The sequence below is a fragment of the Pseudarthrobacter sp. KH_020_B genome, assembly GCF_057840185.1.
Window position 1 is genome coordinate 2,917,059 of sequence record NZ_CM174506.1, and the last position, 113,617, is coordinate 3,030,675.

The 113,617-nt window shown below is 65.8% G+C and carries 101 protein-coding genes, 4 tRNA genes and 2 pseudogenes (2 of these 107 only partly in view); 32 read left to right on the plus strand and 75 right to left on the minus strand.

The features are described 5' to 3' along the window. The 4 genes in view from rsmD to thiL are tightly spaced (at most 22 nt apart) and all read right to left on the minus strand, a layout consistent with a single transcriptional unit that may run on beyond the window. Window positions 1–243 carry the beginning of a 16S rRNA (guanine(966)-N(2))-methyltransferase RsmD gene (gene rsmD / locus AC3IT0_RS13440; protein WP_489320271.1) on the minus strand. It extends 387 nt beyond the left edge of the window, so the window shows 243 of its 630 coding nt (coding positions 1–243); the start codon lies at window positions 241–243; the stop codon falls past the left edge of the window. Between the two features lie 9 nt (window positions 244–252). Further along, on the minus strand, window positions 253–2,535 hold the full coding sequence (locus AC3IT0_RS13445) for an ATP-dependent DNA helicase RecG (RefSeq protein ID WP_489320272.1): 2,283 nt from the start codon (window positions 2,533–2,535) through the stop codon (window positions 253–255). Next, the gene (locus AC3IT0_RS13450; RefSeq protein WP_489320273.1) at window positions 2,525–3,535 is read right to left on the minus strand and encodes a DAK2 domain-containing protein; all 1,011 of its coding nucleotides are present in this window, start codon (window positions 3,533–3,535) and stop codon (window positions 2,525–2,527) included. The genes AC3IT0_RS13445 and AC3IT0_RS13450 overlap by 11 nt, the downstream gene beginning before the upstream one ends. 22 nt (window positions 3,536–3,557) lie before the next feature. After that, on the minus strand, window positions 3,558–4,508 hold the full coding sequence (gene thiL, locus AC3IT0_RS13455; RefSeq protein WP_489323797.1) for a thiamine-phosphate kinase: 951 nt from the start codon (window positions 4,506–4,508) through the stop codon (window positions 3,558–3,560). A gap of 212 nt (window positions 4,509–4,720) precedes the next feature. On the opposite strand from thiL, the gene AC3IT0_RS13460 reads away from it, so the two are divergent. Next, complete coding sequence (locus tag AC3IT0_RS13460; protein WP_489320274.1) at window positions 4,721–5,224, plus strand: DUF3515 domain-containing protein; 504 nt, start codon at window positions 4,721–4,723, stop codon at window positions 5,222–5,224. 76 nt (window positions 5,225–5,300) lie between these two features. Here AC3IT0_RS13460 and AC3IT0_RS13465 read toward each other — a convergent pair whose 3' ends face one another. Genes AC3IT0_RS13465 through murA form a run of 4 tightly spaced genes read right to left on the minus strand, consistent with a single transcriptional unit; the run spans window position 5,301 to window position 9,604 of the window. After that, a complete protein-coding gene (locus tag AC3IT0_RS13465) occupies window positions 5,301–6,449 on the minus strand; it encodes a D-alanine--D-alanine ligase family protein (RefSeq protein WP_489320275.1) in 1,149 nt (382 codons plus the stop codon). A 2-nt stretch (window positions 6,450–6,451) separates the two neighbouring features. Continuing rightward, complete coding sequence (locus AC3IT0_RS13470) at window positions 6,452–7,501, minus strand: NAD(P)H-dependent glycerol-3-phosphate dehydrogenase (protein ID WP_489320276.1); 1,050 nt, start codon at window positions 7,499–7,501, stop codon at window positions 6,452–6,454. Continuing rightward, a complete protein-coding gene (locus AC3IT0_RS13475; RefSeq protein ID WP_489320277.1) occupies window positions 7,501–8,268 on the minus strand; it encodes a lysophospholipid acyltransferase family protein in 768 nt (255 codons plus the stop codon). The genes AC3IT0_RS13470 and AC3IT0_RS13475 overlap by 1 nt, the downstream gene beginning before the upstream one ends. A gap of 10 nt (window positions 8,269–8,278) precedes the next feature. After that, window positions 8,279–9,604, minus strand: a complete 1,326-nt coding sequence (gene murA, locus AC3IT0_RS13480; RefSeq protein ID WP_489320278.1) for a UDP-N-acetylglucosamine 1-carboxyvinyltransferase — start codon at window positions 9,602–9,604, stop codon at window positions 8,279–8,281. Between the two features lie 257 nt (window positions 9,605–9,861). On the opposite strand from murA, the gene AC3IT0_RS13485 reads away from it, so the two are divergent. Continuing rightward, complete coding sequence (locus AC3IT0_RS13485; protein WP_489320279.1) at window positions 9,862–10,851, plus strand: hypothetical protein; 990 nt, start codon at window positions 9,862–9,864, stop codon at window positions 10,849–10,851. Window positions 10,852–10,924: 73 nt separating this feature from the next. Here AC3IT0_RS13485 and leuD read toward each other — a convergent pair whose 3' ends face one another. Beyond that, window positions 10,925–11,527, minus strand: coding sequence for a 3-isopropylmalate dehydratase small subunit (leuD, locus tag AC3IT0_RS13490; protein WP_489320280.1), 603 nt, complete (start codon window positions 11,525–11,527; stop codon window positions 10,925–10,927). Between the two features lie 9 nt (window positions 11,528–11,536). After that, window positions 11,537–12,991: a 3-isopropylmalate dehydratase large subunit gene (leuC, locus tag AC3IT0_RS13495; RefSeq protein WP_489320281.1), complete on the minus strand. Its 1,455-nt coding sequence runs from the start codon at window positions 12,989–12,991 to the stop codon at window positions 11,537–11,539. Between the two features lie 111 nt (window positions 12,992–13,102). Between leuC and AC3IT0_RS13500 the strand changes: the two genes are divergently transcribed. Both AC3IT0_RS13500 and AC3IT0_RS13505 read left to right on the plus strand, forming a co-directional pair. Beyond that, entirely contained in the window at window positions 13,103–13,822 is a 720-nt protein-coding gene (locus tag AC3IT0_RS13500) for an IclR family transcriptional regulator (RefSeq protein WP_104061235.1), read from the plus strand. Between the two features lie 47 nt (window positions 13,823–13,869). After that, on the plus strand, window positions 13,870–14,409 hold the full coding sequence (locus AC3IT0_RS13505) for a DUF1697 domain-containing protein (RefSeq protein ID WP_489320282.1): 540 nt from the start codon (window positions 13,870–13,872) through the stop codon (window positions 14,407–14,409). A 1-nt stretch (window position 14,410) separates the two neighbouring features. On the opposite strand, the gene AC3IT0_RS13510 is transcribed toward AC3IT0_RS13505, so the two are convergent. From AC3IT0_RS13510 to AC3IT0_RS13525, 4 genes are all read right to left on the minus strand, one after another. After that, complete coding sequence (locus AC3IT0_RS13510; RefSeq protein ID WP_489320283.1) at window positions 14,411–16,027, minus strand: GTPase; 1,617 nt, start codon at window positions 16,025–16,027, stop codon at window positions 14,411–14,413. Beyond that, window positions 16,024–17,793, minus strand: coding sequence for a dynamin family protein (locus AC3IT0_RS13515; RefSeq protein ID WP_489320284.1), 1,770 nt, complete (start codon window positions 17,791–17,793; stop codon window positions 16,024–16,026). The genes AC3IT0_RS13510 and AC3IT0_RS13515 overlap by 4 nt, the downstream gene beginning before the upstream one ends. 153 nt (window positions 17,794–17,946) lie before the next feature. Continuing rightward, window positions 17,947–18,019: transfer RNA gene (locus tag AC3IT0_RS13520), tRNA-Glu, on the minus strand. Window positions 18,020–18,165: 146 nt separating this feature from the next. Beyond that, window positions 18,166–18,237: transfer RNA gene (locus tag AC3IT0_RS13525), tRNA-Gln, on the minus strand. Window positions 18,238–18,551: 314 nt separating this feature from the next. Here AC3IT0_RS13525 and AC3IT0_RS13530 point away from each other — a divergent pair. Further along, window positions 18,552–20,111, plus strand: a complete 1,560-nt coding sequence (locus AC3IT0_RS13530) for a hypothetical protein (RefSeq protein WP_489320285.1) — start codon at window positions 18,552–18,554, stop codon at window positions 20,109–20,111. Here the strand turns inward: AC3IT0_RS13530 and AC3IT0_RS13535 are convergent. Genes AC3IT0_RS13535 through AC3IT0_RS13550 form a run of 4 tightly spaced genes read right to left on the minus strand, consistent with a single transcriptional unit; the run spans window position 20,108 to window position 24,019 of the window. Next, window positions 20,108–20,854: an HAD family hydrolase gene (locus tag AC3IT0_RS13535; RefSeq protein ID WP_489320286.1), complete on the minus strand. Its 747-nt coding sequence runs from the start codon at window positions 20,852–20,854 to the stop codon at window positions 20,108–20,110. The two genes, AC3IT0_RS13530 and AC3IT0_RS13535, sit on opposite strands and share 4 nt — an antisense overlap. Continuing rightward, window positions 20,854–22,368, minus strand: coding sequence for a glutamate--tRNA ligase (gene gltX, locus AC3IT0_RS13540; protein ID WP_489320287.1), 1,515 nt, complete (start codon window positions 22,366–22,368; stop codon window positions 20,854–20,856). Before gltX ends, AC3IT0_RS13535 begins: the two co-directional genes overlap by 1 nt. A 20-nt stretch (window positions 22,369–22,388) precedes the next feature. Next, the gene (locus tag AC3IT0_RS13545; protein WP_489320288.1) at window positions 22,389–23,165 is read right to left on the minus strand and encodes a fumarylacetoacetate hydrolase family protein; all 777 of its coding nucleotides are present in this window, start codon (window positions 23,163–23,165) and stop codon (window positions 22,389–22,391) included. 56 nt (window positions 23,166–23,221) lie between these two features. After that, a complete protein-coding gene (locus tag AC3IT0_RS13550) occupies window positions 23,222–24,019 on the minus strand; it encodes an MBL fold metallo-hydrolase (RefSeq protein WP_489320289.1) in 798 nt (265 codons plus the stop codon). 100 nt (window positions 24,020–24,119) lie between these two features. On the opposite strand from AC3IT0_RS13550, the gene AC3IT0_RS13555 reads away from it, so the two are divergent. Beyond that, a complete protein-coding gene (locus tag AC3IT0_RS13555; protein WP_489320290.1) occupies window positions 24,120–24,722 on the plus strand; it encodes a hypothetical protein in 603 nt (200 codons plus the stop codon). 120 nt (window positions 24,723–24,842) lie between these two features. Here the strand turns inward: AC3IT0_RS13555 and AC3IT0_RS13560 are convergent, their stop codons facing one another. From AC3IT0_RS13560 to ilvD, 12 genes are all read right to left on the minus strand, one after another. Beyond that, window positions 24,843–25,955: a branched-chain amino acid aminotransferase gene (locus tag AC3IT0_RS13560; RefSeq protein WP_489320291.1), complete on the minus strand. Its 1,113-nt coding sequence runs from the start codon at window positions 25,953–25,955 to the stop codon at window positions 24,843–24,845. Window positions 25,956–26,066: 111 nt separating this feature from the next. Beyond that, on the minus strand, window positions 26,067–27,119 hold the full coding sequence (locus AC3IT0_RS13565) for a 3-isopropylmalate dehydrogenase (RefSeq protein WP_489320292.1): 1,053 nt from the start codon (window positions 27,117–27,119) through the stop codon (window positions 26,067–26,069). Window positions 27,120–27,162: 43 nt separating this feature from the next. Next, entirely contained in the window at window positions 27,163–27,843 is a 681-nt protein-coding gene (locus AC3IT0_RS13570) for a class F sortase (protein WP_489320293.1), read from the minus strand. 118 nt (window positions 27,844–27,961) lie between these two features. Further along, a complete protein-coding gene (locus AC3IT0_RS13575) occupies window positions 27,962–28,765 on the minus strand; it encodes a hypothetical protein (protein WP_489320294.1) in 804 nt (267 codons plus the stop codon). A 270-nt stretch (window positions 28,766–29,035) separates the two neighbouring features. Then, entirely contained in the window at window positions 29,036–30,595 is a 1,560-nt protein-coding gene (gene metG, locus AC3IT0_RS13580) for a methionine--tRNA ligase (protein ID WP_489320295.1), read from the minus strand. Between the two features lie 34 nt (window positions 30,596–30,629). Further along, entirely contained in the window at window positions 30,630–31,385 is a 756-nt protein-coding gene (locus AC3IT0_RS13585; RefSeq protein WP_489320296.1) for an ABC transporter ATP-binding protein, read from the minus strand. Continuing rightward, a complete protein-coding gene (locus AC3IT0_RS13590; protein WP_489320297.1) occupies window positions 31,382–34,177 on the minus strand; it encodes an ABC transporter permease in 2,796 nt (931 codons plus the stop codon). Before AC3IT0_RS13590 ends, AC3IT0_RS13585 begins: the two co-directional genes overlap by 4 nt. A 204-nt stretch (window positions 34,178–34,381) precedes the next feature. Then, complete coding sequence (gene serA, locus AC3IT0_RS13595) at window positions 34,382–35,971, minus strand: phosphoglycerate dehydrogenase (RefSeq protein ID WP_489320298.1); 1,590 nt, start codon at window positions 35,969–35,971, stop codon at window positions 34,382–34,384. A 127-nt stretch (window positions 35,972–36,098) separates the two neighbouring features. Next, complete coding sequence (gene ilvC, locus AC3IT0_RS13600; protein WP_489320299.1) at window positions 36,099–37,124, minus strand: ketol-acid reductoisomerase; 1,026 nt, start codon at window positions 37,122–37,124, stop codon at window positions 36,099–36,101. Window positions 37,125–37,223: 99 nt separating this feature from the next. Then, the gene (gene ilvN / locus AC3IT0_RS13605; RefSeq protein WP_028271611.1) at window positions 37,224–37,736 is read right to left on the minus strand and encodes an acetolactate synthase small subunit; all 513 of its coding nucleotides are present in this window, start codon (window positions 37,734–37,736) and stop codon (window positions 37,224–37,226) included. A 2-nt stretch (window positions 37,737–37,738) separates the two neighbouring features. Continuing rightward, on the minus strand, window positions 37,739–39,646 hold the full coding sequence (locus AC3IT0_RS13610; RefSeq protein WP_489320300.1) for an acetolactate synthase large subunit: 1,908 nt from the start codon (window positions 39,644–39,646) through the stop codon (window positions 37,739–37,741). Window positions 39,647–39,995: 349 nt separating this feature from the next. Continuing rightward, window positions 39,996–41,717: a dihydroxy-acid dehydratase gene (gene ilvD, locus AC3IT0_RS13615; RefSeq protein ID WP_489320301.1), complete on the minus strand. Its 1,722-nt coding sequence runs from the start codon at window positions 41,715–41,717 to the stop codon at window positions 39,996–39,998. Between the two features lie 207 nt (window positions 41,718–41,924). On the opposite strand from ilvD, the gene AC3IT0_RS13620 reads away from it, so the two are divergent. The 3 genes from AC3IT0_RS13620 (at window position 41,925) to AC3IT0_RS13630 (ending at window position 44,307) form a co-directional block, all read left to right on the plus strand. Continuing rightward, a complete protein-coding gene (locus AC3IT0_RS13620) occupies window positions 41,925–42,998 on the plus strand; it encodes a sunset domain-containing protein (protein ID WP_489320302.1) in 1,074 nt (357 codons plus the stop codon). A 67-nt stretch (window positions 42,999–43,065) separates the two neighbouring features. Beyond that, window positions 43,066–44,115: a PQQ-dependent sugar dehydrogenase gene (locus AC3IT0_RS13625; RefSeq protein ID WP_489320303.1), complete on the plus strand. Its 1,050-nt coding sequence runs from the start codon at window positions 43,066–43,068 to the stop codon at window positions 44,113–44,115. Between the two features lie 116 nt (window positions 44,116–44,231). Then, window positions 44,232–44,307, plus strand: a tRNA-Lys gene (locus tag AC3IT0_RS13630). A gap of 126 nt (window positions 44,308–44,433) precedes the next feature. Here AC3IT0_RS13630 and AC3IT0_RS13635 read toward each other — a convergent pair. Then, a complete protein-coding gene (locus AC3IT0_RS13635) occupies window positions 44,434–44,889 on the minus strand; it encodes a MarR family winged helix-turn-helix transcriptional regulator (protein ID WP_489323798.1) in 456 nt (151 codons plus the stop codon). A 95-nt stretch (window positions 44,890–44,984) separates the two neighbouring features. Between AC3IT0_RS13635 and bcp the strand changes: the two genes are divergently transcribed. The 8 genes from bcp (at window position 44,985) to AC3IT0_RS13675 (ending at window position 55,053) form a co-directional block, all read left to right on the plus strand. Continuing rightward, window positions 44,985–45,458, plus strand: a complete 474-nt coding sequence (gene bcp / locus AC3IT0_RS13640) for a thioredoxin-dependent thiol peroxidase (protein ID WP_489320304.1) — start codon at window positions 44,985–44,987, stop codon at window positions 45,456–45,458. A gap of 156 nt (window positions 45,459–45,614) precedes the next feature. Further along, window positions 45,615–45,696, plus strand: a tRNA-Leu gene (locus AC3IT0_RS13645). Window positions 45,697–45,956: 260 nt separating this feature from the next. Then, window positions 45,957–46,622, plus strand: coding sequence for a fasciclin domain-containing protein (locus AC3IT0_RS13650; RefSeq protein WP_489320305.1), 666 nt, complete (start codon window positions 45,957–45,959; stop codon window positions 46,620–46,622). Between the two features lie 141 nt (window positions 46,623–46,763). After that, window positions 46,764–48,437: an ABC transporter substrate-binding protein gene (locus AC3IT0_RS13655; RefSeq protein WP_489320306.1), complete on the plus strand. Its 1,674-nt coding sequence runs from the start codon at window positions 46,764–46,766 to the stop codon at window positions 48,435–48,437. Between the two features lie 79 nt (window positions 48,438–48,516). After that, the gene (locus AC3IT0_RS13660; RefSeq protein ID WP_489320307.1) at window positions 48,517–50,019 is read left to right on the plus strand and encodes a malate:quinone oxidoreductase; all 1,503 of its coding nucleotides are present in this window, start codon (window positions 48,517–48,519) and stop codon (window positions 50,017–50,019) included. Window positions 50,020–50,138: 119 nt separating this feature from the next. After that, window positions 50,139–53,360, plus strand: a complete 3,222-nt coding sequence (locus AC3IT0_RS13665) for an efflux RND transporter permease subunit (RefSeq protein WP_489320308.1) — start codon at window positions 50,139–50,141, stop codon at window positions 53,358–53,360. 113 nt (window positions 53,361–53,473) lie between these two features. Then, window positions 53,474–54,583, plus strand: a complete 1,110-nt coding sequence (locus tag AC3IT0_RS13670) for an LLM class flavin-dependent oxidoreductase (RefSeq protein ID WP_489320309.1) — start codon at window positions 53,474–53,476, stop codon at window positions 54,581–54,583. Then, entirely contained in the window at window positions 54,583–55,053 is a 471-nt protein-coding gene (locus tag AC3IT0_RS13675; protein ID WP_489320310.1) for a MarR family winged helix-turn-helix transcriptional regulator, read from the plus strand. Before AC3IT0_RS13670 ends, AC3IT0_RS13675 begins: the two co-directional genes overlap by 1 nt. Window positions 55,054–55,098: 45 nt before the next feature. Here the strand turns inward: AC3IT0_RS13675 and AC3IT0_RS13680 are convergent, their stop codons facing one another. After that, window positions 55,099–55,905 carry a transglutaminase-like domain-containing protein gene (locus AC3IT0_RS13680; protein WP_489320311.1) on the minus strand — a complete coding sequence of 269 codons (807 nt, stop codon included), beginning with the start codon at window positions 55,903–55,905 and terminating at the stop codon, window positions 55,099–55,101. Window positions 55,906–55,975: 70 nt separating this feature from the next. Further along, window positions 55,976–56,791 carry a hypothetical protein gene (locus AC3IT0_RS13685; RefSeq protein WP_489320312.1) on the minus strand — a complete coding sequence of 272 codons (816 nt, stop codon included), beginning with the start codon at window positions 56,789–56,791 and terminating at the stop codon, window positions 55,976–55,978. Between the two features lie 94 nt (window positions 56,792–56,885). Between AC3IT0_RS13685 and AC3IT0_RS13690 the strand changes: the two genes are divergently transcribed. From AC3IT0_RS13690 to AC3IT0_RS13700, 3 genes are read left to right on the plus strand one after another with little or no spacing between them, the layout of a single operon-like run. Beyond that, complete coding sequence (locus AC3IT0_RS13690) at window positions 56,886–57,548, plus strand: DUF1684 domain-containing protein (protein ID WP_489320313.1); 663 nt, start codon at window positions 56,886–56,888, stop codon at window positions 57,546–57,548. Between the two features lie 37 nt (window positions 57,549–57,585). Further along, window positions 57,586–58,434, plus strand: coding sequence for a fumarylacetoacetate hydrolase family protein (locus AC3IT0_RS13695; protein ID WP_489320314.1), 849 nt, complete (start codon window positions 57,586–57,588; stop codon window positions 58,432–58,434). 17 nt (window positions 58,435–58,451) lie between these two features. Next, on the plus strand, window positions 58,452–58,943 hold the full coding sequence (locus tag AC3IT0_RS13700; protein WP_489320315.1) for a GtrA family protein: 492 nt from the start codon (window positions 58,452–58,454) through the stop codon (window positions 58,941–58,943). Window positions 58,944–59,029: 86 nt separating this feature from the next. Here AC3IT0_RS13700 and AC3IT0_RS13705 read toward each other — a convergent pair whose 3' ends face one another. The 5 genes from AC3IT0_RS13705 to AC3IT0_RS13725 are packed head-to-tail and all read right to left on the minus strand — an operon-like array spanning window position 59,030 to window position 64,951. Beyond that, entirely contained in the window at window positions 59,030–60,187 is a 1,158-nt protein-coding gene (locus tag AC3IT0_RS13705; protein WP_489320316.1) for a cysteine desulfurase family protein, read from the minus strand. Window positions 60,188–60,194: 7 nt separating this feature from the next. Then, window positions 60,195–61,067, minus strand: coding sequence for a carboxylating nicotinate-nucleotide diphosphorylase (gene nadC, locus AC3IT0_RS13710; protein WP_489320317.1), 873 nt, complete (start codon window positions 61,065–61,067; stop codon window positions 60,195–60,197). Continuing rightward, the gene (locus tag AC3IT0_RS13715; RefSeq protein ID WP_489320318.1) at window positions 61,060–62,868 is read right to left on the minus strand and encodes an L-aspartate oxidase; all 1,809 of its coding nucleotides are present in this window, start codon (window positions 62,866–62,868) and stop codon (window positions 61,060–61,062) included. Before AC3IT0_RS13715 ends, nadC begins: the two co-directional genes overlap by 8 nt. A gap of 53 nt (window positions 62,869–62,921) precedes the next feature. Beyond that, on the minus strand, window positions 62,922–64,244 hold the full coding sequence (gene nadA / locus AC3IT0_RS13720; RefSeq protein WP_489320319.1) for a quinolinate synthase NadA: 1,323 nt from the start codon (window positions 64,242–64,244) through the stop codon (window positions 62,922–62,924). Then, window positions 64,241–64,951 carry an NUDIX hydrolase gene (locus AC3IT0_RS13725; RefSeq protein ID WP_489323799.1) on the minus strand — a complete coding sequence of 237 codons (711 nt, stop codon included), beginning with the start codon at window positions 64,949–64,951 and terminating at the stop codon, window positions 64,241–64,243. The genes nadA and AC3IT0_RS13725 overlap by 4 nt, the downstream gene beginning before the upstream one ends. Before the next feature lie 211 nt (window positions 64,952–65,162). On the opposite strand from AC3IT0_RS13725, the gene AC3IT0_RS13730 reads away from it, so the two are divergent. The 5 genes and pseudogenes from AC3IT0_RS13730 to AC3IT0_RS13750 all read left to right on the plus strand — a co-directional run. After that, window positions 65,163–66,542, plus strand: a complete 1,380-nt coding sequence (locus tag AC3IT0_RS13730; protein WP_489320320.1) for an amino acid permease — start codon at window positions 65,163–65,165, stop codon at window positions 66,540–66,542. Window positions 66,543–66,600: 58 nt separating this feature from the next. Beyond that, window positions 66,601–66,801: pseudogene (locus AC3IT0_RS13735) on the plus strand (biotin/lipoyl-containing protein); the annotation flags it as partial. A 4-nt stretch (window positions 66,802–66,805) separates the two neighbouring features. Next, a complete protein-coding gene (locus tag AC3IT0_RS13740; RefSeq protein WP_489320321.1) occupies window positions 66,806–67,633 on the plus strand; it encodes an alpha/beta fold hydrolase in 828 nt (275 codons plus the stop codon). A 211-nt stretch (window positions 67,634–67,844) separates the two neighbouring features. Next, a complete protein-coding gene (locus tag AC3IT0_RS13745; protein WP_489320322.1) occupies window positions 67,845–68,492 on the plus strand; it encodes a phosphoribosyltransferase in 648 nt (215 codons plus the stop codon). Between the two features lie 167 nt (window positions 68,493–68,659). Beyond that, window positions 68,660–68,890, plus strand: a pseudogene (locus tag AC3IT0_RS13750) (ArsR family transcriptional regulator); the annotation flags it as partial. Window positions 68,891–68,936: 46 nt separating this feature from the next. On the opposite strand, the gene AC3IT0_RS13755 reads toward AC3IT0_RS13750, so the two are convergent. The 4 genes from AC3IT0_RS13755 to AC3IT0_RS13770 form a co-directional block, all read right to left on the minus strand. Continuing rightward, window positions 68,937–70,226 carry an MFS transporter gene (locus AC3IT0_RS13755; RefSeq protein WP_489323800.1) on the minus strand — a complete coding sequence of 430 codons (1,290 nt, stop codon included), beginning with the start codon at window positions 70,224–70,226 and terminating at the stop codon, window positions 68,937–68,939. A gap of 127 nt (window positions 70,227–70,353) precedes the next feature. After that, window positions 70,354–73,431, minus strand: a complete 3,078-nt coding sequence (locus AC3IT0_RS13760; protein WP_489320323.1) for an AAA family ATPase — start codon at window positions 73,429–73,431, stop codon at window positions 70,354–70,356. Continuing rightward, on the minus strand, window positions 73,428–74,609 hold the full coding sequence (locus tag AC3IT0_RS13765) for an exonuclease SbcCD subunit D (RefSeq protein WP_489320324.1): 1,182 nt from the start codon (window positions 74,607–74,609) through the stop codon (window positions 73,428–73,430). The genes AC3IT0_RS13760 and AC3IT0_RS13765 overlap by 4 nt, the downstream gene beginning before the upstream one ends. A 70-nt stretch (window positions 74,610–74,679) precedes the next feature. Beyond that, entirely contained in the window at window positions 74,680–75,648 is a 969-nt protein-coding gene (locus AC3IT0_RS13770; protein ID WP_489320325.1) for an MIP/aquaporin family protein, read from the minus strand. A 141-nt stretch (window positions 75,649–75,789) separates the two neighbouring features. On the opposite strand from AC3IT0_RS13770, the gene AC3IT0_RS13775 reads away from it, so the two are divergent. Beyond that, a complete protein-coding gene (locus tag AC3IT0_RS13775; protein ID WP_489320326.1) occupies window positions 75,790–76,869 on the plus strand; it encodes an ADP-ribosylglycohydrolase family protein in 1,080 nt (359 codons plus the stop codon). On the opposite strand, the gene AC3IT0_RS13780 is transcribed toward AC3IT0_RS13775, so the two are convergent. From AC3IT0_RS13780 to AC3IT0_RS13800, 5 genes are all read right to left on the minus strand, one after another. Further along, window positions 76,856–77,374 (minus strand): DUF4395 domain-containing protein, encoded by a 519-nt coding sequence (locus AC3IT0_RS13780; RefSeq protein ID WP_489320327.1) that lies wholly within the window; start codon window positions 77,372–77,374, stop codon window positions 76,856–76,858. The two genes, AC3IT0_RS13775 and AC3IT0_RS13780, sit on opposite strands and share 14 nt — an antisense overlap. Window positions 77,375–77,440: 66 nt before the next feature. After that, window positions 77,441–78,433, minus strand: a complete 993-nt coding sequence (locus AC3IT0_RS13785) for a 3'-5' exonuclease (protein ID WP_489320328.1) — start codon at window positions 78,431–78,433, stop codon at window positions 77,441–77,443. 101 nt (window positions 78,434–78,534) lie between these two features. Then, window positions 78,535–79,221 (minus strand): hypothetical protein, encoded by a 687-nt coding sequence (locus tag AC3IT0_RS13790; RefSeq protein WP_489320329.1) that lies wholly within the window; start codon window positions 79,219–79,221, stop codon window positions 78,535–78,537. Further along, window positions 79,218–80,150 (minus strand): ABC transporter ATP-binding protein, encoded by a 933-nt coding sequence (locus AC3IT0_RS13795; protein ID WP_489320330.1) that lies wholly within the window; start codon window positions 80,148–80,150, stop codon window positions 79,218–79,220. The genes AC3IT0_RS13790 and AC3IT0_RS13795 overlap by 4 nt, the downstream gene beginning before the upstream one ends. Continuing rightward, window positions 80,147–80,548, minus strand: coding sequence for a GntR family transcriptional regulator (locus tag AC3IT0_RS13800; protein WP_489320331.1), 402 nt, complete (start codon window positions 80,546–80,548; stop codon window positions 80,147–80,149). The genes AC3IT0_RS13795 and AC3IT0_RS13800 overlap by 4 nt, the downstream gene beginning before the upstream one ends. Window positions 80,549–80,673: 125 nt before the next feature. On the opposite strand from AC3IT0_RS13800, the gene AC3IT0_RS13805 reads away from it, so the two are divergent. After that, window positions 80,674–81,450: a VTT domain-containing protein gene (locus tag AC3IT0_RS13805; RefSeq protein ID WP_489323801.1), complete on the plus strand. Its 777-nt coding sequence runs from the start codon at window positions 80,674–80,676 to the stop codon at window positions 81,448–81,450. Window positions 81,451–81,616: 166 nt separating this feature from the next. On the opposite strand, the gene AC3IT0_RS13810 is transcribed toward AC3IT0_RS13805, so the two are convergent. The 7 genes from AC3IT0_RS13810 to clpS form a co-directional block, all read right to left on the minus strand. Beyond that, window positions 81,617–82,297, minus strand: a complete 681-nt coding sequence (locus AC3IT0_RS13810) for a VOC family protein (protein ID WP_489320332.1) — start codon at window positions 82,295–82,297, stop codon at window positions 81,617–81,619. An 86-nt stretch (window positions 82,298–82,383) separates the two neighbouring features. Next, window positions 82,384–83,061 carry an RdgB/HAM1 family non-canonical purine NTP pyrophosphatase gene (gene rdgB / locus AC3IT0_RS13815; protein WP_489320333.1) on the minus strand — a complete coding sequence of 226 codons (678 nt, stop codon included), beginning with the start codon at window positions 83,059–83,061 and terminating at the stop codon, window positions 82,384–82,386. Between the two features lie 11 nt (window positions 83,062–83,072). Continuing rightward, window positions 83,073–83,831, minus strand: coding sequence for a ribonuclease PH (rph, locus tag AC3IT0_RS13820; RefSeq protein WP_058932038.1), 759 nt, complete (start codon window positions 83,829–83,831; stop codon window positions 83,073–83,075). A gap of 70 nt (window positions 83,832–83,901) precedes the next feature. After that, window positions 83,902–84,699: an MBL fold metallo-hydrolase gene (locus tag AC3IT0_RS13825; protein WP_252565177.1), complete on the minus strand. Its 798-nt coding sequence runs from the start codon at window positions 84,697–84,699 to the stop codon at window positions 83,902–83,904. Then, window positions 84,696–85,763 (minus strand): glutamate racemase, encoded by a 1,068-nt coding sequence (murI, locus tag AC3IT0_RS13830; protein ID WP_489320334.1) that lies wholly within the window; start codon window positions 85,761–85,763, stop codon window positions 84,696–84,698. The genes AC3IT0_RS13825 and murI overlap by 4 nt, the downstream gene beginning before the upstream one ends. Window positions 85,764–85,832: 69 nt before the next feature. Then, complete coding sequence (locus tag AC3IT0_RS13835; protein ID WP_489320335.1) at window positions 85,833–86,399, minus strand: DUF2017 domain-containing protein; 567 nt, start codon at window positions 86,397–86,399, stop codon at window positions 85,833–85,835. Then, the gene (gene clpS / locus AC3IT0_RS13840; protein WP_489320336.1) at window positions 86,392–86,784 is read right to left on the minus strand and encodes an ATP-dependent Clp protease adapter ClpS; all 393 of its coding nucleotides are present in this window, start codon (window positions 86,782–86,784) and stop codon (window positions 86,392–86,394) included. The genes AC3IT0_RS13835 and clpS overlap by 8 nt, the downstream gene beginning before the upstream one ends. A 96-nt stretch (window positions 86,785–86,880) precedes the next feature. Between clpS and AC3IT0_RS13845 the strand changes: the two genes are divergently transcribed. Continuing rightward, entirely contained in the window at window positions 86,881–88,209 is a 1,329-nt protein-coding gene (locus tag AC3IT0_RS13845; protein ID WP_489320337.1) for a nicotinate phosphoribosyltransferase, read from the plus strand. Then, window positions 88,209–88,841 (plus strand): isochorismatase family protein, encoded by a 633-nt coding sequence (locus AC3IT0_RS13850; protein WP_489320338.1) that lies wholly within the window; start codon window positions 88,209–88,211, stop codon window positions 88,839–88,841. Before AC3IT0_RS13845 ends, AC3IT0_RS13850 begins: the two co-directional genes overlap by 1 nt. A 3-nt stretch (window positions 88,842–88,844) precedes the next feature. Here the strand turns inward: AC3IT0_RS13850 and AC3IT0_RS13855 are convergent, their stop codons facing one another. From AC3IT0_RS13855 to AC3IT0_RS13890, 8 genes are all read right to left on the minus strand, one after another. Then, window positions 88,845–90,629, minus strand: a complete 1,785-nt coding sequence (locus tag AC3IT0_RS13855) for a DEAD/DEAH box helicase (protein ID WP_489320339.1) — start codon at window positions 90,627–90,629, stop codon at window positions 88,845–88,847. Beyond that, window positions 90,629–90,970 carry a DUF3039 domain-containing protein gene (locus AC3IT0_RS13860; protein ID WP_056349372.1) on the minus strand — a complete coding sequence of 114 codons (342 nt, stop codon included), beginning with the start codon at window positions 90,968–90,970 and terminating at the stop codon, window positions 90,629–90,631. The genes AC3IT0_RS13855 and AC3IT0_RS13860 overlap by 1 nt, the downstream gene beginning before the upstream one ends. A 120-nt stretch (window positions 90,971–91,090) precedes the next feature. Further along, a complete protein-coding gene (nagB, locus tag AC3IT0_RS13865; protein WP_489320340.1) occupies window positions 91,091–91,873 on the minus strand; it encodes a glucosamine-6-phosphate deaminase in 783 nt (260 codons plus the stop codon). A 30-nt stretch (window positions 91,874–91,903) separates the two neighbouring features. Further along, entirely contained in the window at window positions 91,904–93,475 is a 1,572-nt protein-coding gene (locus tag AC3IT0_RS13870) for a transporter (protein ID WP_489320341.1), read from the minus strand. After that, on the minus strand, window positions 93,457–94,263 hold the full coding sequence (locus tag AC3IT0_RS13875; protein ID WP_489320342.1) for an ABC transporter ATP-binding protein: 807 nt from the start codon (window positions 94,261–94,263) through the stop codon (window positions 93,457–93,459). The genes AC3IT0_RS13870 and AC3IT0_RS13875 overlap by 19 nt, the downstream gene beginning before the upstream one ends. Before the next feature lie 72 nt (window positions 94,264–94,335). Further along, window positions 94,336–95,433, minus strand: a complete 1,098-nt coding sequence (locus tag AC3IT0_RS13880; protein ID WP_489320343.1) for an NADH:flavin oxidoreductase/NADH oxidase — start codon at window positions 95,431–95,433, stop codon at window positions 94,336–94,338. Beyond that, on the minus strand, window positions 95,433–96,440 hold the full coding sequence (locus AC3IT0_RS13885) for a co-chaperone YbbN (protein ID WP_489320344.1): 1,008 nt from the start codon (window positions 96,438–96,440) through the stop codon (window positions 95,433–95,435). Before AC3IT0_RS13885 ends, AC3IT0_RS13880 begins: the two co-directional genes overlap by 1 nt. Before the next feature lie 60 nt (window positions 96,441–96,500). Beyond that, window positions 96,501–98,198 (minus strand): DUF8094 domain-containing protein, encoded by a 1,698-nt coding sequence (locus AC3IT0_RS13890; protein WP_489320345.1) that lies wholly within the window; start codon window positions 98,196–98,198, stop codon window positions 96,501–96,503. A 180-nt stretch (window positions 98,199–98,378) separates the two neighbouring features. Here AC3IT0_RS13890 and AC3IT0_RS13895 point away from each other — a divergent pair, with 180 nt between their 5' ends. Further along, entirely contained in the window at window positions 98,379–99,734 is a 1,356-nt protein-coding gene (locus AC3IT0_RS13895; RefSeq protein WP_489320346.1) for an AI-2E family transporter, read from the plus strand. A gap of 27 nt (window positions 99,735–99,761) precedes the next feature. Here AC3IT0_RS13895 and AC3IT0_RS13900 read toward each other — a convergent pair whose 3' ends face one another. After that, entirely contained in the window at window positions 99,762–100,562 is an 801-nt protein-coding gene (locus AC3IT0_RS13900; RefSeq protein WP_489320347.1) for an alpha/beta hydrolase, read from the minus strand. 80 nt (window positions 100,563–100,642) lie between these two features. Beyond that, window positions 100,643–100,999 (minus strand): ATP/GTP-binding protein, encoded by a 357-nt coding sequence (locus AC3IT0_RS13905; RefSeq protein WP_489320348.1) that lies wholly within the window; start codon window positions 100,997–100,999, stop codon window positions 100,643–100,645. 37 nt (window positions 101,000–101,036) lie between these two features. Between AC3IT0_RS13905 and nucS the strand changes: the two genes are divergently transcribed. Continuing rightward, window positions 101,037–101,732 (plus strand): endonuclease NucS, encoded by a 696-nt coding sequence (gene nucS, locus AC3IT0_RS13910; protein ID WP_489320349.1) that lies wholly within the window; start codon window positions 101,037–101,039, stop codon window positions 101,730–101,732. Between the two features lie 294 nt (window positions 101,733–102,026). Next, entirely contained in the window at window positions 102,027–102,230 is a 204-nt protein-coding gene (locus tag AC3IT0_RS13915; protein ID WP_011692441.1) for a cold-shock protein, read from the plus strand. Between the two features lie 92 nt (window positions 102,231–102,322). Here AC3IT0_RS13915 and AC3IT0_RS13920 read toward each other — a convergent pair whose 3' ends face one another. From AC3IT0_RS13920 to atpB, 11 genes are all read right to left on the minus strand, one after another. Further along, on the minus strand, window positions 102,323–104,872 hold the full coding sequence (locus tag AC3IT0_RS13920; protein WP_489320350.1) for a bifunctional lysylphosphatidylglycerol flippase/synthetase MprF: 2,550 nt from the start codon (window positions 104,870–104,872) through the stop codon (window positions 102,323–102,325). Next, a complete protein-coding gene (locus AC3IT0_RS13925) occupies window positions 104,869–106,176 on the minus strand; it encodes an alpha/beta hydrolase (protein WP_489320351.1) in 1,308 nt (435 codons plus the stop codon). The genes AC3IT0_RS13920 and AC3IT0_RS13925 overlap by 4 nt, the downstream gene beginning before the upstream one ends. A 4-nt stretch (window positions 106,177–106,180) precedes the next feature. Then, on the minus strand, window positions 106,181–106,612 hold the full coding sequence (locus AC3IT0_RS13930; RefSeq protein ID WP_489320352.1) for a DUF2550 domain-containing protein: 432 nt from the start codon (window positions 106,610–106,612) through the stop codon (window positions 106,181–106,183). A gap of 10 nt (window positions 106,613–106,622) precedes the next feature. Next, window positions 106,623–106,907, minus strand: coding sequence for a F0F1 ATP synthase subunit epsilon (locus tag AC3IT0_RS13935; RefSeq protein WP_056349400.1), 285 nt, complete (start codon window positions 106,905–106,907; stop codon window positions 106,623–106,625). A 1-nt stretch (window position 106,908) separates the two neighbouring features. After that, on the minus strand, window positions 106,909–108,363 hold the full coding sequence (atpD, locus tag AC3IT0_RS13940; RefSeq protein ID WP_489320353.1) for a F0F1 ATP synthase subunit beta: 1,455 nt from the start codon (window positions 108,361–108,363) through the stop codon (window positions 106,909–106,911). Between the two features lie 80 nt (window positions 108,364–108,443). Continuing rightward, the gene (locus AC3IT0_RS13945; RefSeq protein WP_489320354.1) at window positions 108,444–109,337 is read right to left on the minus strand and encodes a F0F1 ATP synthase subunit gamma; all 894 of its coding nucleotides are present in this window, start codon (window positions 109,335–109,337) and stop codon (window positions 108,444–108,446) included. Between the two features lie 77 nt (window positions 109,338–109,414). Beyond that, a complete protein-coding gene (gene atpA, locus AC3IT0_RS13950; protein WP_489323802.1) occupies window positions 109,415–111,052 on the minus strand; it encodes a F0F1 ATP synthase subunit alpha in 1,638 nt (545 codons plus the stop codon). A gap of 83 nt (window positions 111,053–111,135) precedes the next feature. Then, window positions 111,136–111,963, minus strand: a complete 828-nt coding sequence (locus AC3IT0_RS13955) for a F0F1 ATP synthase subunit delta (RefSeq protein WP_489320355.1) — start codon at window positions 111,961–111,963, stop codon at window positions 111,136–111,138. Beyond that, window positions 111,963–112,514: a F0F1 ATP synthase subunit B gene (locus AC3IT0_RS13960; RefSeq protein ID WP_489320356.1), complete on the minus strand. Its 552-nt coding sequence runs from the start codon at window positions 112,512–112,514 to the stop codon at window positions 111,963–111,965. Before AC3IT0_RS13960 ends, AC3IT0_RS13955 begins: the two co-directional genes overlap by 1 nt. Window positions 112,515–112,567: 53 nt before the next feature. Beyond that, on the minus strand, window positions 112,568–112,783 hold the full coding sequence (gene atpE, locus AC3IT0_RS13965) for an ATP synthase F0 subunit C (RefSeq protein ID WP_056349415.1): 216 nt from the start codon (window positions 112,781–112,783) through the stop codon (window positions 112,568–112,570). A 79-nt stretch (window positions 112,784–112,862) separates the two neighbouring features. Continuing rightward, window positions 112,863–113,617, minus strand: the 3' portion of a protein-coding gene (gene atpB, locus AC3IT0_RS13970) for a F0F1 ATP synthase subunit A (protein ID WP_056349417.1). The gene runs 46 nt beyond the window's last position; the window shows 755 of its 801 coding nt (coding positions 47–801); its start codon lies off the right edge, out of view; it ends in the stop codon at window positions 112,863–112,865.

Here is a 113,617-nt window from a genome sequence, read left to right on the forward strand (position 1 = left end):
GGAACTGGCTTTGGCGTCGAATTCCACGAGGTCAACGGCCTCAGCGCCCCTGCTGCCGCTCTCCACCCCCAACGATCCGGACCCTGCGTACAGGTCCAGGACCCGGGCACCGGCAATGATTCCGAAGGCGTCGAGCCGGGAGAACAGTGCTTCCTTGACGCGGTCGGTAGTGGGCCTGGTCAGGGAGCCGGGCACGCTGACCAAGGGGGTCCCGCCTGCGGCGCCCGCGATGATGCGGCTCATGGCCGCCTCCTATCCGCGCTCAAGGAACGCCTCCTTCTCGGGGTTCAAATACTCGTCAATGGCCTCCGCCAACCGCGGATGCCGCGCCAGGGCCGGATCCGAGCCCACAATTTCCTGGGCGTCCTGGCGCGCCTGGGCAATGATGTCCTCGTGCTCCAGCACGCGCAGCAGTTTCAGGGTGGAGCGGCCGCCTGACTGCGACGCGCCCAGGATGTCGCCCTCGCGGCGCAGCTTCAAGTCCTCCTGCGAAAGTTCGAAGCCGTCAGTGGTTGCCGCCACGGCGTCCAGCCGGCGCCGGCTCGGGTGCCCGCGTTCCAAATTGGTGACCAGCAGGCACGTACCGGGAAGCCCGCCACGGCCCACCCGGCCGCGCAGCTGGTGCAGCTGGGAAATGCCGAAACGGTCGGCGTCGAGGATCACCATCATCGTTGCGTTGTGGACGTCAACGCCGACTTCGATGACGGTGGTGGACACCAGGAGCTTGGTCCTGTTGGCCGTGAAGTCGGCCATAGCGGCGGACTTCACGGCGGTGTCGAGGCGGCCGTGCATTGGCCCCAGCGGTACACCGGCCAGGGCCGGCTCCTGCTGGAGATGTTCGACGACGGCGGTCACCGACGCGAGCTCCCGCGCAGCGCCGTCGCCGGCCAGGTCAGCCGCGGAGGGTTCCGCTTCCCCCGGACTGAAGTCGCCGTCGTCGTCCGTTCCGATCCTGGGGCACACCACGTACACCTGGTGCCCGGCGTCGATCTCCTCACGGGAGCGCGTCCAGATGCGGTCTGCCCAGCCGGGGTTCTCGGCGAGGCCCACCACATGGGTGGTAATTGGTGCCCGGCCGGCGGGGAGCTCGTCCAGGATTGAGGTTTCGAGGTCGCCGAAGACCGTCATGGCCACGGTACGTGGAATGGGCGTGGCGGTCATGACCAGCAGGTGCGGCGGTTTGTTGGCCTTTGACCTGAGGACGTCCCGCTGCTCCACGCCGAACCGGTGCTGTTCGTCCACCACGATCAGGCCAAGGTCGTAGAACACGACGTTGTCGCTGAGCAGCGCGTGTGTGCCGATCACAATCCCGGCGGCGCCGGAAGCGGTGTCAAGCATGGCCCGTTTGCGGGCGGCGGTGGGCATGGAGCCGGTGAGGAGAGTGACCTGGACGGCCCCTTCGGCGAGGCTGCCCAGCAGCCCGTCAGTGGAAAGCATAGGGTCGCGGGACAGGGAACCCAGGGTCCGCCGGATGGATTCGAAGTGCTGGGCGGCGAGGACCTCCGTTGGCGCCAGGAGCGCAGCCTGCCCGCCGGCATCCACCACCTGCAGCATGGCCCGCAGCGCGACGATGGTCTTGCCCGAGCCGACCTCGCCCTGCAGCAGCCGGTTCATGGGGCTGCCCTGGGCCAGTTCCGTGGCGAGCGTTTTTCCGACGGCGGCCTGGCCGGCGGTGAGCGTGAAGGGCAGTTGCCTGTCGAACGCCGCCAGCAGCCCGTTGGTGGCCGGGCGGCGCGCCGTGGCTTCCTCGGCCGCAAGCTGGGCACGGCGCCGTGCCAACGCCGCCTGCAGGACCAGGGCCTCCTGGTAGCGCAAGCGCTCCTGGGCCTTTTTCCAGTCAGCCGGCGATTCCGGCATGTGGATGAGCCGGTAGGCCTCAGCCACCGGCAGGAAGTTCTCCCGCGCGGTGACACTCTCCGGCAGCGGATCCGGCAAGGCGTCCAGATCGACGGTTTCCAGGAGCGTGGAGATGACTTTCTGAATCGACCAGCTGGTGAGCTTTGCGGTGGCCGGATACACCGGGATGGGCATGGCGGCGAGCTTTTCGGGGTCCACGGCCGGCATGTCCGGGTCCTCGTCCAGGAGGTGGAAGTCCGGGTTGGTCAGCCCGAGCGACGAGCCGTACCGGGTCACCTTGCCGGAGAACATCACGCGCCGGCCCGGCAGGAGTTGGGCTTGGGCCCGGTAGCCACTGAAGAAGGTGATCTTGAGGGTGCCGTGCCCGCTGCCAGGGCCCACGGCGGCGAGGCGGGGACGGCCATGGGAGGCGGCGTCGTCAGTGATCACGACGTCGGTGATGGAACCTCGGCGGGTATGCATCTTGCGGGTGGTGTTGGAGAGCACCCGCGCGATGAGGGTGACCTCCTCGTCGAAAGGGAGCTCGCTGATGGGTGTCAGTTCGCCGCGGTTCAGGTAGCGGCGGGGGAAGTAGTTCAGCAGGCCGCCGACTGTGGCGATGCCCAGGTGCTTCTCAATGGCCGAGGCTGACCGTTTTCCGATCAGGCGTTCCAGGCCCAGGTCCAGTTCAGCGCTCATGCCCACTGGAGTTCACCGGAGCTGGTTCGGGTTCGCGGGCCAACGCAAGTTCGCTGACCGAAACGTCGCTGGGTTCGCCAAGGGAACGGATCAGGGCAACCGCGGGCGCGGCGTCGGGGACATGGACGTGGACGCGCCACCGGTAACCGCCCTCGGCGTCCGCCATGCTGTCCACCTGGCTCATGATGACGGACTCGCCGATCTCGTCGAGCCGCTGGCGCAGTGTGGCCGCGCTGAGCGGCGAAAGGCTGATGGTGCACATAACCTCAACGCCGTCGTCATCCGGCATATCAGTGTGGATGTGTGGGTCCTGGACGTCATAGCCGTGCAGCCCGTCGAGGAGTTCGCGCTGCAGTTCCTCGCCCATAACGGCGGAGCGGAGGCAGTCGAGGATGAGCAGCATGCCAACGCCCCCGGCATCGACCACATGCGCGGCCTCGAGGGCGGCCAGCTGGCTCTCGGTCCTGACCACTGCCTTCAGCGCGCCGTTAACCGCAGCGTCGAGGGCTTTGCCCAGGGCCTGGTTGCTGTCGTCGCCGTTATGGCCGGCGTCCACTGCCGCGGCGGCCCGAGCGGCAGCTTCCATAACCGATAGCATGGTGCCAGGAACGGGATCGCTCAACGCGGACCACGCCCGGATCTGGGCGCGGTTAAGCGCGGCGGCCAAGAGAGTTGATGTCAGGCGCGTATGACCGGCCAGGGGTTCAGCCGCGGCGCAGAGGAAGACTGCGAAGAGGGTTCCGGAGTTACCGCGGGCCTGCTCCATCGCGGCCCTGCCGGCACGAGCCAAGACAGCTCCGACGTCCGCCTGGCCGGAGTCACCAGGGACTGCCGCCCAATGGCCCGCCGGGTAGCTGCGCAGGGCACGGGCAGCCGCCCGAACGGTGAGGTAGAGGTTCGTGCCGGTGTCACCGTCCGCCACGGGGAAGATGTTGATGGCATTGAGGCGGTCGCTGTGGTTGGCTATGGCGGTTTCAGCCTTGTCCAACCACCGCTTCATCGCTTGCGCGTTGGCGGCAACCTTAGTCTGCAAAGTGATCCCATCCCCCGGTGCCAACGGCGTGGCCCGCAATTGTGACGCCCGGAGGTGTGGAGCTTCCCGGGGCTTGTACTGAGCCTATCGCAGTGAATCCGGCTGGCAGCTGAACGCCGGCAGGGAATGTGGCCAGCAGCCCGTGGTCCTCTCCCCCGCCCAGCACCCAGGCCATGGGGTCAGCTCTGAGAAGGTCCGACGCCGGACGCAGGGCTTCCGCGAGAGGCTTCAATGCTGCGGGGTCAAGGTCAATGACGACGCCGCTGGCGGCGGCGAGGCGACCGCCGTCGCGCACTACGCCGTCCGAAATATCCAGCATGGCCGTGGCACCGGCTGACCTGGCCAGCGGCCCCGCGGAAAGGGGCGGCCGTGGCCTGCATTGGAGTTCCACAAGCGCCCGCTGCGAGGGCGCCAGGGACTGCACGGGGGCCGCCGATTCCAGGAGCGCAAGCCCGGCTGCGGCCCGGCCCACCGTCCCGGCCAGGGCCACGACGTCGCCGGCGCGGGCCCCTGACCGCAGGACCGCCTTGCCGCCAGCCAGTGAGCCCACCACGGCGACCGTCACGGAGATTTCCCTGCCGCGGCCCAAATCGCCCCCCGCCACCGAGCATTCGGTGGCACCGAGTTCCCTGATTCCCGCAGTCAGGCCATCGGCCAGGTCCGCCACCCAGCTGACAGGAGTTTCGGGCGGCAACGTCAGGCTCACCACCAGCGACGTTGCCACGCCGCCCATGGCGTTGATATCGCTGAGGTTCTGGGCCGCCGCCTTCCAGCCGACGTCGAAGCCCGTAGTGCGGTACCCGTTGGGCCACTGCAGCCGGAAGTCCTGGTCCTGCACCTGGGTATCGATGCTGATCACTGTCCTGCCATCCGGAGCGGCGATAATGGCGGCATCGTCTCCCGGGCCCAGCAGCGTTGCCGAACCGTGCGTTCCGGCCATTTCCAGCCGCGGAAAGATCCGGGCCAGCAGTTCGGCTTCGGACAGCGCGGCGACAGTCAGCGTTTCTTTAGTCAACGGAATTTCAGGCACGCCCCTACGCTACAGCGCGGCACCGACATCGCAGATCCGCCCGTTGCTGGTCAGGTGCTCGCAACGGGCGTACGGGCGTTCCCGCGTCCCGCTCCACACCGCGGCGACGCTAGGCTGGATAGATGCGCAATCCCCGTTTTCCCTTGCCTGTCCGCGTGTCCGGAATCCTGCTGACTGCGGCCCTCACCGGAGCCGTTCTGTCCGCCTGCGCCCCGACCGTGGATGTCACCGCCGCCGGCGATGCGGCGAACCCGGCCTGCGCTCCGATGATGGTTGCCCTTCCGGACGCCATCGGCGATGCTACGCTGCGGAAAACCAACAGCCAGGCAACCGCGGCCTGGGGAGATCCGTCGCAGGTGATCCTGCGCTGCGGCGTCAACGTTCCAGGCCCGACGACGGACCGGTGCGTGAGTGTCAACGGCATCGACTGGGTCATCAAGGAAGGCGATCCGGTGTGGACCCTGACCACCTTCGGCCGCGAACCCGCCACGGAAATCCTGATGGATCCGGAGAAGATCAGCTCCGCGACGGTCCTGGCTGACCTTTCCGCCTCCGCCGGAAAAATCCCGGCTACCCGGAACTGCGTGGGTCAGGAAGAACTGCAGAACCTGCCGTCCAGCCAGTAGGGTCCCGGAGGTGGGCCCACGCCGGCAGGGTTCCCTGGCCGAAGCGGAGCGAGGTTAGGGTGCCGGTGGGGACCCGTCAGCGCAGGCCGGTCTTCCGGTTCAACGCCAGATGGATCAGCTCATCAATCAGGTCCGCATAGTCCAAGCCTGATGCTGCCCACATCTGCGGGTACATGCTCTTGGGCGTAAACCCGGGCATGGTGTTGATCTCGTTGATGATCAGTTCGCCGTCGGGCGTATAGAAGAAGTCCACGCGGCTCAGGCCTTCGGCACCCACAGCGTCAAAGGCAGCCGCCGCGAGTTCCCGGACCCGCACGATTGCTTCCTCGGGAATGTCGGCGGGGCAGCTCAGCGCGGCGGCGTCGTCCTCAACGTACTTCGCGTTGAAATCGTAGAATTCGTGCGTTCCGGCGGCGACGGAAATTTCGCCCGGCATGGACGTCCGGGGGGAATCGGTCCCGCGTCCTTCCAGGACGGCGCACTCAATCTCACGCCCCACGATGCCGGCCTCGATGACCAGCTTAAGGTCGTGGCGCCGGGCTTCCTCGACGGCGGCATCGAGTTCCTCGAGCGAGTCCACCTTGGAGATCCCCATGGACGAACCCGCCCGCGCCGGCTTAACGAACACGGGAAAGCCGAGCTGGTCCACCCGTTTGCGGACAGCCTCCGCGTCCTTGACCCACTGGCGGTCCGTGACGGCGATGTAGGGCCCCACGTGCAGCCCGGCGGCTTCGAAAACAACCTTCATGTAGTGCTTGTCCATGCCCACAGCCGATGCGAGCACGCCGGCGCCGACGTAGCGGGTGTCGGACAGTTCCAGGAGCCCTTGGATGGTGCCGTCCTCGCCAAAGGGGCCATGGAGAAGGGGGAACACAACGTCCACCGTGCCGAGTTCCTGCGGGACCTGGTTCGGCGAGGCGACGATCAGCTGGTGCTCGCCGCCGATCTCAGCCAGTGTCACCGTTTCCGACGACGGCGGGACCTCCGGCAGCGACGACGCGGACAGCGACCATTGGGCCGTATCCCCCGCGGCCAGCACCCACTGCCCCGACTTGGCGATGCCGATGGGGATGACATCGTACTTGTCTTTGTTGATCGCGCCCAGGACACCGGCAGCTGTCACACAGCTCACGGCATGTTCGCTGGACCGGCCACCAAAAAGGACCGCGACGCGGGGTTTGGCCCGGGGGGCGGAGTCCGCTGCGGTCAGGTTATGGTCGGACATCGTCAGTAATCGCCTTCGGGTTTCAGGTCCCGGGCCAGCAGCAGCGGCCCCAGTTGGTCAACGGACAGTTTGCCGGCCAGGACGGCTACGACGGCGGCAGTAATGGGCATGTCGACGCCCAGTTTCCCCGCAAGTTCATGCACAGCCTGGCCGGATTTGATGCCTTCGGCTGTTTGGGTCATTTGCTGGGCCAGCTGTTCGAGGGTGAGTCCCTGGCCGAGCATCCGGCCGGCCGTATGGTTTCGCGACAGCGGCGAGGAACACGTTGCCACCAGGTCCCCCAGGCCGGCCAGCCCTGCCATGGTCCGGGCCTCGCCACCGAGGGCAAGCGCGAGCCTGGACGTTTCGGCCAGGCCCCGGGTGATCACGGAGGCCTTGGTGTTGTCGCCCATCTGTTTGCCTTCACAGATGCCCACGGCCAGCGCGATGACGTTCTTGACGATGCCGCCGATTTCCACGCCGACGACGTCCGCCGTGGTGTAGGGACGGAAGTACGGTGCGGTGCAGCTCCTGGCGATCCAGCCTGCGGCCGCCGCGTCGGTACAGGCCACCACGGAGGCTGTGGGTTCCTCGCGGGCGATCTCCATGGCCAGATTGGGGCCCGATACCACCGCGATGCGGTCCGCGGGAATCCCCAGTTCGTCGCTGATGACCTCACTCATGCGGGCGTCCGTACCCAGCTCCAGGCCCTTCATCAGGGACACCACCACTGCGTCAGCAGCGATCAGCGGCTTCCATTCACGGAGTTGGAGGCGCAGTGACTGGGCAGGAACAGCGAGGACCACCAGGTCCGCGCCCGCCAGCACGTCACGGACATCCGTGGACGCTGTGATGCTGGGCGGCAGTTCGGTGTCCTTCAGGTACTGGACGTTGCGGTGGGAGCCGTTGATCTGCTCCACGACTTCGCTGCGGCGGCCCCAGATCCGGATGCTCCGTTGTTCCCCCGCTGCTCCAGCCGCATCGGCGAGGATCTTGGCGAACGTGGTTCCCCAGGAACCTGCGCCCAGGACGGCGACAGACCGGGCGGAACGCTGACGGCTTTCGTCGGCCATCAGGTGGCATCCGCAGCGTCGTCAGGATTGCCCCGCTCAACGAAGCGGCCGTGCGCGGCTTGATTGTGCTTGGAAGGGTCCCACCGTTCTGCGGGAGGCTCCTCCCCGCGGATGCCGGCGAGCAAACCGGTCACGGCGTCCATGATCGTCGCCGTAGCGGCGGTCAGCGTTGCTTTATCCAGTGGCCGGTCCGCGTACTGGCTGAGGTCCACGGGCTTGCCCACCATCACCCTGGAGGTCTTGCGCGGGAAAAGGTGGAACCGCTTCGCATAGCGCGGGAACACCTCATGTGCGCCCCAGTGCGCGATCGGAACCACGGGAATGCCGCCTTCCAAGGCAAGACGGGCAGCGCCGGTGTGGCCCTTCATCGGCCACAGCGCGGGATCGCGGGTGAGCGTACCTTCGGGGTAGATGATAATGGCCCCGCCGTCCGCCACTATCTCCTGGGCAAGCTGCAGCGAGCGGTTCGCTCCCGCCGTCGAGCGTTCCACCGGGATCTGCCGGGTGGCCCGCAGGACCCCGCCCAGGACCGGGACCTTGAACAGTCCGGCCTTGGCGAGGAAGTGCGGGGCGCGCTTCTGGTTGTAGAGCAGGTGGCCCACGATCAGGGGATCGATTTCCGTGCAATGGTTGGGCGCGGCAATAAATCCGCCGGCGGGGAGGTTCTCGAGGCCTTCCCACTTCTTGTTCATCATTGCGTTCAGCACCGTGCGCACGATGGCTGCGACCACAACGAATGTGGCCTGGCTCTTGGCCGTTTCCTTCACGTACCCACCGCTACTTTGTCGAGGTGATGTCGAAATCGGCGCCGAGGCCGGCCAGCTTTTCGGTGAAACGTTCGTAGCCGCGGTTGATGATGTCGATCCCCGTCACGCGGGACGTTCCGGAAGCGGCCAGGGCAGCGATCAGGTGGCTGAAGCCGCCACGCAGGTCCGGTACGTCGATGTCGGCGCCCTTGAGCTGGGTGGGGCCGGAGATGACGGCGGAATGGAGGAAGTTGCGCTGGCCGAAGCGGCACGGCACACTCCCCAGGCACTCGCGGTGCACCTGGATGCTGGCGCCCATCCGGATCAGCGCATCGGTGAAGCCGAACCTGTTTTCATACACGGTCTCGTGGACGATCGAGACGCCTTCGGCCTGCGTCAGTGCCACCACGAGCGGCTGCTGCCAGTCGGTCATGAAGCCGGGGTGCACATCCGTTTCCAGGACCAGCGGGTTGAGCTTGCCGCCCCGGTGGTAGAAGCGGATGCCGTCCTCGCCGATGTCCATGCCTCCGCCTACCTTCCGGTAGGTGTTCAGGAACGTCATCATGTCCCGCTGCGAGGCGCCTTCGACGAAGATGTCACCGCGGGTCACCAGGGCTGCCGAAGCCCACGACGCCGATTCGTTGCGGTCCGAGAGGGCCCGGTGGTTGTAACCGCCCAGGTCCCGGACGCCTTCAATGCGGATGGTCCGGTCGGTCTGGACGCTGATGATGGCGCCCATCTTCTGCAGCACGGCAATGAGGTCGATGATCTCAGGCTCGGTGGCGGCGCCGGAAAGTTCGGTGATCCCTTCGGCCCGGGTTGCACTGAGCAGCACCTGCTCCGTAGCGCCGACCGAGGGGAAGGGCAGGGAGATTTTGGCCCCATGCAGCCCCCGCGGAGCCGAGATGTGGATGCCGCCCGGGCGTTTTTCCACCACGGCGCCGAACTTGCGGAGCACGTTCAGGTGGTAGTCGATGGGCCGGTCACCGATCTTGCAGCCGCCAAGGTCCGGAATGAAGGCCTCACCGATCGCATGGATCAGGGGTCCGCAGAGCAGGATGGGGATCCGCGAATCACCGGCGTGGGCATCGATCGCCGTGCTCGGGGCGGTTTTGGCCGCCTTCGGATCCAGGGTGAGGTCACCGCTGACGGGATCCTTGACCACCGTCACTCCGTGCAGCTGCAGGAGCGAGGTGACAACCTCGACGTCCTTGATCTCCGGAACGTTCCGCAACACCGACGGCTCGTTGCCCAGTAATGCTGCCACCATGGCCTTGGGAACAAGGTTTTTGGCCCCCCGGACGCTGACGCGGCCTGTAAGCGGGACTCCGCCGCGGATTGTCAGAACACTACTCATATACCGGTTTCCTTACGATTACTCGCCCCAAAATCCTTGCAAAGGCTCCAGCTAAGCATAGGAGGTCGCGTTACCGAACCGAAATGACGAGTCCCACCAGTTTTGCACCCGCTGCGGACTGACGCATCCGTTCCACTGGGCGCAGGGTTCCTTTGCGGGTGCATATTCGGTGTGGCGCATCGGTCACCTCGGTCCGGTTATCAACATACGACGACGGCGGGCTGGCGCAGCCGGGCGCTGCGGGCCACCGTGGACCCATGACTGCAGCCACGACGTCCCCGGCCTGGATCACGCCGCACAGCGACCCCGATGATGACCACGGCGGCCGGACCGTGGCCAGGCAGGCCAAACGCAAGGAACTGGTCCGGATCCGGCGCGGCCTCTACTTGCCTTCGGACGGCTGGAACTCGTTGAAGGAGTGGGAACAATTCGCAGTCCGGATCCACGCGGTACAGGCAACGGCCAAAATCGCACCAGTGTTCTGCGGGCAGTCCGGCGCCACGATCCTCGGTCTTCCGCTGATCGACACTCCTCATGAAGTGGAAACCCTGGTACGTCGGACCAGCGGCGGCGGACGGTCCAAGAACGGAGTACGGCGGCGGTTCGGCGACCCCGGCTCCGCAAGTATCGTGACCATCGACGGCCTGCAGGTCACGCCGGTTCAGGAAACCCTGCGCGAATTGGCCGCGAGGTTGCCCCTCACGCACGCTCTGCCCGCGTTCGATGCCGCCCTGGAACGGGCCGGACATGCCGCCTATCTCAGCCATGGCATCGCGTCCCCGGATGAACTCCGGGGACGGGTACTCGCGTGTCTGGATGAACTCAGCGCCACCAAGCAGGCCAGGGTCCGGTGCGTCCTGGCCGCAGCTAACGCCCTTTCGGGTTCCCCAGGCGAGTCCCTGAGCCGCGCCGTAATGATCCAGGCCGGCTTTCCGATGCCGGAAATGCAGGCCAGGTTCACGGACCGGCGGGGACTGATCGGCTACACCGACTACTACTGGCCAGAGCACGGACTGGTCGGGGAATTCGATGGCTGGGCCAAGTACAGCCGTGGCACGTACCTGCAGGGGAGGCTGCCGGAGGACGTGCTCAGGGCAGAGAAGATCAGGGAAGACAGGCTCCGGGCCACCGGGCTGCGGGTGGTCCGTTGGATGTGGCCGGAAGCCCGGAATCCCGCTGCCTTGTCCACGAAGCTCCGCGAAGCCGGGCTCCGCGCGCAGCCTAGAAACAAAAAGTGCACCCAGTGAGGAACGATGCACCCCGTCAAACGGGTGCGATGTTCCCTACCGGGTGCAATTCTGTTCGACGCAGGGCTTCGGCTCAGGAAAGGCGGGCCGGAAGCGTTGTGGGTTTGAAGGCGGGACGGGTGGCCTCGTACGCGGTGATGTCCTCTTCGTGCTGGAGTGTCAGGCCAATATCGTCCAGGCCCTCCAGGAGGCGCCAGCGTGTGTAGTCGTCGATCTCAAACGGCGCCACGATTGTGCCGCAGATAACAGTCTTGGAGACGAGGTCCACGGTGACTTCGGTGCCCGGGGCGTTTTCGAGCTCTTTCCAGATCAGCTCGATGTCGTCCTGGGCGAGCTCGGCGGCCAGCAACCCCTGCTTGCCGGAGTTGCCGCGGAAAATATCGGCGAACCGGGACGATAGGACGGTCTTGAAGCCGTAGTCCTTCAGGGCCCAGACGGCGTGCTCACGGGACGAACCGGTGCCGAAATCCGGGCCCGCCACCAGGACGGAGCCGGCGTTGAACGGCGCCTGGTTCAGGATGAAGGCCGGGTCCTTGCGCCAGGCAGAGAACAGCGCGTCCTCGAACCCGGTACGGGTGATCCGCTTGAGGTAGACCGCGGGGATGATCTGGTCCGTGTCGACGTTACTCTGGCGCAGCGGGACGCCGACGCCGGTGTGGGTGGTGAACTTTTCCATGGCGGGCTCCTAGGCTGCGTCGGTGCGGATGGCGGCGGATTCGGGTGCCGGATCGAGGTCCGACGGCGAACTCAGGGTGCCACGGATGGCCGTGGCCGCGGCCACCACAGGCGAGACCAGGTGCGTGCGGCCGCCCTTGCCCTGCCGGCCTTCGAAGTTGCGGTTGGAGGTCGAGGCGCAACGCTCCCCCACCTCCAGCTGGTCCGGGTTCATGCCCAGGCACATCGAGCAGCCGGCAAACCGCCACTCGGCACCGAAGTCCTTGAAGACCTTGTCCAGGCCTTCGGCCTCTGCCTCCAGCCGCACGCGGGCAGAACCCGGGACCACCAACATGCGGACGTTGGGGTCCTTACGGCGCCCGCGGATGATGTCCGCGGCGGCCCGGAGGTCCTCCATGCGCGAGTTGGTGCAGGAGCCCAGGAAGACCGTGTCCACCCGGATGTCCTTCATCGGTGTACCGGCCGTCAGCCCCATGTACTGCAGGGCGCGTTCGGCGGCCGCTTTGGCGTTTTCGTCGCCGAAGTCCTCCGGGAACGGCACCTTGGCGGAGAGCGAAACGCCCTGGCCCGGGTTGGTGCCCCAGGTGACGAACGGCTCCAGCGTGTCGGCATCCAAATCCACTTCGACGTCGAAGGTCGCGTCGTCGTCGGTCTTCAGGGTGTTCCAGTACTCGAGCGCGGCATCCCAGTCCGCGCCCTGCGGCGCGTGCGGGCGGCCAAACATGTAGTCGTAGGTGATCTGGTCCGGGGCCACCAGGCCGGCGCGGGCACCGGCTTCGATGGACATGTTGCAGATTGTCATCCGGGCGTCCATGGACAGCGCGCGGATGGCCGAACCACGGTATTCCAGGACATAGCCCTGGCCCCCGCCGGTGCCGATCTTGGCAATGACGGCCAGGATGATGTCCTTGGCGGTGACGCCCGGGCGCAGGGTACCTTCGACGTTGATGGCCATGGTCTTGAACGGCTTCAGGGACAGCGTCTGGGTGGCCATGACGTGCTCCACCTCGGACGTGCCGATGCCCATTGCCAGGGCACCGAACGCGCCATGGGTGGACGTGTGGGAGTCGCCGCACACAACGGTCATGCCAGGCTGCGTGAGGCCAAGCTGCGGGCCTACAACGTGCACGATGCCCTGCTCTGCATCACCGAGTGAGTGCAGGCGGACGCCGAACTCCGCGCAGTTGTTGCGCAGCGTCTGGATCTGCGTGCGGCTGGTGAGATCGGCAATGGGCTTGTCGATGTCCAGCGTGGGAGTGTTGTGGTCCTCCGTGGCGATGGTGAGGTCCGGGCGGCGCAGTTTGCGGCCGGCCAGGCGGAGCCCCTCAAATGCCTGTGGAGAGGTCACCTCATGGACAAGGTGAAGGTCAATGAAGAGGAGGTCGGGCTGGGCGTTGGCTCCTTCGCCGTCGCCTTTGCGCACCACGTGCGCGTCCCAGACTTTCTCGGCCAGTGTCTTTGCCACGGCCATCTCCCTTCACTGCTGTTGGCTGTTTGGTTCCACTGAACCAGCAGGGCTGCATCTGTGCCAGCCCAAAGATTTGCATCTCAGATAATGAGACGGCAATATCATTACATGGACAATTCTAGTGGAGTCGGCGTCATTGATAAAGCGGCCCATGTACTTGATGCATTGGAGGCCGGACCCACCACGCTGGCACAGCTGGTGGCCGCAACGGGCCTGGCCCGGCCCACCGTGCACAGGCTCGCCCTGGCCCTGATCCACCACCGGCTCGTAAGCCGCGACATCCAGGGCCGTTTTGTCCTCGGCAGCCGCCTGGTGGAGCTTGCCTCCGCCGCGGGTGAGGACCGCCTCATCGCTTCCGCCGGGCCGGTCCTGATGCAGCTGCGCGACGCCACCGGCGAAAGCTCCCAGATCTTCCGCCGCCAGGGAGAATGGCGCATTTGCGTCGCCTCCGCGGAACGCCCCATCGGCCTGCGCGACACCATCCCCGTCGGCACCAAACTCTCCATGAAGGCCGGCTCCGCCGCCCAGGTGCTGCTCGCCTGGGAAGACCACGACCGGCTCCTTGAGGGCCTGCAGGCCGCCCGTTTCACGCCCACGGTGCTGGCAGGTGTACGACGGCGGGGCTGGGGCCAGAGCCTCGGCGAACGCGAGCCCGGGGTCGCCTCAGTCTCGGCCCCCGTCCGGGGACCGTCGGGACGCGTCATCGCCGCCGTCTCTATCTCCGGCCCCATCGAGCGGCTCACCCGCCAGCCGGGCCGCCTCCACGCCGAAGTGGTCTGCAACGCCGCGCGGCTCCTCACCGAGGCCCTGCGCAAGAGCAACGACTGAGCCCTCTCCTCCGTCCAGTGCCGGCAGCCCACGGCTAGGCTGTCGGCATGAACAGCTACGCAGTCTTCCTCCGCGGGATCAACGTCGGCGGCATCAACATCAAGATGGCGGACCTTAAGAATGCCCTTGCAGCGCAGGGGTTCGCGGACGTCAAGACGCTGCTGGCCAGCGGCAATGTGGTGCTTGCCAGCAAAGACGATCCTGCTGCGGTCAAGGGGACGTTTGAAAAATGCCTGCGCGACGCGTTCGGCTACGATGCCTGGGTAGTTGTCCTGACGGCACAGCGGGTCGCCGACCTCGTGGCGGCCTGCCCGTATCCGGCGGACGACAAGGCAACGCACACGTACATCACCCTGGCCTCGGACACCGCCGTGCTCGATGAACTGGACGCCGCCGGCGCGTCCCTTGAGGGGACTGAACAGAAGCGCCTCGGCCCGGAAGCGCTGGCCTGGCTGGCTCCGGCCGGCGGGACGCTGGACAGCCCCTTCAGCAAGATCTCGTCCAAGGCCAAGTTCAAAGCAACCACCACAACCCGGAACCTGCGGACGCTGATCAAGGTCAGGGACGCCGCAGCCGCCCTGGCGTAACTTAATTTCCGCCCGCAGCCTTCAGCGCCTTATTGAACCCAGCCAGCCTGTTGACTTCAACTTCCACCGGCTCCACCACCAACTCTTGGGCAACCTCGCCTACTGCTACCTTCAGCCGTTTCCTGGCCCTGACTGCACGCGCACTCGCGGCTCCTGACCCGATGAACTTTCCGGTCAGCGCCAGGAAGATCCCCAGCACCACACCGCCGGCAATCATCAGCGTCGGCAGCGGCCAGCCTTCCACCTTCGGAACCTCGGGGACGGGCAGTTGAAGATAGCCGAGCCCTGCCAGCACGCCAAGCCAGCCCAGGCCGCCCAGGACCGTCAGCAGCGCGAGCCACTGGACCACGTTGAACACCCCCCACCACCAGGACTTCCGGGACGCCATCAGGTCGGTGCCGGCGATGGCCTGGTCCAAGGCATCCGGCAACGCGTCCCGCCCTTCCCGGGCAGCGCCCCGGATCGCGGCGCGCCACGGTCCGGGTGCGCCGGCACTCGCCGCGTCCGCAAAGTCGCGGACGGCAGCGTCCGTCCGCGCGCGTTCCGGAGCCCCCGCGGCCGGGAGCGAGGTCCGGTTGAGTTGGGACGGAGAAGCACTTCTCAGATTGAGCCGGCGGAGCGGATCAGGCCGGAACCGAACCAGCCACCGCGTCGCCGGCCACCCCGTGCGGCGCGTCGACTCGATGCGGTAGGACCGGGCAACTGCGTCCACCACCACGGGCACGTTGGCGGCCGTTGCCAGCTCATCGGTGAGCCGGGATCTCGACGCCGGCCTCACACCGGCGGCTTCCCCGGCGCCGGCGGCTTCGCGGAGCTGCCCGGAGGCCCGCGAAACATCCGCGGCCAGCCGCTGCGAAACCGCCTGGCGCTGTACCGCCACACTGCGGATGGCGCTCCGGACCTTGTCCACGCCCGTGCCCTTGAGCGCGGATGCTCCCAAGACCTGCACTTTGCCCAGCCCGTCACGGGCAAGGATCCCCTTTAAGGACTCCAGCACAGGCTGCACGTCCCGTTCGGGCAACCGGTCCACCTGGTTGAGGACCACCAAGGTCACGGCTCCATGGGCGGCCAGGGGCGCCAGGAAATCGTTGTGGACTGCCGCGTCGGCGTACTTTTGCGGATCCAGGACCCAGACCAGGACATCGACCAGGCCAACCATGCGTACCACGATCTCGCGGTTCGCGGCCCTGGTGGAATCGAAGTCAGGCAGGTCCAGCAGGATCAGCCCCGTGCCCTCGTCCGCGAAGCCTGCCACTGGCTCGGCATGGTGGCGGTTGCGCACCTCCAGCCAGTCCAGCAACGGCTCGCTGCCGTCCGCTCCCCAGACCCCTGCCAATGGTTCCGACGTTGTGGGCCGGCGGGCGGCCGCCGTCGCGATTTCAGCGCCGCTGACCGCATTGAAGAGTGACGACTTGCCGCTGCCGGTGGCACCGAAGAACCCCACAACGGTGTGATCGGCCGAGAGTGAGCGCCGGGAGCTCGCGCGTTCGAGAAGCTCGAACACTTCCTCGAGCGCAGCATCCGGCAAGACGCCTTCGGCGAGTTCGCGGGCATCGTTCAGGGCTTCGAGCCTGCGGTCCAGCTGCGACGCTTCACGGGCAACGCTGTGGCGGCTCATGCCTTGTCCGCCAGCCGGGCCAGGGCAGCGGCGTGGTCAGTCAGGATCCGGCCGGTGTCCGTGCCGCCCTCCGGCAGGCGTTGGAGGAACTTCTGCTGCTCTGCCTGCAGCAGCCGCTGGCAACGGGCGTGGAGGTCATCCCGCGCCGTCTGCGCAAGCCGGCGGACCGCGTCTTCGCCGAAGACCGCCTCCAGCAGTCTCTGGCCGACGACGGCGGTGCCGCCCGCCACTCCGATCTCCAGCCCGGTGAGGCCGGCGGTCATGGAAAACACCACGATCATCAGGGCGGCACCCAGTCCGTTAATGCCGAAGGAAAGCCATCTCGCCTGTGTGCGCTTGCCCTGCCCTTCTGTGCGGATCAGTTCCATCAGGCCGGCCTGCCAGGCCCTGATCTCCGCTGCGGCCACCTCGGCAAAGCCCGGGCTGGTGCCGGACAGATCGTCCGTCCCCAGGAGCCCGCGGCCGGCCGGGTCTGAGCGCCACCGCTGGTCTGTTTCTTCGCCGGCGTTGGCCGCCTCGTCCAGGATGACGGCCTGCAACCCGGTTTCGATGGCGGCCTCAACCCGGACGGCCGGCGTCGGCTCGCCCCGGAAGAAGGCTCCCACGCGGTCCCGCAGCCGTCCGATGTTCTGTTCGAGCGCCCGGAAGAATTCCCCTGTTCCGACGAAGTCCTGCCAGCGCGCCAGCACTTCCCCGCGGAGCAGGGCGCCGTCCTTTGTTGCGTCCAGGATCCGGGTTCCGGCATCGCGATAGGCGGCATCAGCGTACGCCCGGAGTGAGGCCGCGGCCCGCTCCTGCCCCTGGACCGCGTGCGCCACTGCACCGACCCGCCCGGCCAGCGCCTTCACCGTCCCGTTAAGGGTCCGGCGGGCAATTTCGGACCGCCCGGCGGCGTCGGCTGCAAGTTCCCGCAGCCAGCGCCGCAACGGCTCCGCGGCGTTCGTTGGCAGCATGCCGAGATGGTCCAGGTCAGTCTCCGGCACAATGAACAGTCCGGCATCGCCGAGGCCTTCCTGTTGCAGCAACGCGCGGAGATCGGTGCTGACTTCGGCTTCGGCCTCCGCCGGCACACGGTCCAGGACCACGGCCACCATGATGTCCCGGGAGGCCGCGTCCAGGAGCAGCCTCCACGGGACCGCGTCCGCGTAGCGGTTGGCAGTGGTTACAAAAACCCACAGGTCCGCGGCGGCGAGCAATTGACCGGCGAGCCTGCGGTTGTCGTCGGAGATGGAGTCGACGTCGGGAGCGTCAAGCAGCGCGATCCCCTGCGGAACAGCCTGGTCCGCCACCAGCACCAGGGAGGAAATGGCCTCCGCATCGGGTGTTGCGCCGGCCCGGCTGGCCGGGACGGGTTCCACGGAGACGGTGCCCCGGATCCGGTTGAGGGTGGGCAGCACACGGTGGCCTTCGAACCAGCCGGCATCGGCCGGGTGGTGCAGCAGAATGGGCTGGCGGGTGGTGGGCCTGATGGCGCCGGAGCGTGTGACCGGGTGCCCCGCCAGAGCATTCACCAGCGTTGACTTGCCGGCGCCCGTGGAACCCCCGACGACGGCGAGCAGCGGTGCGTCCAGGCTGCGGTACCGCGGCAGGATGTAGTCGTCCAGCTGGGCCACGGCGTTCCGCGTGTCCTGGCGTGCCTGTTCGACGCCCGCAAGGGCGAGCGGCAACGACACCGCGGAAAGATCCCCACGGACTGCTTCCAGCAAGGCCACCGCCGGCTCCGACGCCGGATGGAACGGGCCAGGCTGCGTTTTCGGTGCGCGCATCGGCGGCGGAGGCTGCGTGGGACGAAGCCCGTCTGAGGAGGTCACAGCTTCATCATGCCAGTTGCTGCTGCTTTTCCACCGGGGCCCTGTTACCGGCAGGGCGGACGCAACAACCAAAAACGGCCCCGGGCTGATGCCCGGGACCGTTCGTTGTGACCCCAGCGGGATTCGAACCCGCGTTACCGCCGTGAGAGGGCAGCGTACTAGGCCGCTATACGATGGGGCCGCGTACTTCCAAAAAGGCTTGCGCCTTCTATTTGGCTATTAGCCAGTTTTGCTAAATGAGTATTTCATACACTCAGCTTGTGTTTCAAATCGGCAAACCTCCTTGAAACCCCTGATTTGCCGCGGAATTACTGCGACTAAACAGAGCTGGGATACCAGGACTCGAACCTAGAATGACGGTACCAGAAACCGTAGTGTTGCCAATTACACCATATCCCAATGATACTTTCGGGCCGGAGTTTCAGGCCTAAACCCGCGCTCCGTGCGCCTCAGCACGAGAAATTACTTTACCTGAGACTTGGGGCTGGCACAAATCGACGCCCTCCCCCCGCACATTCCCCTGCCGCATCTCATGACACAGGCGCCTCCGTAGCGACTCTTGCGCGTCTCCGCGGGCTAGTTTACTCTCGGTAAGTTACCAACCAGTAACAACTCCCGCCCTGACCTAGGGACCCACGAGGACAAGGGACTCCAGACCACGCACGGTTTTCACCAGCAGGCAATGTCGCCCGGCAGGAAAGTTAGGAACGTCAGTGTTGACCACCCGAATAGCAGCCACTGCTACAGCCAAGACCACCCGAGTCCGCTCCCAGCAAGTGGCAATCATCGTCTTATCCATTCTCCTCATTCTTTTCCTGGCCTTTTACACCTACCTGACGGGCCAGATTTCCCGCGGAGCCAACCAGCTGATGGAAGGTGCCAGCCAGGCAGCCAGCGGTGCAGAGCAGCTGAGGGACGGATCGGGGCAGTTGGCGGACGGTGCGGGCGCCGCCCACGCGGGCGCGAACCAGGTCAAGGACGGCACCGGCCAGCTCCATTCCGGTGCTGCCAAGCTCCAGGCCGGCGCAGGGCAACTGTTCGCGGGCGTCCGTGACCAGCTGACGCCCGGGGCCGACAAGTTGCACGCCGGGACCACCAAGCTGCAAAACGATGTGATCAATAAGCTCGTCCCTGGCGTCTACCAAGTAGACGCCGGTGCCCGAAAGCTTCAGGCTGGCGCCGTCCAGCTCTCTGCCGCCCTGACGCCCACAGCGGCCGGAAACGCTCCGAACAACCTTGCCGACGGCGCCGGCCAGCTGGCAGCTGGGACCGAACGGCTTGCCGCCGGGGCCGGTCAATTGGATGCGGGCGCCTCGCAACTCAGCGCCGGCACTGCTGCGCTGCGGGATGGCGCGGGCCAGCTCTGGGCCGGAACGGGGCAGCTAAAAGGCTACCCCGGGGCGGGCAACGATCCCACCAAAGGCGACGGACTCGCAGCTTTGAGCCAGGGACTGGACCAGCTTGAGGCAGCAGCCAACGGGCCCCAAGGGATAGTGCCGTTGGCGCTGCTCAAGGAACAGATCGCCAAACTGGCCGACGGCGGACGCAGGGCCTATGCCGGAGCCGGCCAATTGGAGGCTGGGGCGGCAAAACTCAACGCCGGAGCCACACAGTTGAACGACGGTGCCGCTCAACTGAAAGCAGGAACGGGCTCGCTGGCAACCGGCGCAGGTCAGTTGAACGATGGGACAGGACTGCTGACGGCCGGATTCGCTACCTTGGCGCAGAAGCTGAACAGCACTGATCCGCAGAACCCCGGCGTGGTGTTGGGTACCAGCATGCTCGCTGACGGCACTGCCAAGATCCGCGTCGGCATGGACGGCGTTCCGGGCAACCCGGACAGCCCCGGCCTGATTTACGCCGCAAATAACCTCCAGGCCGGCACCACCAAGCTGACCCAGGGCATCAAGGGGGATAATGATCCTGCCAACCCTGGCCTGCTCGCGGGAACCGAAGCGCTTTCTGACGGCACTGTGACGCTATCGGATGGAACCGGCAAACTGCAGTCCGGAACGGCGCAACTCGCGGATGGCAACGGCAAACTGGACGATGGTTCCGGCAAGCTCGTCGAGGGTGCAGGCAAGCTGGCGGACGGCAACGCAAAGATTGCGGCCGGCACGAAGGAACTTCACACCAAGGTCTCAGCCGTCTCGCCGTCATCCTGGCTGAATGACCCGGTCATTGCCCTCGTTCTGGTCGCGCTGTTGGTGACTGGCGCCGTCGTGGGCTATGTCCTGCTTCGGCGGCGGGCCCTGCGGCTGAGCATGGCTTAGCTAACGGGTGGCAGGAGTTCTGTCAGCGTGCTGACCGCGGCGCCACGATAGTGGCCCGCAGGCTCCCCCACCCTGTTGAGCCAGACGCCTATCAGGCCCGCCGCCGTCGAACCTTCAGCGTCCAGCATCCTGTTGTCCCCCACGTAAAGGGTCTCCTCCGGCGCGGTCCCCAGCAGGCGGACGCCTTCGAGATAGATGGCCGGCTCAGGCTTGGCCACCCCCACGGTGTCCGTGCCAACCAGGCGCACAACGCGTCCCAGGCCGGCGCCGTCGAGCTTTGCCCGCTGGTAATCGTGCACGTTGTTACTGACGGCACCGTAGGGGATGCCGGCCGCGTCCAGCAGGTCCAGGAGCGGAAGCACGTCTTCAAAGGCCCGCACATAGCTGGGCTGCAGCCGGCTGTAGGCCGACAGCCACCGGTGCGCTTCTTCACCGTCGGCAAGATCCACCCCGAAGTGCCCCAGGGCGGCGCGTCCCCGCAGGAGGCGCTGGTCGTTGAAGGTCAGTTCCCCCGCCAGGTACCGGTCGTAGTAGTGAGTGGTCTCGTGCGTGAAGATCCTGCCGAACCGATCCCACCCGGTCTGGTCCAGACCAGGCAGGAGGTGCTCGCTGACCTCACGCAGGGCGGTGGTCATGGCGTATTCAAGATCCACCAGGGTGTCGTCGATGTCGAACAGGACGCCCCGGATGGTCCCGAAGCGCGTGCTCAGGACCCCGCCAGCTGTGGTGCCGGTGGAAGACATCAGCCGCGGAAGGTGCGGAGCCGACGCAGGGACGAGTCCTTGCCCAGGATCACCATGGATTCGAAGAGCGGCGGCGATATCCGGCGCCCGGAGATAGCGGTGCGGACAGGACCGAACGCCAGCCGCGGCTTCAACCCGAGGTCCTCCACGAGTGCCTGCTTCAGCGCCGTCTGGATCTCCTCCGGGTTCCAGTCCTGAACCGGCTCAAGGGCCGCCAGGGCGGCGTCCAGCACTTCGGTCAGGTTGGCGGGCAGGCCCTTGCGGGCGTCATCCGCGATGTCGATCGCGTCGTCGGCCTTGAACAGGAAGGCGAGCATCTCCGGGGCCTCCCCCAGCAGCGTGATCCGCTCCTGGACGAGGGGTGCGGCCTCGATGAGGATCTCCTCCTCGCGGTCGGTGAGGATCTCGCCGACCAGGTCCGCGGCCCGGAGGTACGGCACCAAGCGTGCACGGAAATCGGCCGCCTCAAGCATGCGGACGTGCGTGCCGTTGATGGCCTCCGCCTTCTTCAGGTCAAAACGTGCCGGGTTGGCCAGCACATCATGGATGTCGAAGTGCTCCACGAGCTGCATGACAGTGAAGATGTCCTCGTCGGCGCTCAGGGACCAGCCCAGGAGGGACAGGTAGTTCAGGAGGCCCTCGGGGATGAAGCCGCGTTCGCGGTGCAGGAACAGGCTGGACTCGGGGTCGCGCTTGGAGAGCTTCTTGTTGCCCTGGCCCATGACGTAGGGAAGGTGGCCGAATTCCGGCATGTACTCGGCCACGCCGATGGCGTAGAGGGCACGGTACAGCGCGATCTGGCGGGGCGTGGAGCTGAGCAGGTCTTCGCCGCGCAGCACGTGGGTGATTCCCATCAATGCATCGTCCACCGGGTTTACCAGCGTGTACAACGGCGCGCCGTTGGCCCGGACCACCGCGAAGTCGGGCACGGAGCCGGCCTTGAACGTGATCTCGCCACGGACGAGGTCCTTGAACGTGAGGTCCTCATCCGGCATCCGCAGGCGCAGCACGGCCTGGCGGCCTTCTGCCTTGTACTGGGCCAGCTGTTCCTCGGTGATGTGCCGGTCAAACCCGTCATAACCCAGCTTGGGGTCCCGGGAAGCCGCACGGTGGCGGGCTTCGATTTCGGCCGGCGTGGAGTAGGACTCGTAAATGTGGCCGCCTGCCTTCAGCCGCGCGATGACATCCTGGTACATGTCGCTGCGCTGGGACTGGCGGTAGGGCTCGTGCGGGCCGCCCACTTCGACGCCCTCGTCCCAGGTGATGCCCAGCCACTTCAGCGCGTCGAGCAGCTGGTGGTAGCTTTCCTCACTGTCCCGCGCCGAGTCCGTGTCCTCGATGCGGAAGACCAGGGTCCCCTTCGTGTGCCGGGCATAGGCCCAGTTGAACAGCGCCGTGCGGATCAGGCCCACGTGCGGGGTGCCCGTGGGTGACGGGCAGAACCGCACCCGGACCGGGGTTTCGGCAGTGACGGACGGGATGGCTGCAGGGTTCAGCTCGGAGGCAGTAGTCATAGTGGTTCCAACTTTACCCGTCAGCGGCGGACCACCGGGTTGGACAGGCGGCCGATGCCCTCGATCTCAACGTCGTAGCGGTCCCCCGCGGTGACGAGGTCGACGCCGGCCGGGGTGCCGGTCATGATGACGTCGCCGGGAAGCAGGGTGAAGGCCTGGGACACGATGGAGACGATTTCCCTGACGCCGCGGATCATCTGGCTGGTGCTGCCGTCCTGGCGCAGTTCGCCGTTGAGCCAGCCCTTGATGGCCAGGTCTTCGGTGTCCAGCTCGGTCTCGATCCACGGTCCGAGGGGGGCCGACGTGTCGAAGCCCTTGGCCCGGGCCCACTGCAGGTCCGTTTTCTGGACATCGCGGGCGGTGAGGTCGTTGCCGCAGGTGTAGCCGAAGATGACATCGTCGACACGATCTTCCGGGACGTCTTTGCAGATCCGGCCGATGACCACACACAGCTCGGCTTCGAACGAAACTTCGTCTGAGAATTCCGGCAGCACAATGGGGTCGCCGGGGCCGATGACTGAGGTGTTCGGCTTCAGGAACAGCAACGGCTGCTGCGGGACTTCATTGCCCAGCTCCGCGGCGTGCTCGGCGAAGTTGCGGCCCACACCAATCACCTTGCTGCGGGGAATGATCGGCGCCAGCAACCGGACGTCTTCAAGCTTGTGCTTGACGTGGGTGCGCTCCACCCCGTTGAAGAAGGGGTCGCCGTTGATGACAGTGATTTCCTCACTGCCGGACTCGCCTTCAACAACGCCGTAGAGGGGATCAGAATCGACTACAAACCTGGCAATACGCATGGTTGCTAGCCTACCGTCTTGAGCGGCGGCACCTGCCCTGCGTCATCGTCACACTGTCAGGCGTCGGGCAGCCATCGGAGGTAGTCAAGCTGCGCCGCCACCGACATTTCGGCCGCCCGCCTGACGGAAGGTTCGACGTCGGCGTACACGTCGTCTGCCACGTCGGCCACCGTTGCGTCCCCGCCAAGCCGGGCCAGCGCCGCGCGGATCTGCGCCAGCCGCTCGTGCCGGTGCTCGCTGTAAGCGCGGGTTATGGCCGCAAGGGAGGGAAGTACCGGCCCGTGGGCCGGCAGGACGGTGGCCGGGCCAAGGGCTTCGAGCCGGTCGAGCGAACGCAGGTAGTCCCCCAGCTTCCCGTCCGGGTAGTCCAGCATGGTGGTGCCGCGGCCCAGGATGGTGTCGCCGGTCAGCACAGAACCGTGCGGGCCGTCGTCGGGAAGGTGGAAGCAGACCGAATCCGAAGTGTGGCCAGGCGTGGCCAGGACGCGGATGGTCACTCCCGCCGCCTGGATGGTTTCGCCGTCCTGCAGGGGCTCGCCCCCGCCGTGGCAGTGCCGGGGATCGGCCGCGCGGACTGGGGCGCCCGTGAACTCGTGGAGCCGCCGGGAACCCGCAGTGTGGTCGGCGTGCCGGTGGGTCACCAGGATGAGTTCCACGGGGCGCACGTCCGCAAGGCGGCGGAGGTGGCCCTCGTCGGCGGGCCCTGGATCCACCACCACGGATGCACTGGACGCGGGGGCCGAGATGACATAGGAATTTGTCCCGTCCAGGCTCATGGGCCCGGGATTGGGAGCCAGGAAGAAAGCCGTCAGTGGGCTGGCAGCGAGGGGCGTGCCGCTTGTGGTGGAGTTCACTGCACCATCTTCGCATCACGATGGCGCGGAATAACCGCACCCCCGATGCCGGTTATGGCTGCTGAACCCATCGCCCAGAGAGAGCAGCCAGGCAGAATCCATGAGCACTTCATCCACCATCTCGTTAGCAGAACTGCTGTCCGGCGCCGACGCCGCAGGACACGATCACGCACTGACAGAGAAGAACACCGGCCTTCAGCACATCCACAACCACGCGACGGGTGCCATTGTTTGGTTCCCCACGTGGAAGAAGTTCCGCGAAACCACCGACTGGCGCGAGGAAGTCGATGCTTTCGCCGGGGACCTCAAGTCTGGTTCACAGCTGGTGGAAAAAGTGGCGGCCCGCTCCGTGGCCGGAGAGCTGGAGTCACTCCTGAAACGCGCCGCTGCCGCCAGTGATGCGAACATCTTTGTCCAGGAAAACCTGACAAAGCACCTGACCCGGACCTGGGCAATTGCCGACGCCGTCGCTGAGATAACAGGGAAGGATCTGCCCGCCGGCGGCACCACGCCGTCCGTCTTCGCTGACTACCCCTACGACGTCTACGCGCAGGACGGCGGCGCCTTCGCCACCGCACTCTGGAACGACGTCATCGATGCCCGCCGCAACCGCGCCCTGGCCGACGAAGCGGCGCGCAAGGCCCTGAAACCGGTCTCCCGCAAGGCCCTCAAGAATGCTGCCCGGAAGGCCGCCCGCCGCTGAGGCCGCGACTCACTGTTAAAGGAAGACCCCGTTAACGGACGACGGCGGTTGCCCGGCAGTGTGTAGAACTTCCCACAGTGCCGGCCAACCGCCGTTGTTATTCCTAAGTGAATTGCCTTGCTAGGCCAGGCGGGTCAGCCAGCCGTGGGTATCCGGCACGGTTCCGGTCTGGATACCGAGGAGCTGTTCGCGGATGGCCATGGTGGTCTCCCCCGCTTTCGCGTCCTCGGAGCCGATGAATTCGGTGGCGTCCTTCAGAACACCGATCGGGGTGATCACCGCTGCGGTGCCGCAGGCAAAGACCTCGGCGATCTCGCCAGAGGCCACGCCGTCGCGCCATTCATCAAGGGTGATCTTGCGCTCCGTCACCGCACGGCCCATGTCCTTGGCAACCTGCATCACGGAGGAGCGGGTCACGCCTTCGAGGATGGTTCCGCTCAGTGCGGGAGTGGCCAATGAGCCGTCCTTCATCACGAAGAAAACGTTCATGCCGCCGAGCTCTTCCACGGCGTCATCGTTGAAGTGGTCCAGGAACAGCACCTGCTTGCAGCCGTTGGCTTCGGCTTCCTGCTGGGCGATCAGGGAGGCAGCGTAGTTGCCGCCGCACTTGGCCGCACCGGTGCCGCCGCGGCCTGCGCGGGCGTACTCGCGGGAGATCCAGATGGACACGGGCTTGAGCTCGCCGCCGAAGTAGTTGCCGGCGGGCGATGCGATCACCCGGAAGGACACCTCACGCGCTGCCCGGACACCCAGGAACGCCTCGGTGGCGATCATGAACGGGCGCAGGTAAAGAGCCTCGCCGTCACCGGCAGGGACCCATTCCTTGTCCGCCTGCACGAGTTCCCGGATGGCGCCCAGGAAGTATTCCTCAGGCAGTTCCGGAAGTGCCAGGCGCCGCGCCGACTTGTTCAGGCGGGCCGCATTGGCCTCCGGACGGAAGGTCCAGATGGACCCGTCGGCGTGGCGGTAGGCCTTGAGTCCTTCGAAGATCTCCTGGCCGTAGTGCAACACCGCGGCAGACGGGTCTAGCGAGATGGGTCCGTAGGCCTCAACGCGCGCGTTGTGCCAGCCACCCTCGCCTTGCTCGTCCACGCTGTAGTCGACGACGGCCGTGTGGTCGGTGAAGTAATTGCCAAATCCCGGGTTCGCCAGGATGGCTGCACGCTCTTCAGCTGACTTCGGGGTTGCCGAGAGCTGCTGGTTAAATTCGACGCCATGGGCGGTCTGAGTCATGGTTCCTCCACGATCGGCTGCCTTCTGAATGTGGTTCAACACTGAACCGCAGGGCAGCATTTGGTGATTCGAAACAAGCTTACGCCCGTTGGCAGGACCTGCCGGCCGGGCCTAGAGCGCTGCCGCGATGGCATTTCCGACGGCGCTGGTGCTGCGGGCGCCGCCGTCGCGGGTTTCGACGTCGGCGATCACCGCAGCTTCGATCCTGCGGGCCGCGGCCGTGTAGCCGAGGTGGTCCAGCAGGAGCACCGCAGACAGGATGGCCGCGGTGGGGTCGGCCTTCTGCTGGCCGGCGATATCCGGGGCCGAGCCGTGGACCGGTTCGAACATGGACGGAGCGGTGCGGTCCATGTTGATGTTGCCGGACGCAGCCAGCCCGATGCCGCCGGTGATGGCAGCTGCGAGGTCCGTCAGGATGTCGCCGAAGAGGTTGTCCGTGACAATGACGTCGAAGCGGGAGGGGTCGGTGACCATAAAGATGGTGGCCGCATCAACGTGCAGGTAATCGTGGGTAACCTCCGGGAATTCCTGGGCCACCGCCTCGACGGTGCGCTTCCACAGGTGGCCTGCGTAGACCAGGACGTTGTGCTTGTGCACCAGGGTCACATGCTTGCGTTCGCGGGCACTTGCGCGACGGAAGGCATCGCGGACAACGCGCTCGACGCCATAGGCCGTGTTCAGTGAGACCTCCGTGGCCACCTCGTGCGGTGTGCCGGTGCGAAGGGAGCCGCCGTTGCCTACATAGGGCCCCTCGGTTCCTTCCCGGACGACGATAAAATCTATGATGCCGGGATTGGCCAGCGGGCTGCCTACCGTTCCGTACAGCCGTGACGGCCGCAGGTTGACGTAGTGGTCCAGGCTGAAGCGGAGCTTGAGCAGCATCTCCCGCTCGATGATGCCGGACGGAATCCGGGTGTCGCCCGGGGCGGCACCGACCGCACCGAAGAGAATTGCGTCCCGTGTCCGCAGGTCGGCGAGGACCTCGTCCGGAAGGGTCTCGCCGGTGGCCAGCCAGTGCTCGGCACCGAGCTTGTAGTGGGTCTGCTCTAGGGCAACGCCTTCAGCGGCGACAGCCTTTTCGAGGACCTTCAGTGCCTCGGCAATGACCTCTGGGCCAATGCCGTCACCGGGAATGACAGCGAGATTGATCGTGGATGCGCTCATGGTCCAAGAATATTAAGACGATCCGCATGCCGGACAATCAGTCTCATTTGCTGAGACGGAGGAGTGGGTCCTCCGGTGAGGCCACCACCACTACGTTGGTGCCCCAGGCATCACCCGTATAGCAGGAAATCAGGACCAGCCTGTTGGGTGCCACCTGCCAGATGGGGCTGTCTTTAAGGCCGGACTTGACGTAGGTAGTCACCGAGTCCACCAGGTAGGCCACGTCGCCCGTGGCCGTGGCCACTGTCAGCCTGTCACCTGCCGCCGCCTTGGTACTCAGCCGGTTGAACGGCGCATCCCGGTCCGTCCAGCTGTGCCCGGCGATGTACGTGGTATTGACCGAGCCCGCGCCGGGGGCGCCGTAAGGCGACAGCCAGTAGCCGTCCATGGTGGGCGGCGGCACGATGGTCTGGGTGGCCTGGTCCTCGCCGGTGGGTTCGAGCGGATGGACTACCACATCGATGTCTGCGGCCGGGTACACCAGCCTCTGAGGCGGCGACGCTGCCGGACCGACCGGGACGGGCGTGCCGGTATCCACCGAGGGTGTGGGGGTGGACGGCGCTGGAGCCGGGGCCGTCGGCTGCACAGCAACCTCGGTCGCCGTCGGCGAAGCCCCCGGCCCGGCCAAGACGGGGAGAAACGCAAACGCCAGGTAGGCCAGCACGCCGCAAAGCACCACGAAGACGATGCTTTTGGTGGTGAAGAGCCTTCGATCGCTGTCCATGGTTACCCCGCTTGTGAGTCGGATTTGCCCGGTTTTGCCGGCAGGCGCCGTGTGCCCTTGCGGCCACGGCGCCTGCCGGTGATTCAAACAGCGCCCCTGCGGGCGCCAGTAGCGGGCGTCATTCCTTCCGGGGCCCGGACACCGTACCGCTGGCTGCCAGGGTCTTGCGGGCAGCCACTCCCGAAGCAGCGAGCATCATCACGACGATGCCAGCGGCCCAGGGGGCGATGGAAACGTCAGTCGAACCTGCCATTGCAGTCTGGACATTGAAGCCAGGGTTGTTGGCAGCTACGGCACCTTGACCCGCCGGCGCACCCACAACAGCACCTCTGGGAGTTTCGCCCGGCGTCACCGGAGGAACAACAGACGGGACCACTGGAGGAACAACAGACGGCACCGTTGTGGGAACGCAGTTGTTGTTGTAGGTTGCCTGCCCCTCAGCCGTCCAGTTCTGGCCTGCAGGCAGCACCTTGCCGTTGTTCGGCGGGATGATGTCTTCAGCGTGCTGGTGGTTGGCATTGGCGTGGCCGTTGAGCCCCTGCAGGGCGATCGTAATCGGCTGGTACGGATTCTTGTCCGAGCCGGTGGCGTGGCAGATGCTGATCTTGTGATCGCCGTGGCCGTTACCCTCGCCTGGTGCGGCGCAGCCTGCATTCCAGATGCTGGCCTTGTCAAGGTTCTGGCCGCCGGGTAGGACTTTCCCGTCGTTGGCCGGAATGATGTCCTCATAGTGCTGGTGGCCCACGTGGGCGTTGAGCGCGTTGAGGCTGATGGTCACCGGCACGTAGGGATTGCTTTCCGAGCCGGTGGCGTGGCAAATGGTGATCTTTTTCTCGTCCTCAGAAGGCGACGCGGTGGCCGGCGCTGTGGCACCCAATAGCGCAAGACCCGCGACACCAAAAGCGGCAAGGATCCGTTTCATTTCCGTCTCCATCCATTGTCTGGTCCAAACTGATCAGACCTGTGGAAGAACGGCGCCATCCCCGACACGGAGGGTAAAGGCAAACGGACAGCATCGGGGGGCGACGGTTCTCCCAGATGCGAATCATCAGTTTGCTAACCAGATAAGGCTAGACAGGCGGACACCAAGGTGTCTCCAGTACTCAGTACGCGCCTTTCAAGGTGCGCCCTACTGACCGGCCCCGGAATCGTACTCAGTCCGCGTACTAGCAAGTAGCCAGCCGGGACATACCTAGGCCTCGGCCGGCTCCTCATACTTGGGGAAGACGGGCGCCGGGGCCGGCAGCGGCGTTCCGGCGACAATGGGTGTGGTGAGCGCGGAGAACTGGCGGGATCCGCCGTCGGGCTGTCCCAGGGTGTCCAACAGCGCGGCCGTGGCGGTGGGCATCACTGGCTGGGCCAGGATAGCCACGATGCGCAGCACTTCCAGCGTCACGTACAGCACGGTGTTCATGCGTTCGACGTCGGTCTTCCGAAGCACCCAGGGGGCCTGATCGGCGAAGTAGGCGTTGGTGTCCCCCAGAACGCCCCAGATGGCCTCGAGGGCACGGCTGAATTCCTGCTTTTCGAAGGCGGCCCGGGCCGTCTCGAGGAGCCCGTTGGCCTGCGCCAGGATCGCGGTGTCTTCAGCTGTAAAGGCTCCCGGAACCGGAACCCGGCCCTCGCAGTTCTTGGCCACCATGGACAGCGAACGCTGCGCCAGGTTGCCGAAGTTGTTGGCCAGGTCGGAGTTCATGCGGCCCACGATGGCTTCGTGATTGTAGCTGCCGTCCGCCCCGAACGGGACCTCGCGGAGGAAGAAGAACCGTACCTGGTCCAGGCCGTACTGCGCCACGAAGTCTGCCGGCGCCACCACGTTGCCGAGGGACTTGGACATCTTCACGCCATTGTTGTGCAGGAAGCCATGGATCATGACGCGCTTCGGCAGCTCAATGCCGGCACTCATCAGGAACGCCGGCCAGTAGATGGCGTGGAACCGCGAGATGTCCTTGCCGATCACGTGCACGTCGGCGGGCCAGAACTTCTTGAATGATTCCGATTCGACGTCCGGGTAACCGACGCCGGTCAGGTAGTTGGTCAGCGCGTCCACCCACACGTACATTACGTGCTTGTCGTTGCCCGGGACGGGGACGCCCCAGTCGAACGTGGTGCGGCTGATCGACAGGTCTTCGAGTCCGCGTTTGACGAAACTGATGACCTCGTTGAAGCGGGACTGCGGCGCCCCGAACTCCGGCTGGGCCTCGTACAGTGCCAGCAGGCGGTCCTGGTAGGAGGACAGCCGGAAGAAGTAGCTCTCCTCAGCCGTCCACGTCACCTCGGTGTCCGTCTCCTTGGAGTACCGCACGCCGTCGTCCTTGACCACGGTGTCGTCCTCCACGTAGAAGGCCTCGTCCCGGACGGAGTACCAGCCCTCGTACTTGGACAGGTAGATATCGCCGCTGGCTTCCATCTTCTTCCAGATGGCCTGCGACGCGGCGTAGTGGTCAGCGTCCGTGGTCCGGATGAAGCGGTCGTAGGTGATCCCCAGCGCGGCGTGCGCTTCCTTATACACCTCCGCGTTGCGGTCCACCAGCTCCTTGGGCGTAACGCCTTCCTTCTCGGCCGCCTGCGCAATCTTCATGCCGTGCTCATCCGTGCCCGTCAGGAACATCACGTCAAAGCCGTCCAGCCGCTTGAAGCGCGCCATGGCGTCGGTGGCGATGTACTCGTAGGCATGCCCGATGTGCGGAACACCGTTCGGGTAGGTGATGGCCGTGGTGATGTAGAACGGGGTTTTGGCTGTTGCGCTCACGTGCGGACGTTACCTTTGGTGCGAAGGGGTAGGGCTAGATCAGTTCAGTCAGCGTATCGCTCAGGCGGACCAGTTCGTGGTCGTGGGAAGCGACCAGTACTGCGATTCCGTCCGAGGTGGTGTCCTTGAGGATGCTGATGATGCGGTTGGCCGAGGCCCGGTCCAGGCTGGCCGTGGGCTCATCAACCACCAGCACACGCGTGCCCAGGATCAGGGCCCGGGCGATCGCCACACGCTGGCGTTCACCACCGGAAAGCTGGGCCGGACGGTGCCGCATCCGGCGGCCCAGGCCCACCAGGTCCAGGAGGTCCTTGGCCATGTCGCGGCGCTGGTCCACCTCACCGTCGGGCACGGCCGGCAGGAGCACGTTCTCGAGGGCGCTCATCCCGTCGATCAGCGCTCCGCCCTGGTCCACGTAACCGATCAGGGCACGACGGCGGTCGGCGATTTCGTCGTCGCCCATGCTTTCGAGGGAATCCCCTTCCCAGAAGACACGCCCCGACGTCGGCAGGGTCAGTCCAGCGCCGACGGTCAGGATGCTTGTCTTGCCGGATCCGCTTCGGCCGGCCACGCAGTGCATCTCGCCTGCGTGCAGCGTGAGGTCGAAGTTCTCCACGACGCTGACGGCTTCGGCACCGCTCTTGCCGCCGCCATAGCGGATGGTGATGTCGCTCAGTTCCAGCGGGGTCCCGTGGTCCGCTTCCTTGACGATGGTGTTGGCACGCGTCTGCAGCGGCGCGTTAGCCGAGCCGGACCTCCGGCCTCGGTAGACATTCGTCTCGTTTGTCATTGGACCACTTTCGTTGCAATCGGTATCCAGCAAAGTACAGCCACCAGGCCGGCGACTCCGGCCCACAGCGCGGCATACGGGGCAAGGAGGAGCCCGATGCCCAGCGCACCCAGCACGCCCAGCGGCAAGGCCACCGTGCCCACGAGCGCGTTTTCGAAGAGACGGACCTGGCGGAGCATGTCCGGATTCCAGCCCATGGCCTCGAGGATGCCCAGGTACTGGCGTTTGGCGTTGAGCTCAAACCTGCCGGTGACCAGGGTCAGAACAAGCCCCACTGCGACGCCGGAGAGGGCCAGGAGCATGCTGGGCAGCGCGACGCTTGCTGCGGCCAGCCCGCTGAGCGCACTCGCGCCGGCGGCCCGGGGAATGTCGATCAGCAGGGCAACCAGCCCGCCCACCGCGGCGCCGAACACGCCTACGGCGACGGCCAGGGACAAGGTGTTGAATTTGTTGCTGGTCAGCTGCCGATTGGCAAAGGTCAGCGGGGAGTCCACCGGGATCAGCCGCTCGTCGTGCTGCGGTTCCTGGTCCACCTCATCGCGGTGGCGCAGCTGCTGCGCGGCGAAGAAGGCCGCTGCCGCATACAGGACCAGGACGGAGGCAGAGACGATGGCGGTGGTCACGCTCCAGCTCACCAGGCTCAGGATGATCCCGGCTACCGCGAGCAGCGCAGCGCCGACACCGAATTCCTCGAGCACCCAGTTCCTGATGCGGAGCTGGGTCCAGCCCATGGCGCGGAGGGTTCCGGCTTCGCGTTTGCGTTTGCGGATGTAGCTGACGGTGGAGGCGCCGGTCAACAGCGCGGCTCCGCACAGGGTGAGGAAGAGCAGTGTCACGTTGGTCCCGGTCAGGGAGCCGGAGACTGCGTCGGCCGCGTTCTGCCGTACCCAGGACTGCTGGACAGTGCCCAGCGCTGACTCCTTGCCGGCGTCGTCCTTTGAGTATCCGGGGACAAAAATGCTGGCGTCTTCACGGGCGGAACCGGCCACAACAGTAGCCTCCAGACCCATCTCGCGGATCTCGCTGGCGAGCTTTTCGACGTCGGGCTGGGCTTCCTTCCAGCTGCCGGGGGCCTTGGCCCGGACACGTACGGCATCGATCACGGCGGCGTTGTCCTTGTAGCCGCGGGCTGCGGCCAGGCCGTAGAAGTCGGTAATGGCACCGGCAGACTGGCTCGCCAGTCCGGTGGCACTGAGGGAGGGCTTGAGTTCGGTAGCGGTGACCGACTTGCCTTCGGCGTCCTTGGTGAGGGTAAACGGAGTGGGGTCGTAGCCACCCAGCGGGAGGCGATTGACGTCGCCGGCGGCCTTCTCGACAGCCGTGGGGTCAAAGGTGCCGTAGACCATGGCCAGCGGAGCGGCGAGCTTCTCCCCCGTTGCCAGGTCTTCCCGGTAGGACCGTTCGTCCACGGGTTCACGCTGCGTCTGGTCCACAGGGGCGCCATTGGCGCCCTTCTCCGGCAGCCGGTTTACGGTGACCCAGTCGCTGGGGACGGCTGTCTTCTGGACTGCCCCGTTGGCCGCGGCCTCGCCGTCGGTGTACTTGGGCGCGGCAGCGAAGTCGGTGCTCCACGTGGCCGGGGTGTAGAGCCCCTGGTTGAAGTTGCCGCCACTGCCGAGGAGGCCGGAGTGGTCGGTGGAGCCGGGCCAGGACAGAGCGAACGGGTCCTTGGACACAAACGGCAGGTAGTCCTTGCCGAGGGAGCGCGTGGCGGTGCCGATTTCCTTGACCACCTTGCCCGCGGCGTCGACCTCCTCGATCTTGACGTTGTATTTCAGGTCCAGGGACGTGCCGGAACGAACGATCAACGGGATGCCCTGGGAGTCGGCGGTGAGCTGTCCGCTGCGCTTGGCCTGCTGGTACTGGGTCATCAGCGGTGCCCAGTACTTGAGCTTGACGCCGAGGAAGTCAGGGCCCTCGTTGAGCTCTTCCATGCTGATGCCGTTGGTGAAGAGGCTTTCGAAGTGGCGGCCGATGGCCCCTGCGTTGCGGGCGTCGGCGGGCGGTGCCTTCTCCAGCGGAGCCAGGAAGTCACCTGCCGAGCCCAGCAGTGCCCGCTCGGAGACGGGGTCTACGGCGACGACGGACTCGGTTACCTCGGGTGACAGTGGCAGGGACACCGAAAGGTTGAACAGGTTGTGTTCGGAACCGCCGGCCGGGGCGGGAAACTTGATGCCTGTCTCGCCGGCCGGCGGGGCGATCCGGATGCTGGTGCCCCCGGCCGTCTGCTCTTCGACCAGGCGGGCCTTGCCCAGGCTGCCCTCGGCAGTGGACTTGAACAATGTCTGCTCGGAGACGCCGTCCGAACTCACGGCGCTGGCGGTCAGACGGTAGTTCTTCGGCGTGTCGCTCAGAACGGACTCGGCCGCGGGCCATTTGCTGGGGTCAGTGGCGTCGGCGGCCTGGTCCGTGATAGCGGTGCCTGCCAGTCCGGAGTTGTAGCCGAGGTAGTCCATGGCGTCGAGCCGTGGCGCTTCCAGGTTCTGCGTCACGCGGGACACCAGGCTGATGGGCGCCGCCACGGAGGTACCGGAAAGCTTCCGGATGTCCTCGAGCTGGTCAAAGCCGATGCCGCCGCCGCCGTTGGCGATCTCCGGCTGCATCAGCGCCCCGGAGCCTGCCTTGGCCTGGACCAGGACGTCGTAGAGACCCCGCGAGTTCTCATCCACCGTTCGGTTAAGTGCGGCCTGCGACTGGCCTTGGACGATGACCGACAAGCACATGGCTGCGATCAAGATGGCCGCGGTCAGCAGCAGCACTTTGCTTCTGATGAACCTCTGGACGGCGTTCATTGGGCTCCCTGAAACCTGGATTGCGTGCGCACACCGGGATCCGCAGGCGGCGGATATGAAGGATTTCCTGCCTGGTGTGCAAAAAGTATTGGCCGGCCTGCCGGCGTGGTCCCGAAACAGGACCTAGCCATTGTAAGCAGACCGGCCAATCATACGTGGCCGAGGTGAAGCTCCGGTCACGCGTACTTGATGGCGGTGCGGTTCTTAGTCCTCGAGGTCCACTTCGCGGACCATCTCGGCGCCGATGCCGGCCTTGATGGCGTCAAGCACCTGCTGCGGAACGGAGCTGTCGATGGTGAGCAGGGCCAGCACCTGGCCGCCTTCCGCCTGCCGTGCCACCTGCATGCCGCCGATGTTGATGTTGTTCATGCCCAGGATGTGTCCGATGGTTCCGATCACACCCGGCCGGTCTGCGTAGGAGACAACCACAAGGTGCTCGCTGATGGGGATCTCGACGTCGTAGCCGTTGACGCCGACAAGCTTCTCCACCTGCTTGGGGCCGGTGAGGGTACCGGCCACGGAGATCTGGCTTCCGTCGCTCAAAGCACCCCGGATAGTCAGGACGTTGCGGTAGTCCTCCGCTTCCGACGTCGTGATGAGGCGGACGTTGATGCCGCGCTGTTCGGCAATGACCGGAGCGTTGACGTAGGAAACCTGCTCGGTCACGACGTCGGCAAAGACGCCCTTGAGGGCGGCAAGTTCCAGGACTTTGACGTCCAGCGCCGCGATCTCGCCGGCCACCTCAACGTCGATCTGGGTCAGGGAGGCGTGGGTCAGGGAGGTGAAGATCCGGCCCAGCTTTTCGATCAGCGGGATGCCCGGACGGACGTCGGGGTCGATCACGCCGCCCGCCACGTTCACGGCATCCGGCACCAGTTCGCCGGCCAGCGCCAAACGCACCGACTTGGCAACAGAGACGCCTGCCTTCTCCTGGGCTTCGTCGGTGGATGCACCGAGGTGCGGGGTGACCACCACGTTGTCCAGGGCGAAGAACGGCAGGTCCGTGCTGGGTTCCTTGACGAAGACGTCCACGGCTGCGCCGGCGATCTGGCGGTCCTGCAGGGCAGCGTAGAGCGCCTCTTCGTCCACCAGGCCGCCACGGGCCACGTTGACCACGTAGGCGGTGGACTTCATCTTGGTGAACGCGTCGGCGCCGAGCATGCCAACGGTTTCCGGCGTCTTGGGCATGTGGATGGTGACGAAGTCCGACTGGCTCAGCAGTTCATCGAGGGTGACGAGCTTGACGCCGAGCTGTGCGGCGCGCGCCGAGGTGATGTACGGATCGTAGGCGAGGATTTCGGTGTCGAAGCCCTGGAGGCGGGCAGCAACGAGGGCGCCGATGCGGCCCAGGCCGATGATGCCGATCTTCTTCTCGAAGAGTTCGATGCCGGTGTACTTGGAGCGCTTCCATTCACCGTTTTTCAGCGCGGAGCTGGCCTGCGGGATATGGCGTGCGAGGCTCAGGATGTGGCCCACCGTCAGTTCCGCTGCCGAAATAATGTTCGACGTCGGGGCATTGACCACCATCACGCCGGCCTGCGTGGCGGCTTTGATGTCAACGTTGTCCAAGCCAACCCCGGCGCGGGCGATGACCTTGAGGTTCTTCGCGGCGGCAATGGCTTCGGCGTCCACGTGGGTGGCGGAGCGGACCAGGATGGCGTCCACGTCGGCGATCGCGGCGAGCAGCTGGGTCCGGTCGGAGCCATCGGTCTGGCGGACCTCGAAGTCCGGGCCGAGGGCCTCGATGGTGGCGGGCGAAAGTTCTTCGGCGAGCAGTACTACGGGTTTTGACACGGCTGATCCTCTGCGTTGCAGTCCTGGGGATGGGAACAAGTCTAGGCTGACGGAAAGGCCGGGCTCACATTGTTAAGTGTGAGCCCGGCCTCACTGTTGTGCGGTGAATGGCGCCGGAAGGGCAGACTTAGCGGGCTGCGGAGCCCTCTACGTAGTCCACGTCCGTCTGCTGCCAGGCGAAGAGGGAGCGCAGCTCGCGGCCAACGGCCTCGATCGGGTGCTGCTCAGCCTTGGCACGCAGGGCCTTGAACTCCGCGCCGCCGTTGTCCTGGTCGTCGATGAAGCGCTTGGCGAAGGCACCGCTCTGGATGTCGGCGAGGACAGCCTGCATGTTTTCCTTCACCTCGGGGGTGATGACGCGCGGGCCGGAGACGTAGTCGCCGTACTCTGCGGTGTCCGAAACGCTCCAGCGCTGCTTGGCGATGCCGCCTTCCCACATGAGGTCAACGATGAGCTTGAGCTCGTGGAGTACCTCGAAGTAGGCGATCTGCGGCTGGTAGCCGGCTTCGGTCAGGGTTTCGAAGCCGTACTGGACCAGCTGGGACACGCCGCCGCACAGGACGGACTGCTCGCCGAAGAGGTCGGTTTCGGTCTCTTCGGTGAAGGTGGTCTTGATGACGCCGGCGCGGGTGCCGCCGATGGCCTTGGCGTAGGACTTGGCCAGGTCCCAGGCTGCGCCGGTGGCGTCCTGCTCCACGGCGATGATGTCCGGGATGCCACGGCCGGCTTCGAATTCGCGGCGCACGGTGTGTCCCGGAGCCTTCGGGGCAATCAGGATGACGTCAACGCCCTCCGGTGCCTCGATGTAGCCGAAGCGGATGTTGAAGCCGTGGGCGAAGGCCAGCGCCTTGCCCGGGGTCAGCTTGTCCTTGATGGAGTCGTTGTAGATCGAGCGCTGGTACTGGTCCGGCGCCAGGATCATGATGACGTCGGCCCATTCGGCGGCGTCGGCAACGGTCAGTGCCTTGAAGCCGGCTTCTTCGGCCTTGGCGATCGACTTCGAGCCTTCCTTGAGGGCGATGACAACCTCGACGCCGGAGTCGCGAAGGTTCAGCGCGTGGGCGTGGCCCTGGGAGCCATAGCCAACAATGGCAACCTTGCGACCCTGGATGATCGACAGGTCGGCGTCGTCGTCGTAGAACATTTCAGTCACTTGGGTAACTCCTCTTGAGTGGATTCACTGGGTAATTAGTCTGTGGTGTTGCGGTACTGCACGGGCATTGCGCCTCAGGTGGGGCCGGGCCCCGCCTTACTAAGCGCTGCGCAAAGCCCTGTCACTCATGGAGCGGGATCCCCGTCCAACGGCCAGGGTGCCGGACTGCACAATTTCGCGGATGCCGAAGGGCTCGAGCACTGAGAGCAGTGCCGTGAGCTTTTCGGGGTGGCCTGTTGCTTCAATGACCACGGAGTCTGTGGAGACGTCAACCACTGAAGCACGGAACAGGTCTGCAGCCTGGGTCACCTGCAGACGAGTTGCGGCATCCGCACGTACCTTGACCAGGATGTGGTCTCGCTGTACGGAAGATTCGGAGGTCAGCTCAACAATCTTGATCACGTTGACCAGCTTATTGAGCTGCTTGGTGACCTGTTCAATCAGGTCACCGTCGGCGTCGACGACGACGGTCATCCGGGACATGCCCGGAACTTCGGTCGGGCCCACGGCCAGGGAGTTGATGTTAAAGGCGCGTCGAGCGAACAGGCTCGCGACGCGGGTCAGTACACCGGGCTTGTCTTCAACCAGAACGGACAGTGTGTGGCGGGTCATGTTCAGTCCTCCTCTTCCCATTCCGGGGTCATGTTGCGGGCAACCTGGATCTGGTCGTTGCTCACGCCGGCGGGCACCATCGGCCACACCATGGAGTCGGGGCTCACCACGAAGTCGATGACCACGGGGCGGTCATTGATTTCGAGGGCCTTCTGGATAGTTGCATCAATATCCTCGTCCCGCTCGCAGCGGAAGGAGGCACAGCCGTAGGCCTCCCCCAGCTTGACGAAGTCGGGGATGCGGACAGTCTCGTGGCCGGTGTTGAGGTCCGTGTTGGAGTAGCGGCCCTCGTAGAACAGGGTCTGCCACTGGCGGACCATGCCCAGCGAGGAGTTGTTGATGATGGCAACCTTGATGGGGATCTTGTTGATGGCGCAGGTGGCCAGTTCCTGGTTGGTCATCTGGAAGCAGCCGTCGCCGTCGATCGCCCAGACCACGCGGTCCGGCTCCCCCACCTTGGCGCCCATGGCAGCCGGTACGGCATAGCCCATGGTGCCGGCGCCGCCTGAGTTCAGCCAGGCGTGCGGGCGCTCGTACTTGATGAACTGGGCCGCCCACATCTGGTGCTGGCCAACGCCGGCTACGTAGATGCCTTCGGGGCCGGTCAGCGCGCCGATACGTTCGATAACGCGCTGCGGGGCGCTGAGCCCGTCCTCCGGCTCGGTCCAGCCCAGCGGGTAGGTTTCCTTGAGGTTGTTAAGGAACGCCCACCACGTAGTGAGGTCCGGTGTGCCGGCGGATTCGAACTGTGAGCGGACAGCCTCGGTGAGCTCGGGGATGATTTCCTTGACGGATCCCACGATCGGCACGTCGGCGGTACGGTTCTTGGAGATTTCGGCGGGATCAATATCCGCGTGGATCACCTTGGCGTTCGGCGCGAAGGACTTCAGGATGCCCGTCACGCGGTCATCGAAGCGGGCGCCGAGGGTGATGAGCAGATCGGACTGCTGCAGCGCCGTCACGGCGGAAACGGTGCCGTGCATGCCCGGCATGCCCACGTGCTGCGGGTGCGAATCGGGGAACACACCGCGTGCCATCAGGGTGGTGACAACGGGGGCGCCCGTGAGTTCCGCCAGTTCGCGGAGTTCCGCGGCAGCGTGTGCCTTCACCACACCGCCGCCCACGTAGAGCACCGGCTTGGTGGCCGAAGCGATCAGCTTCGCTGCTTCGCGGACCTGCTTGTTGTGGCCGCGCGTCACCGGGCGGTAGCCGGGGAGGTCGATCTTCGGCGGCCAGGAGAAGGTCATCTGACCCTGCTGGGCGTCCTTGGCGACATCCACGAGCACCGGGCCGGGACGTCCGGACGAGGCCAGGTGAAAAGCCTCCGCCATAACGTGCGGGATGTCGTTGGGGTCGGTCACCAGGAAGGAATGCTTGGTGATCGGCATGGTGATGCCAACAATGTCGGCTTCCTGGAACGCATCGGTGCCGATCACACTGCTGGATACCTGGCCGGTAATGGCCACCATCGGCACGGAATCCATGTGGGCATCCATGATGGCGGTAACGAGGTTGGTGGCTCCGGGGCCCGAGGTGGCGATACAGACGCCCACCCGGCCGGTAACCATGGCATAGCCTTGCGCGGCGTGGCCGGCTCCCTGTTCGTGACGGACCAGTACGTGATTCATGCTGGAGGCCATCAAGGGGTCATAGGTAGGCAGGATCGCGCCACCAGGCAAACCAAAAATATCGTCGACGCCGAGTTCTTCGAGCGATCGGACAATAGCTTGCGAGCCGGTCATCACCGTTGGGGGTACAACGTTGTTCGGCCCAAGGACAGGAGAGACAGCGGCAAGATCAGCGACGACGGCGGCCTGGTCAGCCGTTCGGTCGGCACGTTCCGGAGCCTTGGGGGCTCCAGCGGACTTAGTAGCCATCAGCGAGGGGCTGATCGGCGATCCTTTGCTCATCGGACTCTTCCTTGTGGATCATCTGTGTACTCGGAAATGCGGAAATAAAAAAACCCCTCAGCCTGGCGGCTTTTCGAGGGGTTGCGCGTGACGGTTCGTTACCAGTCGGGCTAGTTAGCCACGCGCTTGGTAAGGACGACAACTGCATCTGCAGCGGCGCAGCTGGTAACGAATGCGATCATGCGTTCAGTTTTCCCTCTGGCAAGAAGCGTGTCAACGACGCACAACGCGATCTCACCATGTGGACTCCATTGTCCACTGGTTGGCCATGTTCCCCAACTAGGTCGCAGTAACTGTCGTTATGAGCGCTCGTAACGACAGTTACTGCTACCTAGTTGCGGTTAACCCGCTACCCGCAGTATGCGCCGGTGGAGGCGCTGTGGACCAGCTTGGCGTACTTGGCGAGCACACCCTTGGTGAACTTGGCCGGGAGCGGCTCCCAGCCGATCTTGCGGGATTCGAGCTCGGCCTCGTCCACCAGCAGGTCAAAGCTACGGGCGGCGATGTCCACGCGGATCCGGTCCCCGTCCTTGACGAAGGCGATGGGGCCGCCGTCGACGGCTTCCGGTGCCACGTGGCCGATGCACAGGCCGGTGGTTCCGCCGGAGAAGCGTCCGTCGGTGAGGAGCAGGACGTCCTTGCCGAGCCCGGCGCCCTTGATGGCGCCGGTGATGGCGAGCATTTCGCGCATGCCGGGGCCACCCTTGGGGCCTTCGTAGCGGATGACCACAACGTCCCCGGCTTGGATCTTGCCCTTGTCCAATGCGTCCAGGGCGCCCTGCTCGCGTTCGAACACCCGGGCGGTCCCTTCAAAGACGTCGGCGTCGAAGCCAGCACTCTTCACCACTGCGCCCTCTGGTGCCATGGTGCCGTGCAGGATGGTGATGCCGCCGGTCTTGTGGATGGGGTTGTCCAGCGCGCGCAGGATCTTGCCGTCGAGGTCCGGCGGGTTGATCGCTTCGAGGTTCTCGGCGAGCGTTTTGCCCGTAACGGTGAGGCAGTCGCCGTGCAGCAGGCCGGCGTCGAGCAGTGCCTTCATGATGACCGGCACGCCGCCGATCTTGTCGACGTCGGTCATCACGTAGCGGCCGAACGGCTTCAGGTCGCCCAGGTGCGGGATCTTGTCGCCGATGCGGTTGAAGTCGTCCAGGGTCAGTTCCACCTCGGCTTCGCGGGCGATGGCCAGCAGGTGCAACACGGCATTGGTGGAACCGCCGAAGGCCATGGTGACGGCGATGGCGTTTTCGAAAGCCTTCTTGGTCATGATGTCCCGGGCCGTGATGCCCAGGCGCAACAGGTTGACTACTGCTTCCCCGGACTTGCGGGCGAAGTCATCACGACGGCGGTCTGCCGAGGGCGGGGCGGCGGAGCCGGGCAGGGACATACCCAGCGCTTCGCCGATGCAGGCCATGGTGTTCGCCGTGTACATACCGCCGCAGGCACCTTCGCCCGGGCAGATGGCCTTTTCGATGCGTTCCAGGTCGCCGAGGCTCATCTTGCCGGCGGCACAGGCGCCGACTGCTTCGAAGGCGTCGATGAGGGTGACTTCCTTTTCGGAGCCGTCCTCGAGCTTGACCCAGCCCGGCATGATGGAGCCGGCGTACAGGAAAACGCTGGCGAGGTCCAGGCGGGCTGCTGCCATCAGCATGCCCGGGAGGGACTTGTCGCAGCCGGCAAGGAGGACGGAGCCGTCGATGCGCTCGGCCTGCATGACGGTTTCCACGGAGTCGGCAATGACCTCACGGGAGACGAGCGAGAAGTGCATGCCTTCGTGGCCCATGGAGATGCCGTCGGAGACGGAGATGGTGCCGAACTGCATGGGGAAGCCGCCGCCTGCGTGGACACCTTCCTTGGCGCCCTGGGCCAGACGGTTCAGGGAAAGGTTGCAGGGAGTGATTTCATTCCAGGAACTCGCAACGCCGATCTGGGGCTTCGCGAAGTCGTCATCGCCCATGCCGACTGCGCGGAACATGCCGCGCGCGGGGGCGGCGTGGATCCCGTCCGTGACGACTCGGCTGCGGGGCTTGATGTCAATGGTGCTCTCGGCTGCTGCTTGGGTGTCCTCACTCATGGGTCAAAGTCTATGACTCCAATCGGGACGACAACGACTCCAACAGCCCCTTTATCCCAATTTCGGGAATATTCGATCACGTAGTGGACTCTCGTCTCAATTCTTGAGACGGCCGCCAGTTGGGCTGCGGAAACCTAGACAGTCCCGTTCGCGCCGACGTACGGTCAGGGAACGGCAACCATGCCATCCGGACTGAAGGGCCCTGCTATGGACATTGTCTTCTGGATTATCCTCATTGTGCTGATCGTGGGCGTTGTGTGGTGGCTGCTGAACCGCAGCAACACCTCGAGTACCGGCGACTCCACACCGGTCCGGACGGACGGCGGCCTCGCCGGCGGAAGCGTGGCCGCCTCAGCGGAAGCCGCCGGCACGGCAGGTATCCCCAGCGCGGCGGGCTTCGGCGCAGCTGAGCCGGCGGCACCGACGACGGCGGACGAGGCTCCCGTGCGGTCCAGCACGGCAGAACCCCTGGAAAGCGGCGCCGGGCAGGACGTCCGCGTGGAACCCAACGCTGCCGAGTCCACGGATACTGCTGGTTCAGCAGATTCTGCTGGTTCCGCAGAAACCGCCGCAGCTGATGCACCGGAACGCGTTCCGTCCGAAGAACCGTCACTCATGCAGGAGCCTGCTGGCGCTGTGGAACCGTCGACCCCGGAAGAGCAGTCCGCTGCTGAGCAGCCGGCCGGCCCCGAGGAGCCTCTTCGCCCAGAGGAGCCAACAGCCCAGGAGCCTGGCAGCCAGGAGAGCGTGAGCCGGCAGACGGACGAAGGCGAGTGGGAAACCCAGTGGTCAGAGGCAAGCGCGCCAACCCAACCCGCTGCCAGTCACCGGCCGGCAGGCGATGCGTCCACCGTTGTCGCAGATGCGCTACTGCCCGAAGGGGCACCGGCCCAGGACGCCGCACCTGTGCATCACCCGGAATACACGGAGCCGCACGCACCCACGCTACCCGGTGCCGAGACGGCGGCTGCCGAAGCTGACGCGGTTGAAGCGCAAGCGGAGCCCCCGACCATGGAGCCCGCAGCGGTGGCGGACTCCGAAGCCGCGCCGGAACCGACTGGGCATCTGGCCGCGGACCAGCCCTACGGCTCCGGTTCCGCGTCGCCCGGCCCGGACGGCAGCGGCCCGGCAGATTTCGACGTCAAGGCCGACGCCGGAACGATGGTCTATTACGAAGAGGGGCATGCTGACTATGAGCAGACGAAAGCCGACGTCTGGTTTGAGTCGGCGGCCCACGCGGAAGCTGCCGGTTTCCGGGCTCCCCGGCGCACGCGTATCTGACCAGACGCCGGCTCCCTTTCGTCCGTTCACGGCGGCCAAGCCCACTGCGGGCGCCTTCGCAGTGTGCGTGGCCCTGCTGCTGTCGGGCTGCACGGGGGAAGCCACCGATGCCCCCACCGGCAGCATCACAGGAACTGGGACCGGCGCGGGAAACGCCACACCACCGGAGGTTGTGGCGCGGCTCGATCTTCAGCTCGACATTCCCTGGGCCGCGGTATTCCTACCGAACAGAACCGCCGTCATCTCCGAGCGCGATTCTGCGCGGCTGAAAGCTGTCCGTGATGGCAGCGTGACCACCATCGGCCAGGTCCCCGGCGTAGCTCCCGGCGGGGAGGGGGGCTTGTTGGGACTCGCCCTCTCCCCCGGCTTCGCGGCCGACAACTACCTGTACTTGTACTTCACGTCTGCACAGGACAACCGCATCGCCCGGCTGAAGCTGACCGAACGGCCTGACGGAACCCTGGACCTCGGCGACCCCGACGTCGTCTTTTCCGGAATCCCCAAGGCGTCCACGCACAACGGCGGCCGGATCCGGTTCGGTCCGGACGGGTTCCTGTATGTGGGCACGGGAGACTCCCAGCGCCGGGATCAGCCGCAGGACCCGAACGCCCTCGGCGGGAAGATCCTGCGGCTGACTCCGGAGGGCAACCCCGCGCCCGGCAACCCGTTTAACAACGCCGTGTACAGCCTGGGGCACCGAAACGTCCAGGGGCTGGCGTGGGACAGCGCCGGGCGGCTCTGGTCGAGCGAGTTCGGCCCGGACGTCAACGACGAGCTCAACCTCATCGAGCCGGGAGCCAACTACGGGTGGCCCGCGGTGACCGGGGCGCCGCACCAGGAGGGCTACCATGACGCCAAGGTGGTGTGGCCTTCGACGGCGGACTCCTCACCCAGCGGTCTGGAGATTGTGGGGTCCACGGCCTTTCTCGGTGCCCTGCGCGGCCAACGACTCTGGACAGTGGCCCTGTCCGGTGAGGAGGCAAGCACACCTGTGGCGTACTTCACACGGGAATACGGCAGGATCCGGGACGTCATCCGGACTCCCGACGGCGGCTTGTGGCTGCTTACTAACAACAAAAACCCTGATTTTGTGCTGGTCCTGGCCCCTCCCGGCTGAACCTGAGGGGCATCGAGGCCTCGATTTCACATGGGTCGGAAGTTCGTGTAGAGTTTCATGTCGTTGCGGAGATCAACCGGGAAAGAAAAAGCCCGGAAGGTCACCACATAAGAGATGCACCTCTAGCTCAATTGGCAGAGCAATTGACTCTTAATCAATGGGTTCCGGGTTCAAGTCCCGGGGGGTGCACCAAGGGAAAACAGCCCCTGGCAGGCGGAAACGCGGCCAGGGGCTGTTTCTGTTTGTGGCGGGAGAAGATCCGGCACCACCAGTGCGGAACGTCGCAGCAACGGTACCGGCGGGATATTTTCCGGATTCTTAACCGAGCGGGGCGCCGTCCACCAGGGCCCGGGTTGACGGCGAGGCAAACTGGCTGGCCAGCTCGCGTACCACTGCCTGGAGCTCCTGCCGCAGGGCGTCAGGGTCAATGGCTGCCGCTGCGAGTACCGAACGCTCCATCTCAACTGCTGCGGCTGCGGCTTCCCGGCCGCTGTCGGTGAGGGACACCACCTGGCTGCGGCGGTCCGACGTGCTGCGGACGCGGGCAATGTGGCCGTGGGACTCCAACCGGCTCAGGGTCTTACCCATGGTCTGGGCCTGAACGCGCACATATTGGGCGAGTTGTGCCTGCGTCATAGGACCTTGCGCTGCGAGGACTTCGATGGCGATCACGCCGGCGTGCGTCAGACCGATGGCGCTTAGCTTTTCGTTCCAGGAGTGTTCAACGAGGCGTGCCGCAGTGGACAAAAGGCGCCCAGTGGGCCAGCGATCCATGTCAGGCATACCAGCAAGTATAGCCAAGGCTGGTTAGCACCGGCCCTGGATGCTTACTAAACTGGTGTGTTCCGCCTGCAACGAGGAGATTAATAGTGGCTGAAAGACTCTTGACCGGTGACGTGGCGCCCGGCTTCACCCTGAAGGACTCGTCGGGTAAGGACGTCAGCCTTGCTTCCCGTCACGGCGGCAGCACCATCGTCTATTTCTACCCGGCCGCCGCCACCCCCGGCTGCACCAAAGAGGCATGCGATTTCCGCGACAGCCTGGCGTCCTTCACGTCGGCCGGCTATCGAGTCCTGGGTGTTTCCCCCGATTCCGTGGACAAGCTTGCTGCCTTTGCCGCCAACGAGGACCTGAGCTTTCCGTTGCTTTCGGACGGGGACCACGCCGTGGCCGAGGCCTATGGGGCCTGGGGCGAAAAGAAGAACTACGGACGGACCTATGAGGGACTGATCCGCAGCACGGTGGTGATCGATCCCGACGGCAAGGTGGCGCTGGCCCAGTACAACGTCCGGGCCACCGGCCACGTGGCAAAACTGCGGCGCGACCTCAAGCTGGACGCGTAACGCCTTCCGCGTGACGAGGCGCCGCTACGGGCGGCAGGATCCGGCTGACCGGAACCCCGCCTGCCCGAGGCTACAATGGAAACTGGCATCCGCCGTCGTACGTTTTTATCCGTAGGCCATCTGGCCAAGACCAAAGACAACGGCAGCAACTGCCAAGCGCGAGTGGTGAAATTGGCAGACACGCAGGATTTAGGTTCCTGTGCCTTCGGGCGTGGGGGTTCAAGTCCCCCCTTGCGCACCCTTACACAGAGATCCCGGGCCCACAAGCTCGGGATCTCTGTCATTTAACTGCTGCCCGCTGTGGCGTTCTCCCCCGGTTCTCCCCCGGTTGGCCCGCCCTTTAAAAACTTTTGCCGATCCACCCATCCGTTTCCGTGCTCCGGCCGAATACCCATTGAGACACCAGCCAAGGGCAGGTGCCCAACAGTCGGAAAAGGCCACGCGGCAGGCACCAGGCCTGCGGCAGGCAAGAAATCGGCACAAACAAGGAGAACCGAAATGCAGTCATTCAAGCGCACATCCTTCACCGTCGCAGGCGTTGCAGCTGCAGCCCTGCTGAGCCTCACCGCCTGCGGTGGAACCACAACGACGGCCCCGACTTCCGCCGCGCCGTCCGCCGCACCGACGGCAACCAGCAAGGCTCCGTCACCGACCGCCACTGCCATGGATCCGGCAGCCAACCTCGTCGGCCCCGGCTGCGCCGGCTACGCAGAGAAGGTCCCCACCGGGGCAGGCTCGGTTGCCGGGATGGCCCTTGACCCGGTAGCGGTCGCGGCATCCAACAACCCCATCCTGACCACCCTCACGGCCGCTGTCTCCGGCAAGCTGAACCCGAAGGTTGACCTGGTTGACACCCTTAACGGCGGCGAGTTCACGGTCTTCGCTCCGGTGGATGACGCTTTCGCCAAGATCGATGCCGCCACCATTGAAACGCTCAAGTCGGACGACGCCCTGCTCAGCAAGATCCTGACCTACCACGTGGTCCCTGGCCAGATCACCCCGGACAAGATCGCCGGCACACACGCCACGGTCCAGGGCGGATCGGTCACCGTGACCGGCAGCAAGGATGCCCTCATGGTTGATGGCGCCAGCGTGATCTGCGGCGGCGTCCAGACCAAGAACGCCACCGTTTACCTGATCGACTCGGTGCTGATGCCCAAGTAGTCCCGCTTCACGCCAGCGGCCTGTTCCAGCAGGAACAGGCCGCTGGCGTGTGCCCAGGGAGCACTGGGGTGTGTCAACTAGACTGTGTCCTTGGCCCGCAGTCGGCGGCGCCGCCCAGTTGCAGCCAGAGGTGATAGACGAGTGCCCAGCAGTACTTCGCGGCGAACGGTCATCAAGACCGGCGCCGTTCTTATGGCGTTAGGCCTGACATCCTGTACCGGCAACCCGGGGCCTTCGCCCTCGGCAACGTCACCGTCGACGGCGCCCGCCGGCGCTGAGCCCACCGAAACGTTCACTTTCGGCACAGCGTCCCAGCCCTTGGGCCTGGACCCTGCCCTCTCAAGCGACGTGGAAAGCCACCGGATCACCCGCCAGATCCTCGAGGGCCTGGTGGGCGTGGACCAGACCACCGGCAAACCCACACCGCTGCTGGCAACGGAATGGTCCGAAGAAGACGAGGGCCGCTCCTACACGTTCAAACTCCGCAGCGGCGTCTCATTCCAGGACGGCACGCCCTTTAACGCCGACGCCGTGTGCGTCAACTTCAACCGCTGGTTCGCCTTCTCCCCGGAACTGCGCCGGCAAGCTCCGGGAAATTCGTTCAAGAGCGTGTTCAAGGCGCATTCCGACGATGCTGCCCTCTCCATCTTTAAGAGCTGCACGGCCCTGTCCCCCGACACTGTCCGGATCAACCTGACCCAGCGCTTCACGGCGTTCCTCCAGGCGCTGACGCTGCCCGCGTTCGCCATCGCCTCCCCGGCGGCCCTCAGCGCCGGCACGGCGGATGTCCTGGACCAGACACGTGGCGGCAACCCGGTCTCCCGGTTCGCCACCAACCCCGTCGGCACAGGACCGTTCAGCCTGGCCGCCTGGGACGACGCCAGCGTCCGGCTCGTCAGCCACAAAAACTACTGGGGTGACCGCGGACAGATCTCCACCATCAATTTCGTCACGTACGACCACCCCCAGACGCGGCTTCAGGCCCTCCTGGACGGAAAGATTGACGGCTACGACGCCGTCACGGTGGGCAATTTCGATCAGCTGGTCAAGCGGGGCATGCAGATCGTACAGCGTGATCCTTTCTCGGTGATGTACCTGGGCATCAACCAGGAAATTCCGGTGCTGCAGAACGAAAAGGTCCGGCAGGCCATCGAGCTGGCCATCGATAAGGAAACCCTGATCCGCAAGTTCTTCATCGACAACACCGCCAAAGCCTCACAGTTCGTCCCGCCCAAGATCAGCGGTTTCAATAACGACGCTCCCGCACTGGGCCACGACCCGGTCAAAGCCAAGGCCTACCTGGTCGAGGCGGGCTACCTCGGCGAAGAGCTCAGGTTCTACTACCCGCTCAACGCCACCCGCCCATATCTGCCCACGCCGGAGAAAATCTACGCCGAAATCAGCAGGCAACTGACCGCCGTCGGGTTCAACATCAAGCCTGTCCCGGTGGACTGGTCCGACGGCTATCTCCAGAAAGTGCAGTCACCCGGGGACCACGGGCTCCACCTGCTCGGCTGGAACGGCGCGTATGCCGACGCCGATAACTTCGTGGGCCCGCTGTTCGGTGAAAAGAACGGCGAATTCGGTTACCAGGACCCGCAGGTCTTCTCCAAGATCAACCGCGCCCGCGGCCTCCCCGCAGGCAGGGAACGCGACGAGCAGTACCACACCATCAACGCCCAGATCGCGGCCACTGTGCCGGCCGTTCCCATCGCCTTCCCCATCTCTGCCCTCGCACTCTCGGACCGCGTCAGCAGCTACCCGGCGTCCCCGGTACTGAATGAAGTTTTCACAAAGGTACAGCTAAGGCCTTGACGGTCCGGCCCAATTTCAGTATGCGGGCTGCCCGGGGATATTCTTTGACAGCCAGAGCCGCTGCTATCGGAGACTGATTGTGACCTTCATATCCAAGACCCAACATGCCGACGTCGTACTGATTGGCGGCGGCATCATGAGCGCCACGCTCGGGGCATTCATCAAGCAGCTTGAACCGAACTGGACCATCTCCCTGTTCGAACGCCTGGATCAACCCGGGCTGGAAAGCTCCGACCCCTGGAACAACGCCGGAACGGGCCATGCCGCCCTCTGCGAGCTCAACTACTCCCCCGCAGCCAAAGACGGCTCGGTGAACCCGGCCAAGGCCCTGCTCATCAACGAACAGTTCCAGCTGTCCCGCCAGTTCTGGTCCCATCTCGTGGAGGAATCCCTGATCGGCTCGCCGAAGGGCTTCATCAACACTGTCCCGCACATGAGCTTTGTGATCGGCGAGGACAACACCCAGTTCCTTAAGACCCGCTACGAAGCGCTCAAGCCCCACACGCTGTTCCGCAGCATGGAGTACTCCGAGGACCACGCGCAGATCGCCAAATGGGCGCCGCTGATCGTCAAGGGCCGCGACTCCAAGCAGCGCATCGCCGCCACCCGCGCCACGGAGGGAACCGACGTCGACTTCGGGGCACTGACCCGTGAGCTGACCACCTACTTGGGGAACAACGGCGTCGAAATCAACTACGGCCACGACGTCACCGGTATCTCCAAGGCGGCCGACGGCGGCTGGGACCTTTCGCTCAAATACCCGGCTTCCGGGGAACACGGCAAAATCCACGCCAAGTTTGTGTTCGTCGGCGCCGGCGGCGGCGCGCTGCACCTCCTCCAGGCCTCCGGCATTCCCGAAAGCAAGGGCTACGGCGGCTTCCCCGTGTCCGGCCAGTTCTTCCGCTGCACCGACGAAAAACTCTCCGCCCAGCACAGCGCCAAGGTCTATGGCCAGGCTTCGGTGGGCGCGCCGCCCATGTCAGTCCCCCACCTGGACACCCGCTACGTGGACGGGAAGCGTTCCCTGTTGTTCGGCCCCTACGCCGGCTTCTCCACGAACTTCCTGAAAAACGGCTCGTACCTGGACCTACCGCTGTCCATCCGGCCCAGCAACATCATCCCGATGCTTGCCGTGGCCAAGGACAACATGGACCTGACCGCGTACCTCGTCAAAGAGGTGGCCAAGCGCCACGGCGACAAGGTTGAGGCGCTGCGTGAGTACTACCCGGAGGCCAAGGACGGCGACTGGGAACTGATCACCGCCGGCCAGCGTGTCCAGATCATCAAGAAGGACCCGAAGCGCGGCGGCATCCTCCAGTTCGGTACCGAAGTCATTGCCGGCCGTGACGGCACCATCGGGGCGCTTTTGGGCGCGTCGCCCGGCGCGTCCACTGCGGTGCCCATCATGATTGAACTGCTGCAGAAGTCCTTCCCCAAGAACTTCAAGGGCTGGCAGGGCAAACTCAAGGACATGATGCCGGGCTACGGCGTGAAGCTGGATGAGAATCCGGAATTGGCTGCCGACCTCGAAACGGCCACGGCCAAAGCACTCCAGCTGGAAAGCGTTCCCGCCAACCACTGACGCCAGGCTGTCCGGCGAGCGTCAGGCCGTCCGGCGGGCGTCAGGCCGTCCGGCGGGCGTCAGGCCGGCTGTTCGGTCCGGTCCGCAGGAGTCCGTCAACCCCACAGGAGAGACCCGCGATGTTCCGGCTGGCACAACTTTCATTGGCAAACCGGGCGCTGATCGCGCTGATCACCGTCTTCGCGACGGTGTTCGGCGTGATCACCATGTCATCGCTGAAACAGGAACTCATTCCCTCCATTGAGTTCCCGCAGATCACCGTCCTCTCCGCCATGCCCGGCGCGTCACCCGAAGTGGTGGACAAACAGGTCAGCGAGCCCCTGGAGAAGGCGCTGAACGGCGTCGAAGGGCTGGAGTCGACGTCGTCGACATCCCGCACCGGGGTCTCGCAGATCTCGATGACGTTCACGTACGGCTCCAACCTGGACCGCGCGCGGAACCAGATTGACCGGGCCATCTCCAATGCCAAACGCCAACTGCCGGAAGACGTGCAGCCGCAGGCCATCGCCGGCAGCATCAGCGATTTCCCCATCCTGTTCCTGGCGGTGTCCTCGGACAGGCCCCTGAGCGAACTTAATGCCGACCTGCAGCGGCTCAGTGTCCCGCGGCTGCAGAAAATCGACGGCGTCCGCAGCGCCGACGTGACCGGCGGCGCCACCCAGCACATCCAGATCCTGCCACGCACGGACGCCATGGTGTCCAGCGGGGCAACGATCACGGCAATCCGCGATGCCCTGTCCAACAACGGCGCGCTGATCCCGGCCGGGACCATCCAGGAGCAGGGCAAGACGCTCTCCCTCCAGATCGGCAGCCCGGTGGACTCCCTCGATGCCATCAAGGCCCTGCCGCTTGCCGGGACGAAGGAGCCTGCGACGGTCGGCTCCGTGGCGGAAGTGTCGCTCAAGGACGATGAACGCACCTCCATCTCCCGCACCGATGGCAAGGAAACGCTGGCAGTTTCCGTCACCAAGAAGCCAGAGGGCGACACGGTGGCCATCTCCCACGCTGTCGCCGGCATTATCAACGATCTTGAAGCGGAACTGGGCTCCAACGCCACGTTCACTCGGGTCTTCGACCAAGCACCCTTCATCGAGAAATCCATCAAGGACCTGACCACCGAAGGCCTGCTGGGCCTGGGCTTTGCAGTGGCGGTGATCCTGGTGTTCCTGATGTCGACGCGCTCCACGCTGGTGACGGCGGTTTCCATCCCCCTGTCACTGCTGGTCACGTTCATCGGCCTGTCTGCGACGGGCTACTCACTGAACATCCTGACGCTGGGCGCGCTGACCATTGCGATCGGCAGGGTGGTGGACGACTCGATTGTGGTGATCGAAAACATCAAACGCCACCTCTGCTACGGCGAGGAGAAGGTCGCGGCGATCCTCACCGCTATCCGGGAGGTGGCCGGCGCCATCACAGCCTCCACCCTGACCACCGTGGCGGTCTTCCTGCCCATTGCCTTCGTGGGTGAACTGGCCGGCGAGCTCTTCCGGCCTTTCGCCCTGACAGTCACCATGGCGCTGCTGGCATCCCTGCTGGTATCGCTGACCATCGTGCCGGTCCTGGCCTACTGGTTCCTCAAGAGCCCCGCCAGTTCCGCCGCCGGTTCGCCTGCTGCCCGCGAAGCTGCCGCCCAAGTTGCCGCCGGCGCCCGAGCCCAGGAGGCCGAACAGAAGAGCCGGCTGCAGCGGGCGTACCTGCCCGTCCTCCGCAAGACCCAGAAACATCCGGTGGTGACACTGATTGCTGCCGGGCTGGTACTCGCGGCCACTGGGGCCATGACCCCGCTGCTGGCCACCGACCTGCTGGGCCAGTCCGGGCAGAACAGCCTCACCGTGCGCCAGGTCCTGCCGGGCGGCACCAGCCTGGCCGAGACCAGCGCCGCCGCCGTACGGGTGGAAGGGGTGCTGCGCGGTATCGACGGCATCAAGACCGTCACGGTCACGTCCGGCAACGCCCAGGCGGGCTTCGCCGCGCTGGTATCCTCCGGCGCGTCCAATTCGACCTTCACCGTGGTCACGGACGAGAAGGCAGACCAGGCGGAGCTGCAGGAGAAAGTCCGCACTGAGCTTGCCGGTGTCCCCGACGCCGGGAAGATCTCGGTGGGTACGCAGCAGGGCGGCTTCGGCACTTCCTCCACCGTGGACATCACCCTGCGGGCCGCCACGTCCACTGACCTCCGCACCGCCAGCGATGCAATGGTCGAAGCAATGAACGGCGTGCCTGGCACCAGCGAGGTGGCCACCAATCTGGCGGCCAGCCAGGATGTTGTCCAGGTCAAGGTTGACCGTGCAAAGGCCGTGGCCGCCGGGCTGAACGAGCAACAGGTGGCGGGTGTACTCGCCTCAACGATCAGCCCGGTTCCGGCAGGGACGGTGCGGATCGAAACCGACGATTTCCCGGTGCAGATCGGCGAGGGAACCCGGTTCACCAGCATCGAGGCCGTGCGCAACATTCCGCTGCCCGGCGGAAAGGCGACCCTCGGCAGCATCGCGGCCGTCGAGCAGGTGGAGGTCCCGATCTCCATCACCGCCAGCAACGGGCAGCGCACCGCGAAAGTCTCCCTGACGCCGTCGGGCTCCAACCTTGGTGCGGTGAACGCGGAGGTGCAGAAGCGCCTGGCTGAGGTCAGTCTCCCCGCGGGGGTCACCGCGGAACTCGGCGGCGCCACCACCCAGCAGGCTGAGTCCTTCCAGCAGCTGGGCTTGGCGCTCCTCGCGGCGATCGCGATTGTCTACGTCATTATGGTGGCCACCTTCAAATCGCTGATCCAGCCACTGATCCTGCTGGTGTCCGTTCCGTTTGCCGCCACAGGCGCCGTGGCCCTGCTGCTGGCCACGGGCGTTCCCCTGGGCCTGCCGTCGCTGATCGGCATGCTGATGCTTGTGGGCATTGTGGTCACCAACGCCATCGTCCTCATCGACCTCATCAACCAGTACCGGCAGCCACGGGACGGCCGCGGCGGCATGAGCGTGGCGGACGCCATCACTCACGGCGCCCGGCAGCGCCTCCGGCCCATCCTGATGACCGCCCTGGCCACTGTTTTCGCCCTGACACCCATGGCGCTCGGACTGACCGGGGGCGGCGGCTTCATTTCCCAGCCGCTGGCCGTGGTGGTGATCGGCGGCCTGGTCTCGTCCACAGCGCTGACCCTGGTGCTGGTTCCCGTGCTGTACCGGCTCGTGGAGGGACGGCGGGAAACAAAAGCGCTGCTCCGTGCCATGCAGCAGCGCCCGGAGTTTGCGGCAGCGGACGACGTCGATGCCGAGTTCCGCGACTGGACCACCGGCATGGTGCCCCGCGTCAGTGGCCGCCGCGCCGCCCCGGGCGACGCCCAGTAGGGTCTGGAATATTCTCGCCGGGGAGGCGTTATATCCGTCGATACATGCAAACGCATGAAAATCGGGTATAGTGGAAGCAAGCCCAGAGAAGTCCAGGAAACGGAAGGCACACCATGCAGATCGGCGTATTCAGCGTCAGTGACATCACCACTGATCCCACCACCGGCCGGACCCCCACGGAGAACGAACGCATCAAGGCGTCCGTGGCGATCGCCAAAAAAGTCGAGGAAATCGGCATGGATGTGTACGCCATCGGTGAGCACCACAACCGCCCGTTCTTCTCCTCATCGCCCACCACCACCCTCGCGTACATCGCCGCGCAGACCGAGCGGATCACCCTCTCCACGGCCACCACGCTGATCACCACCAACGATCCGGTCAAGATCGCCGAAGACTTCGCCATGCTGCAGCACCTGTCCGACGGCCGCGTGGACCTGGTCCTGGGCCGCGGCAACACGGCACCCGTGTACCCGTGGTTTGGCAAGAACATCCAGGACGGCGTGGAACTGGCCATCGAGAACTACAGCCTGCTGCGCCGGCTGTGGGACGAGGACACGGTGAACTGGTCCGGCAAGTTCCGTACGCCGTTGCAGAACTTCACCTCCACCCCGCGCCCGCTCGACGGCGTGGCCCCCTTTGTGTGGCACGGCTCCATCCGGACTCCGCAGATCGCCGAGGTGGCCGCCTACTACGGCGATGGGTTCTTCGCGAACAACATCTTCTGGCCCAAGGAGCACTACCAGCAGCTGATCGGCCTCTACCGTGAGCGCTACGAGCACTACGGCCACGGCAAGGCGGACCAGGCGATCGTTGGCCTAGGTGGCCAGTTCTTCATGCGGAAGAACTCCCAGGACGCCGTGAAGGAATTCCGGCCCTACTTCGACAACGCGCCCGTCTACGGCCACGGCCCGTCGCTGGAGGACTTCACCTCCCAGACACCACTGACCGTGGGCAGCCCACAGGAAGTCATCGAAAAGACCCTGACGTTCCGCGAGTACTTCGGCGACTACCAGCGCCAGCTGTTCCTGATCGACCACGCGGGCCTTCCCCTGAAGACCGTGCTGGAGCAGCTTGACCTGTTCGGCGAGGAAGTCCTCCCGGTCCTCCGCAAGGAATACGCGGCCCTTAAGCCCGCCCACGTGCCGGATCCGCCCACCCACGCCGGCCGCGTGGCCGCCCTGATGGCCGCACCGGCACCTGAAACTGCCCCTTCGGAGGCGTGATGGCTACCGACGGAAATGAGTCACCCATCCGCCTGGCAGCGGAAACCTGGGAATCCCTGTTCCGGGCGCAGGTTGCCGTTATGCGCAGGCTGCAGGCCGGTCCCGCTTTCCGGAAAGTGGCACTGAACGAATACGACGTGCTGTTCACGCTGTCCCGGTGTCCATCCGGTTGGCTCCGGCTCAATGAACTCAATGACCATGTCCTGCTGAGCCAGTCGAGCCTCAGCAGGCTGGTTGAGCGGCTGGAGAAGCGCGGGCTCGTGGTCCGGATGGCGGCCCCCGACGACGGCCGCGGCGTGCTGCTGAAGCTCACCGAGGAGGGGTCTGCCCTCCAGAAGGAAATCGGCCGGGAGCATGTGCGGGACATCTCCAGCCTGGTGGGGCCGGCCCTGACGGCTGCCGAGCAAAGGGAACTTCAGCGGCTGACCGAGAAACTCCGGCACTCCGTGGGGGCGCGGCCGGCAAAGTAACTGGCCGGCTGTCACAAACACGGCCACGGCTGGGTCCTCCGGGAATCAGCCCAGCATGACCAGCTGGGCCGGATCTTCCGCCGGCAGCTGGCCGTTGACCACAGCGGTGACGCGCAGCTCGTTCAGCGTCAGGCGCCCGCCCACGGTGGACAGGAACGCGGTGTCGGACGAGTCCCGGCCGGCGGTGATCCGCAGCATCGACTCCCGCGGGGCCAGCCCCGTGGGGTCGATGACGTGCCAGGCGCCATTGACATGTGCCTCGGCTACCGCGTGGAAATCCATGGGGCTCAGCCCCGGTGCGTACACGGCGGTGAGCCGTGCCGGGACGTCCTTGGAACGCAGCAGGGCGATGGCCAGGTGCGCGAAGTCCCTGCACACTCCCCTGCGGTGCAGGAGGGTTTCCACGGCACCGTCAGTGCCCCGGGAGGAACCGCTGATGTACCGCAATTCCCCGAAGACCCAGCTCCGCACGGCCTGGAGCAGTTCCGCACCATGCAGGCCGCCAAATTCAGCATAGGCCGTGGGCAGGAGCCGGTCCGACTCAGCGTAGCGGCTTGGCCGGACGTAGCGGATGAGCTCAGCCAGGGTGGCCTCTTCCGGGACGGCCTGCCCTGCCACCGTCGCCGAGTACTCAACGGTGACCTCGGCGGGTTCAGCTAACTCCATATAGTGCAGGCGGCCGCCATGATGGTCCGCAAGTTCCTGCAGCGGAACCGGCTGACCGCCGGCAGTGACAGTCAGGGATTCAACAAACGAGGTGTAGCCGGGATTCCTGGCTACAGCGATGGCCAGGGCTGCCTTCGTGTCGGCGATGGTCGTGAAAACCATACGTGCTGAAACGGTACGTTCCATGTATCTCCGGGGTGTGGGGTGGTGGCAGAACGTCCCGCAGTGGCCCGGGGTTGTGTGGGCCGGGGCGGGACTAGTTTTTGATCTCCAGAGACATTAGCATCCGCTGGACGTTCGCGAATTCCGAGCTCTCGTCCACGTACTTTGCCGCCTGGCCCAGCGTGTCAAACGCCTTGGCCGGCGCCACTTTCTCATCCGGGGCGAAGGCCTTCAGGACTCCGAGGTCACCGAACGAGTAGTCGCCTTTCCCGGCCGGGCCACGGACCACATTCCGCAGTTCGCAGGCCTGGCCGTCTGCCCCGCCCACGATATTGGTGATGCCATAGGAGCCGAAGTAGCGGTAGCCCTGGATGACGCGGAACACCACGTGCGGTGCGATGGTGCCTTCCCCCGTCAGGCCGGGAAGCTCTACGGGCACGCTGCTGATCACAACGTACGGTTTCCGGGCCGCCTCCGGGCACTCGGACGACGACGGCGGCAGTCCCGTGCGCAGGGCAGCCACAACCGTGCCGTCCTGCTTTTTCACCTCGATCTTCAGGGCACCCGGCAACGTCCCTTCCTCGGGCGTGACGGACTGGGCGATCCATTCCTCCGGCAGGTCGAAACTGACGGTCTTCGCCGGATCGGTAAAGGTCTTCCAGGCAGCCGCTGTTGCGGCCGGCCCGGGTGATGCGGACGTCGAGGCGCCCGCTGTGGCAAAAGGATCCGACGACGGGGACCCGGCAGCGCCGGCAGCAGGGCTCGTACTGGCGCCTGGGCTGGCCGATGTGTCCGGCTGCGCCGTCCACGCTGAATCGCTGTTGCCAGGCGCGCTGCAGCCAGCCGCCACGGCACCGGCCATCAGCAGCGCGGCCGTCCGGACTCCCCACATTGCCGCTTTGTGTGTCATGCAGCCAGCCTATCGGCGGACGACGGCGGCCAGGGGCCGGGGCCGCGTGTCGCCGTCGGACATTCCCCGCACGCAAGGGACTAGGCTGGTGCCCATGGCGGATGAGCAGTACGGCGCGGACCTTGAGAGCCTGGCGGACATCTCCGCCATCGACGTTGCGGACTGGCGGCTGCGGACGTTTGCCCTGTACGACACCGTACGGAGGATTGCCGCCGAAGATCCGGCGGAGGCCCATTCCCTGTGGCGGCATGAACGCGACCGGATGTTCGCAACGCATCCGGCGTCGGCCCTCAGCGCGAAGGACAAGTCGCAGTTCTCCGGCCTCAAGACCGCCGACTACGACCCCATCTACCGCTTCTATGTGCCGCTGACCCTTGAGGGGGCCGGCCGGGAAATGACCGTGGAAACCGCCACTGACGGGGTGGTCCGTTTTGTCCGGCTGGGCACATTTGATCTGCCGGAACTGGGCCAGCTTGGTGTGTGGAAGCTGCACGGTTACGGCGGCGGGATTTTCGTTCCGTTCCGCGACGCAACGGCCGGCCAGCCCGGCGGAACCTACGGCGCAGGACGGTACCTCCTGGACACCATCAAGGGCGCGTTCCACGGGGTCCATGGCTCCGGGGCGGGCGCCGAGTTTGTCCTGGACTTCAACTTTGCCTACAACCCGTCCTGCGCGTACAACGAGGCCTGGGCCTGCCCACTGCCCGGCCCGTCCAACCGCCTGGCCGTCGAGATCCCGGTGGGCGAGCTTTACTGAGCCGGCCACCGGCGACCGGAGGACGTAGGATGTCATCATGACTGCCAGCGCTCCCCGCCGCCTTGCCCGTGTCCGCCCCCTCTCCCCGGCTGTTGCCGACGAGCATTTTTTCGTGGCCAATGACGCCTCTGACTTCGGCTCCGACGCCGGCCGGTCCTGGACAGTGGTTGATTCCCCCTTCACGGCGTCCCGTGCCAACGCCAGTTCCCCGGCCCGGCCGGGGTGGGAGACCGGCACCGCAGTAGACCAGGACTCGTTCACATTCCTGGCACCCTCGGTTCCGGTCAACGTCTTCGGCATGGCGCACAACACCGGCCAGGCTGGCCGGGACCTCCCGGCACAGGCCTTCCACAAGGCCGCATCCAGCGTGGTCGGCCCCGGCGACGCCATCGAACTGAGCTCCACCGTGGGCTATGTGGACCCGGAAGCTGAACTGACCGTCGTCGTCGGGCGCACCGTCCGTGGCCTGACGCTGGAGACTGCCCGGAGCGCCATTCTGGGATTCACCATCGGCAATGATGTCTCGGCGCGGGATCTGCAGAAGTCGGACGAGCTGTGGATCAGCGCCAAGAGCCAGGACACGTTCACGCCCGTGGGCCCTTGGATCGTGACGGACCTGGACGACTCGGACCTGTCCATCAGCATCGTCCACAACGGCACCGAACTGAAGGCCGCCAGCAGCGCGGACCTCGGCTGGAAGGTGGACGAAATCCTCGTGTACCTCAGCTCGTTTATGACGCTGCACCCCGGCGATCTGGTCCTCACCGGCTTCCCGGCGGAGTGTGCCCGCATCCACCCCGGAGACACGGTGGTGTGCCGTGTGGCGGGAATTGGCGAGCTCAGCAACCCGGTGAAGGCTGCGTCCTGGGAGGAATCACCGGCCTGATATGTCAGGCTTAGGCCATGGAATCCCCTGCTGCGCCCGCCGCCCAGCTGACGCAGCAGCCCACGCGCGGTGCGCCGGCCACCAAGCATTACCCCGGACTCTTCAGGTTTCCGCTGGTGCGGCAGCTCCTCCGCTTCACCGGCGTCGGCATCATCTGCACCGCCACGTCCCTGGCGCTGTACGCGTTGCTGCGGCCCTGGCTGGGACCGCAACTGGCCAACGCGGCCGCCCTGGTGCTGACGTCGTTGATGAACACGGCGCTGAATCGCAGGCTGACGTTCAAGATCTCCGGGCAGCGCCGGATGGCCCGCGACCACCTCAACGGCATGATCGTTATCGCGGTGGCGCTGGTCATCACGGGCGGCAGCCTGGGCGTGCTGCATTGGCTTCATCCGGACGCCACCGTGTCCGATGAGCTGTGGACCACCACCCTGTCGGGCTTCGTGGCCACCGCCGTGCGGTTCACGATGCTGCGGCCCTGGATCTTCCGCCGCGCCCGGCACGTCTAGCGAACCCCAAGTGACTGGCATTTAACGTCGTCATTCGCGCTTTTGGCGACGTTAACTGCGAGCCAGTTGGGTCGGTTGGGGAATGGCTAGCCGCGGCCGAGGGTCCGGACGCTCCCGACGGCGGTGCCCACGGCTGCCGCCGCCTGCTCCAGTTCGTCCGCGGTCACGGTCGAGGTGAAGCTGAACCGCACAGCCGTCTGCGCCACTTCTGCGTCGTAGCCCAGCGCAGTCAGCACCGGCGACGGCGCATCCGAGCCGGCAGCACATGCTGAACCGCTTGAGCACACCACACCTTGCCGCTCGAGCTCCAAGAGCACGGATTCGCCGCTGGTGCCGGGGAAACAGAACGAGGCTACTGAGGGCAGCCGTTCCGTCCGGTGCCCGGTGAGCAGTGCACCGGGGACCGTGTTCAGGATGGTGGCGATGAAATGTTCGCGGAGCCCTGCCACACGAGGCGACAGGTCCGGCCGTTCGGCGTGCGCGAGCGTCAGCGCGGTGGCGAGCGCTACGGCACCGGCAACGTTTTCGGTGCCCGAGCGGCGCCCGCGCTCCTGCCCGCCGCCGTGCACCAGGGGCTCGACGCGGGTCCGTCCACGGACGTACAGCACACCGCAACCTTTGGGGGCACCGAGCTTGTGGCCCGAGACGCTGAGCGCATCCACGCCCAGCGCCTTGACATCAAGCGGCATCCAGCCGGCGGCCTGGACGGCGTCGGTGTGGAAGGGCACGCCGTACTCAGTGGCCACGGCGGCCAGTTCGGCCACGGGCTGGGTGGTGCCCACCTCGTTGTTGGCGTACATGATGCTGACCAGGGCGGTCTCCGGCCGGAGCACGTCCCGCAGGGCGTCCACGGAAATCCGGCCGGTCCCGTCCACCGGAACCACGTCCACGGCGAACCCGTGGAACCGCTCCAGGTAACGCGCGGATTCCTCCACGGCGGGATGTTCGACGGCGCTGATCACCACGCGGTTGAGCGCAGGGTCCGCTGCCTGCCGGGCGAGGGCGATGCCCTTGACCGCGAGGTTGTCCGCCTCAGTGCCGCCGGACGTGAAGGTGACCTCGCCGGGGCGGCAGCCGAGCACCTTGGCCACGGCCGCACGGGCCCCGGCGAGCGCAGACGCTGCCGCCTCGCCCAGGGTGTGATGGCTGGACGGGTTGCCGAACTCGCCGCTCAGGTAGGGCCACATGGCCTCGAGGACCTCGCGGCGGACGGGCGTGGTGGCTGCGGCATCGAGGAAGATCATGGCCGCTTCAGCCGGCCCTCAGTTCGACGTCGAGGCCCAGGTCCAGGGCAACCACGCTGTGGGTGAGGCCGCCGATGGAGATGACGTCCACGCCCGCGGCGGCGATGTCCGCCACGGTGGACAGGTTGACGTTGCCGCTGGCTTCCACGATGGCGCGTCCGGCCACCTGCTTGACGCCGGCGCGGAGCTCCTCGAGGGTGAAGTTGTCCAGCATGATGGTGTCCACGCTGGCGGCGAGAACAGGCTCGATCTGCTCGGCACTGTCCACCTCCACCTCGAAGTGCGTGGTGTGCCCCAGTTGGGCCTTGGCTGCGGCAAGCAGGGCGGTGAGCTTGGCGGGGTCGCCACCGGTCATCACGGCCAGGTGGTTGTCCTTGGCCAGCACGGCATCGGACAGGCTGTAGCGGTGGTTCGCTCCCCCGCCGCAGCGCACCGCGTAGCGCTCCAGCACACGCAGGCCCGGCGTGGTCTTGCGGGTGTCTGTGATGCGCGCTTTGGTACCTTCGACAAGCTCCACGAATTCCGCCGTCTTGGTGGCGATGGCGCTCATGCGCTGCACCAGGTTCAGCCCGACCCGTTCGGCCAGCAGCACCGAACGGGCGCTGCCCCTCACCCGCGCGAGATGGGTACCGGCGTCGAACGCTTCACCGTCTGCAAGCAGCAACTTCACGTCCGTCTCCGGATCAATGAGCTTCATGGCGTCGCGGAAGACGGTCCCGCCGCTGAACACGCCGGGCACGCGGGCGTTGAGCACGGCGGTGGCCCGGGCCTCGGCCGGGATCAGCAGCTGGGAGGTGATGTCGCCGCTGGGCGCGTCCTCGGCGAAGGCACGCTCCAGGATGTCCCGGACGGGTGCTGCGGGGAGGGTCAGGCTAGTCATTGACGAGGCTCGCTTTCCGGCTCATGGTGTAACGCTTGTCAAAAAGTTCGACGGCGGCCGCTCCCGGCATGCTGTCGCTGCGGTAATGCGCCCCCAAGGATTCCCGCCGCTCCCGCGCAGCATGCACCAACAGCTGCGCAGCCAACAAAAGATTTGCATCCTCATGCTCCCGAGGATCAGTGGAGTCAGGAACCCTTTCAGAGGGTTCGACGACGGCCCAGGAGCCAAGAGTGGCCCCCGCCTCCCGCAACAACGACCCATTCCGGATCACCCCGGCATTGGCAGTCATAAGCCGCCGAAGAGCCACCCGAGAAAACGGCTCCGCCTCAACAAAGAATGTTTCCATGGTTCCAGCCGACGGAACCATTTCAAACTGCCAAGGACCGGACGCGGATGCGTCGTTGAACATCACCGGCAGTTCCGGAGGTCCCGAAAGCGCCGTTGTTGCGTAAGCGGCCGGACCGGCCGCCGAGCTTGCGAGGCGATCGCCGGTGCGAGGCGAGAGCGCAGGCGCCGAGGGACTTGCGGAACTGCTCGCAAGGAACCCCTCGACAGCCCGCCGCCCAAAAACAAGTCCCTCAAGAAGGGAGTTGCTGGCAAGCCGGTTAGCACCTTGAACGCCGGTGCAAGCAACCTCCCCAGCGGCAAGCAGCCCAGGCACAGAGGTCCGGCCGTAGAGGTCGGTAAGGACCCCGCCCATCCAGTAGTGCGCGGCAGGTGCCACGGGGACGAGTTCGCGGGTCCAGTCGACACCGACCTGGCGGGTGCGTTGGCTGATGGTGGGGAACCGCTTGGCGAGGTAGCCCTCGCCGTGCCGGGCCTCGACTGCCATGGCATCGAGGTACACGTGGCCGTTGGGGTCCCCGAGCGTGGCCAGGTGCAGGGCAATGCTGCGGGAGACGACGTCGCGCGGAGCAAGCTCTGCGTCGGGGTGGTAGGCGGGCATAAAGCGTTCGCCGAGCGCGTCCAGCAGGATGGCGCCTTCGCCGCGGACGGCTTCGGAAATCAGGAGGGGTTCAGTGCCGTTGCCGGCTGCCTCGACGGCATCGGCGGCCAGCACCATGCAGGTGGGGTGGAACTGGAAGAAGTCCAGGTCCGCCACTGCGGCTCCGGCCCGCCAGGCGAGCGCCAGCCCGTCGGCAGTTGCCACGGCAGGGTTGGTGGTCTGGCCGAACAGCTGGCCCGCTCCCCCGGTAGCCAGGAGCACGGCATCGCCGTGGACGCCGAGTTCCCGCCCGTCGTGGAGGAAATTCACGCCTGCCACACGGCCCTCGCTCAGCGACAGGGACGTGACCTGGGCGTGCCCGATGACCTGGATCCGGCGAGCCGCCTGCGCATCCAGGACGGTCCTGATGAGTGCCCTGGCCACGCCGGCACCGGTTGCGTCGCCGCCGGCGTGCAGGATCCGCGGCGCTGAATGGGCGGCTTCGAGCCCCAGCGAGGGGTCGCCGTCGTCGTCCATGTCAAAACGCACGCCGAAGCGTTCCAAACCGGCGATATCCAGCCGCGCCTCCGTGCAGAGCACACGGACGGCCTCCTCGTCGCAGTGCCCGGCCCCGGCCTTAAGCGTGTCTGCGATGTGCGCGGCCACCGTGTCTCCGGGCGCGGGCTCGTCGAGGACTGCGGAGATGCCGCCTTGGGCGTAGTACGTGTTGCTGTCCGCGAGTGCGCCCTTGGTCAGCAGCACCACGTCGGCGCCGGCATCGGCGGCAAGCAGCGCGGAGTACAGTCCCGCAATGCCGCTCCCGACGACGATCAGCCGCCGGGGTGCCGGACCGCCGGCTGGGCTCTCTGCGCTCATGAGGGGCTCGTTTCGATATCCGGGGTTACAGGAGATGGGCTGCAGCGGACGGGCTACAGCGGGCGCGCGGCGAGCATACGCTCGAGCGCGGTCTTGGCGTTGTCCTGGACGGAGCGGTCCACGCTGATGCGGTTGACGATGCGGCCTTCGACGAGTTCCTCCAGGACCCAGGCGAGGTAGCCGGGGTGGATCCGGTACATCGTGGAGCAGGGGCAGATCACCGGGTCCAGGCAGAAGATGGTGTGCTGCGGGTACTCGGCGGCGAGCCGGTTCACCATGTTGACTTCCGTGCCGATCGCGAAGGTGGTCGGTTCGGTGGCAGCCGCGATGGCCTTCTTGATGAAGTCGGTGGAACCGGCGGAATCGGCCGCGTCCACCACCTCCATGGGGCACTCGGGGTGCACAATCACGTTGACGCCCGGGAACTCGGCACGGGCCTTTTCGATCTGGCCCACGTTGAAGCGCTTGTGGACCGAGCAGAAGCCGTGCCACAGGATGACGCGGGAATCGAGGAGGGTCTGATCGTCGTTGCCGCCCAGTTCCTTGCGCGGGTTCCACATGGGCATCTGATCCAGCGGCACGCCCATGGCTTTGGCGGTGTTGCGGCCCAGGTGCTGGTCAGGGAAGAACAGGACGCGCTGGCCGCGTTCGAAGGCCCATTCCAGGACCACCTTAGCGTTGGAGGAGGTGCAGACGATGCCGCCGTTGCGGCCGCAGAAAGCCTTCAGGGCGGCGGATGAATTCATGTAGGTGACCGGAATGACCGGAACCCGCCCCTCGGCGTCGGCCTCGGTGCCGAAAATCTCTTCGAGCTGTTCCCAGCACTCCTCCACGGAGTCGGTGTCCGCCATGTCCGCCATGGAGCAGCCGGCGGCGAGGTTGGGCAGGACGACGGCCTGTTCCGGGGTGGAGAGGATGTCCGCGGTCTCGGCCATGAAGTGCACCCCGCAGAAGACAATGGCCTCGGCGTCCGGCCGGGTGAGGGCTGCGTTGGCAAGCTGGAAGGAGTCGCCCACGAAGTCGGCGTACTGGATGACCTCGTCGCGCTGGTAGAAGTGGCCCAGGATTACTGCCCGGTCGCCGAGCTTTTCCTTGGCCGCGCGGATGCGCACATCGAGTTCGGCATCGCTGGCGAGCTTGTATTCTTCCGGCAGCTGGCCCTGGCGCGGCGTCGCGGCCGGGGCAATGTCCGCACTGGAGGCGCCGGGTCCGTAGGCGGGGGCACCGGCGAGCGCCTCGGCAAGGTCGTATTCCCACGGGCCCTTGGCGAGGGCAGGGCTGCAGGTGGCTGCTGCCTTGCTCCGGGCCGCAATGCCGGCCGCGCTTGCGGCCTGTTCGCGCGTGATCAGCTGGATGGCTGTATTGACGCTGCTCATGGTGTGCTCCTGTTATCGGGGTCGAGGCCGGGGCGGCCGGTGAAGCGGTAAAGACGGGGCGGGCGGTGCTTGCCGCCCTGGAGGTATTCGCCGGTTTCTGCGATCTCCGGCGTGGATTTGAGCTGGCGGCGGAAGTTGGCCGGGTCCAGCCGGGTATCCAGGACGGCTTCATAGACTTCCCGGACCTGGGCGAGCGTGAAGTACTCCCCCAGGAAGTGGTAGGCCACCGACCCGTAGGCCAGCTTGTTCCGCAGGCGCCGCAGTGCGTACTCAACAATGGCGTTGTGGTCGAAGGCCAGGTCCCCCACCTTGTCGGCCCGGAACCATTTCACGTTCTCCGATTCGTCGGCGAGGGCGGCCTCGGTGGGCTGGACCAAGGCCCAGTACACGATCGACACCACGCGCTGGGTGGGCGAGCGGTGCAGCCCGCCGAACGCGTAGAGCTGCTCCAGGTAGCTCGGCGTGAGTCCGGTGGTTTCCCGGAGGTTCCGGGACGCGGCATCCTGCAGGGATTCAACATGCGTCAGCGGTCCGCCGGGAAGGGCCCAAAGATCCTTGTACGGCTCACGGATCCGGCGGACGAGGGGAAGCCAGAGGGTAGGCCGGCCCGAGGATACGCTGGGCCGCAGGGCGAAAATGACGGTGGAGATGGCGAGCGAGGGTGCAGCGGTGGCCCGTTCGGATACGTTCGCTGAGCTGCTGTACACGGTCACTCACCCGCTCTCTGCTTCTGGGCTTCATTGCCATCGCCTAGTTATAGTCAATTTGACTAGAACTGATTCTACGGCCACATTCGTCTGATTCAAAATGTTTCGCGCCCCGCGACTGTATGGTGCTGCGGGCACCGCCAGCGTCAAGGGGGTAGATTCAAATGGTCCCGCGCGGACACCCCCTACGCTTCTAAGAAGGTTCACAGGCATGACGTTGAAGTCCACGGAGGTGGAGCCGGAATCCCACCTCGGCCACACCATGAAGCCCCGCCAGCTCACCATGATGGGGTTGGGCAGCGCCATCGGCGCCGGCCTTTTCCTTGGTTCCGGCGCCGGGATCCAGGCAGCCGGACCCGCTGTCCTGATCTCATACTTGGTAGCCGGGACCCTTATCATCCTGGTGATGTGGGCGCTGGGCGAAATGGCCGCCGCAAATCCCACCAGCGGCGCGTTTTCCGTCTACGCCGAGCGGGCTTTGGGTAAGACCGCCGGAGCCACGGTCGGCTGGCTGTGGTGGCTCCAACTGGTGGTGGTCATCGCCGCGGAAGCCCTCGGTGCTGCAGGCCTGCTCTTTACGGTCTGGCCGGTCATCCCGGTCTGGGCATTCGCCATGGTCTTTATGGTGGTGTTCACCGCCATCAACCTGACGGGAGTGAAGAACTTCGGTGAGTTCGAGTTCTGGTTCGCCATCCTGAAGGTAGCCGCGATTGTGGTCTTCCTGGCAGTGGGCGCCGCCCTTCTGCTGGGGATCCTTCCCGACGTCGCCTCCCCCGGGCTGGCCAACATCGCCGCCGATTTTGCCCCCGCCGGACTGGGCGGCATCGCCACGGCGCTGTTCGTGGTGATCTTCGCCTTCGGTGGGACCGAAATCGTGGCAGTTGCCGCAGCGGAAACCGAGGACCCTGAGCATAGCGTCGGCAAGGCTGTCCGGACCGTGCTGTGGCGCATCCTGGTCTTCTACATCGGATCCGTCTTTGTCATCGCAGCCGTCCTGCCGGTCAACTCCGAAGGCCTGGCCTCGCCGTTTGCCGGCGTCCTCGACGCAGCCCGTATCCCCGGTGCCGCCACGGCCATCACCCTCGTCGCCGTCGTCGCACTTCTCTCCGCGCTGAACGCCAACCTCTACGGCGCCTCCCGCATGGTGTACTCGCTCGCCGAACGCGGCGAGGCCCCCCGGTTTCTGGCCAGGCTCAGCGGCGCCAGCGTGCCCATGGTGGCGGTGGGCGTCTCCGTGGCGTTCGGCTTCTTCGCCACCGTTCTGGAACTGCTGTTCCCGGACCGGATCCTACCCGCGCTGTTCCAGCTGGTGGGGTCAACGTGCCTGGTGGTCTGGGGTTCGGCCCTGGTTTCGCAGCTGATCCTCCGGCGGCGCGCGGACCGCGACGGAACGCACCTGCCCCTGCGGATGAAGGGATTCCCGGTCCTGACCCTCTTCGGGCTGGTATTGCTCGGCCTGATTTTCGCCGTGGGCTTCAGCGCCGAGAGCAGCCGCTCCCAGTTGTTCAGCACCATCGCCCTGATTGCGGGGCTCGCCGCCGCGTGCTGGATCGGCGCCCGGCTCACGACGTCCCGCCCCACTCCGAAGTAGGTAGCGCTATCAGTCCTTTTGAGCTTCCAGAACGACAGATGGCGCTACCCAGTTGGGGAAATCCGCTGTTGAACTGCCCAGTCCGCAGGCAGGTAAAGTGGTGCGTATCTTCGGTGGGGCAGGCGACAGGATCAACGTCGGCGAACCCCTGATCGTGTTTGACGTGCCGGACAACACTGCCGGAATCGTGGGCACGGTCCCGAAGGACGAGCCACCGACGCGCCGGGTCCGCCTGAGCGCCGTACTTGATGAGGACTGACACCATGAGCGGCAGGCACACCGGCGAGATGCATTCCCACACCGTTGAGGGCACCGACCCCCAGCTCTACGTGGAGGTGCACGATCCCCAGGACGACGCCGGACTGCGCCCCGTGCTGTTGCTGCACGGCTTCTCTTCGTCCAGCAAACTCAACTGGCATGACACCGGCTGGGTGTCCGCCCTGCTGGAGGCGGGCCGCCGCGTCATCACCGTGGACCTGCCCGGCCACGGCCGCAGCGGCGCCCCCGAGGACATGGACTCCTACTCCCCCAGCCGGATCCGCGCGGACCTCTTGCAGATAGCGTTCGACGCCGGCGTGCGGCCGTTGCACGACGGTGACCCCTCCAGCGGGGTGGATGTTGTGGGGTATTCGCTGGGCGCCCGGCTCGCGTGGGAATTCGGCGCCACCCAGCCCGAGATCGTCCACCGCCTGGTCCTGGGCGGACCGAACGTCGCCGATCCGCTGGCAGCCTTTGATCTCATCGCCGCCCAGCACTACCTCGCCGACGGAACCCCGATTGCGGACCCGTCCACGGCCGGCCTCCTCAAGATGGCCATGCTCCTGCCGAGCAACAACATCTTCGCGCTGCTGTCCCTGGTGGATGCCATCAAGGCCGAACCCTTCGATCCCGCCGAAGCCGTTCCGCGCATGCCGATGCTTCTTGTGGCCGGCGACCAGGATGAGCGTGCGGCCACCATGCCGCAGCTCGCCGAACTCGGAATCCGGGCAGGGTCCATGGCTGAACAGCTGACGCTGCCCGGCCGGAACCACACCAACGCCATCACGAGCCGCGCTTTCAAACAGGGCGCCATCGCTTTCCTGGGTGTCTGATTCATGGCGGCTGGTCTCCAGCGTGTGGTCCCTGACAGGGATTTCATAGCTCCGGTGGAGGAGGGTTCAGCGTCCTACATGCAGGACATCACCAAGGCCGTTACCGCCGCCCCTCGTAACTCAGCAGTGTGCGCGGGCGGCCATCTCCCCGGTTCCCGGCGCGGCGGCAGAAGGTAGGCTGGAAGCGGGGCGGAGACAGCCGGAGGCAACAATGAGCACGCGTTTTGAAGACCGCACCGATGCCGGTGAACGGCTGGCGGCGGTGCTCACCCAGTTCCGGGAACGCCCCGACACCATCGTCCTGGGGCTGGCCCGCGGCGGCATCCCCGTGGCCGCCGCAGCAGCCAAGGCCCTGTACCTGCCCCTCGGCGCCGTTCTCGTCCGGAAACTCGGCATCCCCGGCCACGACGAAACAGCGTTCGGCGCGCTGGCCTGGTCCGGCGGCCGGGTGGTGCGCCTGCTCAACCGTCCCCTGATCACCCGCATCCTGGACCACGGCGTCCGCCAGGAGTGGCTGGACGAAGTGGAGAAACGCGAGAGGGCGGAGCTGCTCCGCCGGGCCGGGACCTACCCCGGGATCAGCAAAGACCTCACCGGCAAGACAGTCCTACTGGTCGACGACGGCCTGGCCACCGGAGCCACCATGCGCGCCGCCGTCGAGGCCGCCCGTTCCGGTGGTGCGGCACGCGTCGTCGCCGCCGTGCCGGTGGGTTCGGTGGAAGCCTATGCGGCTGTGTCCCGGGTGTGCGATGCCGTGCTGTGCCTGCATCTGCCGGGCAAGTTCCGCGCCGTGGGCAGCTTCTACGGGCACTTCGAGCAACTGACCGATGAGGACGCCATCAGCCAACTGAACCAGTAGGCCAGCCGATCTGCGCTGCGGACAACCTTAGTGGTGGCTGCTGACGCCGAGCGGGTTGCCCTTCGTCTCCTTGGCAAGCTGCTTTCGGCCTTTCGGGCCGCCATCTCATGGAAGGCGGGCTCTCGGCCACAGCCCGCCGGCCGTGACGAATCGCACTGCAGACGGCTGCCCCGGGCGTCCTCTACCGGCCCGAGGCCGGAACCGCGCGGCAGCTGGGCTTTGCCGCCAGCCACGATGAGGTCGTCGCCGGCGTCTCCTCCGTGGCAGTTCCGGTCAGGGTCCCTGGCGGCCGGCCCGCCGCCCTCGCCGTCGTCTACATCCGGGCAGCCCAGAACCCGGAGGAAATCGCCGCTGCGCTGATGGCGGGCGCCAGGCGCATTGAGGCCCAGCTGGGCTGACCACAGCACGCGGCAAGCCCCGGCCGTGACCAAGGACCGGCGTCGATCAGTGGCGCTTGCGGAGAGTGGCCGCGGCCGCGGCACCAAGCACCAGCAGGCCGCCTGCCGCAACCACAGGGACAACGAAGGCGGCGTGGTAGCCGTGGGCCTGCGCGAGCTGGCCACCAACAGCGGCCCCCAAGGCTGTGCCCGCCACGATCCCGCTTGCCAGAGCCGTCATCACCGTCCCCAGCCTTTCCACCGGCGCCACCAGGCCTCCGATCGCGAAGACGGTAACCATCACGGGACCCACAGGCAATCCCAGGACCAGAAGCACCGCGACCATGCCGCCCAGCGATCCCGGCACCAGAAGCAGCAACGCTAGCACCGTCATCAGTGCCGCGCTGACCAGCCACCGTGCGGCCGGGGTGAAGCGCTGGGGCCAGTACGCCACGGAGAGGGCTGCGGCGGCCGAACTCAAGCCCATGACCGCATACAGCAGTCCGGCGATTTCGGAGGTGGCGAAACTGGCGGAGAAGGAGCTCAAGGCCGTCTGGGCGGACCCGAAGAAGGTGCCCATGGACACCATCGCCAGGACGGGCAGTGCGACGACGGCGGGAATCCTGGCTGCCTTGCGCGAGGCTGCGGAGCCCCGATTCAGGGGAACCGCCTTGTGGGTGGGGTGCACGGCAAAGGCGGGCACCAGCGTGATGGTCATGGCTGCGGCCAGGGCCAACGGCAGCCACGGGGCCACCAGGCTGGCCAGGATTCCCACCAGGGCCGGCCCCAGGACGAATGTCAGCTCATCGGCCGTGCCCTCGTAGGACAGGGCCGTGTCCAGATCCCTGCCGGCCTTCGCTCCCTTGCCCCGCGCGGTAAGCGCCATCCACCGCACCCTGGCCAGCGGCCCTACCTGCGGGCAGCTGGCACCGGCAAGGAACGCCGCGGCGATCACGGCCACGGGAAAGGACCCGGTTTCGGACGCAGCCCAGGCCGTGCCGATCATCGCCAGGACCGCCAAAGTGTGAAGCACTGCCGCAACCAGGAGGACGGGCCGCTGCCCGCAGCGGTCCGCGAGGGCACCAAAGGCCGGGGCCCCGAGGGCCGAGCCGATCCCCACAGCACCGGCGGCGGTGCCACCCAACGCGTAGGAGCCGGTCACGGACGTGACAAGGGTCAGGGCGCCGACGGTAAGCATTGCCAAGGGCAGCCGGGCGAAAAGGCCAAGGGGAATAAAGCTGCGGCCGGCGAGGTGCGGGAGCCTGGCGAACCGCCCCCTGGGCGGTGCCGCCGCAGCGGGGGCCGGCGCAGTGTCAGGAGAGAGAGGCGCTTCCAGGGAAGCGTGCAGGGAGGACATTGTTGAAGAGTTCAAGGTTCCGGGCTCGTTCAGTAATGCGCATCGTCCCTCCTCCCGATGCGCGCGACCCGGTAACTGTCCAATTATATAGGCCGGCTGGGGCCCGTCCAGCCCGCCATGGCCGCCGTCACACCAGTACCTCAGCGGCGTCGGAAATGCGGAGCGTGGACCCGTTCCGGCCCTTGAGGACCTGGAGTTGGGTTCCGATTCGCTGTTTCATCTCGCCCACATGGCTGACGAGACCCACAACGCGCCCGCCATCGCGAAGGCCTTCGAGGGCATCCATTACCTGTTCCAGGGATTGTTCGTCCAGGCTGCCGAAACCCTCGTCCACAAAGAGCGTCTCGATCTGGATGCCGCCGGATTCCTGCTGCACAACGTCTGCCAGCCCCAGGGCCAGCGAGAGGGACGCCATAAAGGACTCGCCGCCGGAAAGGGTGGAAGTATCCCGGCGGTGTCCGGTCCACTGGTCCACTACCTCCAGGCCCAACCCGGACTTGGCGCCCCGCGCGGCCTTGGCGTCTGAATGCTGGAGCAGGTAGCGGCCATCGCTCATGGCGACCAGGCGTTCGGAAGCAGCCAACGCCACCTGTTCAAGCCGTGCCGCGAGGACGTAGCTGTTCAGGCTCATGCGGTACGTGTTGTCTCCCCGGCCTGCGGCGGTATCAGCCAGGGCCGTCAGCAGCCGGGCGCGTTCCTTGGGAACCCGCCCGGAACCGGCCAGCTGTTCGTAGTCGTTTCGGACGGCGGCCAGCGATACCACACAGCGCGCGGCCATGCCGGCGGCGAGATCGGCAGCGCGTGCCTCCTGCCCTGCCTGCTCCGCGGCGGCCTGCAGCTCCGCGAGGAGGGCTTCGTCCACCATGGGATGGGCTGCTTCTTCCGTCAGTGCCAGCAGCAGATCCTCGGATGCGAACAACTCGGCAATCCGCGCCTGTTCGTCGTGGCCGGCCCGAATCTCAGCCAGCAGGGTATCGGCATCGGCGGCCGTCAGCAGCTGCTCCCGGGCTTCCGTGTCCGAGCTGAAACCAGCCTCCGGCAATGCCAGTTCCAGCTGGATCCGGGCTTCCTCGGCCCTGGCCTTGGCCCTGCTGAGCAAAGTCTGGGCTTCCACGGCCTTCTCCAGTGTGGCGGCTGCGTCCCGCAGCGACCGCAGCCGGTGCGTGAGGCTGCGGTGGCCGCCGCGCAGGGCGGAGAGCGCCTCGTCCAGCGACGCCAGCTGGTCCACCAGCCCCGACAATTCCACGGTGACCTGCGCGAGTTCGGATGCTGCGCCGTGCCTGGCGGTATCCGCTGCGGCAATCCTGGCTGCCGCTGCCTCAAGCTGCTGCCGGAGGTCCGCGAGGTTTTTCACCGCCAGCTGCGACTCTCCGGCGGCGGTGCGGGCAGACTCGAAGGCCGCAAGCGCATCTTCTTCGGGGGTGTCCCCGCCCTGGCCTTCAAGGACAGCCACCAACTGCTTCGCGTCGCCCAACTCTCGCGCCCGCGCTGCCAGGTTTGTCTCTGCAGCCTCATGGTCCTGCTGGGCGGCTTCCTCGGCCTGGCTGAGGCCCAGCGCTGACGCCGCCGCCGCCGCGGGCGCCGGGTGGTCCGCGCTGCCGCAAACGGGGCAGGCCTCGCCCGCAACCAGCTGGGCGGCGAGTTCGGCGGCGGCGTTGGCAAGTCTTTCCTCGCGCAGGTCCAGCCAGCGGAGTTTCTTCCCAAGCTGGATCTCCCGGGACGCCGAGTGGCGGTCGGTGGCGAGGCCCTGCGCCGCGCGGGCAGCCGCGTAGCGCCGGACAACGTCAAGGAGTTCCCCGGCCGCAGCGGCTTCCTTGGCATGGAGGACGGCGGCTGAGGCAAGTTCCGCCAAGGGCTCCAGGCCTGCGGTCAGGGTTTCCTGCTCCGCGCGGAGACCCTGCAGCGAAACGCCCAGGTCAATGTCCTTTTGGGTGAGTTCCTGCTGCTTCATGGCGAGCGCGGTGCGCCTGGCAACCAGCGAATGGAGGCGTTCCTCGTCCGGCAACCTGGCTTCCACAACGGCCAACAGTGACCGGAGGCGGCTGAGCTCACCAGCGATATCAAGGGCCCCTGCTGCGGAGAGCCCGGCCTCGGCGTGGTCCGCATCCAAGGCGCCAAGGTCCAGCTGGTCCAGTTCAGGGTCTTCGTCCGCCGCCATCCGCAGCAGTGTGATGGCGGATTCCATGGCTCCCACCGCGTGCCTGACCTGGGTCTGGCTGGACTGGGCAGCCTGGAGCTGCCCCGTGAGTACCTCGGCGCGGCGGTGCTGTTCGAGCCGGGCGGCATGGACCTCCAGCGACGGCCGGGTTGCCTCAGCGGCTGCCTTCCGGGCCTCGGCGGCTGCCAGCTTGCGGTGCCGTTCCCGCCGCGCGGACTCGCTCTCCAGCCGGCCTGATGTGTCCTTGCCGACGGCCGCTGCGGCCTCGGCCGCGGTGGCCAGTTCGGCTGCGCGGTGCGCCACTGTTTCCTGCAGCCATTCGATTCTGGCGGCGGATTCTTCCTGGGCAGGAGCTGCAGAATCATCAATGGCCAGCGCGCCGGCCTCGGCTTCGGCGCGCGCCGCCAGCAGTTCAAGCTCCCCGTTCAGCCGTGCGACATCGTTCCGCGCGGCCTGGGCCTGTGCCGATAGTTCCTGTTCCAATGCCTCGAACCGCTGGGTGCCGAAGAGCTTCTGCAGCAGTTCCAGGCGATCGGCTGCCTTGGACCGTAGGAAGGCGGCGAAATCGCCCTGCGGCAGCATCACTACTCGCGTGAACTGTTCCCGGTCCATTCCCAGGAGGGCGGTGATTTCAGCGCCGGCTTCATCATTGCGTCCGGATCTGTCCGTCCAGGTCCCGCTGATGCGTTCCCGGAGGAGCGTCTTGGCCTGCTGTGTGGTGAAGCCGTTCTTCCCCCGGGCGCTGGGTTTATCCCATGCAGGCGACCTGGTGACTTCGAAGTGGCGGCCCTGGGCGGAAAACTCGCAGGTGACCGCCGGTTCGAGCGACGGCTCGGCATGGTCGCTGCGGAGGCGCTTGCCCTCCTGGCGCGCCCCAGGCACGGATCCGTACAGCGCAAAGCAGACGGCGTCCAGCACGCTGGTCTTCCCTGCTCCCGTGGGGCCGTTGAGGAGGAAGAGTCCGTGGGCGCTCAACCTGTCGAAGTCGATTTCCTCGGTGCCCGCAAAGGGCCCGAAGGCGGAGATGGCAAGGCGGTGGATCCTCATAGCGATGCCTCCGTCAGGCGTACGTTATCCAGCGCCGCGGCGATAGCCGACCGCTCGGCGTCGTCCGCGTCCCGCCCCCGCACATGATCGAGGAACCCGCAGCAGAGCGAGAGATCATCCTGGGCTTCGGCGAGGCGGCTGCTGTAGGTTTTGGACGCCTGGACGGCGCCGCCCTGCGGATCAAACCCGAGGACCAGCGTGTCCGGAAAACGGGCCCGCAGCCGTTCCATGGCCTGCGCCGGCCGCTGCTCATCGGTCAGGGTGATCTGGCAGTACGCTCCTTCGGCCCAGGAGTGTTCTGCGGACTCCAGGAGCTCCGAGATTTCGCCGCGGAGCACGGCCAGCTTCCGCGGGGCCTCCCACGACAGTTCCGAAACGCCGGTCACGCCGTCCGGGCCGACGTCGATCAGCCAGCTTCCCTTGGTGTGCTTGGCTTCGGAGAACGAATACGCCAGGGGCGATCCCGAGTACCTGACCTGCGGCGACAGGGTCTGCCGGCCGTGCAGGTGCCCCAGCGCGGTGTAGCTGAATCCGTCGAACAGGTCCAGGGGCACGGCTCCGACTCCCCCGATGCTGAGGTCCCGCTCGCTGTCGGAGCTGATGCCGCCGCTGGCGAACGTGTGGGCGAGGACCACCGAGTGGACGGTCCCCGCGGCACTGCGCTGTGCGAGGTCCGCCCGGATGCGGTCAGCGGCGGCGCGGGTGACTTCGAAGTGGCTGGCGGTTTCTGCACCGAGTTGTTCGGCAACGAGGCGCGGTTCCAGCCAGGGGATTCCATAGATGGCCAGGATGGCGCCGGGCGTCCCGCCGTCACTGCTGTCCAGGGGCAGGACGACTGGCTGGTCCAGGTCCGCCAGCCTGGTCCGGAAGTGCACGCCGCCCCGCTCCAGCAGCCGGGAGGCGAATCCCAGACGGATAGCGGAGTCGTGGTTGCCGGAGGTCAGCACCACCGTGGCCCCGGCAGCCGTCAGCCGCACCAAGGCATCGTCCAACAGCCCCACGACGTCGACGCCGGGCAGGGCTCGGTCGTAGACATCGCCGGCGATCAGGACAACGTCGACGGCGTTTCCTGTGACAGCGCTGACGAGTTGGTCAACAAAGGACCGCTGGGCGTCCAGCATCCCGACGCCGTGGAAGGACCTGCCCAAATGCCAGTCCGATGTGTGCAATAACCGCATATTCTTACGCTAGCGGCTGCCACCGACAGTTTAGGAAACCGACGCAGCAGGCCGTTGCCAGTCAGTCCAGCTAGCCGCGCTTTCCGTCGAAGAACTCCTGGGCCTCATCGCGGCTGTCCGGCTCGTCCGCGGCGGCCTTGGCAGGTTCCACTGCCTTAGCCGGTCCCGCGGCGGCCTCTTCGACGGCGTCCGGATCCTCGTTGTCGTCGAAATCCTCAGTGCCCTCGACATCACCATCGTCAAGGGCTGATCCGTCAGCAGACGCAGCGGCAACAACGGGCTCGGCGAACCCACGGAAGACCAGCCCGGCGATGGCTGCGCCTGCCAGCGGAGCAACCCAGAACAGCCATAGCTGCTCAAGGGACCAGCTGGAGCTGAAGACGGCCGAGGCCGTGGCGCGGGCGGGGTTGAACGGCGCGTTGCCCACGGACAGGCCCAGCTGCAGCAGAACGGCGAACGCGAGGCCCACGGCTACAGCTGCTGCCGTCTTGTTGACGTTGTTGCGCGCAGTGGTGCCCAGGAAGACTGCGACCAAGATGGCGGCCCCGAGTACTTCCAGCAGGAGCACCCCGGCGAGGGGCGCCTGGATGATGGAATGTTCGCCGAAGCCGGCGGTTACGGTGTCGAATGCCGTGCGGCTGTCCTGGATGCCCGGCAGGGTGCGCAGGATGCCGAAGAGTGCGAGGGCGCCGAGAAGCCCGCCCACCAGCTGCGCGCCGATGTATGCGGCGGCGTCGCTGAGCCGGATCCGGCCGGCGACGGCGTGGCCAACGGTCACGGCCGGGTTGAAGTGTCCGCCGGAAACGTAGCCGAACGCCAGCATCGCCGCGGTCACCGCCAGGCCTGCTGCGAGCGCGGCCGGCAACGGACTGGACTGCGGAATGGAGAAGAGCGGCACTCCCAGCCCTGCCACCACGATGAAGAGGCTGCCAAAGGCTTCGGCAGACAGCCTGGACACCAGCCCGTGCCGGATTTCGGCACCGCTGCCGGCAGTCAGCCCGGAGGCGGGATCACGGTGGACGGGCACGGGCGTGGTCATGGCGGGGCAATCCTTATCGTTGGGTGTGGTGCCTTAGCATTCTGCCAAGGGATTCTGGGCGTTGCCTGAGTCCGAGCTTAGTGGACGGACGGCGTGGCGCCCCGGCGCGTTCCACCTCCGCTCCACGGTAAATTTACTGTCATGAGCATTGAACCGGGCCCCGTTGCCGCGCCCCCGCTGAAGTCCCGCATCCACGGCTGCCTCTTGGGCGGGGCTTTGGGAGACTCGCTGGGCTATGCGGTGGAGTTCGACTCCATCGAATCGATCCGCCGGCGCTTCGGCCCCGCGGGCCTGACGGAGCTCACAGCGCTCGACGGCGGGAGCCACTTCTCGGACGACACCCAGATGACGCTGTACACGGTGGACGGGCTGGTGGAGGCCCTCGAATGGGCCAATGACGGCGTGGGTGCCGACGTGAACGCCTGCCTGTGGCTGGCCTATCTCCGCTGGCTGGCCACCCAGGGCGAGTCCGTACCGCCGCAGGCTCCGTCCCAGCCGCCGCGGTGGATCGACGGTCATGAGGTCCTCCGGCACCGCCGCGCTCCGGGAAACGCGTGCATCAGCGGGCTGGCCACCGGCGAAATGGGAACGGTATACCGGCCCGTGAACCCTGATTCGAAGGGCTGCGGAACGGTGATGCGGTCAGCACCGTTCGGCCTGATTCCCCACATAGCGTCCGACGCCGTCTATAAGTTGAGTGCCGACGCCGCCTCCCTGACGCACGGCCATCCGTCCGCACGGCAAAGTGCCGGCAGCTTCAGCCTACTGATCCACCGCCTGGTGGCAGGTGACACGCTGGCGCACGCAGCGGCGGCAGTCCTCGACGAGGCGCGCGGCCTCAAGGATGTGGCGGCGGAACTTCCCGAGCGGCTCGAAGCTGCGATCCGTTGTGCGGGGACTGGCATCCTGTCGCCGGAGGAACTTGTCCGGCAACTGGGCGAGGGCTGGGTCGCGGAGGAGGCGTTCGCCGTCGGGCTTTACGCTGTCCTGGCCACGGCGCCAGGCGACTCAGCTCTTTCGCCGGAAGGCCATTTCCGGGCGGCCATCGCGCTGGCCGTCAACCACAGCGGCGACAGCGATTCCACGGGATCCATCGCGGGGAACATCCTGGGCGCCTTCTACGGCGAAGAGTGCCTGCCGCGGGAGTGGCTCAATGCCCTCGAAGCGCCGGACGTCATCCGCGGCATGGCCGATCTGCTGGTGCGTGTTACGACCGCCTGAGCGCGACGTTGTTGCAGGCCTCGCAGATCTCCTCCGGGATCAGGCCCCGGCGCTGCAGCACTCCGAAGATGACGCAGCCGAGGCAGAATCCGGCGAAAGCCTCCAGCGAGGCAGCCGCAATGAGTACTGCGAGCGCAATCCAGGCTGCCGGGGCAGCACCGGCAAGGAACAGGACCAGCGCCGTAGTGGACACCACCGTTCCCATGCCCTGGGCAAAACGCTTGGGCGGCCCCGGAACCAGGCGAACGCGGCCCAGCCGGGGCGCCAGGACCTTGACGGAGAGCAATGCCAGCGGCGAAATCCGTGGCCCGAAGAGAACCCGCAGCCAGAAGCCCGCGGCGATCAGCACCAGTCCCCAAACGGACCCGCTCAACAGCGTGGCGCCCGCCAGGAGCACCACGAGGCCTGCGGTGATCCGGGCCGCGTACTCATTGACGGGGTTGGGAAAGGCGAACACGGCGGACCAGTTGATTCCGTTGGTTTGGCCGTCCGTTGGATTGCTCATCCTGCAAGGCTAGGAGCAGGGCCTGCCGCAGGGAAGATTTGTTGCGCCGGATGAACGCTGGACGGCTCAGCCGCCCACCATCTGCAGGAACTCGCCTTCGGAGAGCACTTCAATGGGCTGGCCGCGGTCGTGGAGCTCCAGGACGCGCCGGGCCTTGCCGGTCAGCCTGCCGGACCGCAGGTCCGAGGCCACAAAGCCGTCACCCACCACGAGCACCGTGGTGCGGGCCGTAACCCGGCTTTCCGGCCGGGCACCCAGCTCGGCCGAACGCACCTTCGCTTCCGGCCGGGCCATGGAGAGTTCGCCGGTGAAGACGACGGTCTGGCCGTACAGCGGGTGGGAGGGTTCGGCGTCGGCATTGGGGACGGGGTTCTCGCCCTCCTCCGGCCAGCCGGACAGGAACGGGCGCACCGGCGCGGCGCTGTTTCCGCCAGCGGCGCCGGCGAGTGCGGTAAGGCTGGCTTTGGACAGGACATCGCGCGCCGGGTCAAACGCCTCCTGATGCGGCAGCACCAGGCCCAGCGAGAGGTAAAGTTCGGCAATGCTGTTGGCGTTGTTCCGCGCAGCGATATCGATGAGGATGCCGGCGCAGGCCCGGGCGTCTTCTGCGGCGTCGTGGTGGTTGACCAGCGGCACGCCGGCTTCCTCTGCAGCGAACGGCAGGGAATTGGAGACCAGGGAGTAGCAGCGCCGTGCCAGCATCACCGTGCAGACGTAGTCGTAGGCAGGGCCGGGCAGTCCGGAGACCTCAAGCCCTGACCGGATCACACCCAGGTCAAAGGCCGCGTTGTGCGCCGCCAGGATGTCGTCCCCGATGAAGGCACCAATCTCCGGGAACAGGTCCCCGAAGCGGGGACGGCCGGCGACGTCCGTGGCTTTGATGCCGTGGACCCTGACGTTGTGGTACTCGAAGTGGTCGTGGTTGGCCGGCGGCCGCATCAGCCATGACGCCTCATCCACCACGCGCCCGCCCCGCACCTTCGTCAGGCCAACCGCGCACGGTGAACCCCGGAAGCCATTGGCCGTCTCGAAGTCGATCGCCGTAAAGTCCAAACCCACGGCCCATACTTTACCGCCGGACAGGCCCGTTCCCGTGTCACCAGGGCGGCCCTGTCGCGGATATCACGCGTCCGACGCCGGGTGGCGAGTCGGGTGGCGGGTTAGGGAATCGCGCGCCGCAACGTGAGGTAGGAGCCGCAGGCAAGCACCACGCACAGGGCGGCAGCCCAGGCGCCCATGGTCAGCGGAGTCTGCTGGACGAACCAGAAGCCGATGCTCCCCCACCACTCGTTCAGCGTCGCCAGCGCCACAATCCCGAGCAACAGCACCGCCGAGCCGATCAGGGAGACCAGCATCCCGGTGGTCCCCCAGCGTTTGTAGATCGTGGCGAACCAGAAGCCGATGATGAACATAAACATCATGATCGCGAAATAGAACACCGCCGTGCCGTACCAGGGCCCGTCCGCAACCCAGGGGATCGCGAAGAAGAATCCGTTGACGCCCCAGCCGTTGGTGGCCCGTTCAACGATGCCGCCCAGGAGGTAGATGGCCGTCATGGCCACGGCGAGCAGGGAAAACAGGCCGAGGGTACCCAGGTAGAAGGCCCGGCGGCTCACGCTCAGCGCCTGCGAAAACGGGAAAGCCAGCGTCATGCTCTGGATGCCCAGCACCATGAAGTACCAGAGTGGAGCCTGGCTCCCGCCGCCGAACTTGGGTGCATCCACCGGGATCAGGGCGAAGATCGCAATCGACAGCAGAAACGCCGCGGCGAGGATGACCAGCGGGTTCCCCAGATACGTCCATTTGGTGACGAGTTGCATCCGCGCCACCGCCACTGTCTTGCTCATCGTGCTGCCTCCAATGCATTGCGTTCCGGTCCGTCACCTGGCAACTGGCGCCGGGCGTGGTAGTCCATGGTCTTCCTGATAACGAGCTGCTGCAGCGAGACGGGAACCACTTCCAGTCCCACCCTGGCGGCTTCGGCCCGCTGCACGGGACTGAGGGCTTCGTCAACAGTGACCGACGCCAGCGAGGCCATGGTCTCGCGGTGCAGGACCTTCCTGCCCGCGAGGAACGCGTCCACCTTGTCTGCCGGGCCCACCACGGTCGCCGCGGACCCCCTCAGCACATCCGCCTCGGCGTCGATGAGGATCCTTCCCGCATCAATCACAATGACGTGATCAAGGAGGTTGGCTACTTCGTCAATGAGGTGGGAGGAGAGGACGATCGTCCGCGGATATTCTGTGAAGTCGGCCAGGAGACTGTCGTAGAAGAGCTGGCGGGCAACGGCATCGAGCCCGAGGTACGGTTCGTCAAAGAACGTCAGCTCCGCCCGTGACGCCAGGCCAATGATCACGCCCACGGCGGACAGCTGGCCCCGGGAGAGCTTCTTGATCCGCCGCTTGACCGGGAGTCCAAAGTCGCTGATAAGCCGTTCCGCGAACGCCTGGTCCCAGTTGGGGAACAGCAGCCGCGCGGCCTTAAAGGCATGGAACGATGTGAAGTCATCGGGGTACTTCTGGGATTCGCGGATAAAGCAGATCCGGGACAGGACCCTGTCGTTTTCGTACGCGTGCTCGCCGAAGACCAGGGCCTCCCCCGAGGTGGCGAACGCCTGGGCCGTCAGGACCGACATCAGGGTGGTCTTGCCGGCACCGTTGCGGCCCAGGAGGCCATAGATCCGGCCAGCTGAAAGCTTGATGTTCACGTTGTCGAGTGCGAGGACATCCCGGTACCGCTTTGTGAGATTCCTTGCTTCAACCACTGTTCCGTTCACAATGCCGCGCTCCTTTCCTGGTTGCCGTCCGCTGCCGTCGCGGCCTCTGCGCCGCGGAGGATCATGCGGCTGAGCTCGTCCGCCGGAATGCCCAGCTTGCGGGCTTCCGCTGCCAGCGGCCGCACGTACTGCTCAAAGAATTCCTGGGTCCGGCGCGACACCAAAGCCGCCCGGGCACCGGTGCAGACAAACATGCCTATCCCACGCCTTTTGTAGAGGATTCCCTCTTCCACCAGCAGGTTCACGCCTTTTGCTGCCGTGGCCGGGTTGATCCGATGGAACGCCGCGAACTCGTTGGTGGACGGGACCTGGGATTCTTCCGGGAGGTTTCCGTCCACGATGTCGTTTTCTATCAGTGCGGCGATCTGCAGGAAGATCGGCCTGCTGTCATCAATCACTGGCGCCGCCTTGGTCTTCATCCACGAGGCTGGCCAAGCCTCACTGGTTAGTTACTTATGTAACTAACCATACAACCAGGAGGCCCTGGTACGTCAAGTACCCTGAGGAGGTGAACTTTCTTGCGATCAGCGACCTTGCCGCGCCCATGCTGGGCGGTGCAGGACCGGTCCAGCCGCAACTGGCCTCCTTCCTGCCCGACTGGCTGAACCCCCAGATTTTCCTGGCCGATCCCGCACTTGCCCCGTGGGTGGTGCTGCTGGTCTGCGGAATTGTCTTCGCCGAGACAGGTCTGCTGGTGGGATTCTTCCTGCCCGGAGATTCGATGCTGTTCACGGCAGGGCTGCTGGTGGCCACTGACACCATCAAATTCAATGTCTGGCTCCTGGCGCTCCTGATCACCGTTTCCGCCATCATCGGCAACCAGACCGGTTACCTGATCGGTTCCAAGGCCGGTCCCGCCATCTTCAACAAGCCAAACTCGCGCCTGTTCAAGCGCGAAAACGTGGAGAACGCACACGCCTTCTTCGAAAAGCACGGCGGCAAGGCCCTGATCCTGGCGCGCTTCGTGCCGATCATCAGGACCTTTGTGCCCGTGATCGTGGGCGTGGCCCAGATGAACAAAAAGAAGTTTTTCCTGTTCAACGTGATCGGCGCAGTCCTGTGGGGCAGTGGCGTTACGCTGCTGGGCTACTTGCTGGGTGACCGGGTCCCGTGGGTCAGGGAAAACCTGGACATCATCTTCATCGCCATCGTGCTGGTCTCCGTGATTCCGATCGGCATCGAAGTACTCCGCGGCATTTCCGCCAAGCGCCAGGCTGCCAAATTCGGCACAGACGCCGTCGAGGAATTCATTGAGGAACACGAACCCGAAGCCGAGCGGAAAACCCACCGGGACCACTGAGTCCCGGTCACACACTCCCTCCCCGACCACCGCCTGAACAGTCCTCCCCTCTTCCCTCCAGAGTTTCTGTCCAGATTCGCCCGTTTGAGGCCCACTAAGTCGCGATATCTGGACAAAACTCCGCGTTTTGCTGCGGCGACGCGAACCCCCGCCCCGTTGCGTCGTTTCAGTCGTCGGCGTGCCAGCCATCGATCGTCACGGTGCCGCGCGGTGAGTTCAGCGTGGCACTGAGCGGGGCAGGGTGGGCAGGCTCGACAGGGGTCGCGCGCACTTCTGGCAGCTGCAACACGTCAAGCGCCTCCTGCGGCACGCCACGCAATATCAGGTCCTGCAGCTCCAGGGGCGTCTGCGGGAGGTGCTCACATGGATGGACTCCCGCCCATTCGATCAAAGTCGGCAACGCGCCAACGCATTCGGTGCGGCCATCGTCGCGTACTGTGATGCGCCACTTCAACAGTCCGTGCGGAGTATCGCGCTGCGCTGCCAGCGGTTCGCCGGGGTCGAGGTCGCAGTTGGCCAGGCTCTGCCGCAGCGTTTCGATCGTGCCCGTCCGCGCGACGGCGTGCACCAGTCGGGGAAGTTCGCGCACAGCCTCCCGCAACGTTGGCTGGTCCAGCCCGAACCACCGGGGCCGTCCCAGCGCCGGCGCTTCAGGATCAATCGCGATGATCTCCAGATAGCACTGCGGGAAGCGCACCGTGCTGATGTCCATCACTCGATTGTGTGTGCCCATTAGGGCATGCTTGCCGCCACCGGAGGGCTGAACGCCGAACGTGGCTTCGCACCAGGCCGCGCCCTGTTCCAGCGAATCTGCGGCAATCACCAGGTGATCGATGCGCGCGTTCACAGCAACATCATATCGGCCCCGCCGCAATTGCTGCCCGACGGAACCGCCCGCTGAGGGAACCTCAAGCGCAACCAACTCCCGGCAGGTTACGGGCGGGGGCGGGCGAGTGCCTCGACGATGGCCGGCACGAGGGCCCGGAAGGCCTTGCCCCGGTGGCTGATGGCGTTCTTTTCAGCCGGTGACAATTCAGCGCAGCTGCGGTCCTCGCCAGCCGGCTGCAGCACTGGATCGTAGCCGAAGCCACCGTCACCGCGGGGTTCACGCAGCAGGGTTCCCTCAAGCTGGCCATACTCCACCACTTCACGGCCGCTGGCACCGGGGCCCGGGACCGCCAGGGCCGCAGCGCAGACAAATGCAGCCCCCCGGTGCCCGTCCGGGACATCGGCAAGCTGGTCAAGCAGGAGCCTCAGGTTGGCGGCATCGTCACCGTGCCGGCCAGACCAGCGCGCGGAAAAGATTCCCGGCGCCCCGCCCAGCACGTCCACGGCCAGCCCCGAGTCGTCGGCAATGGCCACCAGGCCCGTGGCTTCGGCCACGGCCCGCGCCTTCAACAGCGCGTTTTCGGCGAACGTCACCCCGGTTTCGACGACGTCGGGCGCACCTGCCGCCGCGGCGTCCACCACCTGGGTGTCGACGTCGAGCCCGGGGACCTGTCCGCGCAGCAGCTCGCGGAGCTCCCGGAGCTTGCCTTTGTTGTGCGTTGCCAGGACGAGTCGCGGTGCCGTCGGGGCCTCAGGTTCAGCGTTCACTGCGTTCGGGTTCACGGCGCTGGTGTTCACAGAGCGTCTGCGAGGGTTTCGCGCTGGATCGCCGCCAGTGCGGTGGTGCCCAGCAGGGCCAGGTCCAGCAGCTGGTTCAGCTCGTCCCGGTCGAAGGGAGCGCCCTCTGCGGTGCCCTGGACTTCCACGAACTTCCCGGAGCCGGTGACCACCACGTTCATGTCGGTCTCGGCGCGGACATCCTCCACGTAGGGCAGGTCCAGCATGGGCACGCCGTCGATGATGCCGACCGAAACGGCTGCGATGGTGTCGATCAGGGGCTGGGCGTTCTTGGCGATCAGCTTGTTGTCGCGGGCGAAACGGATGGCGTCCGCCAGCGCCACGTAGGCGCCGGTGATGGCCGCGGTGCGGGTTCCGCCGTCGGCCTGGAGGACGTCGCAGTCCAGGACAATCGTGTTTTCGCCCAGGGCCTTGGTGTCGATGATGGAGCGCAGCGAGCGTCCGATCAGCCGCGAAATCTCGTGGGTCCGCCCGCCGATTTTCCCTTTGACCGATTCGCGGTCGGAGCGCGTGTTGGTGGCCCGGGGAAGCATGGCGTATTCCGCCGTGACCCAGCCGCGGCCTTCGCCCTTGAGCCAGCGCGGCACCCCTGCCGTCAGGGACGCCGTGCACAGGACCCTGGTGTTGCCGAACTCGATGAGGGCCGATCCCTCGGCCTGCTTGGACCATCCGCGGGTGATGCTGATGGGGCGGAGCTGGTCGGGGGCGCGGCCATCGGCGCGCACTACGGGCACTGCGGTTGCTTCAGAAGTCATGCCTTTAGCTTATCGACTCATGGAGACCCGTCCCGCCGCGGCAAGAGCAGTGGGCTGGGGGGCAACGGCCCTAAACGGTGTAGTGCACACCGGCCACCGCAACGGCCACATCGCCGCCGAACACGGGGCGCGCTTCGGCCATAACGGTGGTGGGCGATGTCCAGACGGGGATGTGAGTGAGCAGCAGCCGGCGGGCGCCCGCGCTCTCTGCCGCCTCGCCGGCGCGCTTTCCGGTCAGGTGGACATCCTTGATGTCGTCATCGCGGCCTTCCTCAAAGGCGGCCTCGCACAGGAACAGGTCAGCGTCCTTCGCCGCTTCCTCCAGTCCTGCGCAGGAATCGGTGTCCCCGGAATACGTCAGGACCCGGCTGACCGGGTTGCCCTGTTTGTCCGGTTCGGTCACTTCCACCCGCAGGGCGTAGGCCTCCTCCACCGGATGGTTCACCGCGAACGGCGTCACCGTGAACGGCCCCACCGTGACGGATTCCCGTTCGGTCCAGTTGGTGAAGTCGAATTCCTCGTGCATCCCCGGATCCAGCTCCAGGCCGTAGGCGGTGGCCATCCGGTCCGCCGTCGCGGCGGGGCCCCACACCGGAATCCTGCCGCGTCCCCAGCCGCCGGGCTTCCAGCGGACGGCCACGTGCAGGCCGCACAGGTCCATGCAGTGGTCCGGGTGCAGGTGGGTCAGGAAGATCGCGTCGATGTCCTCAAGGTCCGTGTACCGCTGGATGGCGCCCAAGGCTCCGCTGCCCAGGTCCATCACGATCTTCCACGTCCGCTCGCCGTCATTGGCGGTCAGGAGGTAGCAGGACGCCGGGGAGCCCGGGCCGGGAAAGGAGCCGGTGCAGCCGACGATGGTGAGCTTCACAGGGCAGGACCTCCGGCCCGGTGCGCGCCCACAAAGTTCGAAATCCGGGGTCCCGACGACGACTGCCGGGCGCTGGCGGTCTGGGCGGCGGCGATCATCTCGGGGGTGATGCGCGCCAGGCTGCCGGTGGGGTACTGGGCGGCCACGTGGTCCACGTGCCGGACGGACAGGACCTCCGGGCCCAGGAAACGGCGGGCCAGTGTTTCGAACTGGCTGGCGTCACCGGTGGCGATGAAATGGTGTTCCGGCGGTGTTGCGGCCGTGCGCTGCAGATCGTGCGTGGCCAGGGCCCGGTACACGTCCTTGGCCGTTTCCTCGGCGCTGGATACGAGCGTCACGGCGTCGCCCATCACGAAGGAAATGACGCCGGTCAGCAGCGGATAGTGCGTGCACCCCAGCACCACGGTGTCCACGCCGGCCGCCTTCAGGGGCGCCAGGTATTCTTCGGCAACGGCCAGCAGGGCGGGTCCGGTGGTGATCCCGGCCTCCACGTAGCTCACGAACTCGGGGCAGGCCACGGAGGTGATCGCCAGGTCCGGCGCGGCGGCGAACGTGTCTTCGTAAGCCCGTGAACCAACGGTGGCGGAGGTACCGATGACGCCGATGCGCCCGCTCCTGGTGGCAGCGACAGCCCGCCGGACGGCCGGCTGGATCACCTCGATGACGGGAATGCCGTATTTGGCGGTGTACCGCTCGCGGGCGTCCCTCAGGACAGCGGCCGACGCCGAGTTGCAGGCGATGGTCAGCAGCTTGACGCCGGAGTCCACCAGTTCGTCCATCACACCCAGGGCGTTGGCGCGGACTTCGGCGATGGGCAACGGCCCGTAGGGCCCGTTGGCGGTATCCCCCACGTAGAGGATGGACTCGTTGGGGAGCTGGTCGATGATGGACCGCGCCACGGTCAGTCCGCCGACACCGGAATCAAAGACGCCGATGGGGCGGGACCCCACCTGGGCGGTGGTGCTGCTGGCTGAGGAGTCCGATGCGGCTGCTCCTGACGGATCCATGCTCGAGGGTGTAGTCATGATTATTCGAGGATAGGTCTTCCCCGGGGCCGCAGCCATCACATTGTGGCGCCCGACTCATGTCAAATTTGTCACACTGGCGGCCGAATCCCGTAACAGGACAGCGGTTCAGGCCCGTGAGTCCAGGGACTGGAGCATCGCCTGGACCAGGGACTCCTGCAGCCACGTGGTGAAGTTGTACACCAGGGCAAGGTAGCTTTCCACATCCTCGGCCTGGGACCAGTCCTGCATCAGGTGCACGTGCTCGGCGTCCTCTTCATCCCGGATATCCAGGCGTTCCGCCAGCACCAGGCGCACGTCGTTCAGGGCCATGGACCAGAGCCTGGCCCCTTCGGCGGTGAGGACCACTTCGTCCTTGTCCAGGTCCAGCGCGGCGGCGCGCAGCGCGCCGATCTTGGTTTCCCGCAGCGAGCGCTCGGTGAGCTGGCGGAACTCCAGGGACGCGCCGTCGTCGTTCTTCATCACGTTGGGCAGCAACCGCTTAACGGCACGGTCCGTCGGTTCCTGGACATCCATGTCCAGGCCGATCAGGGCGGCCAGCGGATCCTGGCTGGTGTGTTCGGCCGGCTGGAGCATCGAGATGACGTCATCGATCAGGCTGCGGAGCAGTTCCCGTTCGGCGGGTTCCAGGAACCCGGTGATGCCCTTGAGCCCGTTTTTGAATGCCTTAGCCACGTTTCCCCTTGCCCTGCCCGGACCCGCCGGATTTTCCTGAGTTTTTGGAGTTTCCACCGGTTCCGCCCGTGGCTTTCTCCACGGTGGCCCAGAGGCCGAAGCCGTGCATGGCCACGGCATGCCGCTCAACCTGTTCCTTGCTGCCGTGGGCAACAATGGACCGGCCCTTTTTGTGGACTTCCATCATGAGCTTGTTGGCCTTGGCCTCGTTGTAGCCGAAGTAGCTTTGGAAGACGTAGCTGACGTAGCTCATCAGGTTGACGGGATCGTTCCAGATCACCAGGTTCCAGGGGATGTCCGGGGCGGTCAGGGAGTCGGTGGACGCCTCTGTCCCGGTCCGGGTGCCCTCCTGTGTATCGGGGCCGAGCGCAACGCTTAAGGTCATCTGTCCATTCTATGGGGAGGATGGGCCCACGCCGGCGAGGGCCCATCGGCGAAGCGAAGCGAGACGGGGGAGCCGGTGGGGACTAGAGTGAATTTTGTGAGTACCTCCGCCGGCTGGGACCATCCCCGCACGTCCTTTTACACAGACCGCTACGAGCTGACCATGCTGCAGGCGTCGCTGCACTCGGGCGCCGCGCACCGCCGTTCGGTCTTCGAGGCCTTTGCCCGGCGCCTGCCCGACGGCCGGCGGTACGGGATTGTGGCGGGAACGGGCCGCCTGCTGGAAGGCATCGCCGACTTCCGGTTCGGCGAAGCGGAGCTGGACTTCCTGGGCCGGACCGGCGTGGTCAACCAGGACACCCTGGACTATCTGGCGAACTACCGCTTTTCCGGTGACATCTGGGGCTACCCGGAGGGCGAGGCGTACTTCCCCAACTCCCCCATCCTGATTGTCGAATCAACGTTTGCCGAAGCCTGCATGCTGGAGACCTACCTGCTCTCGGTCCTGAACCATGACAGTGCCATCGCCTCCGCCGCCTCCCGCATGATCACCGCGGCAGGCAACCGGCCCTGCATTGAAATGGGATCCCGGCGCACGCACGAGGAGTCGGCGGCAGCGGCCGCCCGCGCCGCCTTCATCGCGGGGTTCGACAGCACCTCCAACCTCGAGGCCGGCATCCGCTACGGCATCAAAACGGTCGGGACCGCCGCGCACTCCTTCACGCTGCTCCACGACACCGAGCGGGAAGCCTTTGAGGCGCAGATCGCCTCCCTCGGAACCGGCACCTCGCTGCTGGTGGACACGTACGACGTCGAAGCAGCGGTGCGTGCCGCCGTCGAGTTGGCAGGGCCCCAGCTTGGGGGCGTCCGGCTGGACTCCGGCGACCTCGTGGCCCAGGCCCAGTGGGTCCGGCGCCTCCTGGACGAGCTCGGCAACGTGAACACCAAGATCGTGGTCACCTCGGACCTGGACGAGTTCGCCATCGCCGCACTGCAGTCCGCCCCGGTGGATTCCTACGGTGTGGGGACCTCGCTGGTCACCGGATCCGGTGCACCCACAGCGAGCATGGTCTACAAGCTCGTCAGCCGCACCGACGACGCCGGCAATTTTGTCTCCGTGGCGAAAGTGGCCAAGAACAAGACCAGCAAGGGCGGCCGCAAGTATGCGCTGCGCAAGCTCAACGAGCGCGGCGTGGCAACCCAGGAGATTGTGGGCATCGGCCATCGCCCCGAAGACGACGGCAACGACCGGCCGCTGCTTCAGCAGTTTATGAAGAACGGTGAGCTGCTGCCGGGCTGGACCGGACACGAGGGTGTGGTCCGCGCCCGCCAGCGGCACGCGGACACCATGGCCGAACTGCCTGGCGTCGTCAACCGCCTGCAGCGCGGCGAGCCTGCCATCCCCACCATCTACGAGGAGAACTAATGTCCCGCGCCCTGATCATCGTTGACGTCCAGAACGACTTCTGCGAGGGCGGCTCCCTGGCCGTGGCCGGCGGTGCCGATGTTGCCGGAGCCATCAGCGAGTACGTGGACGCCCATCACAACGAGTTCGACCACATTGTTGCCACGCAGGACTGGCACATCGATCCCGGCGCGCATTTTTCCGACACGCCCGATCTCAAGGACAGCTGGCCGCGGCACTGCGTCGCCGGCACGCGCGGTGCCGAACTCCATCCCGACCTGGACACCGAATACATCCAGGCCTACTTCCAGAAGGGCCAGTTCACCGCGGCGTATTCCGGCTTTGAGGGACTGCTGGCACCCGAGGATGCCGTCCCTCCCGGGGAACGCCAGCCGGGCGCCATGCCCGCTGACGCGGCTGCCTACGCACCGGCGGACAACGCGATCGGACTGGACGACTGGCTGCAAAGCCACGACGTGGAGGACGTTGTAGTGGTGGGGATCGCCACCGACTTCTGCGTTATGGCCACCTCGCTGGATGCGGTCCAGGCCGGCTATTCCGTCACTGTCATCCGCTCACTCACCGCCGGCATCGCCGAGGACCTGGAGGATGCCGTCGCCGAAATGGAGCTCGGCGGCGTTGAAGTCGCCTGAGTTCTACTTCCGGCCGATGAACCAGTCCTGGAGCTTGCGCAGCCTGGACTGAAGCTGCTCTTCGTTCGCCTGGGCAACCGGCGGGCCTCCGCAGACCGTCCGCAGCTTCGTGTGCACCACACCGTGCGGGGTCCCGGTCCGTGCCGACCACGCCGCAACGTTTTTGGCCAGCTCGTTGCGCAGGTCCATCAGCATCCGGTGGTCCGGTATGGCCGGCGCCGCGGCGGCCGGCTCGGCTGCCGGTGCGCGCCGGTTCTTGCGGTTGAGCTGTTCGTGCTGGCGCTGCCGCAGCAGCGTCCCCACCTGCTCTGCGTCCAGCAGCCCGGGGATGCCCAGGAAGTCCAGTTCGTCCTCCGAGCCCACCTCTCCCCCGGTGCCGAACTCGCCGCCGTCGAACAATACGCGGTCGAAGGACGCCTGTGAGTCGAGGGCCTCGAACTTGCCCTTGGTGAGGCTGTCGGACGCCTTGTCCTCCCGGTTCGCCTCTTCCATCAGCGAGTCCTCGGGATTGAACAGGCCGTCGCTGTCCTCTTTCTCGGGGCGGTCCAGCGCGTGGTCGCGTTCGGCCTCCATCGAGTTGGCCAGGGCCATCAGCTGCGGCACGGACGGCAGGAACACCGAGGCCGTTTCGCCGCGCTTCCGGGCACGCACAAAGCGGCCCACGGCCTGGGCAAAGAACAGCGGCGTGGACGTGGATGTCGCATAGACGCCAACGGAAAGCCGGGGCACGTCCACGCCTTCGGACACCATGCGGACCGCAACCATCCAGCGCTTTTCGCTCGCGGTGAATTCCTCGATCTTCTCCGAGGCCTTGGCGTCGTCGGAAAGGATCACGGTGGGCGATTCGCCGGTGATCCTTTTCAGCTGCCCGGCATAGGCCCTGGCATCCTCGTGGTCCGTGGCGATGACCAGCCCGCCGGCGTCCGGGACCGTGCGGCGCACTTCACTGAGGCGTTTGTCCGCGCCCGCCAGGACAGCGGGTATCCATTCCCCTGCCGGGTTCAGTGCCGTCCGCCACGCCTGCGACGTGACGTCCTTGGTGACCGCGGACTCGCCGAGGGAGGCCGCCATTTCCTCGCCGGCACTTGTGCGCCACCGCATCTGGCCCGAGTAGGCCATGAACATAACGGGGCGCACTACGTGGTCACGCAGGGCGTTGCCATAGCCGTAGGTGTAGTCAGCTTTCGAGCGCCGGATGCCGTCCTTGTCCTGCGCGTATTCAACAAACGGGATGGGCGAGGTGTCGGAGCGGAACGGCGTACCGGTCAGGGAGAGGCGCCGCGCCGCAGGGTCAAACGCTTCGCGGAGACCGTCGCCCCAGGACAGGGCTTCGCCGCCGTGGTGGATCTCGTCCAGGATCACCAGCGTGCGGGCGGCCTCGGTCTTGGCGCGGTGCAGCATGGGCTTGCTGGCCACCTGGGCGTACGTGACAGCAACGCCAACGAAGCCGCGGCCGTGCTGGCCGTCGGCGTTCTTGAAGTTGGGGTCGATGGCAATGCCGACTTTGGCAGCGGCGTCGGCCCACTGCCGTTTCAGGTGGTCCGTGGGCGCCACGATGGTGACCCGGTTGACCGTCCCGGATTCGATGAGCATGGAGGCCACGCGCAACGCGAAGGTGGTCTTGCCGGCACCGGGAGTTGCTACGGCCAGGAAGTCTCGGGGATCGGTCCTGAAGTAGAGGTCAAGGGCTTGCTGCTGCCAGGCACGGAGTTTTTGGGCGGTTCCCCAGGCTGCGCGTTCCGGATAGGCCGGTGGCAGGGTGGGGCCGCCAAAGAGCGTCTCCGTCACTACTTGTTGTTGCCCGAGTCCCCTCCGGGACCCTTGCCGCCGTCGTTGCCCGGGCGGAGGCCGTCATAAACCTCTTTGCACATGGGGCACACCGGGAACTTCTGCGGATCCCGGCCCGGCGTCCACACTTTGCCGCAGAGGGCAATGACAGGATCACCCGTCAGCGCGGATTCCATGATTTTTTCCTTGCGCACGTAGTGCGAGAAGCGTTCCCGGTCACCGGGCTCCACTTCCTGGCGCAGCTCTTCGCGCTCGATCGTTGCCGTGGACGTTCCAGCCCCGGAAAGCTCGCGCATCGGGTCGTTTTCGAGAGGGTCCGTCATGCTAGTCATGGCATCCATCTTAGCGTCCCGTGACGGCGGACGTTCCACGGCGGGAGGACCGTTTTGCACTCACCGCACCCGCCGCCGTCGGCCGTTCCGCGCAACGCCGGTATGCGCCCGCCCGTGGTGTGGCCGGAATTACAGCTCCTGCCAGGCAGGCTTGTGATCGTACGTGTGCCGGTAGAAGTCGGCGAGCTTCAGCGACGATGCTGCGGCCTGATCCACCAGGATGGTGGCGTGCGGGTGGAACTGGAGGACCGAGGCCGGGCAGATGGCGGCGACGGGTCCTTCCACGAAGTCGCGGACGGCCGGTGCCTTCTGTGCCCCGGTAGCGATGAGGACAACGTGCCGGGCCTCGAGAATGGTGCCGAGCCCCTGGGTCACCACGTGGTGCGGCACCTCGGCCAGGCTGCCGAAGAACCGGGCGTTGTCCCGGCGGGTCTGCTCGATCAGCGTTTTGATGCGGGTCCGGGATGCGAGCGAGGAACTGGGCTCGTTGAAGCCGATGTGGCCATCCGTACCCACACCCAGGAGCTGCAGGTCCACGCCGCCCGCTGCCCGCATGGCCTCCTCGTAGGCCGAACAGGCCGCGGGCAGGTCCGCGGCCGCACCGTCAGGCGTATGAACGTTGCCTTCGGCGATGTTGACCCGGCTGGTGAATTCCCGCCGGATGACTTCCCGGTAGGACTCCCGATGCCCGTGCTCCAGTCCCACGTATTCATCAAGGGCGAAGGCGTGCGCTTGGCTGAAGTCCAGCCCGTCACGCTCGTGGCGCGCCGCCAGTTCGTCATAGACGGGCAGCGGCGATGACCCGGTGGCGAGGCCAAGCACAGCGTTGGGCTTGCGCCGGAGCAGGGCCTCGATCGCATCCGCGGCGAGTTTTCCGATCTGCTTGCTGCCCTGGAGGATGACAACTTCCATGTCCGGCTGCCTTTCTGGTCTTTTACGGAATCAGCGGTTGACGGTCAGTTGGGCCAGCAGTTCGGGTCCGCGGGCATCGAGCCACTTTCCGCCCAGCCGAATACCCGCCCCAAACAAAGCCAGTCCCAGCATCAGGCCGACGGCCAGGTTGGCCCACCCGAACAGGGCATTCCCCGTGACCAGCTGCGCGATGAGCAGGCCCATCTCGGGCAGGACCAGCAGGCCCAGGACGCCCATGCCGGCAAACTGCACCACCAGGGTCTGCCCTACATTGCCCGGCGGTTTCTTGAACGGGCTGTCCCCGGGCAACGGGACGGCCGCCGTGTAGCGTGCCGAGACCACGGACGACAAGCCAAGCCCGGTGAACAGGATGCCCAGGCTCAGGCCCAACTGGCCGGGCAGTTCCGACCAGCTGCCCGTAAAGAAGTACTGGCCCACCGCAAAGATCAGCACCACGGGCAGGGCAAAAACCAGGCAGGCCAACGCCCTGCCCAGCCGGTCGTCCACGCCGCGGACACCCGTGGCCACATGCAGCGCGAATGCCGTGTTGTCATAGGAGACGTCCGCTGAGATGGACCAGGCCAGCAGGAAGGCAGCCAGCGGTGCAGCGACCGCCAGCACTCCGTAATCACCGGACTGGCTGCCCTGGAACACCAGCAGGATGGGGAGCAGCGGGACCACCACCAGGGAACCGGAATAGCGGGGATCGCGCAGCCAGTAGGTCAGCGCCCGCGCTGTCACTGCCCCGGCCGGTGTGGCCGGCAGCAGGTCGAACAAACCCAGCTTCCCACCCTTGCGGCTCCCGCTGCCGGCATAGGGCGGGTTGACCAGGGCCCGTTCAAGGAGCAGTTTCCAGCACCAGGCCAGGACCGCGAGGGTTGCAACGGCAATCACGAGTTTCAGCGCGGCCGCTCCCGGGCGGCCAGCCGCCACATCACCACCGAGGGACCACGCGGCACCAAGGGGCGTCCAGGACAAGGTGGCAGCCAGCTCCGGCAGGAAACCGGCAGAAGCGGAAATGCCCCTGCCCACGCCAGCGACGATCGGGCCCATCAGGACCAGCGGGACCATAAATGCGATGGCGCTGACATCCTTGAACCGGCGCGACGACGCCAGGCTGGCGGTGGCGGTGGTGACCACCTTGGACAGGACAATACATGTCATAACGCCGACGGCGGCACCCACCAGTGCGGCAACCGCCGGAACGGGGCCACGGGCCCAGGTCCACACGGTGGCGAGCGCTGCGAGCGCGGTGGCCAGGCCGGGGATACCGATCAGCCCGCCGAGGGCCAGCCCCGTGAGCAGCTGGCGCATGGGGATGGCGGAGGTGGTGAAGCGGGCAGGGTCCAGGGTCAGGTCCACGGCGGACGCGACCACCGGAATGAGGCCCCAGCCCAGGAAGGCCGCTGAACCACCAAGAACTACAACCGTCTGGGCCAGTTGGGGGTCTTCAGTGCGCAGCAGGATCAGTGCCACAACCAGTACGCCCACCAGCCCCAAGGCGTAGAGGCCGCCGAACGCCAAGCCCACAAGCTGCAAGGGGCTGCGGCGAAGGCCGTTCCGCAGCAGGGTCAGTTTCAGCCTTAGGAGGTGCGCAACCATTCCAGGCCCTCCGTGTGGTTGCGTCCGCCGACAAGCTGGACGAACCTTTCTTCCAGCGTTGCCCCGGCACGGACCTCGTCCACTGTCCCGGCAGCGAGGAGCCTTCCGGCAGCCACCACGGCGACGTGGTCGCACATACGCTGGACCAGGTCCATCACGTGGCTCGAGACCATCACCGTCCCGCCGGAGGCCACATAACTGTCCAGGATGGACCGGATGTTGGCCGCCGAGACGGGGTCCACGGACTCGAAGGGCTCATCGAGCACCAGCAGCCGCGGGGCGTGGATCAGGGCAGAGGCCAGGGCGATCTTCTTTGTCATGCCTGCCGAATAATCCACCACGAGGGTCCCGGCGTCCGCGCTGAGGTCCAGGGCCGCCAGCAGCTCACCCACGCGGGCGGCCACCACGTCTTTATCCATGCCACGCAGCAGCCCGGCATAGGTGACCAGCTGCTCGCCGGTGAGCCGGTCAAAGAGGCGCACACCGTCAGGGAGGATGCCCATCAGCTTCTTGGCCTCCAGCGGCCGGGACCAGACGTCCACTCCGTGGACCACGGCTGTACCGAAGTCCGGCCGCAGCAGGCCGGTGGCCATGGACAATGTAGTGGTCTTGCCGGCGCCGTTGGGCCCCACAATGCCAAAGAATGAACCTGCCGGGACGTCGAGGCTGATGCCGTCCACGGCGATTTTTCGGCCGAAACGCTTGGCGAGGCCGCGGATGGACAAGGCAGGAACGGGCCCGGTGTGCGCCACCGGATCGGAGTGGGGATCAGTATGCGGAGCAGTCATGATGCCAGCCTAGACCCAGGGCCCTGCCGAAGGGGTCGTCCCGCAGGAGTAGGGCCAAAGGCGTAGTAGAGCCTAGAACGAATGCCGCGGTACGGCCCGTTCGTACTGCGGTGCCCAGGGGAGGTCATGCCCCAGTTCAAACGCCGCCCGGAGCCACCAGTGCGGATCCCGGAGCGCTGCCCGGGCAATAAACACGCCGTCGGCCTGCCCGGTGGCCACGGCATGCTCGGCCTGGCCTGCGGACGTCAGCAGGCCCACGGTGCCCGTGGGGATCCCGGCTTCCCGGCGGATGCGTGCGGAGAACTCCGTCTGATAGCCCGGACCCGGCCTGATGTCCTGCTGGGCCACGGCGCCTCCGCTGGAGACGTCGATAAGGTCCACCCCGTGCTCCGCCGCCTGGGCGGCCAGCCGGACCGAAGCCTCGACATCGACGCCGCCCGGCGCCCAGTCGGTGGCCGAAATACGCAGCAGCAGGGGCATTGATTCGGGGATGACACTGCGGACGGCATCAACGACGGCGAGCATCAGGCGGTTGCGTCCGGCTTCGTCCCCGCCCCAGGAATCGGTCCGGGTATTGATCAGCGGGCTCTGGAACTGGTGCAGGAGGTACCCGTGCGCACCATGGATCTCCACGGTGTCGAAACCGGCGTCCACGGCACGCACGGCGGCCGCCGCGAAATCGGCAATGACATCCTGGATCTGCGCCTCGGTCATCGCGGCGGGTTCGGCATAGCCGTCGAAGGCAAGCCCTGATGGGCCCACCGTGGGCCAGCCGCCGTCGGACTCAGGGACGCTCCCCCGCTGCCCGGCGAACGGCCAGTAGGTGGACGCTTTCCGGCCGGCGTGGGCAAGCTGGGCGCCGATCTTCGCGTCCGCGGCACCATGCCGGTGCACAAAGGACGTGATCCGCTGCCAGGCTTCGGCCTGTTCGTCGTTGTACAGCCCGGCGTCGCGGGGGCTGATCCTGCCGGCCGCATTCACGGCGGCTGCCTCGGTGAGGATCAACGCGGCGCCGCCCGCGGCGAAGGAGCCCAGATGCATCAGGTGCCAGTCGTTCGGAACCCCCGGGGCGCCGTCGGGACCGCAGCTGTACTGGCACATCGGTGACACCCAGCCGCGGTGCGTGAGCTCCAGGGAACGGAGCTTGAGCGGCTCGAACAGGGCCGGCACTAGAACAGGACCCGGGCGAGTCCTTGGCGTGCCTTGGCAACACGGGGGTCGGACGTGCCCACCACATCAAAGAGCTCCAGGAGCCGGACGCGGGCCGTCTCCCGTTCCGGGCCGAAGTTCCGGCCGATGAAGCTGACCACGCGGTTCAGCGCGTCCTCCACGTGGCCGCCGGCCACGTCCAGGTCCGCCACGCCCAGCTGGGCGGCCAGGTTGTCAGGTTCGTTGGCGGCGAGGGTACGCAATGCTTCGGAGTCCTCGGCGGAGAGCGGCTGGAGCCGGCCCATCAGCTCCACCTGGGCCAGCCCGGCCTTGGCCTCGGTGTCGGCGGGCATTTCCAGCAGGGCCTGGCGGTAGGCCACGGCGGCTGCCTCATAGTCGCCCGCTTCAATGGCGTCGAAGGCGGCCTGGTGCAGCGGCGGAAGGGGTGCCGGTTCAGTCTCTGAGGGCGCATTGCCACCGCCGAGGCTGCCCGTGACACCGTTGGCCGCCGCCACTTTCAGCAGTTCATCCAGGAGGGGCCGGATCTGGGCCTCCTCGGCGCCGCCCTGGAAGAGCGGAACAGGCTGGCCCTTGAGGACGGCGACGGCCGTGGGGACGGCCTGGACCTGGAAGGCCTGCGCCAGCTGCGGGAAGGCCTCGATGTCCGCCGCCCCCAGTACCAGGCGGCCCCCGTAGCTGTTGATGACCCGCTCCAGCGAGTCGAGCATCGCGGCGGATTCCGGCGAGTACGCCGCCCACAGCGCGAAGACCACCGGCACCTGGGCGGAAAGCTCCACGAGTTCCTGGAAATTGCCTTCGGTGACGGTGACCCGCAGCGGCCCCGCGCCGCCGTCGGGCGTTCCCGCACCTGCTTCTGCGCTGGCACCCGAATCCCCGGGAACCGGCGGATTGCCGGGAGCCGCAGGCGGCGCCTGTCGCTGTTTCAGGGATGAAAGGTCGACGGCGCCACGCAGGTTAAGCAGGCTGGCAGCGGCTGGAGGGACTGGGCGGGAAGCTGGCGAACTCATGCTTTCCACTCTAGCCACTCCGGCCGCTGCCGGGGGTACTGCATCAGGGTGCTTCCGGGCCTACTTGAAGCTTGCGCCTACCAGCCCGCGCGTTGCGGCCACCAGCTTGATGGGATCCGTCGAACCTGCCGGCGGGACGTAGACCGCCATTGATTCAGCAAAGTTCAGGACCATGCCGGTGGTGGTTTCCTTGCCGCCTGCGAGCGCCGCGGCGTCGTCACCGATGGTGAGTTTGTCACCGGAGGCCTTGGGCGTGCCATCAAAGCCGAAGTTGATCCGGCCCAGCACCAGCGCCCCGCCGTCGGCCGTACGGAACACCACAGTGCTTTCCGGTACCACCTTGTGGGTGAAGGAGAAGTTGCCGTTTTCGCCCGACTTGACCACCTCGGCCTGGTAGGAGAGCGTGTCGGCGATGTACGGCGACGATGCGCCCTCCACCAGCTTGTCCTTGAAGCTCGACTCTGAATTGGTCAGGCGGTCGGCCAGCCCGGCCAGGGCCTCTTCGCCGCTGTACAGCAGGCCGGATTTGTCGTTGGCGGCCAGCGTGTCGGTGCCGTCCCGGCCGATGGCGGGGAAGGTGGTTCCCGGCTGCAGCGGGGTGGTTTCGGTCAGCTTGTAGTTCTCCCGCGGCGAGGGCTGGACCAGCGTGAGCAGCTGCGGGACAACGTTGCCGTCACCCTGCGTCACGGCAAGGACCGAACGGGGCCAGCTGCGGTCGCTGGTGACCACCGTGGTGAGGAGCTTGGTGGAACGGACGGGCATCCGGGCTTCATAGGTGCCCACCTGGGAACGGATCTTGTAGTTCTGGGTACGGACCTCAAGCTCCGTCCCGGCTACGCGGTCTGCGAGCTTGGCTGCGTCCTTTGCTGCGTCGCCGGCGTCGGCGGCACTGGAGACCTGCTCCAGGATCCTGCGGAACTGGGCGTCCAAGAGGACGGGCGCGGCCTGGGCGGCCTCCGGCGACGGGGATCCGGTGGCAGGGGCAGGCGCGGGGGTGGTGGCCGCCTGCGCAACGGCACCCGTGCCTGCCACCACAAGGGCCGTCACGGCGGCGGTGACCATGCCGCCGGAAACCATGCCGAGCCGTGAGGCGGACCTTGCCTCGGCCTTGGCCCGGGCGCGCCGGGCGAACAGGCTTCCCGTGCCGTTGCCTTCGCCGTCCCGCTTGCGTGCGGACAGGACCACCAGGGCAATGCCGGCGAGGATCAACAGGCCGCCAATCACCATGAGCGGGACGGCCCACGGGGTGGAGGTGTCATTCGGGAACGTCATGGAGATCGACGACGGTGCAGGCTTGGTGCCATCGGACGCCAGCAGCAGCGACCATTCGCCGTCCGCGGGCGGAGTCCATGAGTACTCCAGCTCGCCACTCGCGTTTTCGGTGGACACCCAGAGGTCGGATCCGGACGGATTCGGCGCCGTGGCGTCGCCGTCGGCGTGCTCAACCTGGAGGGATTTGTTGTCCTCGGACACCCCCGTGATGGTGTTGTGGGCCGTCGGGCCCACCCAGGCGTCCACGTCGTCAGGCCGGCCGGCGGCGAGCAGGAAATTGCCGTCGCCTTCGACCTTGATCTTCACCGTTCCGCCCTGCGCGGTGCGCAGGTTCTGGTCGATGACGGTCAGTGGCGCCTCCGCGGCATCTGCCGGGGCGGAAGCCGTAAAGGTCTCGGAGGGAGCCCAGATTGTCTTCTGGCCGATACCGGCCAGAAGTGTCAGGAGGCCGAGCAGCACGAGTGCAACTGCAGTCTTGAAGCGCAAAGGAAACACCTATCATTCGCGGGGGTTTACCTTCAATAGTAACCGTTTTGTTACCAGAACCCCCGTTTGGGCGCCAGCGGAGTCCGGAATCGGCGGCGCCAGGACCAGCCGTCGGGCGCCCTCGCTCCTGTTCGCAAGGCTGCTGATAGTGTTTGCGATGATGATCACATCGGCCCGCAAATGCGGCGCCACGCACGGAACAGGCCCCATAATCCAGTGACTGACAAGACGGAAGAGTCCTCCACGGGACACGAAAATCAACCGGCCGCTGGCGCTGTGGAAACCTCGCCGGAAATGCCTGCGACGGCGAAGCGCCGGGGCTCCGTCGCTGCAGCCTTTGGCCAGCTCGTGCGGCGCCTGCGCCAGCCGCTGCCGGGCGCCCAGCCCAGGCTCCGGTTTGAGATCCCGCCGGAATACAACCACACGGACGAACCTGCCGCCACCGGAGTGGGCAGGCCGGCCGGGACTGCCGCGCAGTTTGGCAGTCTGGGTCCCCGGATGTCGATGCAACATCCCCTCTATATGGGCTTTATGGGCACCGTAGGGGTGGGTCTCGCCCTGCTGGTCTACTGGATCGGCTCCAACACCACGCAGCTGCTGCTGTGGATTGTGGCTGCGCTGTTCATCGCCTTGGGCCTGGAACCCGTGGTCGGCTGGCTGGAGAACCGCCGGATTCCCCGCCCGGTCGGTATTCTTCTGGCCGTTGTGGTCCTGGTGGTGGCGGTGGGAGGGTTCTTCGCTACCCTCATCCCCACGATCGTGGAACAGGTCACCCAAATTGTGGTGCAGGCACCCACCTGGGTCCGGGACTTCATCGACTCTGAATTCTTCCGAAATCTTGATAACGAGTTCGGTGTCCGCGACCGCATCAACGAGGAACTCGACAAGTTCGTGAATGATCCTGCTGCGATGGGCGGGATCTTCGGCGGTGTGGTGGGCTTCGGTTCCACCCTGGCCAACGGTCTCTTCGGCACGTTGATCGTCCTGGTCCTGAGCCTCTACTTCCTGGCAGCCCTTCCGGCCATGAAGAAGTGGGGCTACCGGCTGGCCCCGCGGTCCCGCCGGGCCCGGGTGGAAGCCCTCTCCGAGGAGATCACCCGTTCCGTGGGCAACTACGTGATCGGGCAGGCCTGCGTGGCATTGCTCAATGCCACGTTTGCGTTCATCGTGATGTCCATTGTGGGTGTCCCGTTCGCCCTCTTGCTGGCCTTCGTGGTGGCCCTGCTGGCATTCATCCCCCTGGTGGGCGGCATGATCGCCGGCGTCGTGGTCCTGCTGGTATCGCTGACGGAGGGCTGGCAGACCGCCGCCGTCTACGGCATCTGCTACTTCGCCTACCTCCAGTTCGAGGCCTACTTCATCTCGCCGCGCATCATGCAGAAAGCCGTGGCGGTGCCCGGGGCCGTTGCCGTGATCTCCGTCATTGCCGGCGGCAGCCTGCTGGGAGTCCTGGGCGCGCTCATCGCCATCCCCACCGCGGCCGCCATCCTGCTCCTGGTCAAGGAGATCTACATCGTCCGCCAGGACAAGCACTAACGGACGGGCACTAGGCGTACCCGTCCGTTAGGCGGCTGAGGTAGCCACCGGGCCGTTCCACACCTGCGGCAGCCCAACTGGACCGGAGCCTGCTTCCGTCACGTCGTCGACGATTTCATTGAGCACACGGGAAGCGTATTTCTCCCCCACCCAAAGGTGCTTGGCGCCGTCGACCCCTACTACCCGGGCCTGTGGCACCAGCCTGAAGCGTTCAGCGGCGGCCGCGGGCTGGAGGTAGTCGTCATGCTCCGGCACGAGCACGGTGAGCGGCTTGGCGGAGTCCGCCCAGAGGCGCAGGTGGGCGTCCGTGGCGCGGTGCAGCGGCGGCGACAGCAGGACTGCGCCTTCAACCTGGCTCGCCACCGGCTCAACGGCACCGTACATCAGCGCCAGCTCGGTGCCGAAGGACCAGCCCACCAGCCAGCGGTTGGGCAGCTGGCGTTCGACGGCGAAACGCACCGCCGCCTCAACATCCTGCCGCTCGCCGATCCCCTCCTCGAAGGAACCTGCACTGGTTCCGCGCGGCGAAGCCGTCCCGCGGGTGTTGAAGCGAAGCACGGCCACGCCGGCCAGCGCAGGAAGCCGATAGGACGCCTTGCGGTACACGTGCGAGTCCATAAAACCGCCGTGCGTCGGAAGCGGATGCAGGGTGATCAGCGTCGCGGTGATCTGGCCGGACTCGGGCAGCGCCAGTTCCCCCACCAGGGTGTGGCCATCCGCGGTGCGGAGCTCGACGTTCTCGCGCCGGGCCGGCAGCACCGTTGACGCGCGGATGGGTGCGGGCCCTGTTGGCTGGCTGAATTCGTACGACGCCGGATCAAAAGTCATGCCTGCAAGCTTAGCGACTCCCGGCGGCCGCAAGCGCAGTGTTCCGGCCCGTTGACGCCGCTTCAGCGGGGCACCGATTGTCAGCGGTAACGGTAGGTCCGGGACAACCAGCAGTTCGTGTGCCAGTGGCGGCGTTCTGCCAGGCCTGCGGCCGCACCGAAGATATGATCGTCCTTCCACACCACCAGGTGGGCGATGCCGGGGACAACAGCGGTGGAACAGCCGGGGCAAATATACGTCTTCTCGGCGTTCCTGGCAGTCATGGTCCTGACCATCCATTCGCCGTCGGGCGCGCTTTCCCGCCGGGCGATTCCAGCCCGCGCCCGCTCCAAATCCAGCTCCGGAACGTCCCAGTTGCCTTTCTTGCCTACCGGCTTTCCGCCGGCTACGCCCGGCTTTCCGGAGGCAGGGCGGCGGGGACGGTTGGAACGCGGCATGCCTCCATTCTGCCCCAGCCCCGGTAGTGTGTACGGCGTGCGACTTGTCATAGCCCGATGTTCAGTTGATTATGTTGGCCGGCTCAAAGCCCATCTCCCCCTTGCCACCAGGCTCCTGCTGGTCAAGGCCGACGGCTCGGTGCTGGTTCATTCCGACGGCGGTTCCTACAAGCCGCTGAACTGGATGAGCCCGCCCGCAACCCTGCGGGTGTCCTCGCCGGAGGACGTTGACCTGGAGCTTGGCGTCACGGAACAGTGGACCGTCCAGTCCGCCAAGACCGATGACCGCCTGATCATCAACATCCACGAGCAGCTGCACGAGTCCGCCCACGACCTTGGCGTGGACCCCGGTCTGATCAAGGACGGCGTCGAAGCTGACCTCCAGCGTCTGCTCGCGGATCAGATCGAGACCCTGGGCTCAGGCTTTTCCCTCATTCGCCGCGAATACTTCACCGCCATCGGCCCGGTGGACATCCTGGCCCGCGACGCCACCGGAGGCACCGTGGCCATCGAGCTCAAGCGTCGGGGCGACATCGACGGCGTGGAGCAGCTCACCCGCTACCTTGAACTCCTGAACCGCGATCCGCTGCTGGCACCGGTCCGTGGCATCTTCGCTGCCCAGCAGATCAAGCCACAGGCCAAGGTGCTGGCGAACGACCGCGGCATCGACTGCATCACGCTGGACTACGATGCCATGCGCGGTGTGGACGACAGTGACTCCCGGCTTTTCTGACGCCGGGAATCCGCACCGGTGACGCCTGCGGCCCCTGACAAGGGGATTCGTCCGGTTTTTTACGCAAAATTTGCCGTATTGGCCGTTCAGAGGCGTTGACCTGACGGAATCGGCGTGAAATTCTTAGACCAGTCTTTGTGTAGGTGTTTTTCATGCTCGCAAGACATGTTGCGAGCGCGAAGCTCCTGCAGCGCAGGTTCCCAGGAACGGCATTGAAGGATTCTTCTCGCGGAGTGACCAAGTCCGGCACGAGGTGTGCCGGACTTAGACAAGTTCCATAATGAGGAGAAATAAATGGCACAGGGAACCGTCAAGTGGTTCAACGCTGAAAAGGGCTTCGGCTTCATCACCCCGGATGACTCCGATGGCGATGTCTTCGTTCACTACTCGGAAATCCAGACCGGTGGCTTCAAGACCCTCGACGAGAACCAGCGCGTTCAGTTCGAAATCGGTCAGGGCGCCAAGGGCCCTCAGGCTACCGGCGTAACGCTGGTCTAGTCCCCCGCCCGGCGGCCGCCGTATACGCGGCTTCCAGCGAAGAAAAGGTCCCCGGCATCCGTGCCGGGGATCTTTTCTTTGCCCTGCGACGGTCAGTTTCCCTGGCCCACCAGGCCCCGGACCAGCCGGGCCCCCTGCCGCAGCGAAAGGCCGGGCAAATAGGCCCGTGTGAGGGCCCGTCCGATCGCCGGCAACTGCAAAGGATCCTGGTAATACAGGTAAAGCGCCCGGTACTCGGGTTTGAAACGGGATTTGAAAGCTGCCAGGGACCGGAACCCGTAGACCGGTTCGAGGGCGTGGCCCACCACGTCGAGGATGCGGACGAGGTTTTCGGCCGGTACCGGCTCCCCCGGCGTCTCGTCGTCGGGCCGGCTGGCGAGCGGGGACCCGGAGAGCGAGATCACCTCCACGGATTCGCGCAACTCCAGGACCGCCGAAGCAATCAGGAACTCCATCACCCCGGGAAATCCGTCAGCAGCCCGGCGCATAACGTCCAGTGTGCGGCTGACCAGCGTCCCGCCGTCGTAAACGGGCAACCAACTGGTGACCCCGTGCACGTGGCCGTCGCCATCCACGGCCAGGCAGCACAGCACTTCGTCGTCCATCAGCTCATCCATGCCGCCCAGCGTGAATCCCATTTCCGGCACCGACTTACCTGCCGCCCATTCCTCCGACACTTCGCTGAGCCGCGCACGCAGGGCGGACGGAAGCCCGTGGTAAGTGCCCCAAACGGCCTTGACGCCCATCTTGGCGGCCCGGTTGCGCGCAGTCCTGACGTTCTGCCATTCCTTGCCCGTGAATTCGAGTTGCCGGACGGACAACCTGGTCTCCTGCGCCACCGACACGCGCTGGAAGCCCCGGTCCTGCAGCAGGGGCCACAGCGTGTCATCGCACGAGTAGAAGGCCGGGATGAGCGCGCGGTTGCCGCAGTAGGAAAGAAACCCTTCAGCTGTCCGCTGACGGGAGTCGGCCGCACCGAACGGGCCCGCCAGCGTCAGGGCGACACTGCCGTGCAGCTGGTAGGCAACGGCGCCGCGTCCATCCGGGCTGAACCAGTACCGGTTGGGCTCCCAGAGGGCCATCCACGACAGTGAATCGCCGCCCTCGTGCAACAGGTTCCGTGCGGCGGCCCTGTCGTCGTGGCCCGAATCGCTGCCATGGTGCCGGCCCAGGAGCACGGACCAGACGCCGGCCAAGGCAACAAGCCAGAAGACCGGTCCGGCGTAGCCAAATATCAGGGACTCAAGGCCGTCCCGTTCAGCAAAAACCCGGCGGTAGAGATTCGGCAGTGGTACCGGCAGATACTGCCTGGACAGTTCGGCCAGCAAGCCCAGCAGGCCGCCGTCGCGCGTCATTCCCCCAGCGGCAAACCAGGCCAGTGCGTAGCTGCCGGCCAGGAAGAGCCAGACGCCACCTACCACCGCCAGGAGCCGACGGCGGGCGGCGGGGATCGTCTCGACCCGGAACTGGCGGCGGTTAACCCAGAGCAGGACCGCCAGCAGCAGTGGGACGATCACCAGAGGCAGGATGTGGGCAAAACCCGAACCCATGGCGGCCGTATGCGGCCGCGCGGGATAGTGCGGGATCAGCGCGAACAGGGCGAGGTAGACGGCGGCCATCGCCGTGACCGCCAGCTGAAGGGCCAACGTGATGCGCAGTGCCATGCGGCGGCCGCGGCGCATTCCGTCAGCACAGATGAGGAGCAGAACCACCGGTACTACTGCCAGGGCGAGGCCAAAGGGTCCGGCGAAGCCCGCCCGCCCCACCTCCAGGCAGGATGCCTCCACTGTTGCTCCACAGTTGGCTTCGAGCTGGCCCAGTGTGGGGATGGGATTCAACACCACGTCCCGGAGCAGCGCCAACGGGCCGGTAGGCGTCCGGGCAACGGCGGTCAGGATGGGGCCCACGGCGAACACGGCCACCGTCAGGGCAAGCAGGTTCCTGGTTTCCCTCCCGCTCGAGCGGGGCGTGTGAAGCTGGCCGTGGTCGCTCTGGTTCCACCAGCTGGCCGCGAGACCCACGGCTGCGCCCAGCAGGCCGATGACGGTCTCCGCATGCCCCACGTACAGCACCAGCAGGAGCGACACCGAGAGCAGCGCCGTCCGAAGGCGGCGCCGCCACAGCACAGGAATCCTGCCACTCGCGGCGAGCGAAGCCGCCAGGACCGCGGCGTAGGGTCCGATCAGGCTGTTGTCCGCCATCAGTCCCAGCCAGCCGTCCCCCGCGTACCTCGCCAACTGGGTCAGGAGCAGGAAGACTGTGACAGCAGCAAACTGGCCACCGAGGAAAAACGCTGCCGCCTGGAGGGGCCCGAGGTTCCTCTCGGCCAGGCCCAGCAGCAGCAGGATCATCAGGGACGCCACCAGATAGGCCAGCGGGTTGGTGGCGAAGAACAGCGACGTCACCAGGGACCACCAGTTGCCGGCTTTCAGACCAGGGGCGCTCACACCTGCGAGGGAAAGAAGCTCTTCCGGCGGCCCGCTGAGGAAGCTGCCGGTCGCCGCCCCCACCAAGAGGAAAATCCCGAGGATGCTGAGCGTCAGTGGCACCGACCGCAGGTAGCCCCACAGTCTTCGGATACCCGGAAGCACAACGGTTGACCAGAGCAGGGCCGGCGCACGGGTTTCGCCGGCATCCGTCATTTGGCCCATCCCCAGTGTGCGGCCAGCAGCTCAAGCCCGTTGTCCATGCCAGGAGTCAGCACGTCCCACGAGTGGCCGGTATGCGCCACCACGTCCGAGCCCACGGTGAAACCTGCCCCGATGGCCGCCGCCTCAAGGGTCCGCAGATTCGCCACAAACTCCGGGTCCGTGGCCCCGGCCGCGAAATACGCCACGCTGCCAGGATATTTCCGCTCCTTCAACAGCGTCAGCGGCACCTGGGCATCAAAGGCGACGGTGTCGCCGTCGAAGGCCGCGTCAACCGTTTTCTGGCGTTCCTTGGCCAGCGCAGGCTCGCTCTCGCTGGAAAAGGCGAGAACACCCGTGTACAGCTCCGGGTGGCGGGTGGCCATCTGTACCGCACAGGTGGCACCAAAACTGAAGCCACCCATGGCCCATTTCCGGTGGTCGGGGTCCACGTCCAACGTTCCCGAGATCCAGGCCGGCACGTCCACTGCGAGGTAAGTGTCTGCCTTGGCGATTGCGCTGTCCATGCAGAGATTGTTCGCTGACTGGTCGCCGTTGGGATCAACCACCACCACAACAGGCGCCACTCCCCCGTGCCGGGCAGCAAAGGCGTCCATCCGGGCCGGGAGCGACCCGCCGGTCAACCAGTCGGCAGGGCCGCCGGGCTGGCCGGGCACCAGAACCAGCACCGGAAGGCTGGGACGGTTCGAGGCAAAGTAGGCCGGCGGCAGGTAGATGTACGCGTCGCGTGTCTGGAGGCCCGAGGTCGTTCCTGGAATGGACGCGGTCCGAACAACGCCGTCGGCAGGGATCTCACTGGCGGGTTTCCACCCCTCCAGATGCGTTGCCGGACTGTCCGGCTGGCGCATCAGCTCCTGTTCCAGGGCCGGGATGCGGGTCAGCGCCGTTCCCGTCAGGTCCGCAACTGTCCTGTTGAGGCCGAAATATGCGTTGATCTGCACCGCGGCCAGCAGCACCACCGCCAGGAGGGCGAGCACATCCAGCCCACGGCGGCGCCACGACGCCGTGGGGAGCCGGAGCAACACCAGCAGGAGGGCGGCCACGGCCGGAAACACCCACGCCAGGACGTCAAGCGGCAGTTCTTCGGGGAAGGTGGAGGCCCAATAGATGAGGACCCAATGAACCAGGGCCACCACGGCGGCGGCTGCGGCCGCGGCGGCGGCAACACTGAGGAACCAGCGGCGGCGGCCAAGGGCGCGCGGAGGCCAGATCAGGGACAGCGCGGCGGCGGCACCAAGGACCCAGGCGGCCCAGTACACCGGTCCGTCGGTCAACCGGATATCAGCAATCCAGTCCACGTGGCTAGCGCCAGGTACCCACGCCGATGACCGGCCCGGCTTCCAGCCAGGAGGACAGCCCCGTGTAGGCATCGAATTTCATGGCCAGCCGCAGATCCTGGCCTTCGTACCGCAGCTCGACAATCACGACGTCGGGCTGGACCTTCACGGCCTCGGCCTCGGTGGGCTTGCGGCGGCCCAGCAGCTCCAGGGAGCTGCGTTTGAACTTATGTTTGGGACGCACACTCAGGGACAGCAGGCGGAACCATTCAAGGTCGTTGTCCTGATAACGACAAACCCCCATCTGCCAGCTGTTTCCAGCCATGCAAATGGAGGCGTCCACTGTGCCAAGGGCGCGCCGCAGATTGAAGCGGCGCACCCCCGAAAGGCACAGTGCAAAAACCAGCAATCCAAAAACGATTGCCAAGGCGATGAACGTAAGAGTGGGAGCGTCCATCAAGGTCGTGCTAGCGGATCCCAGCAGTAGCCGCGTCACCCAGTTGGGCGTTGTCAGCAACAATCACCACGCGGTTGTTGTCGACGGAGAAGAATCCGCCGTCAACAGCCACTGCAATGCGGTTCCCGGAAACCGGCTCAATGGCCAGTTCACCTTCGGCCAGGATCGCCAGCAGGGGCGAGTGGCCGGGCAGGATTCCGATCTCACCATCGCTGGTGCGGGCCTTGACCATCTTGGCCGCTCCGGACCACACGAAGTGATCCGCTGCGACAATCTCAACCTCAAGCTCAGCCATATTACTTGGTCTGTTCCTGGATCTTGGCCCACTGGCGCTCAACATCGTCCAGGCCGCCCACGTTGAAGAACGCCTGCTCTGCAACGTGGTCAAGGTCGCCGTCGCAGATAGCGGTGAAGCCTTCAACCGTGTCCTTGATGGTCACGGTGGAGCCCTCGACGCCGGTGAACTGCTTGGCGGTGTAGGTGTTCTGGGAGAGGAACTGCTGGATACGGCGTGCACGCGACACGACGATCTTGTCCTCTTCCGACAGTTCGTCAACACCGAGGATGGCGATGATGTCCTGGAGTTCCTTGTTCTTCTGCAGGATCTGCTTCACACGGACAGCCGTGTTGTAGTGGTCCTGACCGATGTACTGCGGGTCCAGGATGCGGGACGTCGACGTCAGCGGGTCAACGGCCGGGTACAGACCACGGGAAGCAATTTCACGGGAAAGTTCCGTGGTTGCGTCCAGGTGTGCGAAGGTCGTGGCCGGGGCCGGGTCGGTGTAGTCATCTGCGGGAACGTAGATGGCCTGCATCGAGGTGATCGAGTGGCCCTTGGTGGACGTGATGCGCTCCTGGAGGAGACCCATCTCGTCAGCCAGGTTGGGCTGGTAGCCCACGGCCGACGGCATGCGGCCGAGGAGGGTGGAAACCTCGGAGCCTGCCTGGGTGAAGCGGAAGATGTTGTCGATGAAGAGCAGCACGTCCTGGTTCTGCACATCGCGGAAGTACTCCGCCATGGTCAGAGCGGACAGTGCAACGCGCAGGCGCGTTCCCGGCGGCTCATCCATCTGGCCGAATACAAGGGCGGTGTCCTTGAGGACGCCTGCCTCTTCCATTTCGACCCAGAGGTCGTTACCTTCACGGGTACGCTCGCCAACACCGGCGAATACCGAAGTACCACCGAAGTTGCGGGCCACACGGGTGATCATTTCCTGGATCAGAACCGTCTTGCCCACACCGGCGCCGCCGAACAGGCCGATCTTTCCACCCTTGATGTACGGGGTGAGGAGGTCAATGACCTTGATGCCGGTTTCCAGCATCTCGGTGGATCCTTCAAGCGTTGCGAAGGCGGGAGCCTTGCGGTGGATTGACCAGTGGTCCGAAGCCTGGATCTCGGACTCGTCAACGTCCAGCGGCTTGCCGAGGACGTTGAAGATGTGGCCCTTGACGCCGTCGCCCACGGGAACGGTGATGGGCGAACCGGTGTCCACTACGTTGGTGCCGCGGACGAGTCCGTCGGTAGCCTGCAGTGCGATGGCGCGGATGAGGTTGTCGCCCAGGTGGAGGGCAACCTCGAACGTGACGGTCTTGGTCTCACCGTTGAGGGTAATCTCCGTGGTGAGGGCGTTGTAAATCGGGGGGATTGCGTCAGCCGGGAATTCGACGTCGACAACCGGGCCAATAACACGTGCAATACGGCCGGTGGCACCGGACGTTGCGGCTACGTGTTCGGTAGCAGTGGCAGTCATCTCTCTCACTTCACTCAGTAGATGGCGTGGGGTTTAAGTTCGTTCTTTGGTGCAGGTACAGCTGGACCGGACCGTGCAGGCTAGGACGCGCTCAAGGCGTCGGCACCGGCAACGATTTCGGAAAGCTCCTGCGTAATTTCAGCCTGACGGGCAGTGTTGCGCAGACGCGTGTACTTCTTGATGAGGTCCGTGGCATTGTCACCGGCGGACTTCATCGCCCGCTGGCGGGCTGCAAGCTCGGAAGCTGCTGCCTGCAACATGGCGGCGAAAATGCGTGACTCGATGTAGCGCGGCAGCAGGGCATCAAGAACCTGCTCCGCTTCCGGCTCGAATTCGTAGAGCGGCAGGAGGTCCGACTCGGACGCCGCCTGCTCTTCGACAACCTCGAGCGGAAGCAGACGGATAACCGTCGGCTCCTGCGTCACCATGGACTTGAAGCGGGTGTAAACGACATGGATCTCGTCGACGCCGCCCTCTTCGTAGTCTGTTGCGAAGTCTTCGAGCAGCGCCGCGCCGACCTCACGTGCAGTTCCAAACTCCGGCGAATCGGTGTTGCCGGTCCACACACGCTCGTAAGGAAGGCTGCGGAAGTCGAAGTACGCCTGAGCCTTGCGGCCCATCACGTACGTCTTGACTTCTTTGCCCTCCTCGAGGAGTAGCTCGGTGAGACCGACCGCCTGCTTAAGCACGGTTGCCGAGTAGGATCCTGCAAGGCCGCGGTCAGCACTGATGACCAGAACGGCGGCCCGGCGGATCTGCGCCGGCTCGGTGACCAGCGGGTGGTCGATTTCGCTCTGGCTTGCGACAGCAGAAACGGCACGCGTAATCGCGTTTGCGTAAGGCAGTGAAGCCGCTACGCGTGCGCGGGCCTTGCCAATGCGCGAGGTAGCGATCAGTTCCATCGCCTTGAAGATCTTGCGCATCGACGTGGTCGAGCTGATCTTCTGGCGGTAGACCCGAATCTGGGCTCCCATACTTTTCCTTTCCTAAGATCCCGATGGCCGGGACTGCCGGAAACCCGAACGGGTTCCGGCAGTCCCTGCCAGCGAAACTAGCGCTTCTGCTTGACGATTTTTTCCTGGTCGACGTCGCCCTCGGAGATAGCTTCGTGCTCCTCGTGGCCAGCGCCTACCAGGCGGTTGTCACCCTCACCGAAGAAGCCCTTTTTGAAGGCCACAATTGCGGTCTTCAGCGCAACAGCTGTGTCATCGTCCATAACGTTGGTCTGCGCCAGCGTGGTCAGGATGGAGGACTTGTGCTTGAGGTGCTGCAGGAATTCGGTCTCAAAGCGCTTGATGTCCTCAACCGGAACCTCGTCGAGGTGTCCGTTGGTACCGGCCCAGATGGACACAACCTGGTTCTCAATCGGGAACGGTGAGTACTGGCCTTGCTTGAGCAGTTCCATGAGGCGGGCTCCGCGGGTCAGCTGCTGGCGCGATGCGGCATCGAGGTCCGATGCGAACATGGCGAAAGCCTGCATGTCACGGTACTGGGCCAGTTCCAGCTTCAAAGTACCGGAGACCTTCTTCATGGACTTGACCTGCGCAGCACCACCAACGCGGGACACAGAGACACCCACGTCGACGGCCGGACGCTGGTTGGCGTTGAAGAGGTCCGACTGCAGGAAGATCTGGCCATCGGTAATGGAGATCACGTTGGTCGGGATGTAGGCAGAGACGTCGTTTGCCTTGGTTTCGATGAGCGGCAGGCCGGTCATCGAGCCGGCACCGAGCTCGTCGGAGAGCTTGGCACAACGCTCCAGCAGGCGGGAGTGCAAGTAGAAGACGTCGCCCGGGTAGGCTTCGCGTCCCGGCGGGCGGCGGAGCAGCAGTGAAACTGCACGGTAGGCCTCAGCCTGCTTGGAGAGGTCATCGAACACGATGAGGACGTGCTTGCCGCCATACATCCAGTGCTGTCCGATGGCCGAACCGGCGTACGGTGCCAGGTACTTGAAGCCTGCGGGGTCAGACGCGGGGGAAGCCACAATGGTGGTGTATTCCAGTGCGCCGTTGTCCTCAAGGGTCTGACGGACGGCCGCGATGGTGGATGCCTTCTGACCGATTGCCACGTAGATGCAACGCACCTGCTTGGTCACATCGCCGGAAGCCCAGTTGGCCTTCTGGTTGATGATGGTGTCGATGGCGATAGCCGACTTGCCGGTCTGGCGGTCACCGATAATCAGCTGACGCTGACCACGGCCGATCGGGATCATGGCGTCGATAGCCTTCAGACCGGTCTGCATCGGCTCGTGGACCGACTTACGCTGGGTCACGCCGGGCGCCTGGAGTTCCAGTGCACGGGTGGTCTCGGCCTTGATCTCGCCGAGGTCGTCGATGGGCTGGCCCAAGGGGTCAACCACGCGGCCGAGGAAGGCGTCGCCTACCGGTACGGACAGAACCTGACCCGTGCGGTGGACTTCCTGGCCCTCTTCGATTCCGGTGAAGTCACCGAGGATGATGACACCGATCTCGCGGACGTCAAGGTTCTGGGCCAGGCCCAGGGTGCCGTCTTCAAAGCGAAGCAACTCGTTCGCCATGACCGAGGGAAGGCCCTCAACACGGGCGATGCCGTCACCTGCGGTCGTTACACGGCCAACCTCTACGCGCTCTGCGTTTCCGGGTTCGTAGGACGCCGCGAACTCGTTCAACGCATTACGGACGTCGTCGGCGTTGATGGTCAATTCGGCCATCTGCAGTCCCTGCTCTCCTGTTTTCGTGATCATCGTTGCTCACGATGACCGGGGTTTCGTTTCGTTAAGTTGTGCTTGTCCGGCTAACCGGCCAGTTGGCGGTGAAGCTGTCCCAGCCGGGTGACAACCGAAGCGTCGAGCACTTCGTCACCCACCTGGACGCGGATTCCGCCGATCAGTTCAGGATCAACAGTGACATTGACCTTGAGCTCGCGACCGTACAGGGCGTTGAGCCCTGCCTGGAGGCGGGCGAACTGTGTCTCCGTCAGGGGACGGGTGACGCTGACCGTTGCAATCCACCGCTGCTGCCGTTTGGCTGCCAGCTCGGCGAACCGGGCTACGAGCTTGGTCGGCTTGATGCCGCGGGGCTGGGATACGGCCTGCCCAAGGAGGACTTTTGCTTCCTCGCTGGCACCGGGGTGCAGCTTCTGCGCCAGGCCGATCTTCGCGGCGGCACTGGCCTGCGGCTCCGACAGAGCACGTTGTACCTCATGGTTGGAGGCAACGGCCTGGTTGAAGGAGAACAGATCGTTCTCCAGTTCTTCCAGCCCAGAGATTCCGGAGGCAGAAACGGCCGACTTGTTTTCAGCAACGGCAATAACCACCGTTGCGGCAAGCGTCTCGAGTGCATCGCCGATATCTCGCGCTGATGCCCAGCGTGAACTGGCCAGTCCGCCCGCGATGTCCGCAGCATCAGCGGAGACTTTTCCGCCAACAAGCTGCTTGACCAGCGCCGACTTAGCGTCGCCGGTGCGGGACGGGTCAGTCAGGGCGCGGCGCAAGCCAGCAGAGCTGTCAACCGTTCCCAGGATTCCGAAGAGTTCCTTTGCCAACTCCAACGAGGCCAACGGAAGCTTGGCTTCCAGTTTGGTCAGCGCCGTGGTCAGCGATTCGCTCGATACACCTGACATTACTTAGCTGCACCTGCGTTCTGGTTCTCCAGATCTGCCAGGAAGCGGTCAACCACACGGGCCGAACGCTCGTCATCGCTGAGGGCTTCGCCAACGATGCGGCCTGCCAGCGTGGTTGCCAGCGTGCCTACCTCGGAGCGCAGGGACACAACTGCGGCCTGGCGCTCCGATTCGATCTGCACGTGTGCCTGGGCAGTGATACGGGCAGACTCAGCAGCGGCCTTTTCCTTCAGATCAGCAAGGATCTGGGCGCCTTCTGCACGGGCTTCCTCGCGGATGCGGTTGGCTTCTGCGCGGGCGTCCGTGAGCTGCTGCTTGTACTCTTCGAGGGCGGCTGATGCTTCTGCCTGGGCCTTTTCAGCCTTGGCAATGCCGCCTTCGATTGCCTCTGCGCGCTCTGCAAACGTCTTCTCGAACATCGGGACAACGAACTTGACCACGATGAACATGAGGACAGCAAAGCCGGCGAAGACAACGCCCATTTCCCAGACGTTGGGTACCAGTGGGTTAGTCTCGCCCGCTGTGGCAGCTGAGATGATCACCTGGTTCATAATTCACCCGTCCTTATCTACTCGGTTCTGGATGTTCGCTTGGTTCGTCAGACTCAGAGAACGAAAGCGAAGACCAGGCCGAGGATGGCGAGGGCTTCAGTCAGCGCGAGGCCGAGGAATGCGATCGGCTGCAGGACGCGCTGGGCTTCCGGCTGACGTGCTACGCCGTTGATGTAAGCGGCGAACACGAGTCCAACACCGATACCACCGCCGATTGCGGACAGACCGTATCCGATGAGGTTGAGGGAGCCGTTGATGGTGCCTTCCATTTTTCTTCCTTTCAAGATGCCATCTATGTGGCAGGTTGTTTGGGTTGCTTCATCCCCGTGAGGGGAAGTTTGTGGGTGCCTAGTGGCTGTCCGCGTGCAGTGCGCCTTCGATGTAAATGGCGGTCAGCAGCGTGAAGACGTAGGCCTGCAGGGCCATGATCAGTGCTTCCAGCATGTACATGGCTACTGCGCCGGCGATGACCAGAAGGGAGGTTCCCTTGAGCAGGATGTTCTCCTGCATCACCAGGAACTCAATGCCGGAACCGGCGATCATGACGATCAGGTGGCCTGCCAGCATGGTGGCGAAGAGACGGAGGCTGTGTGTGACCGGCCGGACCAGGAAGTTCGAGATGATCTCGATCGGGATCACAATCGGGAGAATGTAGACCGGGACGCCGGACGGCACGGTGGCCAGCTTGAAGTACTTCAGGCCGTTCTTCTTGATGCCGATGGCAATCCAGGTGACGTACACAATGCCCGCGAGGACATAGGCGCCGCCAACGTGCGAGAAGCTCGGAAGCTGGATCACGGGAATGGCGCCGTAGATGTTGTTCACCAGAATGAAGAAGAAAAGGCTGAACAACAGCGGGACGTACTTCATGAAGTCTTTGCCGCCGATAATGTCTTTTGCAATGCCGTTTCGGACAAAGCCATAAGCCATTTCACCAGCGAACTGGAGCTTGCCGGGAACAAGCTGCTGCTTTCGCGCAGCTAGCAGAAAGAATGTGGCGATAATGACGACCGACAGGATTACCAGCAGCATCTGCTTGGAGAATCCGTCAGCCACCCCCCACGGCAGGATTGCCGGCAGGTGCATTTCTTCAATTCCAGGAG

What these genes read in the sequence shown, in the direction of transcription:
- nadA (WP_489320319.1), bottom strand. Translation starts at nt 64,244, where the DNA reads ATGAGCAGCGTCAATACAGCCATCCAGCTGATCACGCGCGAACAGGCC.
- atpE (WP_056349415.1), bottom strand. Translation starts at nt 112,783, where the DNA reads ATGGAAGGCACCATCAACGGCTCCCTCAACCTCATCGGATACGGTCTG.
- AC3IT0_RS13955 (WP_489320355.1), bottom strand. Translation starts at nt 111,963, where the DNA reads ATGTCAGGTGTATCGAGCGAATCGCTGACCACGGCGCTGACCAAACTG.
- AC3IT0_RS13715 (WP_489320318.1), bottom strand. Translation starts at nt 62,868, where the DNA reads ATGAGCGCAGAGAGCCCAGCCGGCGGTCCGGCACCCCGGCGGCTGATC.
- nadC (WP_489320317.1), bottom strand. Translation starts at nt 61,067, where the DNA reads ATGACTAGCCTGACCCTCCCCGCAGCACCCGTCCGGGACATCCTGGAG.
- leuD (WP_489320280.1), bottom strand. Translation starts at nt 11,527, where the DNA reads ATGGAAAAGTTCACCACCCACACCGGCGTCGGCGTCCCGCTGCGCCAG.
- AC3IT0_RS13445 (WP_489320272.1), bottom strand. Translation starts at nt 2,535, where the DNA reads ATGAGCGCTGAACTGGACCTGGGCCTGGAACGCCTGATCGGAAAACGG.
- AC3IT0_RS13870 (WP_489320341.1), bottom strand. Translation starts at nt 93,475, where the DNA reads ATGGTTGCGCACCTCCTAAGGCTGAAACTGACCCTGCTGCGGAACGGC.
- AC3IT0_RS13700 (WP_489320315.1), top strand. Translation starts at nt 58,452, where the DNA reads ATGGAATCCCCTGCTGCGCCCGCCGCCCAGCTGACGCAGCAGCCCACG.
- AC3IT0_RS13690 (WP_489320313.1), top strand. Translation starts at nt 56,886, where the DNA reads ATGGCGGATGAGCAGTACGGCGCGGACCTTGAGAGCCTGGCGGACATC.
- AC3IT0_RS13670 (WP_489320309.1), top strand. Translation starts at nt 53,474, where the DNA reads ATGCAGATCGGCGTATTCAGCGTCAGTGACATCACCACTGATCCCACC.
- AC3IT0_RS13675 (WP_489320310.1), top strand. Translation starts at nt 54,583, where the DNA reads ATGGCTACCGACGGAAATGAGTCACCCATCCGCCTGGCAGCGGAAACC.
- AC3IT0_RS13535 (WP_489320286.1), bottom strand. Translation starts at nt 20,854, where the DNA reads ATGTCTTCCACCGGCACCACAGCTGGCGGGGTCCTGAGCACGCGCTTC.
- AC3IT0_RS13545 (WP_489320288.1), bottom strand. Translation starts at nt 23,165, where the DNA reads ATGCGTATTGCCAGGTTTGTAGTCGATTCTGATCCCCTCTACGGCGTT.
- ilvN (WP_028271611.1), bottom strand. Translation starts at nt 37,736, where the DNA reads ATGACCCGCCACACACTGTCCGTTCTGGTTGAAGACAAGCCCGGTGTA.
- AC3IT0_RS13570 (WP_489320293.1), bottom strand. Translation starts at nt 27,843, where the DNA reads ATGGACAGCGATCGAAGGCTCTTCACCACCAAAAGCATCGTCTTCGTG.
- AC3IT0_RS13565 (WP_489320292.1), bottom strand. Translation starts at nt 27,119, where the DNA reads ATGAGCGCATCCACGATCAATCTCGCTGTCATTCCCGGTGACGGCATT.
- AC3IT0_RS13505 (WP_489320282.1), top strand. Translation starts at nt 13,870, where the DNA reads ATGAACAGCTACGCAGTCTTCCTCCGCGGGATCAACGTCGGCGGCATC.
- AC3IT0_RS13560 (WP_489320291.1), bottom strand. Translation starts at nt 25,955, where the DNA reads ATGACTCAGACCGCCCATGGCGTCGAATTTAACCAGCAGCTCTCGGCA.
- AC3IT0_RS13500 (WP_104061235.1), top strand. Translation starts at nt 13,103, where the DNA reads ATGGACAATTCTAGTGGAGTCGGCGTCATTGATAAAGCGGCCCATGTA.
- AC3IT0_RS13760 (WP_489320323.1), bottom strand. Translation starts at nt 73,431, where the DNA reads ATGAGGATCCACCGCCTTGCCATCTCCGCCTTCGGGCCCTTTGCGGGC.
- AC3IT0_RS13485 (WP_489320279.1), top strand. Translation starts at nt 9,862, where the DNA reads ATGACTGCAGCCACGACGTCCCCGGCCTGGATCACGCCGCACAGCGAC.
- AC3IT0_RS13920 (WP_489320350.1), bottom strand. Translation starts at nt 104,872, where the DNA reads ATGACGGATGCCGGCGAAACCCGTGCGCCGGCCCTGCTCTGGTCAACC.
- AC3IT0_RS13945 (WP_489320354.1), bottom strand. Translation starts at nt 109,337, where the DNA reads ATGGGAGCCCAGATTCGGGTCTACCGCCAGAAGATCAGCTCGACCACG.
- AC3IT0_RS13610 (WP_489320300.1), bottom strand. Translation starts at nt 39,646, where the DNA reads ATGAGCAAAGGATCGCCGATCAGCCCCTCGCTGATGGCTACTAAGTCC.
- gltX (WP_489320287.1), bottom strand. Translation starts at nt 22,368, where the DNA reads ATGACTACTGCCTCCGAGCTGAACCCTGCAGCCATCCCGTCCGTCACT.
- AC3IT0_RS13900 (WP_489320347.1), bottom strand. Translation starts at nt 100,562, where the DNA reads ATGACTTTTGATCCGGCGTCGTACGAATTCAGCCAGCCAACAGGGCCC.
- nagB (WP_489320340.1), bottom strand. Translation starts at nt 91,873, where the DNA reads ATGGAAGTTGTCATCCTCCAGGGCAGCAAGCAGATCGGAAAACTCGCC.
- AC3IT0_RS13775 (WP_489320326.1), top strand. Translation starts at nt 75,790, where the DNA reads ATGAGCATTGAACCGGGCCCCGTTGCCGCGCCCCCGCTGAAGTCCCGC.
- AC3IT0_RS13905 (WP_489320348.1), bottom strand. Translation starts at nt 100,999, where the DNA reads ATGCCGCGTTCCAACCGTCCCCGCCGCCCTGCCTCCGGAAAGCCGGGC.
- rph (WP_058932038.1), bottom strand. Translation starts at nt 83,831, where the DNA reads ATGACTTCTGAAGCAACCGCAGTGCCCGTAGTGCGCGCCGATGGCCGC.
- AC3IT0_RS13685 (WP_489320312.1), bottom strand. Translation starts at nt 56,791, where the DNA reads ATGACACACAAAGCGGCAATGTGGGGAGTCCGGACGGCCGCGCTGCTG.
- AC3IT0_RS13510 (WP_489320283.1), bottom strand. Translation starts at nt 16,027, where the DNA reads ATGAGCCGCCACAGCGTTGCCCGTGAAGCGTCGCAGCTGGACCGCAGG.
- AC3IT0_RS13850 (WP_489320338.1), top strand. Translation starts at nt 88,209, where the DNA reads ATGTCCCGCGCCCTGATCATCGTTGACGTCCAGAACGACTTCTGCGAG.
- AC3IT0_RS13730 (WP_489320320.1), top strand. Translation starts at nt 65,163, where the DNA reads ATGACGTTGAAGTCCACGGAGGTGGAGCCGGAATCCCACCTCGGCCAC.
- AC3IT0_RS13935 (WP_056349400.1), bottom strand. Translation starts at nt 106,907, where the DNA reads ATGGCTGAGCTTGAGGTTGAGATTGTCGCAGCGGATCACTTCGTGTGG.
- AC3IT0_RS13650 (WP_489320305.1), top strand. Translation starts at nt 45,957, where the DNA reads ATGCAGTCATTCAAGCGCACATCCTTCACCGTCGCAGGCGTTGCAGCT.
- AC3IT0_RS13745 (WP_489320322.1), top strand. Translation starts at nt 67,845, where the DNA reads ATGAGCACGCGTTTTGAAGACCGCACCGATGCCGGTGAACGGCTGGCG.
- AC3IT0_RS13575 (WP_489320294.1), bottom strand. Translation starts at nt 28,765, where the DNA reads ATGAAACGGATCCTTGCCGCTTTTGGTGTCGCGGGTCTTGCGCTATTG.
- AC3IT0_RS13460 (WP_489320274.1), top strand. Translation starts at nt 4,721, where the DNA reads ATGCGCAATCCCCGTTTTCCCTTGCCTGTCCGCGTGTCCGGAATCCTG.
- AC3IT0_RS13780 (WP_489320327.1), bottom strand. Translation starts at nt 77,374, where the DNA reads ATGAGCAATCCAACGGACGGCCAAACCAACGGAATCAACTGGTCCGCC.
- AC3IT0_RS13770 (WP_489320325.1), bottom strand. Translation starts at nt 75,648, where the DNA reads ATGACCACGCCCGTGCCCGTCCACCGTGATCCCGCCTCCGGGCTGACT.
- AC3IT0_RS13860 (WP_056349372.1), bottom strand. Translation starts at nt 90,970, where the DNA reads ATGGATGCCATGACTAGCATGACGGACCCTCTCGAAAACGACCCGATG.
- AC3IT0_RS13620 (WP_489320302.1), top strand. Translation starts at nt 41,925, where the DNA reads ATGGACATTGTCTTCTGGATTATCCTCATTGTGCTGATCGTGGGCGTT.
- murA (WP_489320278.1), bottom strand. Translation starts at nt 9,604, where the DNA reads ATGAGTAGTGTTCTGACAATCCGCGGCGGAGTCCCGCTTACAGGCCGC.
- thiL (WP_489323797.1), bottom strand. Translation starts at nt 4,508, where the DNA reads ATGGCCGGAACGCACGGTTCGGCAACGCTGCTGGGCCCGGGAGACGAT.
- AC3IT0_RS13555 (WP_489320290.1), top strand. Translation starts at nt 24,120, where the DNA reads ATGAGCACTTCATCCACCATCTCGTTAGCAGAACTGCTGTCCGGCGCC.
- AC3IT0_RS13590 (WP_489320297.1), bottom strand. Translation starts at nt 34,177, where the DNA reads ATGAACGCCGTCCAGAGGTTCATCAGAAGCAAAGTGCTGCTGCTGACC.
- AC3IT0_RS13665 (WP_489320308.1), top strand. Translation starts at nt 50,139, where the DNA reads ATGTTCCGGCTGGCACAACTTTCATTGGCAAACCGGGCGCTGATCGCG.
- AC3IT0_RS13465 (WP_489320275.1), bottom strand. Translation starts at nt 6,449, where the DNA reads ATGTCCGACCATAACCTGACCGCAGCGGACTCCGCCCCCCGGGCCAAA.
- AC3IT0_RS13695 (WP_489320314.1), top strand. Translation starts at nt 57,586, where the DNA reads ATGACTGCCAGCGCTCCCCGCCGCCTTGCCCGTGTCCGCCCCCTCTCC.
- atpD (WP_489320353.1), bottom strand. Translation starts at nt 108,363, where the DNA reads ATGACTGCCACTGCTACCGAACACGTAGCCGCAACGTCCGGTGCCACC.
- AC3IT0_RS13915 (WP_011692441.1), top strand. Translation starts at nt 102,027, where the DNA reads ATGGCACAGGGAACCGTCAAGTGGTTCAACGCTGAAAAGGGCTTCGGC.
- atpA (WP_489323802.1), bottom strand. Translation starts at nt 111,052, where the DNA reads ATGGCCGAATTGACCATCAACGCCGACGACGTCCGTAATGCGTTGAAC.
- AC3IT0_RS13705 (WP_489320316.1), bottom strand. Translation starts at nt 60,187, where the DNA reads ATGATCTTCCTCGATGCCGCAGCCACCACGCCCGTCCGCCGCGAGGTC.
- AC3IT0_RS13515 (WP_489320284.1), bottom strand. Translation starts at nt 17,793, where the DNA reads ATGCGCGCACCGAAAACGCAGCCTGGCCCGTTCCATCCGGCGTCGGAG.
- AC3IT0_RS13680 (WP_489320311.1), bottom strand. Translation starts at nt 55,905, where the DNA reads ATGGAACGTACCGTTTCAGCACGTATGGTTTTCACGACCATCGCCGAC.
- AC3IT0_RS13930 (WP_489320352.1), bottom strand. Translation starts at nt 106,612, where the DNA reads ATGGACGCTCCCACTCTTACGTTCATCGCCTTGGCAATCGTTTTTGGA.
- AC3IT0_RS13875 (WP_489320342.1), bottom strand. Translation starts at nt 94,263, where the DNA reads ATGACTGCTCCGCATACTGATCCCCACTCCGATCCGGTGGCGCACACC.
- AC3IT0_RS13585 (WP_489320296.1), bottom strand. Translation starts at nt 31,385, where the DNA reads ATGACAAACGAGACGAATGTCTACCGAGGCCGGAGGTCCGGCTCGGCT.
- clpS (WP_489320336.1), bottom strand. Translation starts at nt 86,784, where the DNA reads ATGACCTTAAGCGTTGCGCTCGGCCCCGATACACAGGAGGGCACCCGG.
- AC3IT0_RS13895 (WP_489320346.1), top strand. Translation starts at nt 98,379, where the DNA reads ATGCGGCGCCACGCACGGAACAGGCCCCATAATCCAGTGACTGACAAG.
- AC3IT0_RS13885 (WP_489320344.1), bottom strand. Translation starts at nt 96,440, where the DNA reads ATGAGTTCGCCAGCTTCCCGCCCAGTCCCTCCAGCCGCTGCCAGCCTG.
- AC3IT0_RS13755 (WP_489323800.1), bottom strand. Translation starts at nt 70,226, where the DNA reads ATGTCCTCCCTGCACGCTTCCCTGGAAGCGCCTCTCTCTCCTGACACT.
- AC3IT0_RS13635 (WP_489323798.1), bottom strand. Translation starts at nt 44,889, where the DNA reads ATGGATCGCTGGCCCACTGGGCGCCTTTTGTCCACTGCGGCACGCCTC.
- AC3IT0_RS13790 (WP_489320329.1), bottom strand. Translation starts at nt 79,221, where the DNA reads ATGAGCAAGACAGTGGCGGTGGCGCGGATGCAACTCGTCACCAAATGG.
- murI (WP_489320334.1), bottom strand. Translation starts at nt 85,763, where the DNA reads ATGGCTGCGGCCCCGGGGAAGACCTATCCTCGAATAATCATGACTACA.
- AC3IT0_RS13960 (WP_489320356.1), bottom strand. Translation starts at nt 112,514, where the DNA reads ATGAACCAGGTGATCATCTCAGCTGCCACAGCGGGCGAGACTAACCCA.
- AC3IT0_RS13450 (WP_489320273.1), bottom strand. Translation starts at nt 3,535, where the DNA reads ATGAAGCGGTGGTTGGACAAGGCTGAAACCGCCATAGCCAACCACAGC.
- ilvD (WP_489320301.1), bottom strand. Translation starts at nt 41,717, where the DNA reads ATGAGTGAGGACACCCAAGCAGCAGCCGAGAGCACCATTGACATCAAG.
- AC3IT0_RS13470 (WP_489320276.1), bottom strand. Translation starts at nt 7,501, where the DNA reads ATGGCCGACGAAAGCCGTCAGCGTTCCGCCCGGTCTGTCGCCGTCCTG.
- AC3IT0_RS13740 (WP_489320321.1), top strand. Translation starts at nt 66,806, where the DNA reads ATGAGCGGCAGGCACACCGGCGAGATGCATTCCCACACCGTTGAGGGC.
- AC3IT0_RS13765 (WP_489320324.1), bottom strand. Translation starts at nt 74,609, where the DNA reads ATGCGGTTATTGCACACATCGGACTGGCATTTGGGCAGGTCCTTCCAC.